At 63.2% G+C, this 114,748-nt stretch carries 105 protein-coding genes, 1 tRNA gene and 1 pseudogene (1 of these 107 cut by a window edge); 53 read left to right on the top strand and 54 right to left on the bottom strand.

Annotated elements, in window-relative coordinates:
- Together KY084_RS10875 and KY084_RS10870 are read left to right on the top strand one after the other, a co-directional pair.
- Positions 1-19: the 3' portion of a TrmH family RNA methyltransferase gene (locus tag KY084_RS10875; protein ID WP_219238484.1), read on the top strand. Its footprint begins 728 nt before the window's first position; only the last 19 of its 747 coding nucleotides appear in the window; its start codon lies beyond the left edge, outside the window; it ends in the stop codon at positions 17-19.
- Positions 20-23: 4 nt separating this feature from the next.
- A complete protein-coding gene (locus KY084_RS10870; RefSeq protein WP_219238482.1) occupies positions 24-650 on the top strand; it encodes a DNA-3-methyladenine glycosylase family protein in 627 nt (208 codons plus the stop codon).
- Positions 651-660: 10 nt separating this feature from the next.
- On the opposite strand, the gene KY084_RS10865 is transcribed toward KY084_RS10870, so the two are convergent.
- The 3 genes and pseudogenes from KY084_RS10865 to KY084_RS16785 form a co-directional block, all read right to left on the bottom strand.
- Positions 661-1,182 (bottom strand): hypothetical protein, encoded by a 522-nt coding sequence (locus tag KY084_RS10865; protein ID WP_219238481.1) that lies wholly within the window; start codon positions 1,180-1,182, stop codon positions 661-663.
- Positions 1,179-2,045: an acyl-CoA dehydrogenase family protein gene (locus KY084_RS16790; protein ID WP_425516732.1), complete on the bottom strand. Its 867-nt coding sequence runs from the start codon at positions 2,043-2,045 to the stop codon at positions 1,179-1,181. Before KY084_RS16790 ends, KY084_RS10865 begins: the two co-directional genes overlap by 4 nt.
- Positions 2,046-2,048: 3 nt before the next feature.
- A pseudogene (locus KY084_RS16785) lies at positions 2,049-2,784 on the bottom strand (acyl-CoA dehydrogenase family protein); the annotation flags it as partial.
- A gap of 96 nt (positions 2,785-2,880) precedes the next feature.
- On the opposite strand from KY084_RS16785, the gene KY084_RS10850 reads away from it, so the two are divergent.
- From KY084_RS10850 to KY084_RS10830, 5 genes are all read left to right on the top strand, one after another.
- Positions 2,881-3,828 (top strand): GAF domain-containing protein, encoded by a 948-nt coding sequence (locus KY084_RS10850; RefSeq protein ID WP_219238478.1) that lies wholly within the window; start codon positions 2,881-2,883, stop codon positions 3,826-3,828.
- Between the two features lie 144 nt (positions 3,829-3,972).
- Positions 3,973-5,493, top strand: coding sequence for an aldehyde dehydrogenase (adh, locus tag KY084_RS10845; RefSeq protein WP_219238477.1), 1,521 nt, complete (start codon positions 3,973-3,975; stop codon positions 5,491-5,493).
- A gap of 79 nt (positions 5,494-5,572) precedes the next feature.
- A complete protein-coding gene (adhP, locus tag KY084_RS10840) occupies positions 5,573-6,607 on the top strand; it encodes an alcohol dehydrogenase AdhP (RefSeq protein WP_219238476.1) in 1,035 nt (344 codons plus the stop codon).
- A 9-nt stretch (positions 6,608-6,616) separates the two neighbouring features.
- On the top strand, positions 6,617-8,866 hold the full coding sequence (acs, locus tag KY084_RS10835; RefSeq protein ID WP_219238475.1) for an acetate--CoA ligase: 2,250 nt from the start codon (positions 6,617-6,619) through the stop codon (positions 8,864-8,866).
- Between the two features lie 240 nt (positions 8,867-9,106).
- Positions 9,107-9,703, top strand: a complete 597-nt coding sequence (locus KY084_RS10830) for a hypothetical protein (protein WP_219238474.1) — start codon at positions 9,107-9,109, stop codon at positions 9,701-9,703.
- 39 nt (positions 9,704-9,742) lie between these two features.
- Here KY084_RS10830 and KY084_RS10825 read toward each other — a convergent pair whose 3' ends face one another.
- Both KY084_RS10825 and KY084_RS10820 read right to left on the bottom strand, forming a co-directional pair.
- Positions 9,743-10,960, bottom strand: a complete 1,218-nt coding sequence (locus KY084_RS10825; RefSeq protein WP_219238473.1) for a sensor histidine kinase — start codon at positions 10,958-10,960, stop codon at positions 9,743-9,745.
- On the bottom strand, positions 10,950-12,191 hold the full coding sequence (locus tag KY084_RS10820) for a sigma-54-dependent transcriptional regulator (RefSeq protein WP_219238472.1): 1,242 nt from the start codon (positions 12,189-12,191) through the stop codon (positions 10,950-10,952). Before KY084_RS10820 ends, KY084_RS10825 begins: the two co-directional genes overlap by 11 nt.
- Positions 12,192-12,366: 175 nt before the next feature.
- On the opposite strand from KY084_RS10820, the gene KY084_RS10815 reads away from it, so the two are divergent.
- The 4 genes from KY084_RS10815 to KY084_RS10800 all read left to right on the top strand — a co-directional run bounded on the left by KY084_RS10815 (position 12,367) and on the right by KY084_RS10800 (position 19,238).
- Positions 12,367-13,617 carry an efflux RND transporter periplasmic adaptor subunit gene (locus tag KY084_RS10815; RefSeq protein ID WP_219238471.1) on the top strand — a complete coding sequence of 417 codons (1,251 nt, stop codon included), beginning with the start codon at positions 12,367-12,369 and terminating at the stop codon, positions 13,615-13,617.
- Between the two features lie 19 nt (positions 13,618-13,636).
- Positions 13,637-14,317, top strand: a complete 681-nt coding sequence (locus tag KY084_RS10810) for an ABC transporter ATP-binding protein (RefSeq protein ID WP_219238470.1) — start codon at positions 13,637-13,639, stop codon at positions 14,315-14,317.
- Between the two features lie 88 nt (positions 14,318-14,405).
- A complete protein-coding gene (locus KY084_RS10805; RefSeq protein ID WP_219238469.1) occupies positions 14,406-16,811 on the top strand; it encodes an ABC transporter permease in 2,406 nt (801 codons plus the stop codon).
- Between the two features lie 12 nt (positions 16,812-16,823).
- Complete coding sequence (locus tag KY084_RS10800) at positions 16,824-19,238, top strand: ABC transporter permease (protein WP_219238468.1); 2,415 nt, start codon at positions 16,824-16,826, stop codon at positions 19,236-19,238.
- Positions 19,239-19,318: 80 nt separating this feature from the next.
- Here KY084_RS10800 and KY084_RS10795 read toward each other — a convergent pair whose 3' ends face one another.
- From KY084_RS10795 to KY084_RS10780, 4 genes are read right to left on the bottom strand one after another with little or no spacing between them, the layout of a single operon-like run.
- A complete protein-coding gene (locus KY084_RS10795; protein WP_219238467.1) occupies positions 19,319-20,206 on the bottom strand; it encodes an amidohydrolase family protein in 888 nt (295 codons plus the stop codon).
- Positions 20,206-21,228, bottom strand: coding sequence for an amidohydrolase family protein (locus KY084_RS10790; RefSeq protein ID WP_219238466.1), 1,023 nt, complete (start codon positions 21,226-21,228; stop codon positions 20,206-20,208). Before KY084_RS10790 ends, KY084_RS10795 begins: the two co-directional genes overlap by 1 nt.
- On the bottom strand, positions 21,225-22,115 hold the full coding sequence (locus KY084_RS10785) for an NAD(P)-dependent oxidoreductase (protein WP_219238465.1): 891 nt from the start codon (positions 22,113-22,115) through the stop codon (positions 21,225-21,227). The genes KY084_RS10790 and KY084_RS10785 overlap by 4 nt, the downstream gene beginning before the upstream one ends.
- Positions 22,116-22,142: 27 nt before the next feature.
- On the bottom strand, positions 22,143-23,393 hold the full coding sequence (locus KY084_RS10780) for a LysR family transcriptional regulator (RefSeq protein WP_219238464.1): 1,251 nt from the start codon (positions 23,391-23,393) through the stop codon (positions 22,143-22,145).
- A gap of 108 nt (positions 23,394-23,501) precedes the next feature.
- Between KY084_RS10780 and KY084_RS10775 the strand changes: the two genes are divergently transcribed.
- The 4 genes from KY084_RS10775 to KY084_RS10760 all read left to right on the top strand — a co-directional run bounded on the left by KY084_RS10775 (position 23,502) and on the right by KY084_RS10760 (position 28,134).
- Complete coding sequence (locus tag KY084_RS10775; RefSeq protein ID WP_343227999.1) at positions 23,502-24,161, top strand: 4-carboxy-4-hydroxy-2-oxoadipate aldolase/oxaloacetate decarboxylase; 660 nt, start codon at positions 23,502-23,504, stop codon at positions 24,159-24,161.
- Positions 24,154-25,209, top strand: a complete 1,056-nt coding sequence (locus KY084_RS10770) for a 4-oxalomesaconate tautomerase (protein ID WP_246587058.1) — start codon at positions 24,154-24,156, stop codon at positions 25,207-25,209. Before KY084_RS10775 ends, KY084_RS10770 begins: the two co-directional genes overlap by 8 nt.
- A 27-nt stretch (positions 25,210-25,236) precedes the next feature.
- Positions 25,237-26,574 (top strand): C4-dicarboxylate transporter DctA, encoded by a 1,338-nt coding sequence (gene dctA / locus KY084_RS10765; RefSeq protein ID WP_219238463.1) that lies wholly within the window; start codon positions 25,237-25,239, stop codon positions 26,572-26,574.
- A 75-nt stretch (positions 26,575-26,649) separates the two neighbouring features.
- The gene (locus tag KY084_RS10760) at positions 26,650-28,134 is read left to right on the top strand and encodes a carbohydrate porin (RefSeq protein WP_219238462.1); all 1,485 of its coding nucleotides are present in this window, start codon (positions 26,650-26,652) and stop codon (positions 28,132-28,134) included.
- Between the two features lie 201 nt (positions 28,135-28,335).
- Here KY084_RS10760 and KY084_RS10755 read toward each other — a convergent pair.
- The 3 genes from KY084_RS10755 to KY084_RS10745 form a co-directional block, all read right to left on the bottom strand.
- Positions 28,336-28,412, bottom strand: a tRNA-Arg gene (locus tag KY084_RS10755).
- A gap of 43 nt (positions 28,413-28,455) precedes the next feature.
- Positions 28,456-28,863: a hypothetical protein gene (locus KY084_RS10750; RefSeq protein ID WP_219238461.1), complete on the bottom strand. Its 408-nt coding sequence runs from the start codon at positions 28,861-28,863 to the stop codon at positions 28,456-28,458.
- Between the two features lie 19 nt (positions 28,864-28,882).
- Positions 28,883-29,116 carry a hypothetical protein gene (locus tag KY084_RS10745; RefSeq protein ID WP_219238460.1) on the bottom strand — a complete coding sequence of 78 codons (234 nt, stop codon included), beginning with the start codon at positions 29,114-29,116 and terminating at the stop codon, positions 28,883-28,885.
- Positions 29,117-29,211: 95 nt separating this feature from the next.
- On the opposite strand from KY084_RS10745, the gene KY084_RS10740 reads away from it, so the two are divergent.
- The gene (locus KY084_RS10740; RefSeq protein ID WP_219238459.1) at positions 29,212-31,026 is read left to right on the top strand and encodes an ABCB family ABC transporter ATP-binding protein/permease; all 1,815 of its coding nucleotides are present in this window, start codon (positions 29,212-29,214) and stop codon (positions 31,024-31,026) included.
- 7 nt (positions 31,027-31,033) lie between these two features.
- Here KY084_RS10740 and KY084_RS10735 read toward each other — a convergent pair whose 3' ends face one another.
- The 3 genes from KY084_RS10735 to KY084_RS10725 are packed head-to-tail and all read right to left on the bottom strand — an operon-like array spanning position 31,034 to position 32,533.
- Complete coding sequence (locus KY084_RS10735; RefSeq protein ID WP_219238458.1) at positions 31,034-31,813, bottom strand: hypothetical protein; 780 nt, start codon at positions 31,811-31,813, stop codon at positions 31,034-31,036.
- On the bottom strand, positions 31,803-32,030 hold the full coding sequence (locus KY084_RS10730; RefSeq protein WP_219238457.1) for a helix-turn-helix domain-containing protein: 228 nt from the start codon (positions 32,028-32,030) through the stop codon (positions 31,803-31,805). Before KY084_RS10730 ends, KY084_RS10735 begins: the two co-directional genes overlap by 11 nt.
- A 2-nt stretch (positions 32,031-32,032) precedes the next feature.
- The gene (locus KY084_RS10725; protein ID WP_219238456.1) at positions 32,033-32,533 is read right to left on the bottom strand and encodes a DUF2975 domain-containing protein; all 501 of its coding nucleotides are present in this window, start codon (positions 32,531-32,533) and stop codon (positions 32,033-32,035) included.
- Positions 32,534-33,030: 497 nt separating this feature from the next.
- On the opposite strand from KY084_RS10725, the gene dcp reads away from it, so the two are divergent.
- On the top strand, positions 33,031-35,250 hold the full coding sequence (gene dcp / locus KY084_RS10720; protein WP_219238455.1) for a peptidyl-dipeptidase Dcp: 2,220 nt from the start codon (positions 33,031-33,033) through the stop codon (positions 35,248-35,250).
- An 80-nt stretch (positions 35,251-35,330) separates the two neighbouring features.
- Here the strand turns inward: dcp and KY084_RS10715 are convergent, their stop codons facing one another.
- Entirely contained in the window at positions 35,331-36,023 is a 693-nt protein-coding gene (locus KY084_RS10715; RefSeq protein ID WP_219238454.1) for a hypothetical protein, read from the bottom strand.
- A gap of 114 nt (positions 36,024-36,137) precedes the next feature.
- On the opposite strand from KY084_RS10715, the gene recQ reads away from it, so the two are divergent.
- The 3 genes from recQ to KY084_RS10700 are packed head-to-tail and all read left to right on the top strand — an operon-like array spanning position 36,138 to position 38,767.
- The gene (recQ, locus tag KY084_RS10710) at positions 36,138-37,901 is read left to right on the top strand and encodes a DNA helicase RecQ (protein ID WP_219238453.1); all 1,764 of its coding nucleotides are present in this window, start codon (positions 36,138-36,140) and stop codon (positions 37,899-37,901) included.
- Positions 37,902-37,943: 42 nt separating this feature from the next.
- The gene (locus KY084_RS10705) at positions 37,944-38,378 is read left to right on the top strand and encodes a protein tyrosine phosphatase family protein (RefSeq protein ID WP_219238452.1); all 435 of its coding nucleotides are present in this window, start codon (positions 37,944-37,946) and stop codon (positions 38,376-38,378) included.
- On the top strand, positions 38,375-38,767 hold the full coding sequence (locus tag KY084_RS10700) for a hypothetical protein (RefSeq protein ID WP_219238451.1): 393 nt from the start codon (positions 38,375-38,377) through the stop codon (positions 38,765-38,767). The genes KY084_RS10705 and KY084_RS10700 overlap by 4 nt, the downstream gene beginning before the upstream one ends.
- Before the next feature lie 191 nt (positions 38,768-38,958).
- Here KY084_RS10700 and KY084_RS10695 read toward each other — a convergent pair whose 3' ends face one another.
- The 5 genes from KY084_RS10695 to KY084_RS10675 all read right to left on the bottom strand — a co-directional run bounded on the left by KY084_RS10695 (position 38,959) and on the right by KY084_RS10675 (position 42,741).
- The gene (locus KY084_RS10695) at positions 38,959-40,302 is read right to left on the bottom strand and encodes an ammonium transporter (protein ID WP_219238526.1); all 1,344 of its coding nucleotides are present in this window, start codon (positions 40,300-40,302) and stop codon (positions 38,959-38,961) included.
- A 14-nt stretch (positions 40,303-40,316) separates the two neighbouring features.
- The gene (locus KY084_RS10690; protein WP_219238450.1) at positions 40,317-40,655 is read right to left on the bottom strand and encodes a P-II family nitrogen regulator; all 339 of its coding nucleotides are present in this window, start codon (positions 40,653-40,655) and stop codon (positions 40,317-40,319) included.
- A gap of 158 nt (positions 40,656-40,813) precedes the next feature.
- Positions 40,814-41,017, bottom strand: coding sequence for a putative signal transducing protein (locus KY084_RS10685; RefSeq protein ID WP_219238449.1), 204 nt, complete (start codon positions 41,015-41,017; stop codon positions 40,814-40,816).
- Positions 41,017-42,444, bottom strand: a complete 1,428-nt coding sequence (gene tldD, locus KY084_RS10680; RefSeq protein ID WP_219238448.1) for a metalloprotease TldD — start codon at positions 42,442-42,444, stop codon at positions 41,017-41,019. The genes KY084_RS10685 and tldD overlap by 1 nt, the downstream gene beginning before the upstream one ends.
- 54 nt (positions 42,445-42,498) lie before the next feature.
- Entirely contained in the window at positions 42,499-42,741 is a 243-nt protein-coding gene (locus KY084_RS10675) for a zinc-finger domain-containing protein (protein ID WP_219238447.1), read from the bottom strand.
- Positions 42,742-42,829: 88 nt separating this feature from the next.
- On the opposite strand from KY084_RS10675, the gene KY084_RS10670 reads away from it, so the two are divergent.
- Entirely contained in the window at positions 42,830-43,759 is a 930-nt protein-coding gene (locus KY084_RS10670) for an ABC transporter ATP-binding protein (RefSeq protein ID WP_219238525.1), read from the top strand.
- A gap of 85 nt (positions 43,760-43,844) precedes the next feature.
- Here KY084_RS10670 and fsa read toward each other — a convergent pair whose 3' ends face one another.
- Positions 43,845-44,498, bottom strand: a complete 654-nt coding sequence (gene fsa, locus KY084_RS10665) for a fructose-6-phosphate aldolase (protein WP_219238446.1) — start codon at positions 44,496-44,498, stop codon at positions 43,845-43,847.
- A gap of 158 nt (positions 44,499-44,656) precedes the next feature.
- Between fsa and KY084_RS10660 the strand changes: the two genes are divergently transcribed.
- Genes KY084_RS10660 through KY084_RS10645 form a run of 4 tightly spaced genes read left to right on the top strand, consistent with a single transcriptional unit; the run spans position 44,657 to position 51,553 of the window.
- Complete coding sequence (locus KY084_RS10660) at positions 44,657-46,141, top strand: sensor domain-containing diguanylate cyclase (protein ID WP_219238445.1); 1,485 nt, start codon at positions 44,657-44,659, stop codon at positions 46,139-46,141.
- 45 nt (positions 46,142-46,186) lie between these two features.
- On the top strand, positions 46,187-48,358 hold the full coding sequence (locus tag KY084_RS10655) for a primosomal protein N' (protein WP_219238444.1): 2,172 nt from the start codon (positions 46,187-46,189) through the stop codon (positions 48,356-48,358).
- 43 nt (positions 48,359-48,401) lie between these two features.
- Positions 48,402-49,937 (top strand): trypsin-like peptidase domain-containing protein, encoded by a 1,536-nt coding sequence (locus KY084_RS10650; RefSeq protein WP_246587057.1) that lies wholly within the window; start codon positions 48,402-48,404, stop codon positions 49,935-49,937.
- 17 nt (positions 49,938-49,954) lie between these two features.
- Positions 49,955-51,553 carry an alpha/beta hydrolase gene (locus KY084_RS10645; RefSeq protein WP_219238443.1) on the top strand — a complete coding sequence of 533 codons (1,599 nt, stop codon included), beginning with the start codon at positions 49,955-49,957 and terminating at the stop codon, positions 51,551-51,553.
- Positions 51,554-51,593: 40 nt separating this feature from the next.
- Here KY084_RS10645 and ada read toward each other — a convergent pair whose 3' ends face one another.
- On the bottom strand, positions 51,594-52,646 hold the full coding sequence (gene ada, locus KY084_RS10640) for a bifunctional DNA-binding transcriptional regulator/O6-methylguanine-DNA methyltransferase Ada (RefSeq protein ID WP_219238442.1): 1,053 nt from the start codon (positions 52,644-52,646) through the stop codon (positions 51,594-51,596).
- Between the two features lie 218 nt (positions 52,647-52,864).
- Here ada and KY084_RS10635 point away from each other — a divergent pair, with 218 nt between their 5' ends.
- The 8 genes from KY084_RS10635 (at position 52,865) to KY084_RS10600 (ending at position 62,520) form a co-directional block, all read left to right on the top strand.
- Complete coding sequence (locus KY084_RS10635; protein WP_219238441.1) at positions 52,865-53,419, top strand: F0F1 ATP synthase subunit delta; 555 nt, start codon at positions 52,865-52,867, stop codon at positions 53,417-53,419.
- A 14-nt stretch (positions 53,420-53,433) separates the two neighbouring features.
- Entirely contained in the window at positions 53,434-54,963 is a 1,530-nt protein-coding gene (atpA, locus tag KY084_RS10630; RefSeq protein WP_219238440.1) for a F0F1 ATP synthase subunit alpha, read from the top strand.
- Positions 54,964-55,073: 110 nt separating this feature from the next.
- Positions 55,074-55,952: a F0F1 ATP synthase subunit gamma gene (locus tag KY084_RS10625; protein WP_219238439.1), complete on the top strand. Its 879-nt coding sequence runs from the start codon at positions 55,074-55,076 to the stop codon at positions 55,950-55,952.
- A 114-nt stretch (positions 55,953-56,066) separates the two neighbouring features.
- Positions 56,067-57,521 carry a F0F1 ATP synthase subunit beta gene (gene atpD / locus KY084_RS10620; protein WP_219238522.1) on the top strand — a complete coding sequence of 485 codons (1,455 nt, stop codon included), beginning with the start codon at positions 56,067-56,069 and terminating at the stop codon, positions 57,519-57,521.
- A gap of 108 nt (positions 57,522-57,629) precedes the next feature.
- On the top strand, positions 57,630-57,884 hold the full coding sequence (locus KY084_RS10615; protein ID WP_219238438.1) for an ATP synthase F1 subunit epsilon: 255 nt from the start codon (positions 57,630-57,632) through the stop codon (positions 57,882-57,884).
- Positions 57,885-57,974: 90 nt separating this feature from the next.
- Entirely contained in the window at positions 57,975-59,483 is a 1,509-nt protein-coding gene (locus tag KY084_RS10610) for a glycosyltransferase family 39 protein (RefSeq protein ID WP_219238437.1), read from the top strand.
- Positions 59,484-59,576: 93 nt separating this feature from the next.
- The gene (locus KY084_RS10605; protein WP_219238436.1) at positions 59,577-61,151 is read left to right on the top strand and encodes a TadA family conjugal transfer-associated ATPase; all 1,575 of its coding nucleotides are present in this window, start codon (positions 59,577-59,579) and stop codon (positions 61,149-61,151) included.
- 190 nt (positions 61,152-61,341) lie between these two features.
- A complete protein-coding gene (locus KY084_RS10600) occupies positions 61,342-62,520 on the top strand; it encodes an aspartyl protease family protein (RefSeq protein WP_246587056.1) in 1,179 nt (392 codons plus the stop codon).
- Between the two features lies 1 nt (position 62,521).
- Here the strand turns inward: KY084_RS10600 and KY084_RS10595 are convergent, their stop codons facing one another.
- Positions 62,522-62,725 carry a hypothetical protein gene (locus tag KY084_RS10595; protein WP_219238435.1) on the bottom strand — a complete coding sequence of 68 codons (204 nt, stop codon included), beginning with the start codon at positions 62,723-62,725 and terminating at the stop codon, positions 62,522-62,524.
- 9 nt (positions 62,726-62,734) lie between these two features.
- Complete coding sequence (phaR, locus tag KY084_RS10590) at positions 62,735-63,316, bottom strand: polyhydroxyalkanoate synthesis repressor PhaR (RefSeq protein WP_219238434.1); 582 nt, start codon at positions 63,314-63,316, stop codon at positions 62,735-62,737.
- A 13-nt stretch (positions 63,317-63,329) separates the two neighbouring features.
- Here phaR and KY084_RS10585 point away from each other — a divergent pair, with 13 nt between their 5' ends.
- Entirely contained in the window at positions 63,330-64,406 is a 1,077-nt protein-coding gene (locus KY084_RS10585; RefSeq protein ID WP_343227998.1) for an alpha/beta hydrolase, read from the top strand.
- Between the two features lie 38 nt (positions 64,407-64,444).
- Positions 64,445-65,617, top strand: coding sequence for an acetyl-CoA C-acetyltransferase (locus KY084_RS10580; RefSeq protein WP_219238433.1), 1,173 nt, complete (start codon positions 64,445-64,447; stop codon positions 65,615-65,617).
- Positions 65,618-65,639: 22 nt separating this feature from the next.
- On the opposite strand, the gene alr is transcribed toward KY084_RS10580, so the two are convergent.
- Complete coding sequence (gene alr, locus KY084_RS10575) at positions 65,640-66,683, bottom strand: alanine racemase (protein WP_219238518.1); 1,044 nt, start codon at positions 66,681-66,683, stop codon at positions 65,640-65,642.
- A gap of 54 nt (positions 66,684-66,737) precedes the next feature.
- Positions 66,738-67,160 (bottom strand): GNAT family acetyltransferase, encoded by a 423-nt coding sequence (locus tag KY084_RS10570; RefSeq protein WP_219238432.1) that lies wholly within the window; start codon positions 67,158-67,160, stop codon positions 66,738-66,740.
- A 228-nt stretch (positions 67,161-67,388) separates the two neighbouring features.
- On the opposite strand from KY084_RS10570, the gene KY084_RS10565 reads away from it, so the two are divergent.
- Positions 67,389-68,510 carry a permease gene (locus tag KY084_RS10565; protein ID WP_219238431.1) on the top strand — a complete coding sequence of 374 codons (1,122 nt, stop codon included), beginning with the start codon at positions 67,389-67,391 and terminating at the stop codon, positions 68,508-68,510.
- Positions 68,511-68,520: 10 nt separating this feature from the next.
- Here the strand turns inward: KY084_RS10565 and metH are convergent, their stop codons facing one another.
- The 4 genes from metH to KY084_RS10545 form a co-directional block, all read right to left on the bottom strand.
- Positions 68,521-71,211, bottom strand: a complete 2,691-nt coding sequence (metH, locus tag KY084_RS10560; protein WP_219238430.1) for a methionine synthase — start codon at positions 71,209-71,211, stop codon at positions 68,521-68,523.
- A 112-nt stretch (positions 71,212-71,323) separates the two neighbouring features.
- Complete coding sequence (locus KY084_RS10555; protein ID WP_219238429.1) at positions 71,324-72,373, bottom strand: homocysteine S-methyltransferase family protein; 1,050 nt, start codon at positions 72,371-72,373, stop codon at positions 71,324-71,326.
- Positions 72,374-72,500: 127 nt separating this feature from the next.
- Positions 72,501-73,442 (bottom strand): methylenetetrahydrofolate reductase, encoded by a 942-nt coding sequence (gene metF / locus KY084_RS10550; protein ID WP_219238428.1) that lies wholly within the window; start codon positions 73,440-73,442, stop codon positions 72,501-72,503.
- Positions 73,439-74,398, bottom strand: coding sequence for an ArsR/SmtB family transcription factor (locus KY084_RS10545; RefSeq protein WP_219238427.1), 960 nt, complete (start codon positions 74,396-74,398; stop codon positions 73,439-73,441). Before KY084_RS10545 ends, metF begins: the two co-directional genes overlap by 4 nt.
- A gap of 142 nt (positions 74,399-74,540) precedes the next feature.
- Between KY084_RS10545 and KY084_RS10540 the strand changes: the two genes are divergently transcribed.
- Genes KY084_RS10540 through KY084_RS10530 form a run of 3 tightly spaced genes read left to right on the top strand, consistent with a single transcriptional unit; the run spans position 74,541 to position 76,013 of the window.
- Complete coding sequence (locus KY084_RS10540; RefSeq protein ID WP_219238426.1) at positions 74,541-74,816, top strand: hypothetical protein; 276 nt, start codon at positions 74,541-74,543, stop codon at positions 74,814-74,816.
- Positions 74,794-75,063, top strand: coding sequence for a hypothetical protein (locus KY084_RS10535; protein ID WP_246587055.1), 270 nt, complete (start codon positions 74,794-74,796; stop codon positions 75,061-75,063). Before KY084_RS10540 ends, KY084_RS10535 begins: the two co-directional genes overlap by 23 nt.
- The gene (locus KY084_RS10530) at positions 75,063-76,013 is read left to right on the top strand and encodes an aldo/keto reductase (RefSeq protein ID WP_219238425.1); all 951 of its coding nucleotides are present in this window, start codon (positions 75,063-75,065) and stop codon (positions 76,011-76,013) included. Before KY084_RS10535 ends, KY084_RS10530 begins: the two co-directional genes overlap by 1 nt.
- 43 nt (positions 76,014-76,056) lie before the next feature.
- Here KY084_RS10530 and KY084_RS10525 read toward each other — a convergent pair whose 3' ends face one another.
- Together KY084_RS10525 and KY084_RS10520 are read right to left on the bottom strand one after the other, a co-directional pair.
- On the bottom strand, positions 76,057-76,284 hold the full coding sequence (locus KY084_RS10525; RefSeq protein WP_219238424.1) for a YrhK family protein: 228 nt from the start codon (positions 76,282-76,284) through the stop codon (positions 76,057-76,059).
- A 56-nt stretch (positions 76,285-76,340) separates the two neighbouring features.
- Positions 76,341-77,726 (bottom strand): helix-turn-helix domain-containing protein, encoded by a 1,386-nt coding sequence (locus KY084_RS10520; RefSeq protein WP_219238423.1) that lies wholly within the window; start codon positions 77,724-77,726, stop codon positions 76,341-76,343.
- Between the two features lie 172 nt (positions 77,727-77,898).
- Between KY084_RS10520 and aceA the strand changes: the two genes are divergently transcribed.
- The 4 genes from aceA to KY084_RS10500 all read left to right on the top strand — a co-directional run bounded on the left by aceA (position 77,899) and on the right by KY084_RS10500 (position 81,644).
- Positions 77,899-79,179, top strand: coding sequence for an isocitrate lyase (gene aceA / locus KY084_RS10515; RefSeq protein ID WP_219238422.1), 1,281 nt, complete (start codon positions 77,899-77,901; stop codon positions 79,177-79,179).
- Between the two features lie 36 nt (positions 79,180-79,215).
- Positions 79,216-79,392, top strand: coding sequence for a hypothetical protein (locus tag KY084_RS10510; RefSeq protein ID WP_219238532.1), 177 nt, complete (start codon positions 79,216-79,218; stop codon positions 79,390-79,392).
- 291 nt (positions 79,393-79,683) lie between these two features.
- Entirely contained in the window at positions 79,684-80,829 is a 1,146-nt protein-coding gene (locus KY084_RS10505) for an acyl-CoA dehydrogenase family protein (RefSeq protein WP_219238421.1), read from the top strand.
- Between the two features lie 20 nt (positions 80,830-80,849).
- Complete coding sequence (locus KY084_RS10500) at positions 80,850-81,644, top strand: SDR family oxidoreductase (protein ID WP_219238516.1); 795 nt, start codon at positions 80,850-80,852, stop codon at positions 81,642-81,644.
- 260 nt (positions 81,645-81,904) lie between these two features.
- On the opposite strand, the gene KY084_RS10495 is transcribed toward KY084_RS10500, so the two are convergent.
- On the bottom strand, positions 81,905-84,163 hold the full coding sequence (locus KY084_RS10495) for an NADP-dependent malic enzyme (RefSeq protein WP_219238420.1): 2,259 nt from the start codon (positions 84,161-84,163) through the stop codon (positions 81,905-81,907).
- Between the two features lie 168 nt (positions 84,164-84,331).
- Between KY084_RS10495 and mutS the strand changes: the two genes are divergently transcribed.
- Positions 84,332-86,911 (top strand): DNA mismatch repair protein MutS, encoded by a 2,580-nt coding sequence (mutS, locus tag KY084_RS10490; protein WP_219238515.1) that lies wholly within the window; start codon positions 84,332-84,334, stop codon positions 86,909-86,911.
- Here the strand turns inward: mutS and KY084_RS10485 are convergent.
- The 4 genes from KY084_RS10485 to KY084_RS10470 form a co-directional block, all read right to left on the bottom strand.
- Positions 86,886-87,647 (bottom strand): nucleotidyltransferase family protein, encoded by a 762-nt coding sequence (locus KY084_RS10485; RefSeq protein ID WP_219238419.1) that lies wholly within the window; start codon positions 87,645-87,647, stop codon positions 86,886-86,888. The genes mutS and KY084_RS10485 overlap by 26 nt on opposite strands.
- Positions 87,644-88,549, bottom strand: coding sequence for a hypothetical protein (locus KY084_RS10480; protein ID WP_219238418.1), 906 nt, complete (start codon positions 88,547-88,549; stop codon positions 87,644-87,646). The genes KY084_RS10485 and KY084_RS10480 overlap by 4 nt, the downstream gene beginning before the upstream one ends.
- On the bottom strand, positions 88,546-89,583 hold the full coding sequence (locus tag KY084_RS10475) for a diacylglycerol/lipid kinase family protein (protein WP_219238417.1): 1,038 nt from the start codon (positions 89,581-89,583) through the stop codon (positions 88,546-88,548). Before KY084_RS10475 ends, KY084_RS10480 begins: the two co-directional genes overlap by 4 nt.
- 177 nt (positions 89,584-89,760) lie before the next feature.
- Positions 89,761-90,231 (bottom strand): DUF2141 domain-containing protein, encoded by a 471-nt coding sequence (locus tag KY084_RS10470; protein ID WP_219238416.1) that lies wholly within the window; start codon positions 90,229-90,231, stop codon positions 89,761-89,763.
- Between the two features lie 180 nt (positions 90,232-90,411).
- Between KY084_RS10470 and KY084_RS10465 the strand changes: the two genes are divergently transcribed.
- Complete coding sequence (locus tag KY084_RS10465; RefSeq protein ID WP_219238415.1) at positions 90,412-91,149, top strand: phosphocholine cytidylyltransferase family protein; 738 nt, start codon at positions 90,412-90,414, stop codon at positions 91,147-91,149.
- 12 nt (positions 91,150-91,161) lie between these two features.
- Here KY084_RS10465 and KY084_RS10460 read toward each other — a convergent pair whose 3' ends face one another.
- The 12 genes from KY084_RS10460 to KY084_RS10405 all read right to left on the bottom strand — a co-directional run bounded on the left by KY084_RS10460 (position 91,162) and on the right by KY084_RS10405 (position 100,703).
- On the bottom strand, positions 91,162-91,587 hold the full coding sequence (locus KY084_RS10460; RefSeq protein ID WP_219238414.1) for an HIT family protein: 426 nt from the start codon (positions 91,585-91,587) through the stop codon (positions 91,162-91,164).
- A 4-nt stretch (positions 91,588-91,591) separates the two neighbouring features.
- Positions 91,592-92,695, bottom strand: coding sequence for a CDP-alcohol phosphatidyltransferase family protein (locus tag KY084_RS10455; protein WP_246587054.1), 1,104 nt, complete (start codon positions 92,693-92,695; stop codon positions 91,592-91,594).
- Between the two features lie 8 nt (positions 92,696-92,703).
- A complete protein-coding gene (locus KY084_RS10450) occupies positions 92,704-94,068 on the bottom strand; it encodes a lipopolysaccharide biosynthesis protein (protein ID WP_219238413.1) in 1,365 nt (454 codons plus the stop codon).
- A gap of 2 nt (positions 94,069-94,070) precedes the next feature.
- Positions 94,071-94,244 (bottom strand): hypothetical protein, encoded by a 174-nt coding sequence (locus KY084_RS10445; protein ID WP_219238412.1) that lies wholly within the window; start codon positions 94,242-94,244, stop codon positions 94,071-94,073.
- Entirely contained in the window at positions 94,241-94,594 is a 354-nt protein-coding gene (locus KY084_RS10440) for a HesB/IscA family protein (RefSeq protein ID WP_219238411.1), read from the bottom strand. The genes KY084_RS10445 and KY084_RS10440 overlap by 4 nt, the downstream gene beginning before the upstream one ends.
- 44 nt (positions 94,595-94,638) lie before the next feature.
- Positions 94,639-95,136 carry an SUF system Fe-S cluster assembly protein gene (locus KY084_RS10435; RefSeq protein WP_219238410.1) on the bottom strand — a complete coding sequence of 166 codons (498 nt, stop codon included), beginning with the start codon at positions 95,134-95,136 and terminating at the stop codon, positions 94,639-94,641.
- Positions 95,133-96,347: a cysteine desulfurase gene (locus KY084_RS10430; RefSeq protein ID WP_219238409.1), complete on the bottom strand. Its 1,215-nt coding sequence runs from the start codon at positions 96,345-96,347 to the stop codon at positions 95,133-95,135. The genes KY084_RS10435 and KY084_RS10430 overlap by 4 nt, the downstream gene beginning before the upstream one ends.
- A gap of 64 nt (positions 96,348-96,411) precedes the next feature.
- Positions 96,412-97,491, bottom strand: coding sequence for a SufB/SufD family protein (locus tag KY084_RS10425; protein ID WP_219238408.1), 1,080 nt, complete (start codon positions 97,489-97,491; stop codon positions 96,412-96,414).
- A gap of 2 nt (positions 97,492-97,493) precedes the next feature.
- Positions 97,494-98,237 (bottom strand): Fe-S cluster assembly ATPase SufC, encoded by a 744-nt coding sequence (sufC, locus tag KY084_RS10420; protein WP_219238513.1) that lies wholly within the window; start codon positions 98,235-98,237, stop codon positions 97,494-97,496.
- Between the two features lie 20 nt (positions 98,238-98,257).
- Positions 98,258-98,731 carry a hypothetical protein gene (locus KY084_RS10415; protein ID WP_219238407.1) on the bottom strand — a complete coding sequence of 158 codons (474 nt, stop codon included), beginning with the start codon at positions 98,729-98,731 and terminating at the stop codon, positions 98,258-98,260.
- Positions 98,728-100,191: a Fe-S cluster assembly protein SufB gene (gene sufB / locus KY084_RS10410; RefSeq protein ID WP_219238406.1), complete on the bottom strand. Its 1,464-nt coding sequence runs from the start codon at positions 100,189-100,191 to the stop codon at positions 98,728-98,730. Before sufB ends, KY084_RS10415 begins: the two co-directional genes overlap by 4 nt.
- A 2-nt stretch (positions 100,192-100,193) precedes the next feature.
- On the bottom strand, positions 100,194-100,703 hold the full coding sequence (locus KY084_RS10405; protein WP_219238405.1) for an SUF system Fe-S cluster assembly regulator: 510 nt from the start codon (positions 100,701-100,703) through the stop codon (positions 100,194-100,196).
- A gap of 138 nt (positions 100,704-100,841) precedes the next feature.
- Between KY084_RS10405 and KY084_RS10400 the strand changes: the two genes are divergently transcribed.
- From KY084_RS10400 to KY084_RS10370, 7 genes are all read left to right on the top strand, one after another.
- Positions 100,842-101,825, top strand: coding sequence for a quinone-dependent dihydroorotate dehydrogenase (locus tag KY084_RS10400; RefSeq protein ID WP_219238404.1), 984 nt, complete (start codon positions 100,842-100,844; stop codon positions 101,823-101,825).
- Between the two features lie 47 nt (positions 101,826-101,872).
- A complete protein-coding gene (gene ggt / locus KY084_RS10395) occupies positions 101,873-103,630 on the top strand; it encodes a gamma-glutamyltransferase (RefSeq protein WP_219238403.1) in 1,758 nt (585 codons plus the stop codon).
- Positions 103,631-103,703: 73 nt separating this feature from the next.
- Positions 103,704-105,494, top strand: a complete 1,791-nt coding sequence (locus KY084_RS10390; RefSeq protein ID WP_219238512.1) for an AMP-dependent synthetase/ligase — start codon at positions 103,704-103,706, stop codon at positions 105,492-105,494.
- 335 nt (positions 105,495-105,829) lie between these two features.
- A complete protein-coding gene (locus KY084_RS10385; RefSeq protein ID WP_219238402.1) occupies positions 105,830-106,636 on the top strand; it encodes an aspartyl/asparaginyl beta-hydroxylase domain-containing protein in 807 nt (268 codons plus the stop codon).
- Between the two features lie 2 nt (positions 106,637-106,638).
- Entirely contained in the window at positions 106,639-107,388 is a 750-nt protein-coding gene (locus tag KY084_RS10380; RefSeq protein WP_219238401.1) for an RNA methyltransferase, read from the top strand.
- Positions 107,389-107,508: 120 nt separating this feature from the next.
- A complete protein-coding gene (locus KY084_RS10375; protein WP_219238400.1) occupies positions 107,509-108,714 on the top strand; it encodes a toxic anion resistance protein in 1,206 nt (401 codons plus the stop codon).
- Positions 108,715-108,723: 9 nt separating this feature from the next.
- On the top strand, positions 108,724-109,434 hold the full coding sequence (locus KY084_RS10370; protein WP_219238399.1) for an HAD family hydrolase: 711 nt from the start codon (positions 108,724-108,726) through the stop codon (positions 109,432-109,434).
- Between the two features lie 78 nt (positions 109,435-109,512).
- Here KY084_RS10370 and KY084_RS10365 read toward each other — a convergent pair whose 3' ends face one another.
- The gene (locus tag KY084_RS10365; protein ID WP_246587053.1) at positions 109,513-110,070 is read right to left on the bottom strand and encodes a superoxide dismutase family protein; all 558 of its coding nucleotides are present in this window, start codon (positions 110,068-110,070) and stop codon (positions 109,513-109,515) included.
- Between the two features lie 157 nt (positions 110,071-110,227).
- On the opposite strand from KY084_RS10365, the gene KY084_RS10360 reads away from it, so the two are divergent.
- Positions 110,228-111,091: an S-methyl-5'-thioadenosine phosphorylase gene (locus KY084_RS10360; protein ID WP_219238398.1), complete on the top strand. Its 864-nt coding sequence runs from the start codon at positions 110,228-110,230 to the stop codon at positions 111,089-111,091.
- Positions 111,092-111,121: 30 nt separating this feature from the next.
- On the opposite strand, the gene KY084_RS10355 is transcribed toward KY084_RS10360, so the two are convergent.
- The 3 genes from KY084_RS10355 to KY084_RS10345 all read right to left on the bottom strand — a co-directional run.
- Positions 111,122-111,538, bottom strand: a complete 417-nt coding sequence (locus tag KY084_RS10355; protein WP_219238397.1) for a DUF2147 domain-containing protein — start codon at positions 111,536-111,538, stop codon at positions 111,122-111,124.
- An 81-nt stretch (positions 111,539-111,619) separates the two neighbouring features.
- Complete coding sequence (gene acnA / locus KY084_RS10350; protein WP_219238396.1) at positions 111,620-114,292, bottom strand: aconitate hydratase AcnA; 2,673 nt, start codon at positions 114,290-114,292, stop codon at positions 111,620-111,622.
- 231 nt (positions 114,293-114,523) lie between these two features.
- The coding region (locus tag KY084_RS10345; protein WP_219238395.1) for a hypothetical protein at positions 114,524-114,748 on the bottom strand (225 nt) is incomplete at its 5' end.

The following is a 114,748-nucleotide window of genomic DNA, read 5'->3' as shown; positions in this document are numbered from 1 at the left end:
GGCGGCGGCGCGAGGCTGACGCGATGGGGCTTTCCGCCGATCAGCTTCGCGCCTCGCTCGACGCGCTGGCTTCGCGCGAACCGGCCTTCGCGGCCGCACTGGCGCGGGTCGGCTATCCCGAACCGCGAATTCGCGAACGCGGGTACGCGACCTTGCTGCGCACCATTGTCGGGCAACAGGTGAGCGTCGCCGCGGCGGCGTCGATCTGGGGCAAGGTGGAGGCGGCGCTTGGCGGTGATGCGGGTGATCCGGCACGGCTGATCGCGGTGGATGACGAAACACTGCGCGGTGCCGGGCTGTCGCGGCAAAAGATCGCCTATGCCCGCAGCCTTGCCGAGGAAGTGACGAGCGGGCGGCTGGACCTGCAGAACCTGCCGGAAGATGACGAGGAAGCGATCAGGCAGCTGGTCGCGGTGAAGGGCATCGGCCGCTGGTCGGCGGAAATCTATCTGCTGTTCGCCGAAGGGCGCACTGATATCTGGCCTGCGGGCGATCTGGCCGTCCAGATAGAGATCGGTCGGATTCTGGGCCATGCCGAACGCCCCGGCGAAAAAGCGGTGCGCGCGGTCGCCGAAAACTGGCGCCCGCATCGCGGCGCGGCCGCGATCTTCGCCTGGCACCATTACAAAAGCGACATGGACGTGATTTGAGCGGGTCCGTCTATTCCCTGCCTTTATCAGACAACCGCCCCCAGACCGCGCTGCGTCGCCAGGTCGAGAGCGATCGCAATCGGCCATTGTCGAACTGGAATTCGACCGGCCAACTGGTCCCTGAAGCCCGATCGAAAAATTCTACGGCGATTTTGACAGCGACGCATCCACTGAACGGACCGTCAAGATAATCCCATCCGAGGTATCGATATTCGGTTGCGGTTATAGAGGCAGCGACGGAGTGCAGCGCGCCCATGCCGGGCGGCAGGGACACGCCCACATCACCGGCGCCAGTGCTCGCCATAACCTGATCAGCTACTAACCGGCCAAGTTCCGGATCGGTCGCATATCCCGGCTGCCGGGCGCGTTCGATAATCGTTATCGCGCGGCGACTGAGCGCCGCCTGCACTTCAGATCGCATATCGCCCGATACCGGTAGGCAATCCGTTGCAGCGTGAGCGTCCTGCGCGACGATGCTCAACAGGGCCAACGCAGGGATCATGCTGATCCCGGGCATTTTCTGTCGCTTCATGCGAACACCTGTCGTTCGAGGATGGGATCGATATCCGCCCCCGCCGGAAGCACGCCGAACATGCGGCCATCGCTTCCGCCCAGCCGCGATTCGCAGAACGTTTCGGCCACCGTTGCTGGGCCGTGGGCGAGGAGCAGCGCCGCTTGCAGCAGCAGCGCCATCCGCCCGACCAGCCCCCTTGCCTGCGCTTCGCCGACAGGACCTTCCATATCGCTGAGCAGCGTATCGAGCGCGGCGTCGAACCGGGCGTGCTTTCCGCGTTGCGCTGCGAGTTCGCCGATATACGCCTCCCGCGAATCGGGCTGCTTCGCCAGCGTGCGCAGCACGTCGAGCGCGATGACATTGCCCGACCCTTCCCAGATCGCATTCAGCGGCGCTTCGCGGTAGAGGCGCGGCATCGGCCCTTCCTCGACATAGCCCGCGCCGCCCAGACACTCCATGCATTCGAACACAAAGGCGGGATTACGCTTGGTCAGCCAGTATTTGGCGAGCGCGACCGACAGGCGGGCAAAGGCGCGTTCCGGCCCGTCGGGCGCGTCGAACGCTTTTGCCACGCGCACCACCAGCGCCACCGCGGCTTCATATTCGAGCGCGAGATCGGCGAGCACGGCGCGCATCGCGGGCTGATCGATCAGGCGTTTCTGAAACGCACTACGCCCCTGCGCATGGTTCACCGCCTGCGCCAGCGCCATGCGCATAATGCCCAGCGTCGCCGATATCGTGCCCAGCCGGGTATGGTGCACCATATCGATGATGGTGGCGACGCCCCTGCCCGCCTCGCCGATCAGCCAGCCGGTCGCGCCATGATATTCGATTTCGGACGAGGCGTTGGATTTGTTGCCCAGCTTGTCCTTCAGACGCATGATGTGGATCGCGTTGCGCGCGCCATCCGGCGTGATGCGCGGCACCAGGAAACAGCTAAGCCCCTTGTCGGTATAGGCAAGGGTAAGAAAGCCATCGCTCATCGGTGCTGAGCAAAACCATTTATGTCCGGTAAGCCGCCACAGCCGCCTTGCGCCATCTACCGGCTCGGCGCGCGTGGTGTTGGCGCGAACATCGCTGCCACCCTGTTTCTCGGTCATCGCCATGCCCAGGGTAATGCCCGCCTTCTCCCCGATCGGGCGGAGCGGCGCGTCATAGCTGCCGCCGATCAGCGTATCGATCCAGTCTTGGGTCACATCCGGCTGATGGCGAAGCGCAGGGATGGCGGCATAGGTCATATTGACCGGGCACATCACCCCCGCTTCGGCCTGCGTGAAGACGCTGAGCAACGCGGCATGGGCAAGGTGGCGGCCCGGACGATCCTCGGCCCAGGTGATAAGCGGGGTGGAAGCGGACTTCATCGAGGCGGCGGCCATAGCGGTCGAAACTCGCGAGTTCGGGCGAATAGCGATTCGCCGCCGCTCCCGCCTCCAGCATCGCCTCGTTTCCCATCAGCGCGCCGAGCGATTCGAGCCGGGTATCGAGCCAGTCGCCCGCTTCGCGCGCCACCGCCTGCGAAAGCGCACGGTCGCAACGATACAGGTTGCGCCCCGAAAATGCGTCCGGCTGGTTGGTTACGTCATGCGTTTCGAGCGCGGTGCGCGGTGCATAGGCAGACATGCCGGCCTCTCCATCTTTTATGGCGACAGAGTGTCCGCTTACCCGGATGAAATGCAAGCGTTCGCCAGAAGCGCAAATATCCGCTACGATCGCCTCATGGACCGTCGCCACCAGCAAAATGTGGAGGAAGTTCTCGGCTCCCCGACCCGTGCGGCGCAGTCGCTCGTCGCGGCGAGCTGGTGCCGGTCGGGCCTGAAGCACGGCCTTAACGCCGACGATAGAAAAGGGCCCGATATCGTTTCGGGAAGCGACCTGACGCTTCGCCGCCAGCGGCACGAACTGATGCTGGACGTCGCTCGCCCGCTGCTCGACCAGTTGTTTCAGACGGTGGCGGCCACCGGATGCGCGATCATGCTGTCCGACAATGAAGGCGTGATCCTGGAAGCGCGAAGCGGTGCTGGCGACCGCGATATGTTCGACCATGTCGGCCTGACGCCGGGTGGGGTGTGGAGCGAAAACAGCGAAGGCACGAACGGAATCGGGACCTGCCTGGTGGAAGGGCGAGCGATCACCATTCATCGTGACGAACATTTCGCCAGCCGCAATATCGGGATCAGTTGCATGGACGCCCCCGTCCATGACCCCACCGGGCGGATCGTCGGGGCGCTGGATATTTCGAACTGCCGCGCCGATCATACCGCGGCGATGGCGTCGCTGGTTCAGAAAATCGTGCAGGACGCTGCGCGCAGGATCGAACGCGGGCTTTTCTGCCGCACGTTCGAAGGGCGCAGGATCATCGATGCCAATGTGCCGGGCGATGCGGCCGCGCTGATCGCGGTCGACAGCGACGACCTGATAATCGGCGCGACTCGCGCGGCACGGCACCGCTTCAGCCTGACCGACGACTGCATGAACGGCCGGCGCAGCGCCGCCGACGTGCTGGGCGGCTCCACCGGCCTATCGCTTCGCGAATCGGAACGCGCGGTACTGCGAAGGGCGCTGGCGCAGGCGGACGGCAATGCGACGAAGGCGGCAAAGGCGCTCGGCATCGGCCGGGCGACGCTTTATCGCCGAATGGAAAAGGCGGGGATTTCACGCGGCTGACCGATAAGCGGCCATATTGTCTCATTGGTGAGACAGTCGCGGACAGGCTTGTGCTCCGCCGCTCTTTCGCCGCCTGTAAAATCGCGAAAGACTGAACCCTACACGACCGGGACGACCCGGCGATGATTTGTAGAGGATTCAGCCATGGAAATGCAAACCAGCCCCGCAGCGTCGATGACCGCCCCCTTTGCCGAGAAATACGACAATTTCATCGGTGGCCGGTGGGTGGCTCCGCAGGACGGGCGCTATTTCGATAATGTCTCCCCCATCACCGGAAAGCCGGTTGGAAAGATCGCGCGCAGTCAGGCCGCCGATGTCGATGCCGCACTGGACGCGGCGCATGCGGCGAAATCGTCCTGGGGCCGCACCAGCGCGACCGAGCGCGCGCTGATCCTCAACCGCATCGCCGACCGGATGGAGGAAAATCTCGAAAAGCTGGCGATCGCCGAAACCTGGGACAACGGCAAGCCGCTGCGCGAGACCATGGCAGCCGATATTCCGCTGGCCATCGATCACTTCCGCTATTTCGCAGGGGTCATCCGCGCGCAGGAAGGCAGCCTTTCCGAAATCGATCACGACACCGTCGCCTATCACTTCCACGAACCGCTGGGCGTCGTCGGCCAGATCATCCCGTGGAATTTCCCGATCCTGATGGCCGCGTGGAAAATGGCTCCGGCGCTGGCAGCGGGTAATTGCATCGTTCTCAAGCCCGCCGAACAGACGCCCGCTTCGATCATGGTGCTGATGGAACTGGTCGGCGACCTGTTGCCCGACGGCGTGTTGAACATCGTCAACGGCTTCGGCGTGGAAGCGGGCAAGCCGCTCGCCAGTTCGAACCGCATCGCAAAGATCGCCTTTACCGGCGAAACGACGACCGGCCGCCTGATCATGCAATATGCCAGCGAGAACCTGATCCCGGTGACGCTGGAACTGGGCGGCAAAAGCCCGAACATCTTTTTCGAAGACGTAACTCGCGAGGATGACGATTTCTTCGACAAAGCGATCGAAGGCTTCGTCATGTTCGCGCTCAATCAGGGCGAGGTCTGCACCTGCCCCAGCCGCGCGCTGATCCACGAAAGCATCTATGACCGTTTCATGGAACGCGCGATCAAGCGGGTCGAGGCGATCAAGGCAGGCAATCCGCTCGACCCAGAAACAATGATCGGCGCGCAGGCCAGTTCGGAACAGCAGCAGAAGATCCTGTCCTATATCGATATCGGCAGGCAGGAAGGCGCGGAAGTGCTGACCGGCGGCGAAGCGGCGACGTTCGACGGCGACCTGGCAGGCGGATATTATGTGAAGCCGACCGTGTTTCGCGGCAACAACCGGATGCGAATCTTTCAGGAAGAGATTTTCGGCCCGGTGGTTTCGGTCACCACGTTCAAGGATGCCGAAGAAGCGCTGACCATCGCCAACGATACGCTGTACGGGCTTGGCGCCGGCGTGTGGAGCCGTGATGCCAATACCTGTTACCGCTTCGGCCGCGCAATTCAGGCGGGCCGGGTATGGACCAACTGCTACCATGCCTATCCCGCGCACGCCGCGTTCGGCGGGTACAAGCAATCGGGCATCGGTCGCGAAAACCATTTGAAGATGCTCGACCATTATCAGCAGACCAAGAACATGCTGGTCAGCTACAGCCCGAAAAAGCTGGGCTTCTTCTGATCCGATTTTCCGGGGGCCGCACCTGCGCGCCGCCGGAGCGATCATAGCCGTTTCAAAAAAGAAAATCCGGAGAGAGATCATGAGCAAGACCATGAAGGCTGCGGTCGTGCGCGAATTCGGCGCACCGCTTACCATCGACGAAGTTCCCGTTCCCGAAGTCGGCCCCGGCATGATTCAGGTCGCCATTCGGGCATCGGGCGTATGCCATACCGATCTGCACGCCGCCGAAGGCGACTGGCCCGTAAAGCCCAAGCCCCCCTTCATTCCCGGCCATGAAGGCGTCGGGTACGTCTCCGCCGTGGGCAAAGGCGTCACCAATGTCAAAGAGGGCGACCGGGTCGGCGTGCCGTGGCTCTATACCGCCTGCGGCCATTGCCGGCACTGTCTGGGCGGCTGGGAAACGCTGTGCGAAAGCCAACTCAACACCGGCTATTCGGTCAATGGCGGGTTCGCCGATTATGTGCTCGCCGACCCGGCCTATGTCGGCCACCTGCCCGACAATATCGGTTTCGCCGAAATCGCGCCGGTGCTGTGCGCGGGGGTTACCGTATACAAGGGACTGAAGATGACCGACACCCGGCCGGGGGATTCGGTGGCGATTTCCGGTATCGGCGGGCTGGGCCATATGGCGGTGCAATATGCCGTTGCGATGGGCCTGAACGTGGTTGCGGTCGATATCGACGATGCGAAGCTGGACCTCGCCCGGCGGCTGGGCGCGAAGGCCACGGTCAACGCGCGCAACGAAAGCGATCCCGCCGCCGCGGTGAAACGCGCGACCGGCGGCGGCGTCAACGGCGTGCTGGTAACGGCGGTAAGCGAAAAGGCGTTCGAACAGGCGGTGGGAATGGTGGCGCGGGGCGGGACGATTGCGCTCAACGGCCTGCCGCCCGGCGATTTCCCGCTCAACATCTTTGGCATGGTGCTGAACGGCATCACGGTACGCGGATCGATCGTCGGCAGCCGCCTCGACCTTCAGGAATCGCTCGATTTCGCGGGCGATGGAAAGGTGAAGGCGACAATTTCTACCGAATCGCTCGACGATATCAACGCGGTGTTCGAACGGATGAAGCAGGGCAAGATCGAGGGCCGCGTGGTGCTCGACATGGCGAGCTGAAGCGCGACCATGATTCCCCCGCCCCGCGTCACCGCCACCGAAGCGGCACGCCGCCTGCTGGACGCCATCACCGCCGAACATGGCGCGGTGCTGATCCATCAGTCGGGCGGGTGCTGCGACGGGTCCAGCCCGATGTGCTATCGCCGGGACGATTTCCGGCTGGGCGGCGGCGACGTGCTGCTCGGCGAAATCGGCGATACCCCGGTCTATATCGGCGGGCAGCAATTCGCCGCGTGGAAACATACCCAGCTTATCCTCGACGCGGTGCCAGGGCGGGGCGGAATGTTCAGTCTGGACAATGGGCGCGAGCAGCGATTTCTGGTTCGCGGCCGCGCCTTTGACATGCAGGAGATCGATATGCTCGATCCGGTCGATCGGGTGCGCGCCATGCGCGCCGCCCTTGCCGATGATCCGCACCGTTTCTGGCTCGATCAGGCAAGGCGGATTAGCTGGTCGCGCTTCCCGACGCGAAGCGACGACAGCAGCTTCGATGCCGGTGATTTTGCGATAAGCTGGTTTTCCGACGGCGAATTGAACCTGTGCGTAAATTGCGTCGACCGGCACCTGGAAACGCACGGGCAAAAGACCGCGATCCTGTTCGAAGGCGACGAACCGGGCGAAGGCCGCCGCCTGACCTATCGCGATCTGCATGAAGAGGTTTGCCGCTTCGCCAATGCGTTGAAGCATCTGGGCGTGGGCAAAGGGGATCGCGTAATCCTCTACATGCCGATGGTGCCCGAAGCGGCGATCGCCATGCTAGCCTGCGCGCGGATCGGTGCGGTGCATTCGGTCGTGTTCGGCGGTTTTTCGCCCGACAGCCTTGCCGACCGGATCAATGATTGCGGCGCGCGAGTGGTCGTCACCGCCGATCAGGGCATGCGCGGCGGCAGGCCCATCGCACTGAAGGCGAATGTCGACGGCGCGCTGGCGCATTGCCCTGCAGTCGACAGCGTCGTCGTCATCCGGCGGACCGGAGCCGATGTGGCGATGATCGAAGCACGCGACCACCGCTGGGAAGAGTTGCGCGAAACCGTCTCCCCCGACTGTCCTGCCGAAGCGATGGCGGCGGAAGATCCGTTGTTCATCCTCTACACTTCGGGCTCCACCGGAAAGCCCAAGGGCGTGCTGCATACCACCGGCGGCTATCTGCTGTGGGCCAACCTCACCTATGACATTCTGTTTGGCGGGCGGCCCGACGACATATTCTGGTGCACAGCGGATGTCGGCTGGATTACCGGACATACCTATGTCCTGTACGGCCCGTTATCGAACGGCGCGACAACGGTGATGTTCGATGGCGTACCCGGCTATCCCGATGCGGGCCGGTTCTGGGAGACCGCGGGGCGGCTGGGGGTCAGCGTTTTCTACACCTCGCCCACCGCGATCCGCGCGCTGATGCGCGATGGCGATGAATGGGTCGAACGCCATGACCGGTCCTCGCTCCGCCTGCTCGGCACGGTGGGCGAGCCGATCAATCCGGAGGCATGGAACTGGTATCACCGCGTGGTGGGCGAAGGGCGGTGCGAAATTATCGACACCTGGTGGCAGACCGAAACCGGCGGCGCGCTGATCGCGCCGGTGCCGGGCGAAACCGCCACCAGGCCGGGCAGCGCGACCAAGCCCCTGCCTGGCGTCCATCCGCAATTGCTCGATGCCGATGGCGCACTTCTCGAAGGTGCGACCGAGGGCAATCTGGTAATCGCGCAAAGCTGGCCGGGGCAAATGCGCACCGTGTATGGCGATCACGAACGCTTCTTTCAGACCTATTTCACCACCTATCCGGGCAAATATTTCACCGGCGACGGCGCGCGCCGCGATGCCGATGGCTATTACTGGATCACCGGCCGGGTCGATGATGTCATCAACGTGTCGGGCCACCGGATGGGCACCGCCGAAGTCGAAAGTGCGCTGGTGGCGCATCCGCGCGTTGCCGAAGCCGCGGTGGTCGGCATGCCGCACGATATCAAGGGGCAGGGCATCTATGCCTATGTCACGCTGAACAAGGGCGAGGAAGCGGACGACGAACTGCGCCGCGAACTACGCCAATGGGTGCGGCAGGAGATCGGGCCGATCGCCACGCCCGACGCCATTCAGTTCGCCCCCGCGCTGCCCAAGACCAGATCGGGAAAGATCATGCGCCGCATCCTGCGCAAAATCGCGAGCGGCGAAGCCGACGGAATCGGCGACACGTCGACTCTCGTCGATCCGGACGTGGTCGACCGTCTGATCAACGGCAGTGAAAGCGCGTTCAATCGGTAGCGGCAGGCACGTCGCCACGTTTTTTGGCGCGTTGAATTTTAAAGCGCGCAAAGGTGGAGGGTCTTTGAGTAGCCGCCCTAGTAGGAGGTGCAAATATGCTATCGCCCGCCCCCCGATCCTCGAAAACTTCAAACCGCGGTGCCATGGCGGTTTGGAAGGGAGCACTCGCACATCGTCGCCTTGCCGGACTTGTGTCAGTATTCTAGGCTCCGGGCGGACCATGACGAGGGGTAATTTTGCATGAAAACGTCTGTCGCTGCGCTCAGGCTCGCATCGCTGTTAGCGCTCGGCGCAATTCCCGCTTTCGCCGCCTCCCCGGCGACCGCACAGTCAGCGAGTATCGTGGCCTCCGCCTCTCCCGATGGTTCGGTTCCCTATCCGCTAGACAAAGTGGCGGTTTCAACCGCTGACCTGGGGCAATTTCCCTATGTCATGCTACCCGATGGATATGAGCCGATGAATCGGCCGCAATTGCAGGGTGTCGGCCACTTCCCCTTCTGGACCGGGACCGGATTTCACTGGGTCGAGGGAAAGGTCTGGTTTACATCGATCGAGCAATTGGAGGGAACCAGCTTTTCCCGCTTCGGCCTTACCCAGCAGATCGAGGCCGAGTTGCAGAAATTCGGGGCGGTGAAAGTTGCCAAGGGCAAAATTCCCTCGGCCCTGGCGCATGCTTTGCCCGACGACATAACCGTCGACATGAATGAAGCGCTCGGCGATATCTATAATAATCCGGTCGAAACCTGGGTAATCCGTCGTAATGATCGCGCCATCTGGATCCATTTCACCGCATCATCGGCCATGGCCACGCTGACAGTGGTGGAAACCGGCGCGTAGAACGAAACCAACCGCGGTCGCAATCGACAGCAAATCTGCTCAATCCGCCGCGGCGAAAGAGAATTGAAACCTGCTGCCCGTTTCGCCGCCGGGCAGCAGCACCACATCGCCAAGATGCGCAAGCGCGATCATCCGCGCCAGCGCCAGTCCAACCCCCGACCCGTCCGGCTTCGTCGTGAAAAACGGCTGAAAAATCCGCTCGCGCACGTCGTCCGCGATGCCGGTCCCATTGTCGCCGACTGTGATTTCGATCGCGCGGTTCGTTCGCAGCATCCTGATCGTCACGCACGGCTGATGCCCATCAAGACACGCCTCGGCGGCATTTTGCAGCAGCGCCCAGAGTGCGGGGTGAAGCTGATCGGAATCGGCATAGGCCTCGCCGTGAATATCCGCCTGATCGATCGCCAGTTCGATGCGCGGCCAGCGATTGCGAAACAATCGCGCGAGATCGTCCAGAATCACGCGAATATCGATCCGTTGCATCACCGGGTCGGGCAAACGGGCCAGCCGGCGATAGGCTTCACCGAACCCGCGCAACCCTTCCGCCCGCCGCGCAACCGTTTGAATCGCGATCCGCGCCTCGGCCCGGTCGCTGTCGGCATCGCTGTCGATCAATTCGGCAGCGGATTGGCTGAGCGATGCGATCGGCGTCAGCCCGTTCATGATCTCGTGGCTCAACACGTTCAGCAGGTTGCGCAGCGCGCGTGCCTCGACGGCACGCAATTCTGCTTCGATCCCGACCAGTGCCGCGATTCGGCTTGCCTCGCCCGCAGCGACGATATCCGCAGTGGCGAGCGCATATCCCTCAGGTCCGGTTCCGAAATCGGCCCTTAGCGATGCCGATGCCCCCGGCGCGGTGTCGGCGATCGCGCGGATCAGCGCGGGATCGGGGTCGGCGACGACATCCTGCGAAGCAAATAAGCGTCGCGCCGCGCGGTTGACCGCGCGCAGCCGATACCCCTCCTCCAGCAGCATCAGCGGAGCCGGCGACAGGTCGAGATAGGCGAGCAGGCGCCGTTGCTGCCGCTCGGCTTCGGCAGCCCGCTGGTCAAGCAGCGGATCGATCGTCACCGGCTCGATTTCCCGGCGCACCGCAACGGCAATCACGGCAACCGCCCATAACGCCATTAACGCCGCCAGCACCGCATTGGCATAGAGCATGCGCTGCCAAGCGAAGAACGCGAGCGCACCGACGACCGGAAGCAGGGCAACCGTCGCGATCCGCCCGACCGGCCAGCCCGGCCGTCTAGAGTCCATGTTTTGCCATCCGGCGATACAGCGCGGCGCGGGTCAGTCCCAGTTCGTCGGCGGCGCGGCTGATATTGAAGCGATGGCGATCAAGCGCGGCTTCGATCAGATGCTTTTCGGCGCGATCCAGATTGAGGTCGGCCGCCGCCGCGCGCGGGCGTCCCTCGCTCTGAATCGCGGCGTCCAGTCCCAGATCGGCGATTTCGATTTCACCTCCCTCGGCCAGCAGGACGGCGCGTTCGATCGCCTGACGCAGGCCGCGTACGTCATCGGGCCAATCATCCGCGACAATGGCGCGCGCCGCCTCGTCGCTCAGTGTGCGGGCGATCAGGCCATGGCGCCTCGCGAAAAGGTCGGCAAAGTGGCGCGCCAGCAACAGCGCATCGCCGACGCGCGTCGACAGGCGCGGCAATTCTATTTCGATCGTATTGAGTTGCATGAGCAGATCGGCGTCGAGCGCGGCGCGAACCGACTGCCTGTCCCCGCGCGCCATTGCGAGTATCCTGCGGCCCGAAAGCCGCGCCGCCAGATGGGGCTGAAGCCGGTGCGGCGTCGTTTCGACATGATCGAGGATCAGCGTACCCCCTTGCGATCCGGCCAGTGCCTCTTCGATTTTCCCCATGTCGATGGCATCGTGCATGCCGATTTCGACGCATGGTTCGCCCGCGCCAGCGCACTGACGTCGCAGCAGGTCGATGACCAGCGATTTTCCCGATCCCGCCGGTCCCAGCGCCAGCACCGGTGCGCTGGTCGCGCCGACGCGCACGATCGTTCTGCGGACGCGTTCGATGGCGGGATCGTCGCCCAGCAGGATCGCCGGTTCGTCGCCCCCCTCGCCCATGGCGGCCCGCCGGGCATGCGCCAGCGCCGCGCCGCGTTTCAGCCGTTCTGCCAGCGCGTCGTTGCTCCATGGTTTGATGACGAAATCGGACGCCCCCATGCGCATTGCCTCTACCGCCACATTGATGCCGCTATGCCCGGTCGCCACGATCACCACTGCCTGCGGATCGTTCGCCATCAGGTCGGCAAGCATGCGAAAGCCTTCTTCACCGCTGGTATGTCCGCGCGCGAAATTCAGGTCGAGCAGGATGACGTCATAGCGCCGCTCGGCAAGCAGGCTCCAGGCCGCCGCCGGATCGGACGCACCGACAAGCTCCATCCCGCTGCGCCGGGCGACCATCCGCGCGGCAGCAACGATATCGCGATCATCGTCGACGAACAGGATTTGCACGGAGGGCATTGACAGATCGGAAACACTGTTCGGAATCGGACACTCCATACATATCGCTTGGCGAATCGTTGAACGTACGATTCAAAAAGACTGTATATCAATACGTTAGACGTTACCCATCGGCACGTCATATCCTGTGCGCATGAACGGCACGACGCAAGCGACATCGATCAGCGGCGCAAATATGGACCGGCGTGTCGTGCGCTCGGACCGCTGGTGGCGCAATCGCCGCGTCCAGCTTGGCGCGCTGGTCGTCGGAATCGTGCTTGCCGCCCTGTTGCTTTACCATGTGCTGCCGTCTCCCAACTCCCTGACGGTCAGCAGCGAGGCGGTGCGCAGCGCAACGGTGGCGCGCGAACCGTTTCGCGACTATGTCCCGCTGCGCGGCGAAGTCGCGGCGCGCGACACCACCTTCGTTTCGGCGATCGTCGGCGGACAGGTCGACCATGTCATCGCAAATGATGGCGCGCTGGTCGCCAGGGGGCAGCCGCTTGCCGCGCTCAGTAACCGCTCGCTCGAACTAGACGTCGCGTCGCGTTCGGCCGACATCGCGGGACAACTGGGCAATATCAGCGCGCAACGTTTGTCGATCCAACGCAACCGCATCGACAGCGAAAGCGAGATCGCTGCGGCAAAAAACGCGCTGCAAAAGGCGCAGAACGATCTGACCAAAAAACGCTTCCTGCTGGAGAAGGGGATCGTCAACAAGGCGGCGGTGCAGCCGCTGGCCGACGACGTTGCGTTTCAGCAGAGCCGGGTCGATGCGCTCACCGCCGCGCGCGCGCAGGAAAGCGGCACGCTGTCCGACCAGAGCAATCAGGTCGGCGCGACCGCACAGCAACTGCGCCGAAGCCTGACGATGGTGCAGGACAGCCTCGACGCGCTCACCCTCCGCGCGCCGATGGCGGGCCGCCTGACGGGGTTTGACCTGCAGCCCGGCCAGACCCTCAATGCCGGGGACCGGATCGCGCAGATCGACGCGCAAGGTTCGTGGAAAATTACCGCCGATGTCGACCAATATTATCTGGGCCGTGTGTCGGCCGGCCAGCACGCAATGGCCGATATCGACGGCCGATCGGCGATGTTGCGCGTCGCCAGGGTGCTGCCGCAGGTGACCGACGGGCGGTTCCGCGTCGAATTGTATTTCGAGGGCGCGGCACCCACCGGCCTCAATCGCGGACAGACACTTGACGTGCGCCTGATCCTGGGCGCGGACCGGCCGGCGGTCGTAGCGCCGACGGGAGCCTGGCTCGACGCGGGCGGCAATATCGCCTTCGTGCTGACGGACGACAACCGCGCCGAACGCCGTTCGGTCGCCACGGGACGGCGCAATCCCGAACAGGTGGAAATCACCAGCGGCCTGCAACCCGGCGACCGCATCGTGACGTCGTCAATCGACAGCTACCAGCCCTATCAACATCTCCTCATCCGCTAATGTCAGGGAAGCCTTGCTCATGATCCAGCTTGACAATATCAGCCGCCGGTTCCGCGCCGACGAGGTGGAAACGACGGCGCTCGCCGATATCGACCTGACCGTGGAGGCAGGTGAGTTCCTGGCGGTGATGGGACCGTCGGGGTGCGGCAAATCGACGCTGCTCAACATCATCGGCACGATCGACCGGCCTACCGGCGGCATCTATCGGTTCGAGGGCAAGGATATCACGAAGGCGCCCGAGCCGCAGCTGGCCCGGCTTCGCCGCGACCGGCTGGGCTTCGTGTTCCAGAGCTTCAACCTGATCGATGAACTGACCATTCGTGAAAATGTCGCATTGGGCCTCGCCTATCGGGCGATGGGCACGAGCGAAAAGCGCGACCGGGTGACGGCGGCGATGGACCGCGTGGGCATCGCGCATCGAAAGAATCATCATCCGCACCAGCTTTCGGGCGGACAGCAGCAGCGCGCAGCGATCGCGCGGGCGATCGTCGGCGATCCGAAACTGATTCTCGCCGACGAACCGACCGGCAATCTCGATACGGAAAACGGGGCGCAGGTGATGAACATCCTCACCGAATTGAATGCCGAGGGCGCGACGATCGTGATGGTGACGCACAGCCCGGCGCATGCCGACATCGCCAAACGCACCGTCCATATGCTCGACGGCCGCATCCTCACTTCCGCCCGGCGCGCGGCATGAAACTGCGCGACCTGCTGGCAAGCGTGGCGCTGCTCCTCGTTATCGCGCTGCTGTGGCGGCGGCTGGGTGAGCGCGCGGAGGACCGGGCATGAACGGCACATCGGCACTGCTCACCCTTTATCGCTCGCTCACCCGACACAGGCTGTTCGCGCTGCTCAACATCGGCGGGCTGGCGCTGGGCATCGCGGTGTTTCTGGTGCTGTTCCTGTTCGTCCAGTTCGAACGGGGGTACGATCGGCAATTGCCGGGATGGGAGAATATCTGGGTGGTAGGCACCACCTACAACCTGCCGGGATTTTCGGACGTAAATCTGTCAAATGATTCTGGCACGCTGCCACTGCTTAAGGCCGATTTCGAGAATATCGACGGCGCGCGCCTGAACGAATTGAAAGATGTTCCCGTGCGCAACGGCAAGTCGATTACGAGCGAGCCGGTATCGATGATCGATCCCGCATGGTTCCGCCTGTTCCCGCTCGCCGCAGACGAAGGCGATCCCATCGCGGCACTTCGACGACCCGATGCTGCGGTAGTGACGATCGCAGCGGCACGACGGTACTTCGGCGAAGGTCCCGCAATCGGCAACACAATAGTCATGGCTATCGACGGGCACGAAAAAACCTACACGATATGGGCGGTGCTGAAAAATCCGCCGAAGAACATGAGCTATGGCAGCGATATATTCGTGGCTGCGCCAAAGTCGCAAGACGCTGGGGGGTCACCCACCTTGTTCCTCCGCTTTCCCAGCATTGCCGCGGCGCAGGCCGTTGCGCGCAATTTGCCGGCCTTTGTCAATCGACACGAGCAATCGAGTCTTGGCCAAAAAGCGTCCGATTTTAAAAAGATGACGCTGATACGCCTCGGCGACGTGCATCTGATCCGACCCGAAGACCGCGAGGTGGTTTTGACGCTAGGCAGCGTCGGGATACTAACCCTGCTGATCGCGATCGTGAACTATGTAAACCTGGCGACCGCCCGCGCCGGGCTGCGCGCGCGCGAGGTGGCACTGCGCAAGATACTCGGTGCCACCCGCAGGGCACTGATCACGCAATTTCTGGGCGAGGCGATCGCGATGACGGCGCTTGCCGCGGTGATCGCACTAGCACTGACTGAACTGGCGCTGCCCTTTGTCAATTCTATCGGCGGTACGTCGCTGACAATCCATTATGGCGGATCGGGCTCGATCATGATTCCGCTGATGCTGCTCGTCATAGGCGTCGGAGCGGTTGCCGGCATCTATCCCGCGTTCGTCCTGTCGCACTTCAGTCCCGCGCGCGTGCTGGCATCGGTCCGCACGCCGGGCGGCGGCAAGGCCGGCGTCCTGCTTCGCAAGGTTTTGGTGCTGGCGCAGTTCGCCATCGCAATCGCTTTTACTATCGGCACCAGCGTTCTTGTCGCGCAGACCAGCCATTTGCGGCATTCGAATCTGGGCTTCGATCGCACCGGCCTGATCATCGTACCAAGTTTCCTCGCTGATTCGCTCGACAATTCGCAACGCGCCGACCTGATGCGAACGTTTCGAAATACGCCTGGGACCGAAGCGGTGGCGATGTCGCGCTTTCTACCCACCGGCGGCAGTTTCAACATCTCGAGATATGTCGACAGCACGAATGGTGCCGACGTCTCTGTCGATGATGTCGATGTAGGACGCAATTTTTTCTCGACCTATCGCGCCGATTTGCTGGCGGGACGTTATTTCGATGATGTCCATGCCGGCGACGATGCGAGTGGAATGGACGACAATGCACTGGAAAAAAGCCCGCGCAATGTCATTCTGAACCGGACCGCGCTGAAACAGTTCCGGATCAAATCTCCCGAAGCCGCGATTGGCATGGTCGCGAAATTCAATCAGCGAAACCAGCCGAGGATCATCGGCGTCGTTGCCGATATGCGCTTTACATCGCCGCGCGATCCGGTCGACGCGGTCGTCTATCACTATGTTCCAAGCGAAACCGAAAGCATGGTGCCGACCCTGCGGGCAAAGCCCGGGGCGACAGCCAGCGTACTGGCCGCGATGGAGCAGGAATGGAAGACAATCGCGCCCGCCGTTCCCTTTCGCGCCAAATCGGTCGACGACGCGCTCTATCAACGCTTCTATCAGGAAGACGCCCAGCGCGGCCGGTTGTTCACAATCGGCGCAGTGCTGGCGGTGGTAATCGGGTGTATCGGGCTGTACGGCCTCGCCGCGTTCGATACCTCGCGCCGCGTGCGTGAAATCGGGATCAGGAAGGCGCTGGGCGCATCCACGCGCGACATATTGCGCCTGCTGATCGGCCAGTTCCTGACACCCGTGTTGATCGCCAATCTGATCGCCTGGCCGATCGCCTATATCGCGATGCGCAGTTGGCTGTCGGGCTTTGACGATCGCGTCGCGCTGTCCCCCGCCTATTTCCTGCTCGCAAGCCTGATCGCCGCGAGCATCGCGGTCGCGACCGTCTTTGCCCAATCATGGCGCGTCGCACGCGCCGAACCCGCCAAAGCGCTGCGCTATGAATAAGGAACACCCCGAATGATCGGCACCTCGCTGCTCACTCTTTATCGCTCGCTCACCCGGCACAGGCTGTTCGCGCTGCTCAACATCGGCGGGCTGGCGCTGGGCATCGCGGTGTTCATCGTGCTGTCGCTCTACGCGCGGTACGAAATGAGGTTCGACCATTTCACTGGCGCCAGCAAGCTGTGGGTCGTCGAGGAAACCTATACGCGACCCGGCGACCCCGTGCAGCCGAACCCCAACACGATGGGCGGGGAACTCGATCAGCTGAAGGGCGATTTTCCTGATCTGGTCGGCACGCGGTACAAGGGGATCGGCGCGATCGTCCGCAAGGATCGCGAGGTGTCGAACGAGGACAGCTACGCCGTCGACCCCAATTTCTTTCAACTCTTCCAATATCCCGTGATCGAGGGCAACCCGACCGCAACGCTCGCCGATCCCGACGGCATCGTCATTTCGCAGAAGATGGCGAGAAAATATTTCGCCGACACCTCGCCGATCGGCAAGACGCTCGACCTCGATATCGGCGGCGCGGTGATCCCCTATCGCGTCGGTGCGGTGATCAAGGATTTGCCCAAGAACGTCACCTACCAAGGCGATCTGTTCGTGCGGTTCTTTCGCGAGCGTTTTTCGGGAAGCTGGTACGATCATTGGGGCAGCACCGAAGTGGCGACGGTTCTGCGCTTTTCCGACGCGACGGCGGCAAACGCATTTGCGGCGCGACTGCCCGATTTTCTTCAGCGCCATGCCGGGCCCGGCCACAACTTCAGCGCGCGCGTCGCCGATATGTATCATCAAAACGTCCGCCCGCTTCAGGACATGCACCTGACCTATGTCGGCGACCGGACGATGGTGACGACGCTGGGGCTCGTCGGGCTGCTGACGCTGCTGATCGCGATCGTCAATTATGTGAACCTCGCGACCGCACGGGCCGGGCTTCGCGCGCGCGAGGTCGCGATCCGCAAGACGCTGGGCGGCACGCGCCGCGCGCTGATCGGTCAGTTCCTGTTCGAAGCGGTGGCGACAGTGGCCATCGCGGCGCTGATCGGGGTCGCACTGGCGGAAATCGCACTGCCTTTCGTCAACGCCGCGGGCGGACTGGACCTTTCGATCGCCTATTGGGGAAAAGGCAGCATTGTGGCGCCGCTTATCCTCGCCGTGCTCGGCGCCGGTGTGCTTGCCGGCATTTATCCCGCCTTCGTGCTGTCGCATTTCCGGCCGGCAAGCGTACTGGCTTCGGCGCGCGCGCCCGGCGGTGGGCGAAGCGGCGCGCGGCTGCGCCAGGGCCTTGTCATCGTTCAGTTCGCAATCGCCATCCTGTTCACCACCGCAACGGCGGTGATGATCGCGCAGGCACGCCACGTCCGCCACGCCGATCTGGGATTCGACCGCAACGGACTGATCGTCGTAACCTCCTTTTCGCACGGCGCGCTCGAAACGGCGCAGCGGCACGCGATCCTCGCCGCCTTCTCTCGCCTGCCGGGGGTCGTATCGGTCGCATCCGGCAACAATGCGCCTGGCAGTCAGGATACGACCAATGCCAATACGATGAACCGTCCCGAAGCATCCGAACGCAAGCCGTCGATCATGTGGGTGGAAGTGGGGCCAGGATATTTCACTACCTATGGCACGCGTCTTCTTGCCGGCCGCCTGTTCGACAAGGGGCATCGCGCGGCAGACGATACCGCCGGGACCGACCGGCATCCGGTCAACTCTGTCTTCAATGCCAGCGCGATCAAGGCGCTCGGCTTCAAAAGCCCGGCTGATGCGATCGGCAAGACGGTTCAGGGCAACGGCCCGCAAACCGTGATCGGCGTCATCGCGGATCAGCGGTTCACCTCGCCGCGCGAACCGGTTCGCCCGACCGTCTATTATCTGAATACGCAAAGGCAGACAGCGCCCTTTGCCTCGGTTCGCTTCACCGGCGATGCCAAGACGATGGAGGATCGGCTGGAGGCAAGCTGGCGGGGAATCGCGCCGAATGTGCCCTTCGCCGCACGCACGGTTAACGCCAATCTGTACGACCAATATTACAAGGCCGATACCCAGCGAAGCCGGCTGTTCACCATCGGCGCCGCGCTGGCCGTGCTGATCGGTTGCATCGGGCTATACGGGCTCGCCGCGTTCGATACGTCCCGCCGGACCAGGGAAATCGGGATCAGAAAGGCGCTGGGCGCATCCACGCGCAACATATTGACGCTGTTGATCGGTCAGTTTCTAAAACCGGTTCTGCTCGCCAACCTTATCGCTTGGCCCCTTGCATGGCTGGCGATGCGGCAATGGCTGATGGATTTCGACGATCGCATCGCGCTGTCGCCCGCTTATTTCGCTGCTGCCAGCCTGCTGGGCCTCGCCATCGCGTGCATCACTATTTTCGGCCAGGCCTTTCGCGTCGCCCGCGCAGAGCCGGCACGTGCCCTGCGCGATGAATGACAACGCCGCCGCCGGCCTCATGCGGACCATCCGCGCCATCGCGCCGGGGCAGTTCCCCGACGCGAAGCGCATATCGCCTTTCAGAAACCGTATAAGCGGGCGGGATTACGCACCAGCAACCGATGTTGCAGATCTGCCGTCGGCGCAATCCGGGGAATAATATCGACCAGTTCCCCGTCATCAGGCATGTGATTCTTCATATTGGGATGCGGCCAGTCGGTGCCCCACAGCACGCGATCCGGAAAATTTTTGACCAGCTTCCGCGCGAACGGGACGACATCGTCATAATTCGGCGGTCCGGATCGGGTAAGGCGTTCGGGACAGCTCACCTTCGTCCAGATATTCTCCTTTTCCTGTAACAGACGCACAAAAAGAGAGAATTGGGGACCGGAAACCGGCTGTGAAACGTCCGGCCGCCCCATGTGATCGACCACCACGATGGTCGGCAGCGAGGTGAAGAAATCCCAACGTTCTTCGAGATCCTGGGCCTCGAAATAAACGACGACATGCCAGCCGAGCGGCGCGATACGATCGATGATCGCGCGGTAATAGGCATCGGGCTTCGGATCGACCAGCCGCCGGACGAAATTGAATCGCACGCCGCGCACGCCCGCAGCATCCAGTTCGGCGAGTTCGTCGTCGGTGACGGTATCGCGCACCACGGCGACGCCCCGAGCGCGCCCGTCGCTCGCTCGCAACGCATCGACCAGCGCGCTATTGTCCGCACCATGGCACGTCGCCTGTACGATGACGTTGCGTTCAAACCCCAGAAAGTCGCGCAACGCGAACAGCTGCGCCTTGCCGGCATCGCACGGCGTGTATTTGCGTTCGGGGGCATAAGGGAACACGTCGCCGGGGCCAAAAACGTGGCAATGCGCATCGACCGCTCCAGGCGGCGGCGTGTAATGCGGCTTGCCGGGGTCCGGGTCCCAGCACAGCCAGTCGGCATCGGGTTCGAAATCCGCCATTACAGTCCCCGCGCGCGCAACTGTGCGTCGAGCCGCGGATAGACGCGACGCGCATTGCCCTCGAACACGCGATGCTTGTCGTCCACCGAAATCGGCAGCGCGTCGACATAGCGTTTGGTGTCGTCGAAATAATGGCCGGTCTCGTCGTCGATGCCGCGCACCGCACCCACCATTTCGGATCCGAACAGAATGTTTTCGATGTCGATCACGTCGAACAACAGATCGATTCCCGCCTGATGATAGACGCAGGTGTCGAAGAACACGTTCTTCATCACATGTTCGGAAAGCGGCGGCCGATTCAGCATGTCGGACAGGCCGCGATAGCGCCCCCAGTGATAGGGCACCGCGCCACCGCCATGCGGGATGATGAAGCGCAGATCGGGGAAATCGGTGAACAGGTCGCCTTCGATAAACTGCATGAATGCGACCGTGTCGGCGGCGAGATAATAGCCGCCCGTCGCATGCATTGCGGGATTGCATGACCCCGAAACGTGGATCATGGCAGGCACGTCGAGTTCGACCATCTTTTCGAAAAACGGATACCAGGCCCGGTCGTAGAGCGGTGGTGCGGAGAAGCTGCCGCCGCTGGGATCGGGGTTCAGGTTACAGCCGACGAAATCCAGTTCGGCGACGCAGCGTTCAAGTTCCTCGATCGATTGCGCGATCGACAGGTCCGGCGTCTGCGGCAACTGGCAAACGCCCACGAACGTATCCGGATACAGATCGACCACGCGCTTGATGAGGTCGTTCGACCGCCGCGCCCAGATGCGCGCGACATCGGCACTGCCGACATGCGGCGCCATGCGTGACGCGCGCGGGCTGAAGATTGTCATGTCCGCGCCGCGTTCGCGCAGCAGTCGCAACTGGTTGGCCTCAATCGTCTCGCGGATTTCGTCGTCGCTGATCTCCGGATAGGCGGGATCGATGTCGCCGCCAGCCTTGAACGCGGCAATCTGCGCGTCGCGCCATTCGTTGTGACGCGGCGGCACCACCGTATAATGGCCGTGGCAATCGATAATCATGAACGTGTCGCTCCTGTCGCGTGAAGAATCGCCGCCGCCTTCGCGTTCAGCCCTTCTGGTGGCGGGGCAAGCGCCAGCGCGCCGAGCCGCCGCTGCCAGTGAACCGCGGCCTCGGCCATCGCGCCCAGCTGTCCAAGTTCGCACGCGGTATCGCGCACCTCCTCCATCTCGGCGGCGCGGCGCTCACCATGGACGAGCATGCGGTCGAGATTGTAATCGCCTCGTTCGCGCCAGTTCCACCCGGGGAATGATCCGTCGAGCGAGGCAAGGACCTCCTCCTCCACTCCCGCGGCAAAGGCGGAAAGCAGGCATTCAGCAGTCAGCGCCTCAAGCCCCTTGATCATGATTGACCGGATCATCTTCACCGCGCTTGCCGCGCCGATCGTGTCACCGACGCCGCGCGCGTCGAAACCAAGCGCGGACAACGCTGCCTCGCCTTCCAGTGCATGCGGCCCCGAAACCAATAATGGAACGCCCAGCAGGGCGGGGCGCACCGGCGCCATCACCGCAACATCAAGGTAGCGCCCGCCCGCCGCCTCAATCACGGCGGCGGCGCGCCGCTTGGTTCCGGGGGAAACGCTGTTCATATCGGCATAGACGGTTCCCGGTGCCAGATATTGCGCGGCGTCCGTCGCGGCGTGAAGCGCCTGATCGGCGGTCACGACGCTAAGCACGATCGCCGCATCCGCGACTGCAGTGGCCATGTCGGCGCACCCGTCGACCAACCGGGCCGCATATTCCGCGCGTTTCGCATCGGCGGTCGCGGGGTCGTCGCTCTTGCGGTCATAAGCGCCTACCCGGACAGGACGGTCATTGCCCCAACCCTCGCAAAAGGCCTGGGCCGCTTCGCCGAATCCGATAAAGGCAAGGTTCTCATACGCCGTCATGCCCTTCACCTAGGCAGCGCCGCGCCATCAGCCATATCGAAACGGCCGGGCTTCCATTGCTTTTTCGGAAGTCCACTCCCCGCACACGGCGCGGAACATCGCCGCGAATGCGGCTTGTGAAGGCGTGGGTCGCCAATCGTCGCGCATCGTCAGTCCAATTTTACGGCGCATGCTGATCCCGGCACCGGGAATTTCGGAAAGAAGCCCCGCGCGTTTTTCGAACAGGAACTGATCGCGCGACATCAGCGTCAGCCAGTCGTCCTCCAGCATCAACCCGCGCATCACCAGCACTGATCCGGACTGGATGCGCAATGGCGGCGGCGTCAATCCGCGTTCGCTGAACATCGCTTCCCAGCGGTGTCGGACGGGCGCTCCGGCCGCGGCGATCACCCAGGGGAATTCCAATAGTTCCGAGAATTCAAAGGAGCCGCGTGCGTGCAGTGGATGGCCGGTCCGCCCGACGATCACCGGATCGTCCACGAACAGCGGGACTTGCGTCACGTCGCCGACCGGCGCCGGTTCACGCATCGCGCCGACCAGCAGGTCGAGCGTTCCTTCGCGCAGCCGCGAAAGCAGTTCGATATACGGCCCCTCAACCACGTCGACCGATGCACGCGGGTCCGCGCGCGCGAAGCGAGCGAGTGCGCGCGGCAGCAGCAGCGAGCGCGCGAGCGGCATCGTGCCGACGCTCACACGCCCGCCGCCCGCGGATATCAGATCGGCGAGTTCATCGATGCCGGCCAGCAGTTCGGCCTGCGCCAGACGGGCGAAACGCAACAACCGCGCCGCAGCGCGCGTAGGCTGCACCGTGCGTCCTTGGCGAACCAGCAGATCGACCTCGAGCAACCGTTCCAGATCGCGTGCCGCGCGGTGCAGCGCAGGCTGCGATATGCCCGTCTGCGTCGCCGCCACGGCAAAACTGCCTGCATCGTCCACCGCGATCAAAGCGCGAAGCTGACCCAGCGTAACGCGCCGCTCGACATGCGGCAGCGGCGGCAGACGCGCACCGTGACGCACGCGCTGGCCGCCCCGCGCGATATATCCCATTGCGCGCTCGATCCGCGCGATCATCCTTCGCCCCGCCTCGGTCGGCTGAACCCCGCTTGGCTGACGATCGAACATCCTGTGCCCCAGCAGCGCTTCGACCTTTGCGACCGCCTGAGTCATTGCGGGTTGCGACAAATGCAGTGCTTCGGATGCCGCACTGATGCTGCCCAGCCGCCCGGCGGCGGCTACCGCTTCAAGATGGCGGAGATTGAAAGCGGGAAGTCCATTCATATCGGACTTCACCTTAGCTTATGGAAGGGATGAATTTCCAACTCTTTGTCGCATGGTGGCGGGTGTAGGGCACGGCAATCGACAAGGAGAGAAACGATTTCGAAGGTTGTGACCAGGTTCGACCGCCCGTCGGCGGACATAGTCGAAGCGCTCGGCGCAGCAGGCGTTGCGACGGTGCACGAAGCGCAGGGCCGTATCGGGCTGCTTGCGAACCGGCTGCGGCCTGTTTATCCCGGCGCTCGAATTGCGGGCTGCGCGGTCACCGTATCGGTGCCGCCCGGCGACAATTGGATGATGCATGTCGCCATCGAACAATTAAAAGAAGGCGATATCCTGGTGGTCGCGCCGACCAGCCGGTGCGAGGACGGCTATTTCGGCGATCTGCTTGCGACCTCAGCGCGTGCACACGGATGCCGCGGACTGGTGATCGATGCGGGCGTGCGCGATGTGCGCGACCTGACCGAAATGGCATTCCCTGTCTGGTCGCGCGCGATCTCGGCGCAGGGGACCGTGAAAGAGACGCCGGGATCGGTCAACGTCCCCCTGGTCTGCGCGGACCAACTGGTGAATCCCGGCGACGTGATCGTCGCGGATGACGACGGCGTGTGCGTCGTGCGCCGCGCCGATGCCGCCGATGTGCTCGATAAGGCGCAGGCGCGCGAGGCGAAAGAGGAGGAGAAGCGCCGACGGCTCGCCGCTGGCGAACTGGGCCTCGACATCTATGCCATGCGCGAGCGGCTGGAAGCGAAGGGCCTGCGCTATGAATAGCGGCGTCCGCGCGATGTGGATGCGCGGCGGCACGTCCAAGGGCGGGTTTTTCCTTGCCGACGACCTGCCCGCCGACGACGCCGCGCGCGACGCGTTTTTGCTGCGTGCATTCGGGTCGCCCGATCCGCGTCAGATCGACGGCATGGGCGGTGCCGATCCGCTGACCAGCAAGGTCGCGATCGTGCGCCGGTCCGAACGGCCAGACGCGGACGTCGAATATCTGTTCCTTCAGGTCTTCGTCGAAGAGGCGATCGTCACTGACAAGCAGAATTGCGGCAACATGCTGGCGGGCATCGGCCCTTTCGCGATCGAGCGCGGGCTGGTGCCGCCCGCGGACGACGAAACGCGGGTCCGGATTTTCATGGTCAATACCGGCAAGATCGCCACCACCACCGTCCGCACGCCGAATGGCCGCGTCACCTATGCCGGGGACGCGCGCATCGACGGCGTACCGGGAACCGCCGCGCCGATTCCGCTCGCCTTTGCTGATATTGCAGGTTCGACCTGCGGCGCGCTGCTTCCGACCGGCAACGCGATGGACATGATCGACGAAATCGAGACGACGCTGATCGACAACGGCATGCCATGCGTCGTGCTGCGCGCCGAAGACATGGGCATCACCGGCTATGAAGATCGCGCGACGCTCGACGCGGACGATGCGCTCAAACAGCGGATCGAGGCGATCCGGTTGCAGGCGGGCCCGATAATGAACCTTGGCGACGTCGCCGAACAATCGGTGCCCAAGATGATGCTGGTCGCCGCCCCGAAGGCCGGCGGCGCGATCAGCGTCCGCTCGTTCATCCCGCATCGTTGCCACGCATCGATCGGCGTGCTCGGCGCGGTCACGGTCGCAACCGCCTGCCTGATCGACGGTTCGCCCGCGCATGCGCTCGCGACGATCCCGCCCGGGCGGTCAAAGCCGCTCGACATCGAACATCCCAGCGGCGCGACGACGAGCATCATCGAAGTCGACGATGCCGGCGCGATCACAGGCGCGGCGATGATGCGCACCGCACGCAAATTATTCGATGGTCTGCTGTTCGGCTGACCGCCCCCCCCTTTCGAAGAGAAAAAAATGACGGATTTGGGAGAGTTGGAAAAACGCAAGAGCCGCTTCGGCGTCTTTGGCGAACTTTGGTTTCAGGTAATCATCGGCACAGTGATAGGCATCGTTCTCGGGCATCTGGCACCGTCGACCGGCGTTGCGATGAAGCCGTTCGGCGATGCCTTCATCAAGCTGATACGCATGATGATCGGCCCGATCATCTTCGTGACGGTCGTACACGGCATCGCCGGCATGAACGACATGCGAAGCGTCGGCCGGGTCGCGCTGAAATCGCTTGTCTATTTCGAATTCATCACGATCCTCGCGCTGATCTTCGGTCTTGTCGCGGTCGATCTGTGGCGACCCGGCGCGGGCATGAACATCGATCCCACGCTGCTCGATACCGCGTCGATCAAAAGCTATGTCGCGACCGCGCATGATCAGTCGGTAAGCGGCTATCTGATGGACATCATTCCCCACACCTTTGTCGGCGCGCTGACCGAAGGACATGTGCTGCAGGTGCTGTTCATTTCCGTATTGTTCGGCATCGCGATCGCATCGATCGGCGAGCGCGCCAAGCCGGTCATCTCGGTCATCGAAAGCGCGTCGCAGGGGCTGTTCCGGATCATCGGCTACATCATGTATTTCGCACCGATCGGCGCGTTCGGCGCGATCGCGTTCACAGTCGGTCAGTTCGGCACCGCATCACTGTTGTCGCTCGGCGAACTCATCATCGAATTCTTCCTCGTCTGCGCGCTCTTCACTCTCGTCGTCTTCGGCACAGTCGCACACTGGTGCGGCGTCAGCCTGTGGCGTCTGCTCACCTATCTGTGGGACGAGATCGTCGTGGTCGCCGCAACCACCTCGACCGAAACCGTGCTGCCGCGCCTCATTCAGAAAATGCGCAAGGCGGGATGCGAGGAAAGCGTCGTCGGCTTCGTCGTGCCCGCAGGCTATTCGTTCAACCTCGACGGCACCTGCCTCTATTTGACGACGGTCGCGGTGTTCCTGGCGCAGGCTACGAACACGCACCTCACCTTCTGGCACGAACTGGGGCTGATCGCGGTGCTGCTGCTGACGTCGAAGGGCGCGGCGGGGATCGCCGGGGCCGCGTTCGTGGTGCTTGCCGCGACGCTAAACACCACCGGCACCATCCCCGTCGCCAGCATCGCGTTGATCCTCGGCATCCATCGCATCCTCGCGGAGGGGCTTACCTTCGTAAACCTGATCGGCAATGCGCTTGCCACCATCGTCATCGCGAAGTGGGAGGACAAGCTCGATCGCAAGACGCTGGCGGCAATGCTCGGCAACCGCCGGCTGCGCCGCGAACATGCGATCGCCGATCCGCAGACAACCATCGCTGCCTGACCAAGCGGCCTTTCGCCGCGACATATGATGACCTGTTAACCGGCCGGACGCGATCCGGCCGGGTGGGAGAGACCAATGTTGAACCTCGCGCTTGCCTCCGCGCTGGCCCTTGCCCCTCAGTCGACTCCGACGGACAAATTGCCCCCCGCCCCGGATCAGTCGACAGCGACGGAGTCGCCGACCACAACCGCCCGCCCGCTTACCGGCAAGGGCGAGGTCGGCAATGGCCAGGATGCAGCCACCGCCTTCCAGCCTGGCCAGACCCAGGCGGCACCCGCGGACCAGAGTATGGTTCCCACCGGCTTCGCACGATTCCAGCAGCAAAACCCCATCGGCAAGACATTACGCAAACTGAAGACGGACGGCATCGCACTGACGCTGGATTTCGTCGACAATCTCGCCGCCAATCCGGTTGGCGGCATCACCCATGGCAGCGCCGAATCGCACTGGGTGATGGGGGCTGCCGATATCGACCTTGGCAAAGTGGTCGGCTTGTCGAACACGCATCTTCATGTGCAGGGCGCATGGTTCACCGGCAACAGCCTGGGCCGCGAATCGATCGGCAACTCAATCAGTTTCCAGCAGACGTGGCGGCCGGTATCCGGACCGCGGCTGACCCAGTTCAATATCGAACATGATTTCGGCCGCTTCAACCTGATGGTCGGGCGCGCCGCGCTCAACAGCTATTTCAACAATTCACCGCTCAACTGCGCCTTTATGAGCAATGTGACGTGCCTCACCACCTATGGCGGCATCGCGGATATCGGCTTGACCGCCTATCCCAATTCGTCATGGGCGGCGAAGGGCCGTTTTGCGCTGACCGACCGCCTGTATGTCCAGACCGGAGTGTTCGATTACAACACCGCGCTCAACGCCGCGGGGAAAAACGGCCTCGATCTTTCGCTGTTCAAGGGAAGCGGCGTGCTGATCCCGGGTGAAATCGGTTATGAAACAAGTTTTGCGCAGGAACGCCTGCCGCGCCGCTACAAGGTCGGATTCTACATCAATACCGATGGCGGTACGAACCCGTATCATGACGTTGATGGCAATTCCGCCGCGCTGACCGGGCTGGCGCACGCGCCGCAACATGGCGCGCGCATCGGCCTTTACGCAATGGCGGATCAGACCGTCTGGCGCGCGCCGGGCAAGAGCAAGCGCAACGTCGCGCTGTTCGGGCGCGTATTCGGCAATGTCGGCAACACGGCGCCGATCGACTGGTTCGCGTCCGCAGGCTTTGTGAACACCGGCACATTCAAAGGACGCGACAACGACACGATCGGCTTCATCGTGTCGGACACGCATTTCGGACGGGACGAGATCGCATTTCTTCGTGACCGGCGCGCCGCCGCAGGCGGAACCGGCGCGCCCAAAGCGGACGAGATCATCGGCGAACTTAATTACGGATTCGCCGCGCTGCCCGGCCTGCGTATCCTGCCCAACCTGCAATATGTCATAAATCCTGATCCAATCTATGCCGTAAATCGCAAGACCGACATTCCGGATGCCATTGTCATAGGTCTGCGGATCGATGCTCATCTGGCACAGCTATTCGGCGGATAAGATCGCGCTTTTCAACTTCCAGATCGCTGGCAGGGGCGCTTCTCAGGCGGCTTTGCTGTTGGTGAGTTTGACACGAGGCATTTCTGGCTGAAATGCTGGGTTTTTGCTGTCATCACGGCCAAATCTGATGCGTTTCGGTTTGGCGGGAGAGCTTGCAAGAGAGGCGCATTTCCTCTCAAAGTGCTGGTTTTTGAAGAATTTTGGCGCACCCAAGAGGATTCGAACCTCTGGCCTCTGCCTTCGGAGGGCAGCGCTCTATCCAGCTGAGCTATGGGTGCGTGGATTGGCGACTAGCATTCGATTTCACGCTGCGCCAGTCTTTTAGCGCTTGTCCAATGTCACTGGTTGAAACTGGCCCAAGCCACAGGTCGCGCCGGGACTTGGCGGGGCAGCGTAGAGCACGGTGATGGTGTCGGTGGAACACAGCTGGCCTACATAGGTCTTGTACGCAAAACGGCGCTCGCTGCCCAACGACCCGCACGATCCGGGCAGGCGGTTGCGATAGATTTTGCCGCCCTTCATTTCAAAATCGATTACGCTGTCGCTGCGCACATGGCTTGCGCGAATCATATTGGTGCGGATGCAATCCACCGCGTCGCCCGCCGGGGTGGCGGGCGGAACGTTAGCCTCTGCACGCTGCTCCGCTTCTGCGCGTTGTTCGGGAGTGGTTGCACAGCCGCCAATGGAAAAAGCGGCGATCAGGGCAAGCGCGGGGTGGCGTAAAGACATGGTTCGAGGCGGCCCGGATTCAGCCGCGCTGCTTGCCGGCGCCATCCTTGTCGGCCCAACGCGGCGTGGTCTGCTGACACGTGGCTTCGACAACCGGATACATGATGTCGGTATTGCGCATGAGTGCAGCAGGAACTGCCGCCTGACACGCGGCGGCGGTGGCGTAATGCTGCGCTTCGACACGTTGTTGCTGACACATCGCACCGGAATCTGCGCAACCCATGATAGCGATGACGAATGTGAGCGGTTCCATTATCTTGCCTCCTGTCAAGCTAAAACCGTGAAGCGCGCGGAAGTTCCGTCGCGCACATTGCGTCGGCTCGTCGCAAAGCCCAGATAAGCGCCGCAATGCCCCCTGACACCAGCAATTCACGCGCCGTCGAACGGCCGCTCCTTCCCACCCTTCGGCGCTTCCTGCCCTATCTCTGGCCGGACGGGTCGCCCGCGCTCAAAATGCGAATCGCAGGTGCGATGCTGTTCGTTTTGGCGTCGAAGCTGGTGCAGGTATATGGCGCGCCTTTCGCGCTTCAGGGGGCTGTCGATCGGATGGCGTCCGGATCGCGCAGCGACGTGACGCTCGTCGTTCTGCTGGTGGTCGGCTATGCCGCCGCACGCTTTGGCACGGTGCTGTTCGACAATCTGCGCAATGTCGTGTTCGAACGCGTGGGTCAGGAAGCGACGCGCGGGCTTGCCGCGAACGTGTTCCGGCATCTCCACCAGCTGTCGCTGCGCTTTCATCTCGAACGCCGCACCGGCGCGGTGACCAAGGTGGTCGAGCGCGGGACCAAGAGCATCGACACGATGCTGTATTTCCTGCTGTTCAATATCGCGCCCACGGTGCTCGAACTCGCGCTGGTGCTGGGCATTTTCTGGACTCGCTTCGGAATGTGGCTGGTGACGGCGACGCTGGTGATGGTGGCGATTTACATCGCCGCGACCCGGCTGATCACCGACTGGCGCACCAGGCTGCGCGAAACGATGAACGAACTGGATACCGGCGCGGTGGCGCATGCGGTGGATTCGCTGTTAAATTTCGAAACAGTCAAATATTTCAATGCCGAGGCGCGGGAGGCTGCGCGATACGACCGGGCGGTGAGCGCCTATGCCGCCGCCGCGGTGAAGAGCGAGAACAGCCTTGCGCTGCTCAACGTCGTGCAATCGCTGATCACCAACGCGATGCTGGGCGGCGGCATGGCGATCGTCGTCTATGGCTGGGCCAGCGGACGTTTCACGCCGGGCGATGTGGTGCTGGTATCGACATTGCTGTCGCAGCTTTTCCGCCCGCTCGACCTGCTAGGCATGGTGTATCGCACGGTTCGCCAGGGCGTGATCGACATGGGCGCGATGTTCGACCTGATCGACACCCCGGCCGAGGTGACGGACGCTCCGGCCGCCGTCCCGCTGAACGTGTCGCGCGGCGCGGTGCGGCTGGAAAATGTCCGCTTCGGCTATGATGAGCGCGAAATCCTGAAAGGAATCGATCTGGACGTCGCACCGGGTTCGACGGTTGCGGTGGTCGGATCATCGGGCGCGGGAAAGTCCACGCTCGCGCGGCTGCTCTTCCGATTCTATGACGTGACCGGGGGGCGGATTACCATCGACGGACAGGACATTGCGCAGGTGACGCAGGCATCGCTGCGCGAGGCGATCGGCATCGTTCCGCAGGACACCGTGCTGTTCAACGACACGATCGGGTACAATATCGCTTATGGTCGCGCGGGCGCCAGCCGCGAAGCCATTCACGCTGCCGCACATGGGGCGGCAATCGCGGGGTTCATCGAAAAACTGCCCGAAGGATATGATACCCGTGTGGGGGAACGCGGCCTGAAGCTGTCGGGCGGTGAAAAACAGCGCGTGGCGATCGCAAGGACGCTGCTGAAGGACCCGCCGATCCTGATCCTTGATGAAGCCACCAGCGCGCTCGACAGCCGGACCGAAGCCGAAATTCAGGCGACGCTGGAGCGGATCGAACGCGGACGCACCACGATCGTGATCGCGCACCGCCTGTCGACCATCGTCCATGCCGATCAGATTATCGTGCTGGATGCCGGCCGCGTGGCGGAACGCGGCACCCATGCCGATTTGCTGCGGCTGCGCGGCCTGTATGCGGAGATGTGGACACGGCAGCAGGCGGAGCGCGACAAGGCCGAGGCCGCCGAATAGCCGCGGGTCAGACAGGCAGAGCGCCATAGCCTGAAACCTGTTCGGGCAGCAGCGGCACATCGCGGCGCAGCGTTACCCGACGCGCGATGATATATTCGGTGGTCACCATGATAACCGCCATAAAGCCGACGAAAAGCGAATCCGCGATCAGCAACAGCCAGGTCGGGATCGGCCCGCGCCCAAGCACGACGAGCGCCACCCCTTCATGCACGGCGATCAGCGGAAGCGTGACGACAAGCGAAAAGCCAAGCGCCCACAAATAGCTGCCGCGAACCAGTCGGATCGAACGGATAAAGCCGATCCGGTCGTTCCCCGTCGCCGCCGCGACCTTCCACGCGCTCAGACAGGGAGAAAAGATCAGTCCCGCAACCATGAACACCAAGAGCAGCATGCTTGCCGCCTCCGCCTCCATCCCAAGCGCCACGGCGATTGCCGGGCCGTCCTGCACGAGCACCAGATTGAGGATGCCCCAGGCGAGCACCGGCACGAACAGCCACGCGGCCTTCGCGTTGATACTGCGCGCCGCCCGCACATCGTCATCGAATGCCAGAAAGCGCGCCACCCAAAATCCCGCGAGCATCAGCATCAGCACCTTCACATGCCCCATGGCCATACGCGCGGGAGCGCCCTGCATCGCCTTCATATCGGCAAGGCTGTCGTAAAAGCCATTATTCACCTCAATGACGTGCTGGATCAGTTCCACCACCACCGGAAGCGCGAACAGCAGCGGGCACCAACGGGCAAATCGCAGCGAACGGGTCGCCGCTTCCTTTATTTCAGCAAGCATCTTCTTCGTCTCCATCGGGAACATGGGCCAGAATGTCCCCCGGTTGGCAGTCGAGCACGCGGCAAATCGCGTCGAGCGTCGAAAAGCGAATTGCCTTGGCCTTGCCCGTTTTGAGGATTGAAAGATTGGCCAGGGTGATGCCGATCGCGTCGGCAAGCTCGGTCAGGCTCATCCGCCTTTCGTGCAGCACATTGTCGAGATGAATGCGGATCGCCATGGTCACACGGTTCCCACCAGATCTTCCTGCATTGCAGCGCCGATCCGGAAGATGCGCGCCAGCACGAACAGCAGCAGCACCGCCAGCCAGCCGGAAAGCCCGAAGCTCCAGCCGAAATATTCGTCGCTTATCTTGCTGAGCGTGATCGCCAGCGCCCCCGCGCACAGGTCGAGAATCTGAATCGCCAGCATCGCCCAGGCAACGGTGCGAAGCCGGTCGGCATTGACCATCGCGAATGGCTCGCCCGCCCTAGCGGCATCCAGAATCGCAATCAGCCGCGTGAAAATCAGATGCGCGGCAAATCCCGCCGGCACGACCAGCCCGGCGATCGCGGCGCATATCACCCGCGCCCGACCCGCTTCGACGCCGAACGCCTGCCGCAGTATTTCCGCAACCTGCGCCGGATTGGCGAGCAGAGCGATCGCGGCAATCGCGAAAAGGACGACAAAGATCCAGTTCGCGTAGTTCAGGCCAGTGAGAATGGTACGAGTGAAGCGAAGCATATACGACTCCATTTATCGAATAACGATATATGGCTTATCGTTAATCGGCAAGCGCCTTTAACGCATTGCGGATGGGTCGCGGTGTAAATGCACTTTTACACCAGCTATCCTGCTTGAAAGCGAAACTTTGTTTTATTTTTCACTCTCTTTCTGCCATGGAATGTCGCGCGGACCCCATCCGCCAATAATCGAGGTCGTCCCCAGGCAGGGACGGTTCCGTACGAGAGGACGAAGCCTGTTTCCCGACCTGCAATCCGGAAGTCCGCCGCGCGGTCACCGGATTGCGGGTGGCTGCGCCCAGACGTCTCGACCCCGGCAGGCCGCCCGCCCCTCGCTGGACCGGCACCGCCGGGAAAAGGCCTTCGCCGTGCTGCGCGGCGGGGGCCTTTAGTCGTGCGCGCGCTCTGCTATGCTATTGGATGAAATCAGCTATAGACTGGAGCAATGTTCTTGCTTCCCTGTGCCCTCTTGCGGGCCGTTCATCCACAGGAGACCAAATGCGCCTCAGCCCCGTTCATGTCGCAACCGCCCTTGCTCTGGCGACCAGCGCGATGACGCCGATAAGCGTCGATGCCGCGCCGGTGCAGGCCCGGCAGGGCCATGCCAATCCGCTGCTGAGCGAAAGCACGCTGCCCTATAACGCGCCGCGTTTCGACCAGATTCAGGACAGCGATTATCTGCCCGCGATCGAACAGGGCATGAAACAGCATATCGCCGAGATCGAGAAGATCGCGAACAATCCGGCCGCTCCGACCTTCGACAACACGCTGGTCGCGATGGAAAAGTCGGGTCGACTGCTCACGCGCGCGACCAATACCTTTTTCAACATCGTGTCGGCGAACACCAATGATACGCTGCAGGAAGTGCAAACCAGGGTCGCCCCCGAACTGACCGCGCATAGCGACGCGATCTACCTGAACGACAAGCTCTTCAATCGGGTCGATGCGCTGTACAAGAAGCGCGACCAGCTGAACCTGACGCCCGAACAGGCGATGTTGCTGCAAGTATATCATGACGATTTCCTGCATGCCGGCGCTCAGCTTTCCGCTGAGGACAAGACCAAATTGAAGGAAATGAACAAGCAGATTTCGACGCTGGAAACGGCGTTTCAACAAAAACTGCTTGCCGCGTCGAAGGATGGCGCGCTGATCGTCGACACCAAGGAAGAGCTCGCCGGCCTGTCCGACGCGCAGATCGCGGCGGCGGCACAGGCGGCAAAGGATCGCGGGCTGGATGGCAAATACGCCCTGACCCTGCAGAACACGACGCAGCAGCCGCTGCTCCAGTCGCTGGAAAATCGCGCGACGCGCAAGGCATTGTTCGAAAACAGCTGGCTGCGCGCCGAACGCGGCGATGCCAACGACACGCGCGAGACGATTTCAAAGCTTGCGCATCTGCGCGCGCAAAAGGCGAAGCTGCTCGGCTTCGACAGCTATTCGGCCTATGTCCTTGCCGATCAGATGGCGAAGACGCCGGCCGCGGTCGATAGCTTCATGGCGAAGCTGGTCCCTGCCACCGCGGCACGCGAAAAAACCGAGGCAGCGGCGATACAGGCGATGATCAAACAGTCCGGCGAGGATTTCGAACTGAAACCCTGGGACTGGAACCTGTACGCCGAAAAAGTGCGCAAGGCGAAATATGACCTCGATGAAGATCAGGTGAAACCGTATTTCGAACTTAACAAGGTTCTGGAAGACGGCGTTTTCTATGCCGCCAATCAGATGTACGGCCTGACGTTCAAGGAACGGAAGGATATCCCGGTCTATCAGCCCGATGTGCGCGTATTCGAAGTGTTCGATTCCGACGGATCACAGCTTGGCCTGATGTATTTCGATTATTTCAAGCGCGATAATAAATCGGGCGGCGCCTGGATGTCGAACTTTGTCGGCCAGTCGAAGCTGCTGGGCACCAAGCCGGTGATCTACAATGTCTGCAACTTCGCCAAGCCGGCGGCGGGCCAGCCCGCGCTGATCAGCTTCGACGATGTGACGACCATGTTCCACGAATTCGGCCATGCGCTGCACGGCCTGTTCGCCGATCAGACCTATCCGACGCTGTCGGGCACCAACGTGGCGCGCGACTTCGTCGAATTCCCGTCGCAGTTCAATGAACACTGGGCGCTGGAACCCGAAGTGCTCAAACATTATGCGGTGAATTACAAAACGGGCGAGCCGATTCCCGACGCGCTGGTCGCCAAGATCAAAAAGGCGGCGACGTTCAACCAGGGCTATTCGCTGGGCGAACTGCTTGCGGCATCCAAGCTCGACCTCGCCTGGCACGCGCTGCCCGCCGATGCGCCCGAACAGAATGTCGACACGTTCGAAGCAAAGACGCTGGCCGATATGGGGCTGGACATCAAGGATGTGCCGCCGCGCTATCGCTCAAGCTATTTCCAGCATATCTGGTCGAACGGCTATGCCAGCGGCTATTACGCTTACCAATGGACCGAGATGCTGGACGACGATGCGTATAGCTGGTTCGAAAAGCATGGCGGCATGACCCGCGAAAACGGCCAGCGGTTCCGCGACCTGATCCTGTCCAAGGGACATACCATGGATTACGGCCCGATGTTCCGCGCCTTTTACGGAAGGGACCCCGAAATCGGGCCGATGCTCGAAGCGCGCGGCCTGACCGCGGCTGGCGACAGCGGTGACACCGCCGCACCGACCGCCGACGGCCCTGCCCAGGCACCGGCGGGCGATACGCCGGTCAAATAACCGCGAGCGGCGGTCCGACGATATCGGATCGCCGCTCGGAACGACGAATATGCGTCAGTTTGAAGGCTGCGGCTGTTGGTTCAGGCGCAGCCTTCGACATATTGGATCGCCGGGCCGCCGGCATGGATGAACTGGACTCGCCCTTCCTCATTGACCTCGAAACGGATGCCGCGCGCCGACGGGTCCTGGACATAGGCCTGTCCGCCCCCGCCGCCGGTCGACCAGACGGTGCGATATTCGGCGGGCGCATCGGCATATTGATGCGGGGACGACTTGGCGCGCGCGCCATAGGCCCGCCCGATCGCCGAAACCGGTGATCCGATACCGATGCCGGTGCTGGTCTTCACATCCGATCCGCGCGCCAGCGTGATCCGGGCAAGCCGCCCGTCGACCAGCATCACCGTCATCCCCTGCGGCGCATCGGCGGGACGATAGATTTCGCAGGAGGCGGGATCGGGACCGTTGACGTCGTCGGGGTTCGAATCGGGGCCAAGCGCCGCGCTGACCGCCGCCTTCGTCATGCCGATGCGCAGCGGCCCCCAGCCGGTGGGGAGCAGGGGACGCGCGCCGCTGCTGTCACTCGCACCCTCCCCGCTATCCGCGATCGAGGTCGGTGTCGCCGACGGCGATGGCGATGGTGATGGCGCGGGCGTTTCGCGCGTCGGAATGTCGATCGCGACGCTGCCGTTGTCGGGCGCTTCATCGGCGTCGCGCCCGCCCGAATTGCAGGCGGCGAGCAACGTCAGACCGGCAAGTACAAGGGTGGTTCGCATATCTGGCTCCCGTCATTCAGGTATTCGCCGAACAGCATAGAAGGTCATTCGGCGCTTGCCGAGGGGCCGCTTCCCCTTGCCCCCGCGCCGCTGCTTCGCGATAGAGCGCCGGACGTGACCGATCCCACCGACCTTCTGCGCAATATCTTCGGCTTTTCCGCGTTTCGCGGGGTGCAGGGCGATGTCGTCGCGCGGGTGATGTCAGGGGCCGACACACTGGCCGTAATGCCGACCGGCGCGGGCAAGTCGCTATGCTATCAACTGCCCTCGGTCGCGCTGGAGGGCACCTGCATCGTCATCTCCCCTCTGATCGCGCTGATGCATGACCAGCTTCGCGCCGCCGAAGCCGTCGGCATCCGTGCCGCCACACTAACTTCCGCCGACGATAATCGCGCGGAAACGATCGCGCGGTTTCGCGGCGGCGAACTCGACCTGCTCTATGTCGCGCCCGAACGCGCTTCGTCGGGGCATTTCCGCGAATTGCTGGAAAGCGCGAAGATTGCGCTGTTCGCGATCGACGAAGCGCATTGCGTGTCTGAATGGGGCCATGACTTTCGCCCCGATTACCGGCTGCTTCGCCCGCTGCTCGACAATTTTCCCGATGTCCCGCGCCTGGCGCTGACGGCGACTGCCGATGCACACACCCGCGCCGACATATTGGAGCAACTTGGTATCGAGCCGGGCGGCCTGATCGTCGCCGGGTTCGATCGGCCGAACATCCGCTATGCGATCAGCCCGCGCACCAACACGACGCAGCAGCTTGCCGATTTCATTATCGACAATCCCGGTCCCGGCATCGTCTATGCCCCCACCCGCGCGCAGACCGAAAGGCTGGCCGAGGCGCTGACGCGAACCGGGCGGCCAACGCGCGCCTATCATGCCGGGCTGGAACCAGCGGTCCGCGCCAGGAACCAGGCCGATTTCGTGGCGAGCGAGGACATGGTGATCTGCGCCACGGTGGCGTTCGGCATGGGAATCGACAAACCCGATGTACGCTTCGTCGCGCATGCCGGCATCCCCAAATCGATCGAAGCCTATTATCAGGAAACCGGCCGGGCGGGGCGCGACGGCGATCCGGCGGTCGCGCACCTGTTCTGGGGAGCAGACGATTTCGCGCGGGCGCGGCAGCGGATCGGCGAGGTCGAGCCGGCGCGCCAGTCGGGCGAACGCGCGCGGCTGACGGCGCTCGGCGCACTGGTCGAAACGGCGGGGTGCCGGCGCGCGATCCTGTTGCGCCATTTCGGGGAGGACCCGCCCGAACGCTGCGGAAATTGCGACAATTGCCTGAACCCGCCCAAGGCGGTCGACGCCAGTGTCGCCGCGCAGAAATTCCTCTCCGCCGTGTTTCGTACCGGGCAGATGTTCGGTGCAGGCTATATCGAGAGCATATTGCTGGGCAAATCGTCCGAACGCAGCATGACGAACGGCCATGAATCGCTGTCGGTATGGGGCATCATCAACGGCGAGGAAGCCGCGCTGATCAAGCCGGTTTCGCGGGCACTGCTGCTGCGCGACGCGTTGCGCACCAATCCGCATGGCGGGCTGGAATTCGGGCCCGCAGCCAAAGCGATATTGAAGGGCGAGGCACGGGTGGAACTGGTTCTGCCGCCCGCGCGCGCAAAACGACGGCGGCGCGGGAGGGTAACGCCCAATCCGGTCGGCGATCCGTTGTTCGAGGCGCTTCGCGACTGCCGCCGCGATCTGGCGAAAGCGCGCGAGGTGCCGCCCTATGTGATTTTCCACGATTCGGTGCTGCGCGAAATGGCGGCGGTACGACCGGCAAGCCTGTCGGCGATGGGCGAAATCACCGGCGTGGGCGCAAAAAAGCTCGACGCATATGGCGACGCATTCCTGTCGGTGATCCGCCGGGCCGGTTGACGGGGCTTGGCTCCGCCCACGCGTGGCGGTAGAGCTTCCTTCATGGCTACCATCCGCCGCATCGACGAGCGCATTTCCGTCGCCCCGCAGATCGACCCCGCCGATATTGGCGAAATCGCACAGGCGGGCTTCACCACGATCATCAACAACCGTCCCGACGAAGAAGAGGCGGGCCAGCCCGAAGGCGATGCGATCCGCGCTGACGCCGAGGCGCTTGGCCTTGGCTACAACGCAATTCCAATCACCCATGCCGGGTTCAGCCATGCGCAGATCGATGCGATGCGCGCGGCGCTGGACGCGGCGACGGGACCGGTGCTCGCCTATTGCCGTTCGGGCACGCGATCGGCCAATCTATGGGCACTCGCCAGCGCAAAAGCGGGCGGCGATCCGGAAACGATCATCGCCCAGGCGGCCGGTGCCGGATATGACCTGTCGGCTATCCGGCCCTTGCTGGATTCGCTTTCCGCCGACGCATGAGGTGGTGGGTCCTGGTCGGATCGTTCACCGCGATCCTGACCCTTGCAGGGTTGATCCGCCTGCTCAAGCTGGGCCATGGCGCGATCGATGACGAGGCGGGGGCCATGCGACTGGCCGAACAGCTGCTGACCGGTTTCAACGCTTCCCACGCGATATGCGACCTTGGCGGCGAAACGGCGGTCGTGTTTGGCGATGACGGCATCGCCTTTGTCCGCCGCCACGGCACCCATTTCGTGGCGCGCCGCCTTGGCAATGATCCACCAGTAACCCGCGATCTGACCATGGTTTCGATCGGGCATGACGAAACCATGTTCGGGCCGTGCGTCCTCCATCTGGCGACTGAATCCGATGCGCGAGCGCTGGTCGCCATGCTGCGCGGGAAGAACTGACCCGGCGCGCCACGGGCCGTCGGGAAGCCACCACACCCGCAATCGGTCGCCCAGATTCGGTGATGGAAGACGCGCCAAAGCGCCACACTCTCCGGACAAAAAAAGGGCCGGCGCGAAGGCCGGCCCAGGGGTCCGCAGGAGGAACTCTTAAAACAAGCCGGGGCGGCAGCGCTGACCGCCGCCCCCCGTGATCAGTTGTAGGCGCGCTCGCCATGTTCGCCGAGGTCGAGCCCTTCCAGCTCCACCTCTTCGCTGACACGCATTCCGGTAAGCGCCTTGGCGATGATCGCCGCGATCGCCGTACCGACAGCTGCCCAGACGATCGCAACCGCGACGGCATAGACCTGGATACCGACCTGCGCGCCCATGCCGACCGACCCGTCGCCCGGTCCGCCGAACACCGGCTGATAGACGATGCCGGTGCCGATCGCGCCGATAATGCCGCCGACGCCATGGATGCCGAACGCGTCGAGCGAATCGTCATAGCCAAGTTTGGGCTTCACCACCGAAACGAAGAAGAAGCACACGATCGACGCGATGGCGCCGAGGATGATCGCGCCGAACGGGCCGGAATTGCCCGCTGCGGGGGTGACCGCCACCAGTCCGGCAATGATCCCCGAGCACCAGCCGAGCGCCGACCCCTTATGGCCCATCACCCGTTCGGTCAGCATCCAGAACAGCCCCGCCGAGGCGGTGGCGACGAAAGTGTTGATCATCGCAAGGCCAGCAGTGCCGTCCGCCTGAAGCTCCGACCCGGCGTTGAAGCCGAACCAGCCGACCCACAACAGGCCGGTGCCGACCATGGTGAGGGTAAGCGAGTGCGGCGGCATCCGATCGGTGGGATAGCCGCGGCGCTTGCCCAGGAAGAAGCTGGCGACCAGCGCGGACACGCCCGCATTGATATGCACCACCGTACCGCCCGCGAAATCGAGCGCGCCCGCATCGAACAGCAGGCCGCCGCTCGCCCACACCATATGCGCGATCGGGAAATAGGTGATGGTCAGCCACACGATCGCGAAGATCATGGTGGCGGAAAATTTCATGCGCTCGACAAGCGCGCCCAGCACCAGCGCAATGGTGATCGCGGCAAAGGTCATCTGAAAGCTGAGGAACACATATTCGGAAATCTTGTCGTCCGAAAACGTATCGGCCAGGCTGTCCGGCGTGACGCCCGACAGAAAGAATTTGCCCCAGCTGATGAACGCGTTGCCCTCCGGCCCGAAGGCGAGGCCGTAGCCGTAGATTACCCAGATCAGCATTGCGAGGCAGGCCACCGCGCCGATCTGGGTCATGGTAGAAAGCATATTCTTCGCGCGCGTCAGCCCGCCATAGAAAAGCGCAAGGCCCGGCAGGATCATCATCAGCACAAGCAGCGTCGCGGTCATCATCCAGGCATTGTCGCCGGGATGAACCACCGGCGCGGCCGCCGTTGGCGGTGATTGCAGCGCGCTGTCCTGCGCCCAGGCGGGCAGCGCCGCGAACATCGTTAGACCGGTGGTGCCAAGGGCGCCGGCAATTTTGGTAACTGGCTTCATCATACCCCCCGTGCTCACAGCGCGCTCTGATCGGTTTCGCCGGTGCGGATGCGTACCGCCTGCCCGACATCCAGAACGAAAATCTTTCCATCGCCGATCGCGCCGGTATTGGCCGACGTCTGAACCGCCTCGACCACCCGGTCCGCAACATCGGCGGCGCACACGACCTCGATCTTTATCTTCGGCACCATGTTGGTGCTGTATTCGGCCCCGCGATAGATTTCGGTCTGGCCCTTTTGCCGACCGAATCCCTTTACCTCGCTGACCGTCATGCCCGTGACCCCGACATCCGTCAGCGCCTCCCGCACGTCATCAAGCTTGAACGGCTTGATGATCGCGATGACCAGTTTCATGTCGCCCCCGTTCCTTCGCCAGAAACAAGTTTCCGCTGACGATGATACCAGCAAGCGACGTGCCAATCGGACGAAGCGCGGATTTCAACCGCTTCGCCGTCTTCGAACCGTTACCGAAATGTAAAAATTTTGTGCAGCCGCGAGATGGTGCTTAAAAATCAGGCAGGATTGGCCATGATTTTTCGCGCCGGGCCGAGGTCGCTTTCGTCCACCATGATCCGCACCGGAATCAGGAACGCACTGCCATCGGCGATACTTGCCTCTGCATCGAAGGCGAAACACGGTATCCCTTCGGATTCGAGCCGACCTTGCAGGATATGGGCTTCGAACCGGTTGAACCGGCCGACCTCCACCAGCGCCATCAGACCGCGGTTCCGCCCACGGTCAGTCCCTCCACCAGCAACGTCGGCTGGCCCACACCGGCGGGGACCGACTGGCCGCCCTTGCCGCACATGCCCACGCCTTCGTCCAGCGCGAAGTCGTTGCCGATACCGGTAATCTGGTTCAGCACCTTCGGCCCGTTGCCGATCAGCGTCGCGCCCTTGATAGGCGCGCCGACGCGGCCATCCTCGATTTTATACGCTTCGGTGCACGAAAACACGAACTTGCCCGACACGATGTCGACCTGTCCGCCGCCGAAGCTCTTGGCGTAAATACCGTTCTTCACCCGGCTCATCAGCTCGGCCGGATCGTCGTTGCCGGCGCGCATGAAGGTATTGGTCATGCGTGGCATCGGCGCGTGCTCGAACCCCTGACGCCGACCGTTGCCGGTCGCTTCGACGCCCATCAGCCGCGCATTCATCCGGTCCTGCATATAGCCTTTCAGCACGCCGTCCTCGATCAGCACATTTTCGCGCGTCGGCGTGCCTTCGTCGTCGATCGACAGCGAGCCGCGCCGGTCTAGGATCGACCCGTCATCAACCACGGTGACGCCCTTCGCCGCAACCTGTTCGCCGATGCGGCCTGAAAAGACGCTGGTGCCCTTACGGTTGAAATCACCTTCCAGCCCATGTCCCACCGCTTCATGGAGCAGCACGCCGCACCAGCCGGGACCGAGCAGCACCGGCATGACACCGGCGGGCGCATCGACCGCTTCAAGATTGGTCAGCGCCTGCGCCAGCGCCATGTCGATCGCGCGGTTCCACGTCTCGGGTTGGAGCAGATTGTCGTACAGCGCCCGGCCGCCCAAACCAAAGCTGCCGCTTTCGCGCCGTCCATTCGATTCGACGACGATGTTGACGTTCAGCCGGGTGAGCGGGCGGATATCGGTGGCAACGAAGCCATCGGGGCGGACGATCTCCACCACCTGCCAGCTTCCGATCAGCCCGACCGACACCTGCGCCACACGCGGATCGCGGGCACGCGCAGCGGCGTCGATCGTCTGGCACAAATTCACTTTGTCGGCGAAGGGGACCAGGTCGATCGGGTCGGCATCGGTATAAAGATGGCGGTTGTTACGGCGCGGCGGCGCTGCCCTGCCCTGTCTGGACGGGTCGATCAGCGCCATTGTCTGTCCTGCGCGGCGAATCGCATCGGCGGACAGTTCGTTGGCATGGGCGAAGGCAGTGGTCTCCCCCGTCACGGCGCGCAGACCGAACCCCGAATCGGTGTTGTACGACGCCTTGTTCAATCGGCCGTCGTCGAAATGGAAACTTTCCGATTTGCGATATTGGAGGAACAGTTCGCCGTCCTCCGCCGTGCCCAGCAGATCGGCGGTGAGCGCCTTCGCAGTGTCGGGGTCAAGCGTGTCTCGGTAGAGAAAGCTTCGCGGATCGGGCGTCGTTGTCATGCCCGCAATATAGGAAGGATGCGGCGCGAATCCACCAAAGGGACCCGATGCCGTTCAGGCGGCTTCGGGCGGCGATCCTGCCGAGATGTCGGGAAGCGCCGCCTGATCCACGCCGTCGGCGGGACCGCCGATCAGAATGAAGCGCCGGTCGCAATAGCCGCAATCGACATAGCCGCGCTCGTCGATTTCCAGCCAGACGCGCGGATGGCCGAGCGCCGCGCCGCCGGGAATGTCCGTGGCGCCGTCGCATGCAACGCGGCGAGTGGTAACCTTGGTCGTTTCGGGCGGCGGAATCATGGCAGGGGTCGATAGCAAGCCTGTCGCTCCACTGCAATCGGCCATGCAAGACTTGCGTGAAGATGCTTTCCGCCGCATCTCAACGCGCATGAATGAAGCGGCGATCGAGATCGACGGCCTGTCGAAGACCTATAAGGGCGGCAAAAAGGCGCTGGACAATGTTACGTTCGACGTGCCGCGCGGGCAGATATTCGGACTGCTCGGCCCCAATGGCGCGGGCAAATCGACGCTGATCAACATTCTCGCCGGGCTGGTGAACAAAAGCGGCGGACGCGCCGCGATCTGGGGATTCGACATCGACGATCATTCGCGCAACGCGCATGGTTCGATCGGCATCGTCAATCAGGAGATTACCTTCGATCCGTTTTTCACACCCTTTGAAACGCTTGAAATCCAGGCCGGGCTGTACGGCGTGCCCAAGGCCAGGCGCGGTTCGATGGAACTGCTTTCGGCGATGGGGCTGGAGGACAAGGCGCGGGCCTATTCACGGACGCTGTCGGGCGGCATGAAGCGCCGGTTGATGGTGGCGAAGGCGATGGTCCATTCGCCGCCCGTACTGGTGCTAGACGAACCGACCGCGGGGGTCGATATCGAACTTCGTCAGCGGCTTTGGGAATATGTGCGCGGCCTGAACGATCGCGGCGTGACAGTCGTTTTGACCACCCATTATCTGGAAGAGGCCGAAGAGCTTTGCGACCGGATCGCGATCATCAATCAGGGGCGGCTGATCGCGAACGAACCCACCCGCGTCCTGATCGCGCGGGCGAAGGAAAAGCTGGTCGAAGTGACGGTGGATCGCGACATCGCCAGCGTGCCCGACAATAGATGTTTTCAGAAAATCGAAACCAGGGACGAGCGCACCCTGTCGATCGCGTTCGACAAAAGCGAGGTGAATGCGGGCGAGGTGCTCGCCGCGATCCAGCGCGACGGATATGGCATCGTCGATGTCGTCACGCGCGAACCCGATCTGGAAGACGTGTTCCTGAACCTCACCCGCGCGGCCAACGAGGCAGCCTGAACTATATGACTGCTCTAGCCTGGACGGATCGATACTGACCCGCATGTCCGGCCCCTCCCCGCCGGGATGGGGCCGGTAAAACCGGTCAGCCGATCGTCTGACCCGTCTTTCCCCAATCGGCGAGAAAGCCCTCAATCCCCTTGTCGGTCAGCGGGTGATTGACGAGCTGGCGGATCACCTTGGGCGGCGCCGTCATTACATCCGCACCCAGCTTCGCCGCTTCCAGGATATGAACCGGGTGACGCACGCTCGCCACCAGGATTTCGGTATCAAACATGTAATTATCGTAGATCAGGCGGATATCTTCGATCAGGCGCATCCCGTCGAACCCGATATCGTCATGCCGGCCGACAAAGGGCGAAATGAAGCTGGCCCCGGCCTTTGCCGCGAGCAGCGCCTGATTGGCAGAAAAGCACAGCGTCACATTGACCATGGTGCCGTCGCCGGTCAGCGCCTTACAGGTTTTCAGCCCTTCGATGGTCAGCGGCACCTTGATCGCGACATTGTCGGCGATCCTGCGAAGCACCTCCGCTTCCTTCATCATCGTTTCATGGTCGAGCGCGACCACTTCGGCAGAAACCGGGCCGGGGGTGATCGAGCAAATCTCCTCGACAACCTCAAGAAACTTGCGGCCCGATTTGTGGATCAGCGACGGATTGGTGGTGACGCCATCGACCAGGCCCGATTCGGCAAGGTCGCGAATCTCCGCGGTGTCGGCGGTATCGACGAAGAATTTCATGGCTCTCTTTCGGTCAGAATGGGCAGGAATTGTCGCGAATGCGATTCGTGGGCGCAGCATATAGCGCGGTCGCCGCGACCGCACAGCCCGCGCTTCATGCTATAATGTAACGGCATGGATGACGCCTTTTTCAGCTCAGTTGCGTTAAACCCTTCATCATGGACCAATCCCCCCCAGACCAGTTCGCCGAAGCGCGCAGGTTGGAAGCGTTGCGCGCGCTGAACCTGCTCGACACCGATCCGGACCAGGAATTCGGCGCGCTGGTGGCGCTCGCGCGGCTCGCGCTGCGCACCCCCATCGTTCTCGTCGCACTGATCGACGAGGAACGGCTGTGGGTGAGCGCCAGCGAAGGCACCGACATAAAGGAAATCCCGCGGGAGGTTTCCTTTTGCAACCATACGATCCGGGGTCGCGGCATATTCGAGGTCACCGACGCGCACAACGACCCGCGCTTCGCCGATAACCCGCTGGTCACCGGCTACCCCGATATCCGTTTCTATGCCGGCATCGCGATACATGCCGCCGATCCAAAATATCCCCGGCGGCGACATGCCATCGGCGCGATTTGCGGCATCGATCACCGCCCGGGAAAGCTGGACGCCGAACAGGAAGGCGCACTACGCAATCTTGGCCGCCTGGCAGAAGGACTGGTCGCGTCGCGTGCGGCGGCAAGCGGGGCGCTGCGCATCGCCGAGACGACCCAGCGCCAGGCGGTCGAACTGAGCCGCCGCGACCGGACGTTCCGCGAAGCCGAGCGCATGGCGCAGATCGGATCGTGGCGTTTCCAGTTCAGCGACCGTTCGCTCACCTGGTCCGAGGGCATTTACCGGCTCCACGATTTGAATGTCAGCGAACCACCAAGCGCCGAACGCGCGCTTGAATTCTATCCCCCGCATGCGCGCGAACGTTTGAGGCAGGCGATGGCCGATACGCGCTCAACCGGCGAACCGTTCGACCTCGAACTCGATTTCATCACCGCAAGCGGCGGTCAGCGCCGGGTACGCACGGTTGGCGGACTGGAACTGGAAGATGGCGAACCGGTTGCGATGACCGGTGTGTTTCAGGATGTTACCGAACGCTATCAGCTGGAACAGAGCCTTCGCCGATCGGCAAGCATCGACGAAGTGGCGGGCATCGCGAACCGCAACGCGTTCAACCGCGAACTGGAAGTCGCGATGGACGAGGCAGAACGTGAAAAGACGCCGCTGGCGCTGGTGCTGGTCGATCTCGACGGGTTCAAGCAGGTCAACGACACCAACGGCCATGTCGCGGGCGACGACGTACTGCGCGCCGTCGGCCAGCGTCTGCACGCACCATGGCTCGCCGAAAGTTTCGCCGCGCGGCTGGGCGGTGACGAATTCGCGCTGATCGTGCGCGATCCCACGCTGTGTGGTGACATCGACACCATGGTCGCCACCCTGGTCGAGAATCTGAAGCGGCCGGTTGAAACCGGGGCCGGACCGCTGCGCATTTCGGGAACGGCGGGATATGCGGCGTTCGGCCCGGCGATCGGCAGCATGCGCGAATTCATCCATCGCGCCGATACCGCGCTGTACGAAGCGAAGCGAACCGAACGCGGCACCGCGCGCCGGTCCTCGGCACTGATGCACCCGCCGCGCGCGATCAGCGCATCGGGAAGCTAGAGGCCGCTTCACGAAAGCATATCCTTGCCGCTATCAGGCGAAGCAATGCCTGGTGAACGCGTCCGCTGCCTTGTCCTCAATTCCGCGCTTGGTCCGCTGGACTATCGCGTACCCGCCGGGATGCGTGTCGAGCCCGGATCGATCGTGGTCGCCCCGCTGGGGCCGCGCCAGTTGCTCGCCGTGGTATGGGAAGCCGACCGGCTCCCCGCCGAAACCGTCGGGGACAATCGGCTGCGCAACCTGATCGGGGTGATGGATGCGCCGCCGATCCCCGCCCCCTTGCGCCGGCTGGTCGAATGGACGGCGGACTATTATCTCGCCGCGCCGGCGGCGGTGCTTCGCATGGCGCTTGCTTCCACTTCCGCGCTGGACGGCGCGAAAACGACGCTGGAATATCGCGCGAGCGGACAGATGCCCGAACGCATGACGCCGCAGCGCGAACAGGCGCTGGCGCGGATCGGCGATCGGCAGGGAAGCGTGCGCGAACTAGCCGCGATGGGCGAGGTGTCCGATGGCGTAATTCGCGGGCTGGTGAAGACCGGCGCAATCGAAGCGGTGGAGGTCGATCTCGATGCCCCCTTCTCCGCACCGCACGCCGATTTCGCCCCGCCAGCACTGGCCGCCGAACAGACACGCGCCGCCGAAGCCCTGCGCGAAGCGGTGGCGGCGCGGCGGTTTCAGCCCTTCCTGCTCGACGGGGTGACCGGATCGGGCAAGACCGAGGTATATTTCGAAGCGGTGGCGCAGGCGATCCGATCGGGCAGACAGACGCTGGTGCTGCTTCCCGAAATCGCGTTGACCGAACCGTTCCTCACCCGCTTCGCCACACGCTTCGGATGCCGTCCGGTGGCGTGGCATTCCGACCTTCGTCAGTCGCAGCGGCGCCGGGCGTGGCGCGCGATTGCGGGCGGCGAGGCGCTGGTGACCGTCGGCGCACGGTCGGCGCTGTTCCTGCCCTATCGCGATCTTGGCTGCATTATTGTTGATGAAGCACACGAAACCAGCTTCAAACAGGAAGACGGCGTGCACTATCACGCGCGCGACGTCGCGGTAATGCGCGGGCTTTTCGAACAATGCCCGGTAGTGCTCGCTTCCGCCACGCCCGCAATCGAAACGCGCCACCAGGTCGATCTGGGTCGCTATGCCGAGCTGAAACTTCCCGGCCGCTACGGCAAGGCGGAACTGCCGCATCTTGAGGCGATCGACATGATCGCCGAGCCGCCCGAACGCGGCCGCTGGATCGCGCCAAAGCTGGTCAAGGCGATCGACGAAACGCTGGGACGTGGCGAACAGGTGCTGCTGTTCCTCAACCGGCGCGGCTATGCCCCGCTCACCCTGTGCCGCAATTGCGGCCATCGCTTCCAATGCCCCAACTGCACCGCCTGGATGGTCGAGCATCGGCTGGTCAACCGGCTCGCATGCCACCATTGCGGCCATGCAATGCCGACGCCGCGCGCCTGCCCCGAATGTCATGAGGAGGATACGCTGGTCGCGTGCGGCCCCGGTGTCGAGCGCATCGCCGACGAGGCGGCGGCGCTATGGCCCGATGCGCGATCGGCAATCGTTACGTCGGACACGCTGTGGTCCCCCGCGCGTGCCGCCGAATTCGTCCGCGCGATGGAGGGGGGCGAGATCGATATCGTGATCGGAACGCAACTCGTCACCAAGGGCTATCATTTCCCCAACCTGACGCTGGTCGGGGTGATCGATGCCGATCTTGGGCTGGAAGGCGGTGACCTTCGCGCCGCCGAAAAGACGTTTCAGCAGATCATGCAGGTGTCGGGCCGCGCGGGCCGGGGGGAAAAGCCGGGCACCGTGTATATCCAGACGCATTCGAAGGAGGCGCCCGTCATGCAGGCGCTGGTGACCGGCGATGCGGAAAGTTTCTATGCCGCCGAAACCGAACAGCGGCGCGACGCCGACGCCCCACCCTTTGGCCGCTATGCCGCGATCATCGTGTCGAGCGAGGACAAGGACGCGGCCCATGCCGCAGCCGCCAAAATTGCGCGCGCGGCGCCCGACATCACCGACATGATGGTGTTCGGCCCCGCCCCCGCGCCGCTTGCCATGCTGCGCGGACGCCATCGCTATCGCCTGCTCGTCCATGCGCGCCGCGCGCTGGCCGTACAGGACGTGATCCGCGACTGGCTCGGCGCGCTCGACTGGCCCTCCAAAGTGCGGGTGGCGGTCGATGTCGACCCGTACAGTTTTCTGTGACGCTCTTGCGAAAGGCCGGGCAATGCCGGACAAGGCGCACCCGATGACGGGCAAGAGGAAAACCCTGCGGTTCGTGCGCTGGCTGATGCCGCTGATCGCTGCGCTGGCGGCTGTTTCGACGCCGGCCCGCGCGGACGATATTTCGGCAGCCGCGCGCGGTGTTGTGCGCGTCGTCATCATTGCCGAGGCCGATGGCGAGGAGATCGGGCGCGGGCATGGCAGCGGCTTTGCGATCGCGCCCAACCGGATCGTCACCAATGCGCATGTGGTGGAGCTGGCGCGCAAATTCCCCTCGCTGGTGACGATCGACGTGGTGCCCGAAAGCGGCAGCGATCATTATCAGGGCGAACTGGTGGCGTTCGATCCCGATGCCGATCTGGCCATCATTCAGTTTGACGGGGCTTCGCTGCCGCCGCTGACGCTGTATTCGCCGCCGCTGCCCGACGGGGCGGATCTGGTTTCGCTCGGCTATCCCGGTAATGTCGACAAGGCGACCTATGACACGCTGGGCCAGATGCTGAACCCGACCGCGCCGGTGCGCTCGACGGGTATCCTGTCCGCGCATCGCGCGCTGCGCGGGGTCGGCACGATCGAACATACCGCACAGATCGCGCGGGGCAATTCGGGCGGCCCCCTGCTCGACACCTGCGGGCGGGTGGTAGGGGTGAACCGGGCGATCACCACCGCCGAAGACGGCGATGCGAGCTTCGTCATGTCGCTGGACGAGGATGCACTGGTCGCGTTCCTGAAAGCGCAGAAACAGGCTTTCCGATCGGTCGACTGGCCATGCACCAGCATGAACGCGGCGATGGCGCGCGAAAACGAACGCGCCTCGCAACAGGCCGAGGCGCAGGAAGCCGATGCGCGAGACCGCCAGTATCAGGCGATCCGCGCGCGCGACGAAGCCATCGACCGCGCTCGCCAGGACAATCAGGATGTGCGCGACAATATGATGGGCGGCGCGGCGCTGATGCTGGTGCTGGGCGCGCTGATCGTCGGTGCGAGCGGCATGATGCTGACGCGCGGAAACCGGCGGGCCGCAATCTGGACGGCGAGCGGCGGCGGCGTGCTGATGGTCGGTGCGGCCATCTTGTTCGTGCTGCGCCCCGGCTTCGACCCCGCAAGCGTCGAACAACCCGAAGCGAATGCGCAGCAGGACAAGGCACCTGGTATTCTTGCCGGCAAGCTGCTCTGCCGCCTCGACCCGGATCGCAGCCGGATCACCGTGTCGCAGGGGGCCGACCGGACGCTGGACTGGGACAAGGATGGCTGCCTTGCCAAAAATACCCAATATGTCGAAACCGCGAACGGTTGGCGCAGCATTCGGGTGGCGGACGATGATCAGACGGTCAGCATCGAAACCTATGATCCGCTGGCGCGCACCCTTGTCGTCGACCGCTATTTCCCGGGACGCGATTCGATGGCTCGGCTGCGCGACCTGCGTCCCGATGAAAAGCTGAAAGCTTGTACGAACAAAACCGCGCAGCTTGCCGAACTTGCCTCGCGCCAGTCGGCGATGCGCGCCGCGTTGCCGGCGCAACCCGACGAACATCTGGTATATGGCTGTTCGCCGCAATGATCCGACAGGGGGACTATATGCGAACCATATCGCTTGCAGCCGCTGCGCTGCTGACCATCGCCGCGGCGCCGCCACAGGCCGCGCCGCGCGCCGTCGGAATACCGGTTGATGTGGCGGTGCGCGTCGCGCCCGATCTGGGCAAGACGCATTCGGGACGCCTGCTGCTGTTCGCGCAGAAAGTGACGCCCGGCGCAGAAACGCAGGATACGGTTGACACGTCCGCATTCCGTCCGACCGATACGGCGGTGGCGGGGCGTGAGGTGACCGATTTCCGTCCCGGCCATCCGGCGGTGATGGGCACCGACACCGACGCCTTTCCGCAACCCTTTTCGACGCTTGCGCCGGGCACCTATCGCTTTCAGGCGGTGCTCGACCCCGATCACAGCTATACCTATTCGGGGCGCGACGGCGGCGATCTGGTATCGAAGGTGGTCGAGGCGACGCTGCCCGGCCCGGTGCCCGCGCTGATGCTGGACCATGCGCTTCCCGAAACGGGATTCGACGAGACGCTCACGCGCTACCCGGAAGATCGCCGCGCAGTGATTCGCGCCGGGCTGAAGTCGGTCAGGCCGATCGATTTCCAGAGCACGGTGATGACCGATTTCCGGGGCACCCCGACCGCGATTCGCGGCTGGGTGGCGCTGCCGCCAGGATATGGCCCGCAAGGCGACGCTACCTATCCCACCGTCTATTCGGACGGCGGGTTCGGCAGCACGCTGGAGTCGGCGAAGTTGAGCGCCGCAATGATGGCGAACCAGATGGCGAAGGGCGAAATGCCGCCGATGATCTGGGTCTATCTCGATCATCATATCGCCACCGGCACGCATGAATTCGCCGATTCGAAGAATAATGGGCCATGGGGCACCGCGCTCGTCACCGAACTGATCCCGGCGCTCGAACGGCAATATCGCATGGATGCGAAATCGACGGGACGGTTCCTGACCGGGCATAGTTCGGGCGGCTGGTCGACGCTGTGGCTGCAGGTCAAATGGCCGAAGATTTTCGGCGGCAACTGGCCCACATCCCCCGATCCGAGCGACTTTCACGATTTCACCAATGTGAATCTGTATGCCGACAACGCCAATTTCTATCATGGCCCCGACGGCAAGCCGCTGCCGCTGATCCGCGATAAGGGAAAGGTGATCGCGACGACGCGGGAATTCGCCACGCTGGAACAGGCGCTGGGCGGCTATGGCGGGCAGTTCGCCAGCTTCGAATGGGTGTTCTCGCCGCGATGCCCCGATGGACGGCCCTGCCCCGTTTTCGACCGCGCGACCGGCGATGTCGATCCCAGGATCGCGCAATATTGGATCGATAATTACGACGTCGCGCATATCGTGAAGCGCGACTGGAACACGCTTCGCCCCGACCTGAAAGGCAAGCTGCACCTGATCGTCGGCACGGCGGACACCTTCTATCTCGACGGCCCGGCGCACCGACTGCAAAAGGTGCTGACCGACCTCGGCGATACCTCGCAATTCCGCTTCATTCCGGGGCGCACCCATTTCGACCTGTTTCAGGTAGGGGACGACCGCTACGGCCTGATGAAGGTGATCGGCAAGGAAATGTACGACGTCGCGCGGCCAGGAAATCACTGGCAGTCCGGGGCGCAATAAGGGAAAAGGACGGCCCTTCTTCCCCCCGCTCTGCCGGGGGCTACTCCTCCACGCCTTCGCGCTTGCGCAGCGCGCGCTTGCGCGTCACGCCATAGGCATAGCCGCCCATGCTCCCGTCGCCGCGCTGGACGCGGTGACAGGGGATGAGGACCGCGACATGGTTTGCGCCGCAGGCACTCCCCGCCGCGCGCACCGCGCCGGGTTTGCCGATCGCGGCGGCGAGTTGCGCATAACTTCGCGTCTCCCCCGCCGGAATGCGGCGAAGCGCCTGCCACACCGCTTCCTGAAATGCCGTGCCCTGCACGTCGAGCGGCAGATCGGTATGGCGGCCGGGTGTTTCCACCTCCGCCACGACCTTTGCGGCGAGATCGGCGAGCGCACTGCCGCCGGGGACAATTTCGGCATTGGGGAAGCGGCGGGCGAGCGCAATCGAATCCTCGTCGAACGACACGCGGCACAACCCCTTGTCGGTCGCCGCGACCAACAGCTTGCCCAGACTGGTGTCGGCGACGACCCAGCGGATCGTCACCCCCTCCCCGCCGCGCTTCCATGCGCCGGGCGTCATGCCGAGCCGGTCCTTGTTGTTTTCATAGAAACGGCCGGGACCGGAATAGCCGGCTTCGTAAATCGCATCGGTCACGCTACTCTCCTTCGTCAGCGCATCGGCAGCGCAGGTTGCCTGCAATGCGCGGGCATAGGCGGCGGGGGACACGCCGGTCGCCGCCTTGAACAGCCGCTGGAAATGGTGTGGTGCATAGCCGACGGCACGCGCCAGCGCGTCGAGCGGCATCCGCTCGGCCTGCTCTTGTATCAGCATAATCGCGCGGGCCACGGCGATGCGATCGCGCGCCACCTTATCCGGATGACAGCGCAGGCAGGCGCGATATCCCGCATCACGCGCCGCCGGGCAATCCGCGAAAAATTCGACATTCTCCCGCCTCGGCCGCCGCGCCGGGCAGCTTGGCTTGCAATATACACCGGTAGTCGCGACCGCGATGACAACATGGCCGTCGGCGCTTCGATCGCGCATCGCGAACGCCGTCCATGCGGCGTCGCGTCCATGCGGGTCGTCTAGGGCGAAAGGCGGTTCCATCGCCGTTGCGTATACGCGCGATCGCCGTCGCCCGCATCCCGGCTATTGCGTTCAAACTGTACGTCGGCGCGAAGTCATCGCCGATGCGCCTCTACCTAATTCGCGTGGCTTGCACTGTCGCGCGGCCGATGCTAGCAGCCGGTTACCCATGGGAGGGCGTGCTTTGCCGCCCTTTTTTCGTATGGGAACCAAGTTTTTCCAAAGAGGAACCTCGACGCGTGGAGAATTCCGCCGGTATTCAGGCAAGCCTTAGCGGACGCTACGCCACCGCCCTGTTCGAACTCGCCCGCGAATCGCAGCGAATCGAAACGGTGGAGGCGAGCCTTGCCAAGGTACGCGCCGCGCTCAGCGAATCGGACGAATTCGCGCGGCTGGTCGCCAGTCCGCTCGTTTCGCGCGCGCAGGCCGCGAAAGCGGTGACCGCCGCTGCCGAAGCGATGCAGATCGATCCGCTGACGGCCAAGTTTCTGGGAACGGTCGCGGAAAATCGCCGGCTGTCCCAACTGCCCGCGATCATGCGCGATTTTCGTAAGCTGGCCGCCGCGCATCGCGGCGAAACGACGGCCGAAGTCACCTCCGCGCATCCGCTGACCGACGATCAGGTCGAAGCGCTCAAGACGCAACTTCGCACCCGTGTCGGGCGTGACGTCAATGTCGACCTTTCGGTCGATCCCGAACTGCTGGGCGGCATGATCGTGCGCATCGGCAGCCAGATGATCGACAGTTCCATCAAGACCCGTCTCAATTCCCTCGCGCACGCGATGAAAGGCTAAAAAGGCTAGAATCCATGGATATCCGCGCCGCTGAAATCTCCAAGGTCATCAAGGACCAGATCGCCAGCTTCGGCACCGAAGCGCAGGTCTCCGAAACCGGCACCGTATTGTCGGTCGGCGACGGCATTGCGCGCATTCACGGCCTCGACAACGTCCAGGCGGGCGAAATGGTCGAGTTCGATGGCGGCGTTCAGGGCATGGCGCTGAACCTGGAAGCCGACAATGTCGGCGTCGTGATCTTCGGTTCCGACGCGGGCATTCGCGAAGGCGACACCGTGAAGCGCACCGGCGACATCGTCGACGTGCCGGTGGGCAAGGGCCTGCTAGGGCGCGTGGTCGATGGGCTCGGCAATCCGATCGATGGCAAGGGACCGATCCAGAGCGATCAGCGCAGCCGCGTCGAACAGAAGGCACCGGGCATCATCCCGCGCAAATCGGTTCACGAACCGGTGCAGACCGGCCTGAAAGCCATCGACGCGCTTGTCCCGATCGGCCGTGGCCAGCGTGAGCTGATCATCGGCGACCGCCAGACCGGCAAGACCGCCGTCGCCATCGACACCTTCATCAACCAGAAGGAAGTCAATCAGGGCGACGATGAATCGAAGAAGCTGTACTGCATCTACGTCGCGGTGGGGCAGAAGCGTTCGACGGTGGCGCAGATCGTCCGCCAACTCGAAGAAAATGGCGCGATGGAATATTCGATCGTGGTCGCCGCGACCGCGTCCGAACCCGCGCCGCTTCAGTTCCTCGCCCCCTATACCGCTTGTGCGATGGGCGAATATTTCCGCGACAACGGCATGCACGCCGTTATCGTGTATGACGACCTTTCGAAACAGGCCGTCGCCTATCGTCAAATGTCGCTGCTGCTTCGCCGGCCGCCGGGCCGTGAAGCCTATCCGGGCGACGTCTTCTACCTGCACAGCCGCCTGCTGGAGCGCGCGGCAAAGCTGAACGACGCCAACGGATCGGGATCGCTGACCGCGCTGCCGATCATCGAAACGCAGGCGGGCGACGTTTCGGCCTATATCCCGACCAACGTGATTTCGATCACCGACGGCCAGATCTTCCTTGAAACCGACCTGTTCTTCGCCGGTATCCGCCCGGCGATCAATGTCGGCCTGTCGGTCAGCCGCGTAGGTTCGTCGGCGCAGACCAAGGCGATGAAGAAGGTATCGGGATCGATCAAACTGGAACTGGCGCAGTATCGCGAAATGGCCGCGTTCGCGCAGTTCGGTTCGGACCTCGACGCATCGACGCAAAAGCTGCTCAACCGCGGTGCGCGGCTGACCGAGCTTTTGAAGCAGCCACAGTTCAGCCCGCTTCCCTTTGAGGAGCAGACGGTTTCGATCTATGCCGGCACCAACGGCTATCTCGACAGCATCCCGACCGAGCAGGTCACCCGGTACGAAACGGCGATGCTGGCCGATATGCGGTCGAACCATGCCGAGATTCTGAACGATATCCGCAGCACCAAGGCGCTTGGCGATGATACCGTGAAGAAGCTCAAGGACGCGCTCGACGCATTCGCGAAGACGTTTGCGTAACGACTGGTGAAACCGTTGGCCCTGAGTTTGTCGAGGGTTGGTCTTTTTCCCCGGAGGAAAGAGGAACAGGGCTTCGACAGGCTCAGCCCAAACGGAGGTGATAGGTAGGAATGGCCTCTTTAAAGGCTCTTAAAGGTCGCATCGACTCGGTGAAGTCGACGCAGAAGATCACCAAGGCGATGCAGATGGTCGCCGCGGCAAAGCTGAAGCGCGCGCAGAACGCCGCCGAGGCTGGCCGCCCCTATGCCGAACGGCTGGAAAAAGTGGTCGCGTCGCTCGCATCGAAGGTAACGATCAGCTCGACCACGCCCAAGCTGCTAACCGGTACGGGCGAGGACAAGGTGCACCTGTTCGTCGTCGCGACCAGCGACAAGGGACTGGCGGGCGCATTCAACGCGAACATCGCGCGGCTTGCGCGGCGTCAGGCGGATTCGCTGATCAAACAGGGCAAGACGGTCAAATTCTATACCATCGGCAAGAAGGGCCGCGCGGTGCTGAACCGGCTGTATCGCGGCCAGGTGGTCGAATCGATCGAGCCGGGCGATCTTGGCAAGCTGAGCTTCGCCGACGCGCATGCTTGGGCCGAGGACCTGATCGCGCGCTATGAAGCGGGCGAATTCGACGTCGCGCATCTGTTCTATTCGCACTTCAAATCGGTGCTGGCACAGGACCCTACGCAGCAGCAGATCATCCCGGTGAAGGTGCCCGACGACGCGCCGCGCCAGGAAGGCGCCGCCGCGATCGAATATGAGCCGGATGAAGAGGCGATCCTCGCCGACCTGCTTCCGCGCAATGTCGCGGTTCAGCTGTTCCGCGCGATGCGCGAAAACGCCGCGTCCGAACAGGGTTCGAAGATGACCGCGATGGACAATGCAACGCGCAATGCGGGCGACCTGATCAAGCGGCTCAACATCGAATATAACCGCAAGCGCCAGGCAGCGATCACCACCGAGTTGGTGGAAATTATTTCGGGCGCCGAGGCGCTGTAAACCCCGTGCTTTTCCCGGAATAACCGGGAAAACACAAATAGAAGCGGCCCCGGTATTCGCCGGGGCGACGAATAAGGCAAGGCAAGGAAGCACCCAATGGCAACCGCCGCTGAAATGACCCCGCCCGCAACGGGCACCAACAATGTCGGCCGCATCAGCCAGGTGATCGGCGCGGTCGTCGATGTCAGCTTCGATGACAATCTGCCCGCGATCCTGTCGGCGCTGGAAACCGACAATAACGGCCAGCGGCTGGTGCTCGAAGTGGCGCAGCATCTGGGTGAGAGCAGCGTTCGCTGCATCGCGATGGACGGCACCGACGGTCTGACCCGCGGGCAGGAAGTAACCGATACCGGTCGCCAGATTTCGGTGCCCGTCGGTCCCAAGACGCTTGGCCGCATCATGAACGTGGTCGGTGAACCGATCGACGAGCGCGGCCCGATCGGCGCTGAACTTTCCGCCCCGATCCACGCCAAGGCGCCGGAATTCATGGACCAGTCGACCGAAAGCGCGATCCTGGTCACCGGCATCAAGGTCATCGACCTGCTCGCGCCCTATGCGAAGGGCGGCAAGATCGGCCTGTTCGGCGGTGCGGGCGTCGGCAAGACGGTGCTGATTCAGGAACTGATCAACAATATCGCGAAGGGGCATGGCGGCACGTCGGTGTTCGCGGGCGTGGGCGAACGCACCCGCGAAGGCAACGATTTGTACCACGAATTTCTCGACGCCGGCGTCATTGCCAAGGATGACGAGGGCAATGCGATTTCCGAAGGGTCGAAGGTCGCGCTGGTCTATGGCCAGATGAACGAGCCTCCGGGTGCGCGCGCCCGCGTCGCGCTGTCGGGCCTGACCATCGCCGAATATTTCCGTGATCAGGAAGGGCAGGACGTGCTGTTCTTCGTCGACAATATCTTCCGCTTCACCCAGGCGGGCGCGGAAGTTTCGGCGCTGCTCGGCCGTATTCCTTCGGCCGTGGGCTATCAGCCGACGCTGTCGACCGATATGGGCGCGCTGCAGGAGCGGATCACCTCGACCAACAAGGGGTCGATCACCTCGGTTCAGGCGATCTATGTTCCCGCCGACGACCTTACCGACCCCGCGCCGGCAACGTCGTTCGCGCATCTTGACGCTACCACGGTTCTCAACCGGGCGATTTCGGAACTCGGCATCTATCCGGCAGTCGATCCGCTCGATTCGACCAGCCGCGTCCTCGAACCGCGCGTCGTGGGTCAGGATCATTACGAAACCGCCCGCGCGGTCCAGTCGATCCTGCAAAAATACAAGAGCCTTCAGGACATTATCGCCATTCTGGGCATGGACGAACTGTCGGAAGAGGACAAACTGACCGTGACCCGGGCGCGCAAGATCCAGCGCTTCCTTTCGCAGCCGTTCCACGTCGCCGAAGTGTTCACGGGCATTCCCGGCAAGTTCGTCGCGATCGAAGACACGATCGCTTCGTTCAAGGCGGTGGTGAACGGCGAATATGACCACCTTCCCGAAGCGGCCTTTTATATGGTCGGCGGCATCGACGAAGCCGTCGCCAAGGCCGAAAAAATGGCTAACGAAGCGTAATCCGGTTCCCCTCCCGCCCGCGGGAGGGGTTAGCGGAGGGAATGCCGCTGGCTCCCCTCCTGACAGGCCCCACCCCTCCCGCAAGCGGGAGGGGAGTGAGAAAGCAAAATGGCACTGCATTTCGAACTCGTAACCCCCGAAAAGCTCGTCCGTTCGAGCGAGGTCTATCAGGTCGTCGTTCCCGGCGCGGAGGGCGATTTCGGCGTGCTGGCGGGCCATGCGCCGTTCATGGCGACGGTGCGCGACGGCAATCTGGCGATCTATGCCGAAGAACGCGGCCAGCCCGAACTCATCCGGATCGAAGGCGGCTTCGCCGAGGTGAACGAGAAGGGCCTGACGGTCCTTGCCGAAAAGGCGGAGTAACACGCTGCCAACAGGCGGCTGCGCCGGGTCTGTTTCATAGCTGTTAACCAAAGCGCACTAGCCTTCGCTCCGATCATGGGGGAAGGAACGATGGACAGGGCGTTGTCGCGCTACCCGGTATCGCGGGCAAGCCACCGACTGACGATCAACCCGGCCACAAGCGCTTTCGCGACGCTTGGCATCGCGACGCTGCTCCTGCGTTTCGCCCAGTTGCAGAACCCGATCGCTGGACTTGATGAGCAATTCTACCTGCTGGTGGGCGAGCGCATGTGGCACGGCGCGCTTCCCTATCTCGACCTTTGGGATCGCAAGCCGGTCGGGCTATTCATTCTATTCGCTGGAATTGCCGCCTTGCCGGGAAACGGGGTCCTCGCCGCGAACCTGATGGCGGCGATCGCCGCGCTCGCGACTGCATGGATCATCGCATTGATCGCCCGCCGCAATGTAGGCTGGGTGCCTGCGACTATGGCAGGAATATTCTATCTCGCCGGACTGAACGAATTATGGGGCGATACGGCACAGTCGCCTTTATTCTATAACCTTCTCATCGCAATTGCTGCGCTGTGTACGCTGCGCGCAACGGTCGAACGGGATGCGCCGCCCAACCTTCTTCTCTCGCTTACAGCGATGCTGCTGGCCGGCGTGGCTATCCAGATTAAGACGAGCGCTGTATTTCAGGGGGTGGCGTTCGGCTTGTGGCTGCTATGGCGGACGTGGCGAAGCTGTGGCCCCGGCAACGCGGCGCGTATCGCTCTGCCCCTGATGCTGACCGGCGCCACACCCAGCCTTGCGGCGATGGCGGGCTATGCGGTGATGGGCCATTTCGACGCCTGGTGGCAGGCCAATATCCTCTCGGTACTCGCCAAGGGCGCGCCGCGGGATGCCGCAGCAATGGAAATGCTGAAAAGCACGATTGTGCTGACCGCACCTGTGGGATTGCTCTCGCTGCTGGGACTATGGGCCGCTACCACGCGCTTTTCACGGTGGCCGCAGGACCTCGGCTTCGTGCTGCTCTGGGCTATGCTCGCAGTGGCGGATTTCTTCGCGATCGGCGGCTATTTCCCGCACTACGCCCTGCCCTTGCTGCTCGCCTGCACGCCTTTGGTTGCGCGCGCCTTCGCGCTACGGCAGTTCGGCCCACTGGTTTTCGCACTCGCCATGCTCTGGCCGGCAGCGCATGCGCTTGTTTTCATGCCGCGCACCGCCGCAGCCGACCGGGCCGCTGCGCACGCGGTAATGACGGCGCTTCCCGCCGATACGCCAAGCGAATGCATGTTCATCTATGAAGGTCCGGTGGCCTATTACCATCTCAGCCATGCCTGCTTGGTGTCTCGCTTCGCGTTCACCGCGCATATCAGTTCGAAGCGGGAAGCCCATGCGCTGGGCATCGATCCCGGCGTGGCGCTGCGCCATGCGATGGCGCGGCGGCCGGGCACCGTACTGACCATGGAAAATTCGACGTGGATCGATCGCAATCCGGCGATGGAGCGCGAGATGGCGGCGCTGCTGAAGGGGCGATACCACCTCGCCGCACGATTGCCGCATCGCTATTATTCCAGAGACGAACACCTGCTGATGTGGCGACGCAACGATCTTTGAAAGAAGTGCTGCCCCCATGGTTAGGCAATTATAAAGCCTTCGCGCCTATCTCGATTTCAATCAGGTTCAACCGATTTCCGGCACAGGGTAGCAATGAGCGCATTCGGGCGACGCAACGGACCAGGCAGTATGGGCAATCGGCCGGCCTTTGGCGTCGCGAAACCGATGCAGGGCGGTTCGCCGGCACGGCGCGAAGATCGCGACGAACCAGAGGGCGGATCGCAGTTTCCCCCGATCCCCGACTCGCTGAAACCGTCGTCCGAAGCCTCGCAAACGCACGAGGGCCCCAGTCCCGACGCGCCCCCGCCCGAGCCGGCGATACAGGGACTGGGTCAGGACGCGCTCGCCCGCCTTGCCGAGCGGCAGGCAGCGACGGGGGAGGCTGGAAACAGCCGGGTGGAGGGGTTTGAAAGCTCTATCCACCGGATCAAGGAACAGGTGCTGCCGCGCCTGCTTGAACGCGTCGACCCGGAAGCGGCGGCGACCCTGTCAAAGGACGAGCTGGCCGAGGAATTCCGCCCGATCATCCACGAAGTTCTGGCCGAACTGAAACTGACGCTCAACCGGCGGGAACAGTTCGCGCTGGAAAAGGTGCTGGTCGACGAACTGCTCGGACTGGGGCCGCTTGAGGAATTGCTTGCCGACACCGCGATCAGCGACATCATGGTCAACGGGCCGGACCAGACCTATGTCGAGCGCAAGGGAAAGCTGGAACTCGCCAATATCCAGTTCCGCGATGAAGAGCATCTGTTCCAGATCGCGCAGCGAATCTGCAACTCGGTCGGCCGCCGGGTCGATCAGACCACCCCGCTTGCCGACGCCCGGTTGAAGGACGGCAGCCGCGTTAACGTCATCGTGCCACCGCTCTCGCTGCGCGGCACCGCAATTTCGATCCGTAAATTTTCGGCCAAACCGATCACGCTGGACATGATGGCGAATGGCGGGTCGATGAACCAGAAAATGGCGACCGCGCTGAAAATCGCAGGAGCCAGCCGGTTCAACATCGTCATTTCGGGCGGCACCGGTTCGGGCAAGACGACGATGTTGAACGCGCTGTCGAAAATGATCGATCCGGGCGAACGCGTGCTGACCATCGAGGACGCGGCCGAACTTCGTTTGCAACAGCCGCACTGGCTTCCGCTGGAAACGCGGCCGCCCAACCTGGAAGGGCAGGGCGAGATTACGATCCGCGATCTGGTGAAGAACGCGCTTCGTATGCGCCCGGATCGCATTATCCTGGGCGAAATCCGCGGCTCGGAATGTTTCGACCTGCTGTCGGCGATGAATACCGGCCATGACGGATCGATGGCGACGCTCCACTCCAACTCTCCGCGCGAATGCCTGGCGCGAATGGAGAATATGGTGATGATGAGCGACATCAAGGTGCCGAAGGAAGCGATCAGCCGTCAGATCGCCGACTCGGTCGACCTGATCATTCAGGTGAAGCGCCTTCGCGACGGATCGCGCCGCGTCACCAACGTGACAGAGGTCATCGGGATGGAAGGCCCGGTGATCGTGACGCAGGAACTGTTCAAATTCGAATATATGGACGAAAGCGCGGACGGTAAGATTATCGGCGAATATCGTTCGATGGGCCTTCGCCCCTATACGCTGGACAAAGCAAAGCAGTACGGGTTCGACCATGCGCTGTTGGAGGCATGTCTGTAAAATCAGGTCCAGATGCGCGCATTATGCCGATGACTGCTGGATCGCCGCGTCGCTACGCTCCTCGCGATGACGCCGTAGTTGGTAACTCGCGGTTGCCACACCGTCACGTCAGGCTACTCGTCCGCCCCTCGACAAAGTCCGCAGCGTTGAAGCATGGCAATCGCGCGACGCACCGCATAGGCTGCATGCCATGTTGCGGATGATTCTGGGCATCGCTCTGGCGATCATGGCGGCCATGCCCGCCGCCGCGACCGATTCGCCGCGCGTGCACCTGACCGACGATACCGATGCGCGCTGGGTCGATTTTACCCTGACGCCGGGCAACCAGATCCGCATCGCGATGCGGATCAACGGCCAGAGCGCTTATGCCGTCATCGATACCGGGGTCAGCGTATCGGTGGTATCGACCGGCTTTGCCCATAGAGCCGGATTGAAGATCGCCGCGACATCGAACGCGGATGCGATCGGCGGTGCGATCACTATCGGCTGGGCAGCGACCAGAGATATTTCGCTGGGCGGGTTGAACCGCCGGGGCGGGCGAATCGCGGTTGCCGCACTGTCGCAATCGGCGACCGGTGGCGATGTTCCGATCGACGCACTGATCGGGGCCGATATGCTTTCCTGCTGCGCGCTCGACATTGATTACGATGCGCGGCGACTTCGCCTCTTGCCGAGCGGACGGCTGCCGTTTCGCGGCGACAGCGCACCGCTTGCGCTATCGCAGGAGAGCGGCGTCTATCTGAGCGAACTTACGCTGGGCGGCCGCCGCGTGCGGCCCGTGATGATCGACACCGGCGACGGCGCGGCGGTAACCGTGACGCGCGCGGCATGGGATGCGGGCGCGCTTGCCGGGCGCCCCCTCACCTCTGCGGTGGCGTTCGGGCTGGGCGGTACGATCGAAATGAAACTGGCCATCGTGCCGCAATTGCGCATCGCGTCACTGAACGCGCGCAATGTCGAAGTGCGGATCGAGGAGCATAGCGGCTTTTCCGCGCAGACCGGCGTCGCCGGGCGGATCGGTTCGGGATTGTTGCAGCGCTATCGCGTACTGCTCGACCCCCGAGCGGGACATATCGTTTTTCGCGCCGGCGCCCATGTCGATGAAGCGCCGGTCCGATCGACCAGCGGCCTGCTGGTCGGGCTTGACCGCGACAGGTTGCGCGTCCTGCACGTCATGGCAAACAGCCCCGCCGCCAAGGCCGGATGGCGCGACGGCGACACGATCTGCCGCGTCGACGGCATGCCTGTCGCTGCGGGTGCAAGTGGCAATGTGGACACCAACTGGGCGGCTGGCCCGCCCGGCGAGGTGGTAAAGCTGGGCATGTGCGATGGCAGTCGCCGTTTGCTCACCCTCGCCCGGTTTTACTGACCTATGCTGCGCCGCCGTCGCTGAGCCAGGTGAAGGCAGCGATCAGCAGCGCAGCCATGATCGCGAGTAACTGCACCGACATCCAGTTGACGATGCCGATCCGGTCGAGGTCACGCCGCCGGCGACGCGCGCGTTCGGCGAGCGCGCATGCCAACGCGACGACCAGCAGGACCGCGACCGCGATCCAGCCCGGTTCGAGTGCCATGCCCGCCCCTTATTTGCCGAGCTTTTCGACCTTGTCCTGCAATCGGGTAAGCTCGGCACGCAGCGCGGCGATTTCTTCATCCTTCGCCGCGGCGGGCGCGGACGCAGGCGCAGCGCCACCGGCGGACGGAGCGCCCGGCATGTCGCCGCCCTTGTTGAATGCCGATGCCGCCGCTTCGAACATCGCCATGTTGCGCTTGGTGATTTCGGCGAAGGGGGTGTTGGCGAAGGCGCCTTCCACCGCACTTTTGAACTCTTCCTGATTACGCCGGAAACTGTCCATCGACGCTTCCAGATAGCCGGGAACCATAGCCTGCATCGAATCGCCGTACAGCGCGATCAGCTGGCGAAGGAAACTGACGGGCAGCATCGTCTGACCGCGCTGTTCCTCTTCCATGATGATCTGGGTGAGGACATTATGGGTGATGTCGTCTTCGCTCTTCGCGTCGATAACCTTGAAATCGCGCCCCTCTCGGGTCATCGCGGCAAGATGCTCAAGCGTGATGTAGGAAGAAGTTTCGGTGTTATAGAGGCGGCGGTTCGCATATTTCTTGATTATGACCGGGCCGTCCTTGGTCGAACCTTTTTTCATGGCGTCCTCAATAGTGTCTGAAACGCATGTAACACCGAATAATGACGCGCCGCAACACGCGCCGCGTCCGCTTCCGCTGTTCCTGAACATGTTGCGCGAAGAAACCGCAGCATCGCCCGAACGGCGGGCAGCGGCGCTGAAGGGACTTTCCGCCTATCAGAATGCCCGGCGGGGAAGGAAACGCGCGTCCAAACCGGTCTCAGCGCGGGCCGGCCGCGCGCGCCTGCGCGATTATGGGCGCGATCCCGCCGGCGTGCCGGTGGTCGTGGTGCCTTCGCTCATCAATCCCCCGCAAGTGCTCGATCTGCGCAATGCCTCGCTGATGCGCTGGCTGGCGCGGCATAAGGGACTACGCCCGATGCTGGTCGATTGGGGAACGCCGGTTGCGCGAATCGATACCCAGGATGTGGCGGGGCATGTCGAAGCGCTGCTGGTGCCGCTGCTCGCCGCGCTGGATCAGCCGCCAATCCTTGTCGGCTATTGTCTGGGGGGCACGATGGCGGCGGCCGCGGCGGCGCTGCACCCGGTACGCGCGCTTGCCATGATCGCCGCGCCGTGGCGCTTTTCGGGGTTCAGTGCGCAGGCGCTGCAAGAGATCGATTCGCTGTGGCATGCGGCCGAACCGATGTGCCGCTCGCTGGGACTGGTTCCGATGGAGGTGCTGCAATCGGGGTTCTGGCGACTCGATCCGGCGCGCACTGTGCGCAAATTCGAACGCTTCGCTGCGCTGGAACCGGGATCACCCACGGCGCGCAGCTTCGTCGTGCTGGAGGACTGGGCCAATGGCGGCGCGCCGCTGACCTATGCCGCCGGGCGACAGATGTTCGACGATTTCTTCGCCGCCGACCTTCCCGGCATGGGGCGCTGGCACGTTGGCGGCAAACCGGTCGATCCGCTGTCGCTTGGCGTGCCGGTGGTCGAATTCGTGTCGACGACAGACCGTATCGTCCCCTTTGCCAGCGCAGCAGGGTTCGCCGATCAGCGGATCACGAGCGCGGGCCATGTCGGCATGGTAGTGGGAAGCAAAAGGCGCGACGTGCTGTGGAAGCCGCTGCGCGACTGGATACGCGGGCAGGTTCTCCCTAAATAGCCTGCCAAGCGAGAACCACATCGTCTGGAGAAGCATCTATGCCCGATATCGTCATCACCGCCGCCAAGCGCACGCCCGTGGGAAGTTTTCTGGGCGCCTTCGCCGGCGTGCCCGCGCACGAACTTGGCCGCACCGCGATCGAGGCCGCTCTGGTCCAGGCCGGGATTTCGGGCGAGGATGTGAATGAGGTGATCCTGGGCCAGGTGCTCACCGCGGCGCAGGGGCAGAACCCCGCGCGCCAGGCATCGATGGCGGCGGGCGTGCCGAAGGAAATTCCGGCATGGGGCGTCAATCAGGTATGCGGATCGGGTCTGCGCACGGTCGCGCTCGCCTATCAGGCAATCGCCGCCGGGGACGCCTCGATCATCGTCGCCGGCGGGCAGGAATCGATGTCGATGTCGGCACATGCGCAAAATCTGCGCAAGGGCGCGAAGATGGGTGATGTCAGCCTGATCGATACGATGATCAAGGACGGGCTGACCGATGTGTTCAACGGCTATCACATGGGCATCACGGCCGAGAATCTGGCCGAGCAGTACGATCTGACCCGCGAGGCGCAGGACGAATTCGCCGTCCGGTCGCAGAACCTTGCAGAAAAGGCGCGCGGCGAAGGCCGGTTCAAGGACGAGATCGCGCCCGTGACGATCAAGGGCCGCAAGGGCGACACGGTGGTCGAGGACGACGAATATATCCGCGCCGGTGCAACAGTCGAAGGCGTTGCGGGCCTGCGCCCCGCCTTCAAGAAGGACGGCACCGTCACCGCGGGCAATGCCAGCGGCATCAACGACGGCGCGGCGGCGCTGGTGGTGATGAGCGCCGATGAGGCGAAGAAACGCGGCGCGCCGGTTCTCGCCCGTATCGCAAGCTGGGCATCGTGCGGCGTCGATCCGTCGATCATGGGCATTGGCCCGGTTCCGGCGAGCCGCCGCGCGCTGGAAAAAGCGGGCTGGAAGATCGAAGACCTGGACCTGATCGAAGCGAACGAAGCCTTTGCGGCGCAGGCGCTTGCGGTCGGCAAGGACATGGGCTGGGACGCTGACCGGGTGAATGTGAACGGCGGTGCGATCGCGATCGGTCACCCGATCGGCGCATCGGGCGCGCGTGTGCTCACCACGCTGCTATATGAAATGCAAAAGCGCGATTCGAAAAAAGGCCTCGCCACGCTGTGCATCGGCGGCGGCATGGGCATCGCCATGTGCGTCGAGCGGTAAAAGGGGCCATTCGCCCCTTCCCTTACGCGTGCTGATCGTTCCAAATCCGCGCGTAGCGGCTGCCCATCCCGGTCAGCAATTCATATTGCGACATGCCAGCAATCGCCGCCGCATGGGGAAGCGCGAATTCGATATCGACCTGATCGCCCTCGGCAAGTTCGGGGGCGGCGTCGACCTGAACTGCGGTCAGGTCCATCGAAACGCGGCCGAGCACCGGCAGGCGCTTGCCATCCGTCAGCGCAGCCCCTTTGCCGGAAAAGCCGCGAAAATAGCCATCGGCATAGCCTAGGTTGAGGATTGCGACTTCGGTGTCGCGCGGCGCGGTCCAGGTGGCGTTATATCCAACGGTTTCGCCGGCCTTGACGCATCGGCGCTGAAGAATTTCGGCGCGCGGGGTCACCACCTGAACGATCCTGCCGTCGAACGCGGGCACCTGAACCCCGCCGTACAGCGCGATGCCCGGCCGGGTGAGGTCGAAATGATATCCCTTTCCCAGCGCGATGCCGCAGCTATTGGCGAGGCTGAGCCGTCTGGCAGCGGTTCGTCCCGCCAGTCCCGCAAACCGCGCGCGCTGGCGTTCGTTGAGCGGCACCGCTTCATCGGCGCAGGCGAGATGGCTCATCAGCGTATCGATGTTCAGCCCATCGAGCAGCCCCGATGTCGCTTCGGCGATTGACAGCCCCAGCCGGTTCATGCCGGTATCGACCATCACGTCGCAAACGCCCCCACCCGCTTCCTTCCACCGGGCAACCTGATGCGCGGTGTTGAGAACGGGGCGCGCCGGGCTTTCCAGCGCTTCGGCCATGTCGGCTTCGCGCACACCATGCAGCACCGACAGCGCCGGAACGTGAGCAGCCAGTTCGCGCGCCTCGGCCCAGGTGGCGACGAAGAAATCGCGGCACCCGGCATCGACAAGCCGGCGCGCCGCCTCGATCGCGCCAAGCCCGTACGCGTCCGCCTTTACCGCCGCACCGCACGCCGCACGGCCGCTCATCGCGGCCAGGCTTCGCCAGTTGGCGGCAAGTGCCGCGCCGTCGAGATGCAGGGACAAGGGAGGAACAGACATCATGCGCGCGAGCGTTAGCGGCAAGTGTCCGCCTTCGCCAGCACAACCAGCCGCTCAGGCGCGAAGCAGCCGCCCCATGCTGATGCGTTCCTCGATCTCATATCCCAACTGGTGATAAAAGCGGGCGACCGGCGCGTTTTCGCCCAGAATCTGGAGGTTGACCTTGGCGCAACCCAGTTCGAGCAAGCGTGCTTCCGCCGCCCGGACCAGCGCCGCGCCGATTCCGCGCATCCGGTAATCGGGATCGACCGCGACGGCGTACAGCCAGCCGCGATGCCCGTCATATCCCGCCATCACGCTGCCCGCCACCGCGCCCGCCGCATCGGCGACGAGCAACAGACCGTCGTCGACTGCAAGCTTTGCCGGAATCGAATATTCCGCACGGTTGCGCTCCGGCGCGTCGGGAAAACAACGCCGCCACAGCGAATCGACATCGTCGAAATCGCTGTCGCGATAGGTACGAATGATCGCGGTCATTGAAAAAGAGGAACCTTATCGCGCCGGTGACGCGCAACGAATGATCTGCACAGCGGGCCGAACGCCATGACCAACTCCCCCATACTGTCGGCCGCCGATTGGCCGGGCATACGATTCTATATCACGCCATGACCGGGCGGAAGCCGGAAACGCCCCGATTTCGAAGCGACTCGGCGCAATTTCGCGTACCGGTTGCATCATCCACGACAAGCGCGCATCTGATCGGCCATGGACGTTATCGACAAGCTGGGTACGGCGCTGCTGATGGCGCTCGGCATGTTCTGGAAGACGGGCTGGACGCTGGTTCTGGGGTTCGGCATTTCAGCGGTGTTGCAGACGCTGGTTCCGGCCGAGGCGATGCGCGAACGAATGGGACGCGGTGGGACGAAGCAGATAGCCCTGGCGGCAGTTCTGGGCGCTGCGAGTTCGTCCTGCTCCTTCGCTGCGGCGTCGATCATGCGTACCTTGTTCAAAAAAGGTGCGTCGCTGGTCACCAGCCTCGCCTTCCTGTTCGCGGCTACCAATCTGGTGATCGAACTCGGCGTCATCCTCTACTTGTTGATGGGATGGGAGTTCATGGTGGCCGAATGGCTGGGCGGCATTGCGCTGATCGCGGCGATGAGCCTGATCGTCACGCTGACTTATCCGACAAAACTGGCGGAAGCAGCGCGCGAGCACCCGGAAGCGGACGGCGGCGGCCATAATCACGGATCAGCGCATGACAGCGATGACAGCTGGACCGAACGCCTGAAGCGCCCCGAAACCCGCGGAAAGATCGCGCAGGCCTTCACCATGGAATGGGGTATGTTGTGGAAGGACCTTGCCATCGGATTCCTGATCGGTGGTTTCGTATCGGTCTTCGTCCCCACCGAATTCTGGCAGCACTTGTTTCTGGTCGATGCACCCGCATGGCTGCGCGTGCCGTTCAATGCCGCGATCGGGCCGATAATCGCGATGCTGACCTTTGTCTGTTCGATCGGTAATGTTCCGCTCGCTGCGGTGCTGTGGGGCGGCGGCGCGACATTCGGCGGCGTCATCGCTTTTCTGTACGGCGACCTGATCGTGCTGCCGCTGATCGACGTCTATCGCCGCTATTTCGGATGGAAGATGGCGCTGTACATCGCGCTTGTGCTGTTCGCCTCGATGGTGATCGCTGCGATCGGCGTGGACCTGATCTTTTCCTGGGCCGGGCTGGTGCCCAAAGCGGGCACCGATATTCGCCGCGACCTCACCACGTTTTCGGTCGATTACACCTTCTGGCTCAATCTGGCGTTCGGCGCGATCGGCCTGTGGCTGTGGCGGACGAGCCGCAAACAGCCCGTACAGGCCAAATCGCACTGCTGCCACTGACCGGCGCGGATCAATCCAGATTGGGGCGCAGCCAGCGCTTCGCCAGATCGAGATCGACGTCGCGGCGTTTCGCATAGTCCTCGACCTGATCCTCACCGATCCGCGCCACGCCGAAATAGCTCGCTTGCGGATGTCCGAAGTAAAAGCCCGACACCGCGGCGGTGGGCAGCATCGCGAAACTTTCGGTTAGCGTGATGCCGGTATGTTCGGTGGCGTCCAGCATCTCGAACAGGATTGGCTTTTCGCTGTGATCGGGACAGGCGGGATAGCCCGGCGCAGGGCGAATGCCGCGATATTCCTCCTTGATCAGCGCTTCGTTGGTAAGTTGCTCGCCCTTGGCATAGCCCCACAGATCCTGTCGGACATGGAGGTGCATCCGCTCGGCGAACGCTTCGGCCAATCGGTCGGCAAGCGCTTTCAGAAGGATGTCGGAATAATCGTCATGCGTTTCCTTGAACCGCTTCGAATGTTCGTCGATTCCATGGCCCGCGGTTACCGCGAAACCGCCGATCCAGTCACTGTCCTCGGCAATGAAGTCGGCAAGGCACATATTGTGCCGGCCTTCGCGCTTGTTGATCTGCTGACGCAGGAACGGCATCCGGATGCTCGCTTCGTTGGTGCGGTCGAGATCTGGAATGTCCGCCGAATGGTCGCCGAAGGTCGCGCCGTCCTTACTCACGCGATCCTGCACATGATAATGATGGATCACCACATCGTCGCCATCGCGATGGCACGGCCATAACGCTGCAACGCCCTTCGCGGTCAGCCATTTTTCCTCGATGATCCTGTCGAGCATCTTCTGCGCGTCGTTGAACAGGCTGGTCGCGCTTTCGCCCACCACCTCGTCGTCAAGGATCGCCGGATAGGTGCCCGCAAGTTCCCACGAGCGGAAGAACGGCGTCCAGTCGATATAGTCGCGCAGGTCGGCAAGGTCCCAGTCGCTATAGACGTGAAGCCCCGGCTTTTGCGGCGCAGGCGCCTTGAGGTCGGGATCGATACGGAAACCGTTTTCACGCGCCTTCTCGATCGAGATCAGCTTCGATTGCCCCTTGTTCGCGCGCGCCTCGCGAACCGCCTGATATTCGTCGGCGATTTTCAGAACATACGGGTCGCGCTGGCTGTCGCTGACCAGATTGGTAGCCACACCGACTGCTCGGCTGGCGTCGAGGACATGGATGGTTGGCCCCGTATAGGCGGGCGCGATTTTCAGCGCGGTATGCACTTTCGACGTCGTAGCGCCGCCGATCAGCAGCGGCATCGTCATTTCTGCCACCTGCATTTCCTCCGCCACCGTCACCATTTCGTCGAGCGAGGGGGTGATGAGGCCGGACAGGCCGATCATGTCGGCGTCTTCTTCACGAGCGGTTTCAAGGATTTTCGACCATGGCACCATCACGCCCAGGTCGACCACGTCGAACCCGTTGCATTGCAAGACGACGCCGACGATGTTTTTGCCGATATCGTGGACGTCGCCCTTCACCGTGGCGATTACGATCTTGCCCTTGCCGCGCGAATTTTCGTCCTTTTCCGCCTCGATATAGGGGAAGAGGTGCGCGACCGCCTTTTTCATCACGCGGGCGGATTTCACCACCTGCGGCAGGAACATCTTGCCCGATCCGAACAGGTCGCCGACGACGTTCATGCCGTCCATCAGCGGCCCTTCGATCACTTCGATCGGGCGGTCGCCGCGATCCGCGACCTTTTGGCGAAGTTCCTCGGTATCGTCGATGACGTGCGCGTCGATCCCCTTGACCAGCGCATGTTCGAGCCGTTTCTCGACTTCCCAGCCGCGCCATTCGGCGGCCTTCTTTTCGGCGACGGGATCGCTGTCGCGGAAGCTCTCGGCGAGTTCGACCAGCCGCTCGCCCGCTTCCGGGTCGCGGTTGAGGATGACATCCTCCACCGCATCGCGCAGCTTGGCATCGATATCGTCATAGATGTCGAGCTGCCCGGCATTGACGATCGCCATATCGAGCCCGGCCGGAATCGCATGATAGAGAAACACCGAATGCATCGCGCGGCGCACGGGTTCATTGCCGCGGAAACTGAACGACAGGTTGGAAAGCCCGCCAGAAAAATGGACGTGCGGGCAGCTTTTCCGGATGCGCTTCACCGCTTCGATGAAATCGACCGCGTAATTGTTGTGCTCTTCGATCCCGGTCGCGACGGCGAAGATATTGGCATCGAAAATAATATCTTCGGGCGGGAAGCCGATGCCGGTCAGCACCGAATAGGCGCGTTCGCATATCTCCACCTTGCGATCTTCGGTATCGGCCTGTCCCGCTTCGTCGAACGCCATAACGACGACGGCCGCGCCATAGGCCATGCATTTGCGCGCCTCGGCGATGAACTTCTCCTCGCCCTCCTTCATGCTGATCGAATTGACGATCGGCTTGCCTGACACGCATTTCAGCCCGGCCTCTATCACCTCCCATTTGGACGAATCGACCATGATCGGGACGCGTGCGATGTCGGGTTCGGCGGCGATCAGCTTAAGAAACGTCTCCATCGCCGCCTTCGAATCGAGCAGCCCTTCGTCCATGTTGACGTCGATCACCTGAGCGCCGTTTTCGACCTGACTGCGCGCGACCTCGATCGCGGCGGTGTAGTCGCCGTTCATGATGAGCTTCTTGAAACGTGCCGAACCGGTGACGTTGGTCCGTTCGCCGATATTCACGAAGTTCGAAGAGGATTGGGTCATTTTGCTCCTTCTCCCCTCCCGATTGCGGGAGGGGGCGGGCGAGGGAAGAAAAACGCTTACGGTCGGCGTTCGGAAGGGACATGCCCTCCCCTAACCCCTCCCGCGAGCGGGACTAGGCCGCCATGGTCATCGGTTCGAGGCCCGCCAGACGCGTCACGCGCGGCGGAACCGGAATGGCGCGCGGGGGAAGGCCCTGCACCGCCTGAGCCATCGCCCTGATATGCGCAGGCGTAGAACCGCAGCAGCCGCCAAGCACGTTGACCTGCCCGTTCTTCGCCCATTCGGTGACTAGTTTCGCGGTCGTTTCGGGCGCTTCGTCATATTCGCCAAGTTCGTTGGGCAGGCCGGCATTGGGATAGACCATGATCAACGTGTCGGCGATCGCGCTCAGCGATTTGACATGCGGCTTTAGCTGTTCGGCCCCGAACGAGCAGTTCAGACCGATGGTAAGCGGCTTTGCGTGCCGCACCGCGTGCCAAAATGCCTCGACCGTATGGCCCGACAGGTTGCGGCCCGAAAGGTCGGTCAGCGTCATCGAAAGCTGGATCGGCAAATCGCGCCCCAGCGCCTCGCCCGCCTCAAGCGCGGCCATGACGCCCGCCTTGGCGTTGAGCGTATCGAACACCGTTTCGATCAGGATGAAATCGGCGCCACCTTCGACCAGCGCGTCGACCTGTTCGCGATAAACATCCTTCAGATAGTCGAAATCGATTTCGCGAAAGCCGGGATCGTTGACGTCGGGGCTGAGCGACAGCGTCTTGTTGGTCGGCCCGATCGCGCCCGCGACGAAGCGGGGGCGGCCGTCCTTTTCTTCAAATTCGTCGCACGCCTTTCGCGCAAGCTGCGCCGAGGCGATGTTGAGTTCTTTCACGCGATCTTCGGCGCCGTAATCGGCCTGGCTGATCCGGTTGGCCGAAAAGGTGTTGGTTTCGACAATGTCGGACCCCGCCTCCAGATAGGCGCGCGTGATGGCTTCCGGAACCTCCGGCTTCGACAACGCAAGGATGTCGTTATTGCCCTTTTGTTCGTGGCTGAGGCCGAGGTCGCCTGCGTAATCGCCCTCGGACAGTTTCCAGTTCTGGATTTCGGTGCCGAAAGCGCCATCCGAAATCAGGATGCGTTTTTCGGCCTCGGCCATCAGTCGTTCGCGTGGGGTTGTCATCTTTTTCTCCTCCCCTCCCGCTTGCGGGAGGGGCCGGGGGTGGGCGCCCGGTTGCCATGAGAACATCGGTTGCGGAGAGCGGGTGCCCCCCAACCCCCTCCCGCAAGCAGGAGGGGAAGCTAAAAGGTTACGCCGCCTTTTCAGCCACGCTCTCCTTTGCGCGCATGCCGAGCAGGTGGCAGATCGCGAAGGACAGTTCGGCGCGGTTGAGCGTGTAGAAGTGCAGGTTGCGCACCCCGCCGGCATAGAGTTTGCGGCACATTTCCGCAGCGATGGTCGCAGCGACGAGCTGACGCGCGCCGGGATGGTCGTCCAGCCCTTCGAACAGCCGGTCCATCCAGCTGGGAATGTCCGCGCCGCAGATACCGGCGAATTTGCGCGTCTGCGCCACATTCGAAATCGGCAGTATGCCCGGCACGATCTCCGCATCTATTCCGGCATCGGCAGCGGCGTCGCGGAATTTGAAGAACGCTTCCGGGGAAAAGAAGAACTGTGTGATCGCGCGGCTCGCGCCCGCGTCCAGCTTGCGCTTCAGATTGTCGAGATCGGCTTTCACATTTTCCGAATCGGGGTGACATTCGGGATAAGCGGCGACCGAGATTTCGAACGGGTGAAGTTTCTTCAGTCCCGCCACCAGTTCGGCAGCATTGGCATAGCCTTGCGGATGCGCCTCGAACTTCGCCCCCGCTTCGGGCATGTCGCCACGCAGTGCGACGATATGCCGCACGCCCGACGCCCAATATGCCTCCGCCACCTGATCGATTTCGTCTTTCGATGCCTCGACGCAGGTCAGGTGCGCGGCGGCGTTCAGCGACGTTTCGCGCTGGATGCGCTCGACCGTCTGATGGGTGCGCTCGCGCGTCGAACCGCCCGCGCCGTAGGTGACGGAAACGAAGCGCGGCCCCAGCGGCTCAAGCGCCTTGACCGAATTCCACAGCGTTTCTTCCATCTTTTCCGTTTTGGGCGGAAAGAATTCGAAGCTCACCTTCAGGTCGCCGTCAATATCGGCGAAGAGCGGCTGGCCCAGCGCGAACCGGGCTTCCTCTAGCTGGTCGACCGAAATCGTCATGCTGCCTTCCTTTTGATTTCAGGCTCGCCCGCCTTGCGCGCGAGCCAGATTTTCACGGTAAGTTCGCCGCCTTCCAGCGTGTCGGTGCGAACCGGATCCAGCCCGGCCGCCGCGAACCATCCAAGTATCTGCTTGTCCGAAAAGCCCAGCCGCGCATGTTCAGCGCGTGTGCGAAGCTCTTCACGATTATGGGGCGCGAAATCCGCGATCAGCAGGCGGCCACCGGGCGCAAGCACACGCGCAGCTTCTTCGATCGCGGTTTCGGGTTCGTGCGCGAAATGCAGCACATGGTGCAATATCGCGACATCCGCGCCGCCGGGGTCGATCGGCAAGGCGTAGAAATCGGCCTGCCGCAATTCGGCATGGGTCAATCCGCGCTGCGACAATTTGGCGCGGGCGAGGCGCAGCATCTCCGAACTGCGATCAATGCCCATCGCGCTTTTCGCATTCGGCGCAAAGAGTTCAAGCATCCGCCCGGTGCCGGTGCCGATATCGAGCAGCCGTTCGATACCCGTATCGCCCAGCGCGGTGCGCATCGCTGCTTCCACCTCGCTTTCGGCGACATACAGGGACCGTATGGCGTCCCATTCGCCGGCATGTTCTTCAAACCAGCGGGTTGCCACCGCCGCACGACCCGCGCGCACCTCGGCCAGTTTGGCAGCGTCGCTGGCGATCGACTGATCGCTTTCGTCGTCATGCCACAAATCAAGGGCGTCGAGCACCGGTTCCACCCGTTCGGGCTGCCCCAGCCGGACAAAGACCCAGCTTCCTTCCTTTCGCCGCTCGGCAAGGCCGGCGTCGCACAATATCTTCACATGGCGCGATACACGCGGCTGGCTTTGTTCTAGCACCTGCGCCAGCTCGCCCACCGACAGCTCCATGGAGCGCAGCAGGCTGAGCGTTCTTAGCCGCGTGGCGTCGGCAAGCGCGCGGAATATTTCCAGTGCATCGGACATTGCGGTGCAGATATAAAGTTTTCTTTATATGTGGTCAACGCGGGAACGCACCGCTTTGGCTGTGGGTTGCGTGACAGGAATTGGATATAGGCCTTTATCCGGCGGGCAAAGGTTCGGCCCGCGCCACATGAAAGGGGAGACTATGATCCGTAAAATCGTGCTGCCGTTCGCAGTTGTCGCCGCGCTGGGTGTCGCTGGCTGTTCGGAAAAAGCGCAGGATGAAAGCGCCGAAGCCGGTAATGCGATCGCCGCCGATGTCGACGCGACGACCAGCGAAGCGGTGAACGATATCGACGCCGCCAGCGATCAGGCGTTCGGCAAGGCCGAAAACGCGATGGACGATGCCGGCAACTCGCTCGACAATGCGGGCGACGATATCGACGCGGCGGCCGAGGATGTCGACGGCGACGGCCAGTGACCGGACCGGCAAACGCTTCCCGGACCGCACGGCGCATGCATTTGCCACACGTGTGGCGATGAAGCGGGCCGCAATCCTGATGCTCCTGCTCGCGCCGCCGCTCGCCGGTTGCGGCGGCGGACAGGATAATGCCCCCGGCGGCGTATCGGGCGATGAGGCGGCCGCGCTGAACGACGCGGCGGCGATGCTCGATGCGAATGCCGTCAGCCCGCAGGCAGCGGGCCTTGATAACGGAGAAACACAGTAATGACCGCGATGCGGACGCTTGGCGCAACCGACCTGAAAACGCCCCCGATGATATTGGGGGGCAATGTCTTCGGCTGGACAGCGGATCGGGAAACCAGCTTCCGCATTCTCGACCGCTGGGTCGAAGCGGGCGGAACGATGATCGATACCGCCGATGTGTATTCGGCCTGGGTTGACGGGCATTCGGGCGGCGAATCCGAAAGCGTGATCGGTGAATGGCTGAAGCGATCGGGCAAGCGGGACAAGGTGCTGATCGCGACCAAGGTGGGCATGCTGCCGGGCGATGGTGGCGAAGGGCTGGCGCCCGACCGGATCGCGGCGGCGTGCGAAGCATCGCTCAAGCGCCTCGGCACTGACCGGATTGACCTGTATTACGCGCACAAGGATGACGAAAGTCAGGACATGGCCGATGTGCTCGGCGCGTTTTCGAAACTGATCGACGCCGGCAAGGTCCGCGTGCTGGGCGCGTCGAACTTTCACGCGCTTCGGCTGAAACAGGCGATCGACCTCGCCACGCAGCAGGACCTGCCGCATTATCATGTGCTGCAGCCCGAATATAACCTGCTCAGCCGCGACGGGTATGAAGGCGAGCTTCAGGATTTGTGCGTCACCCACAATATCGGCGTCGCGCCCTATTACGGCCTCGCCTCCGGCTTTCTGACCGGCAAGTATCGCGACAAGAGCGATCTTTCCAAAAGCGCGCGCGGCAGCCGGGTCGAAGGCTTTCTCGACGGACGTGGCCCCGAAATGCTCACCGCGATGGATCAGGTGGCCGACGAAACGGGGGCGAGCCTGGCACAGATCGCGCTCGCATGGCTCGCCGCGCAGGAAGGCGTAACCGCGCCGATCGCAAGCGCAACCAGCGTCGAACAACTGGATGAACTGATCGGCAGTTGGGACGTCAAGCTGAGCGAGGACCAGCTTCGCCGGCTTACCCGCGCGGGCGACTGAACGCGCCCGCACTTCTGCTACAGACAGCGGCGGGGCGCTGCCATCATTCCCCGCCGGTACGCTTTTCGCGGGCATTGACGATGTCGGTCACCGCCTTGCCGATAGCGCCGATCAGCATGCCCGCCGATCCGAGTACGAACAGCCATACGGCAATATGATACCAGGCGTCGAACCGCTTGAAGAACAGCACGGATCCGATCAGGAACAGCGTGTTTCCGATAAGGCCGAGCGCGAGATGGATATGGGGATAGTCGCGGATCAGCGTGTTCACGGACGGGTCCTTTCAAATGATGGTCGCCGCGCGCTACCAGCCGGGCCGCGTCGCGCTCAATCCCCGACGAAGGAAAAGGGCGATACGCCGCGTTCGCGTTCGTTGATGGTCAGCGCGCGACTGAGTGGCGGCGCGCTTCGCTGCGGGCAGTCGGGGCGCACACAGGCGGCGCAACCAAGCCCGATCGGCATCGCCCCGCTTTCCAGGTCGATTCCGCGCGCGGCGGCAAGCGATGCGGCAAGTCCCGCTTCGACCCCCAGTCCGACCGCGAATTCGGCACCGACGCCGCCATAGCGCTGCCCCTGCGGCGCGACGGTACGCGACAGGGTGAGCCAGCGGCTTTCATCCTCAAGCGCAACGAGTTGCACCATCAGCTTGCCCGGCCGGTCGAACGCGTGGTGCAGCCGCCATAACGGGCAGCGGCCCCGCGCCTCCACCAGCGGCGCGTTGCTGGCACCGGAATAGCGTTTGGAAAGCTGCCCCGCCCGATCGATGCGGATCATGAAGAAGGGAAGCCCGCGCGCGCCCACCCGGCTGAGCGTGGTAAGCCGGTGGGCAACCTGTTCGAAGCCCGCCCCGAACCGGCGCTGCAGCAATTCGATGTCATAGCCCGTCGTTTCGCACGCGCGCAGGAACCGGCCATAGGGCATCATCAATGCTGCGGCGAAATAGCTGGCGAGGTGGCGGCGATACATGCGTTCCGACGCCCGGTCGCGAAATTCCGCCGCGCGGGCGAGTGCGTCGATCTCCGCCCGCGCTTCGTTCTGGGCAAGCTGATAGGCGGCGGAAAAAGTGCGCGATGCCGGATCGAGCAGTTCGGACATCTGCAACTGGCGGGCATGCAGATCCAGCCTGCGCAGCGTGCCGGGAATGACATCAGCGGGCAGGATGCGGATCGCGATCGAATGTCGCACGCGCAGCCGCTCCGAAATCGCGCCGTACAGATCGCCCGCCGCCAGCCGCAATTCATCCGCAACGGCTTCGGCCGCGGCATCGAGATCGGCAAAATGGTTGCGCCAGCGTTCGATTTCGCGGCGCACGGGGAGTACCGCATCCTCCGCCTCCGGCGCGTCGGACGCCCCCTGCCCCATCCGATCATAGGCGCGCGCAAAGGCTTCCGCGCCCCCCGGCGCGGCGGCAAGCCACTCGGCGAGTTCGTCGCGATCGATTTCCAGATCGCCGAACATCGGATCGGCCAGCCGCTTGCGCAGCGCATCCGCGCCGCCACCCGGCTCCTCCGCAGCGAAGCGGCGCGGATCGAAATCGAACCGTTCGGCAAGCGCCAGCAACAGCGTGGCGGACAAGGGACGCTGGTTGCGTTCGATCAGGTTCAGATAGCTGGCTGATATGCCCAACAGCTCAGCCATCGCGGCCTGGGTAAGGCCGTGTCCGCGCCGCAAGCGGCGAATGGCGTGCCCGGCATAAAGCTTTCTATCGGTCATATATGCACCTGTAAATTATTTACAGTATGACTGATTTTATCGCCTGTTTCGCCACATCTCCACTCAAAACTTTGTAAATTATCATCGAATTGTGCGCCTGCTTTACGGTATCGGCTTGGGCGTCACCCCGGCTCACCGGGCTAACACTCAACGGGTATGCAAAGGACCTGACATGACCATGTTCGCCGACCTCGTCCCCGCCCCCGAAGGCCGTTTCGACGGCATCACGCGCCCGTATTCGCCGCAGGATGTGATGAAGCTGCGCGGATCGGTCGCGGTCGAGCACACGCTGGCGCGCAAGGGTGCGAACCGGCTGTGGGAATTGCTGAAGTCCGAGGACTATATCAATGCACTCGGCGCGCTGAGCGGCAATCAGGCGATGCAGATGGTCCGCGCCGGATTGAAGGCGATCTATCTGTCGGGATGGCAGGTCGCGGCCGATGCCAACACCGCGGGCGCGATGTATCCCGACCAGTCGCTCTATCCCGCCAATGCCGGGCCGGAACTGGCGCGCAAGATCAACAATGCGCTGCAGCGCGCCGATCAGATCGAACATAGCGAAGGCGGTGCGCAGCGCGACTGGTTCGCGCCGATCGTTGCCGATGCCGAAGCCGGGTTTGGCGGTCCGCTCAACTGTTTCGAGATCATGAAGGCCTATATCGCCGCTGGCGCCGCGGGCGTGCATTATGAGGATCAGCTGGCCGCGGAAAAAAAATGCGGCCATCTGGGCGGCAAGGTGCTGATCCCCACCCAGGCGCATGTCCGCAATCTCGACAGCGCACGGCTCGCCGCCGACGTGTCGGGCGTGCCGACGATCATCTGCGCGCGCACCGATGCCGAAAGCGCGAAGCTGATCACGTCCAACATTGACGAACGCGACCATGCATTCCTGACCGGCGAACGCACGGCAGAGGGCTTTTACCGGCTGAAACCAGGCACCGGCGTCGATCATTGCATCAAGCGCGGGCTGGCGTTCGCCGAACATGCCGACCTGTTGTGGTGGGAAACGTCGAAGCCGAACATGGACGATGCGCGCCGCTTCGCCGAGGCGATCAAGAAACAGTATCCGGACAAGATGCTGGCGTATAACTGCTCGCCCAGCTTCAACTGGGAAGCCAATCTGGACAAGGACGACATCGCCAAGTTCCAGCGCGAGATCGGGGCGATGGGATACAAGTTCCAATTCGTCACGCTGGCCGGCTTTCACCAGCTCAATTACGGCATGTTCGAACTGGCGCGCGGGTACAGGGACCGGGGCATGGCGGCCTATTCCGAACTGCAACAGGCCGAATTCGCGGCAGAGGCCAATGGCTATACCGCGACCCGGCACCAGCGCGAAGTGGGCACCGGCTATTTCGACGCGGTGGCGCAGGCCGTCGCGGGCGGCGCAAGCTCCACCACCGCGCTCGCCGAAAGCACCGAAGCGGCGCAGTTCAAGAAAGAAGCTGCCTGAATTTTACTGCACAAGCGTAGATACAGGAGACGCATCATGGCGATGACCGACACCATCACCCCTCGCGAACCCGCCCGCGCCCGGGCGGTATTTTCCACCGATGATTTCCGCCTGCTGCGCGCGGCGCTCGCCGATTACGCGCAAAAGGTAGCCGACAGCCCCGAATCGATGCGAGTCGCGGCGCTGTATCACCGGCTGGGCAATTACAGCTGATACGTACCACTTTCCTGGGGAGGAAAGGTGCCCGCCGGAGATAATCCGGCGGGCATTTCCGTTTTCAGGGACGACGACCATGGCGCTTGCCGACCGGTCGAACATGGCCGGATGAAGTCCGCGCGACCCCCAGCCGGCTGCCGCGCCACGTCAGCGCTGACACGGTCCACACATCAGGTCGTTCGTCAGCCAAATCAACGGTACAGCCCTGTTTGGAAGATTCGGTATGGACCGCTTGCCGCACAGTCCGGCATCGGTGTAGCTACATATCGCTTTCCAACAGGAGTTTTTATGGCGCTTGATGCCGAAACCTTTGACGCGCTGATCGACACGGTACGCCGTTTCGTTGCCGAGCGCCTGCGCCCGCTTGAGGCGAAGGTAGAGGCTGACGATGCGATCCCGCAGGATATCGTCGGGGAAATGAAGCAGCTCGGCCTGTTCGGCCTGTCGATCGGGGAGGACTATGGCGGCCTTGGCCTCACCATGGGCGAAGAGGCGCGCGTGGCAATCGAACTGGGCCGGACCACCCCCGCTTTCCGCTCCGCCTTCGGCACCAATGTCGGTATCGGCAGCCAGGGGCTGGTGATTGCTGGCAGGGAGGAGCAGAAGCGCGAATGGCTGCCCCGAATCGCAAGCGGAGAGATCATCACCAGCTTCGCGCTGACCGAACCCGATGTCGGATCGGACAGCGGCAGCGTAAAGACGCGCGCGATACGCGATGGCGATAGCTATAAGCTGTCTGGAACGAAGCGCTACATTACCAACGCCGATCGCGCCGACCTTTTCACCGTGATGGCGCGCACCGGCGACGAACCGGGTGGGCGTGGCGTCTCCGCCTTTCTGGTGCCGCGCGGACTTCCCGGCGTCAGCATCGGCGAACCCGAAAAGAAGATGGGGCAAAAAGGCGCGAAGGTCGCCGACCTCAATCTGGACGACGTTCCCGTCCCCGCCGGCAACCGGCTGGGCGACGAAGGCGACGGGTTCAAAATCGCGATGCAGGTGCTCGATCGCGGGCGGCTGCATATCGCGGCGGTATGCGTCGGCGTGGCCGAACGGCTGATCGCCGATTGCGTCGCCTATGCGAGCGAGCGCAAGCAGTTCGGAAAGCCCATCGCCGAGCATCAGCTGATCCAGGCGATGATTGCCGATTCAAAGACCGAGGCGCTGGCTGCGCGCGCGCTGGTCCTCGAAACAGCTACACGCAAAGATGCGGGAGACAATGTCGTGATGGAAAGCGCAGCGGCCAAATATTATGCCAGCGAAATGGTCGGCCGCGTCGCCGACCGCGCGGTGCAGATTTATGGCGGAGCGGGCTATATCGCCGATTACGGCATCGAGCGGCTGTACCGCGATGTCCGGCTGTTCCGTATCTACGAAGGCACCAGCCAGATTCAGCAGATCATCATCGCGCGCGAAACCATGAAGCGCGGCGGGTAATCAAGATTACGGAGAGAATGATGGATACGACCAGCCTGTTCAGTCTGGAAGGGCGCGTTGCGCTGATCACCGGCGGATCGCGCGGAATTGGCCGGATGATCGCAGAAGGCTTTATCGGCCAAGGCGCCAAAGTGTATATCGTGTCGCGCAAGGCCGGGGATTGCGAAGCGACCGCGCGCGAGCTTGGCGAAAAGTGCATCGCGCTGCAGCACGATATCGCGACCGTCGAAGGATGCCGGTCGCTGGCGTCCGAACTGGCCACCCATGAGGACCGGCTCGACATCCTCGTCAACAATGCGGGTACCGCCTGGGGCGTACCGTTCGAGGAGTTCGACGAACATGGTTGGGACAAGGTTGTCGACCTCAACCTGAAATCGCCCTTCTTCCTTACCCAGGCAATGCATGGCTTGCTGAAACGCGCCGGAAGCAAGGATCAGCCCGCCAAGGTAATCAACATCACCTCGATCGACGGGCAGCGGCTGAACCCGTGGGACACGTATAGCTATCACGCGTCCAAGGCGGGGCTGATCTACCTTACCAAGCGGATGGCGGCGCGCCTCATTCGCGATTCCATCAATGTCACCTCGATCGCGCCGGGCGCGTTTGCGAGCAAGATGAACAAGGCGGCGCGTGATCATGGTGATCAGGTCGCGAAGGCGATCCCCGCCGGCCGGATCGGCACGGATGAGGACATGGCAGCCGCCGCAATCTACCTCGCGGCCCGCGCGGGCGATTATGTGGTGGGCGAAACGATCACCATCGACGGCGGCCTCGTCAACGCAGCGCTGGGCAGCAGCATCGATCCGGATCTGTAATCGCACTCCCCTCGTCATCGCGAAGAGCGACGCGACGCGGCGATCCGGCAACCATCACTTCATTGTTGCGGGGAATCAAGGCCAGGGCGGTGGGGCGAGCGAACCCCATTCGCGCTGAGCCTGTCGAAGCGCCGTCCTTCCTCCACTCTGCGCGAGGAGAAGCACGGTCCTTCGACTGGCTGCCTGCGGCAGCCGCTCAGGACGAACGGGCGAGACAAGGGTCTTGTGCCGGGAAAGGCGGGGTCGCCCCCACCCGTGCCTCACTCCACCATGCCGCCAGCGGCGAGCACCGCCAGCGTTACAAGTTCGTTCGCGCTCGACGTCATCGGCGCGATCTGGACCGGCTTTTCGATGCCGATCAGCATCGGGCCAATCATCGAATCGCCACCCAGTTCGCGCAGCAGCTTTGCCGAGATGTTCGCCGACTGGAGTCCCGGCATGATCAAAACGTTCGCCGGGCCGGATAAGCGGGCAAAGGGATAATTCGCCTGTTGCTGCGGATTGAGTGCGACATCGGGCGCCATTTCGCCTTCGAATTCGAACCCGACCTGCCGTTCCTCCAGAACCTTCACCGCGGCGCGCAGATTGTCGAGCCATTGTCCCGGCGGGTTGCCGAAATTGGAATAGCTGAGGAACGCGACGCGCGGTTCGTGGCCCATACGCCGCGCGACATGCGCGGTCTGTTCGGCGATTTCCGCCAGTTCCTCGGCAGTCGGACGTTCGTTCACCGTCGTGTCGGCGATGAACACCGTATGGCTTTGCCCGACCAGGATATGGATGCCGAAGGGCGTGCGGCCGGGCAACGGATCGATGACGCGGCGAACCTCGCGGATCGTCTGTGCATAGGTGCGCGTGATGCCGGTGATCATCGCATCGCCCTGCCCCAGTTGCAGCAGCAGCGCGCCGAAGATGTTGCGATCCTGATTGACCATACGCTCGCAATCGCGGCGCAGATAGCCGCGCCGCTGTAGCCGCCCGTACAGAAAATCGACCATCTGCGGGACCAGTGGCGAATGGCGGCTGTTGTGCAGTTCGAAACTGTCGGGATTATCGACCCCGATGTCGAGCAACCGCTGGCGCACATCGTCGCGGCCGACCAGCACCGGCGTGCCGTACCCGCCATCGCGGAACGCAATTGCCGCGCGCAGCACGACTTCTTCCTCGGCTTCCGCGAAAATGACTCGCTTTGGCCGCGCCCGCGCGCCTTCATAGGCAAGGCTGAGGACCTGCGTCGTCGGGTTGAGCCTGCCTTTCAGCGTCTGCGCATAAGCGTCGAGATCGAGGATCGGTTTGGTAGCGACGCCCGAATCCATCGCCGCTTTCGCCACGGCAGGGGGCACGATTTCCATCAACCGCGGATCGAACGGCGCAGGGATGATATAGTCGCGCCCGAAGCTGTGCTGCACGCCATAGGCTGTCGCGACCTCTTCGGGCACCTGCTGGCGCGCGAGCGCGGCAAGCGCTTCGGCCGCAGCAATCTTCATCGCATCGTTGATCGTCGTCGCACGCACGTCGAGCGCGCCGCGAAAGATGAAGGGAAAGCCAAGCACGTTGTTGACCTGATTCGGATAATCCGACCGGCCGGTGGCGATGATGACGTCGGGACGTGCCTTCTTCGCCTCGGGCGGCGAGATTTCGGGATCGGGATTGGCCATCGCGAACACGATCGGCTGATCCGCCATTTTTTTCAGATATTCGGCCGGAAGCGCACCCGCCGCCGACAGACCCAGAAACACGTCCGCGCCATCCAGCGCCTCTTCCAGCGTGCGCAGATCGGTATCGATCGCATGGGTCGATTGCCACTGGTTGATGTCGCCGCGCCCTTCATACAATATGCCCGTGCGATCGAGCATCAGCATGTTCTGCTGCGGCAGGCCCATCGCCTTGATGAGGTCCGCGCAAGCGATCGCGGCGGCGCCCGCGCCGTTTACCACGACCTTCGTATCCTTGATGTCGCGCCCGGTCAGGTGAAGCGCGTTGATCAACCCCGCCGCGGCGATGATCGCGGTGCCGTGCTGATCGTCATGGAACACGGGGATGTTCATCCGTTCGCGCAGCGTCTGTTCGATGACGAAACAGGCCGGCGAGGCGATATCTTCCAGGTTGATCCCGCCAAAGCTGGGTTCGAGCAGTTCGACCGCGTCGATGAACCGGTCGACATCCTCGGTCTTCAGTTCAAGGTCGATCGAATCGACATCGGCAAAGCGTTTGAAGAGCACCGCCTTGCCCTCCATCACCGGTTTCGACGCCAGCGCGCCGAGATTGCCGAGGCCGAGGATCGCGGTGCCGTTGGAAATCACCGCGACCAGATTGCCCTTAGACGTATAATCATAGGCGGCCTGCGGATCTTCGGCGATGGCGCGCACGGGCACCGCGACACCCGGCGAATAGGCAAGCGCCAGATCGCGCTGCGACGCCATCGGCTTGGTCGCGACGATCTCCAGCTTGCCCGGACGCCCCTCCGAATGGAACAGAAGCGCCTCGCGCTCGGAAAACTGGACGTTCGATTCGTCGGCCATCGCAATCCTCTGGAATTTTGGTTCGCCCTGCCCTTAGCCCGATCGGACCGCGCTTGTCGAAGGGCCAGAGAGTTTTTTGTGCACCTCTCGCCCGGCGAAAGCATCGAAGGCGGTTTATGCGCGCGCACCGCTGCGCTACCGCTGGCGGCGATGTCCGCACCAACCCCCATGATGGCCCAGTATCTGCGACTGAAGGAAGAGGCGGGCGACTGCCTGCTCTTCTATCGCATGGGCGATTTTTTCGAACTGTTCTTCGACGATGCGAAGGTCGCCGCCGCCTGTCTCGACATCGCGCTGACCGCGCGCGGCGAACATGACGGGGAGAAGGTCGCGATGTGCGGCGTGCCCGCGCATTCGGCCGAAAGCTATCTTGCCCGGCTGATCAAGGGCGGCCACCGCGTAGCCATCGCCGATCAGGTCGAAACGCCCGAGCAAGCGAAAAAGCGTGGCGGTTCGAAAGCGCTGGTCGAACGCGCGATCGTGCGCGTCGTGACAGCGGGCACGCTGACCGAAGAAGCGCTGCTGGACAGCCGATCGGCCAACTGGTGCGCCGCGATCGGCGAAGCGGGCGGCGCGGTTGCCATCGCCGCAGCCGATATCTCAACGGGACGGTTCGCCGTGATCGAAACCGGCGGAGAAACCGTGGCGGCGCAGATCGCGCGGCTGAACCCGGCAGAGGTCATCGCATGCGAAGCAAGCGCGTTCGATGGTCTTGCCACGACGCTTCGCCCGCGCGGCGATTTCGACAGCGCGAAGGGCGAGGAGCGACTGAAACAGCTTCACGGCGTCGCGACGCTGGACGGCTTCGGGCAGTTTTCGCGCGCGGGACTTGCCGCGGCGGGCGGACTGATCGCGTATCTCAATCATACGGCGAAAGGAACGCTGCCCTTTCTTCGCCCGCCCGAATGCAGCCGATCCGAAAGCTGCATGGCAATCGACGCCGCGACTCGCGAAAGCCTCGAACTGACGCTTAGCGCCGCCGGAACGCGCAAGGGCAGCCTGCTCGACGCCGCCGACCGCACGGTGACGGGCGCGGGCGCGCGTCTGCTCGCCAGCGACATTGCGGCACCGCTGATGGATCGTGCCGCAATTGAAGCGCGGCTGGCGCTGGTGCGGCGGTTTCATGACGATCCCGGACTGCGCGACAGGGTGCGCGCCGCGCTGCGCGCGCTGCCCGATATCGGCCGGGCTTTGGGACGGCTTGCCGCCGGGCGCGGAGGCCCGCGCGATCTGGGCCAGCTTCGCGACGGACTGAACGGCGCGTGGCAGATGGGTGAGATGCTGGCGGGCATCGACGATGTGCCGCCGTTGCTTGCCGGAATCGCGCCACGGCTGCGCGGTCATGGCGCGCTGATCGACCTGCTGCGCCGTGCGCTCGTCCCCGATCCGCCGGTCGATGCCGACAAGGGCGGATTCATCGCCGAAGGCTATGACGCAGCGCTTGACGATCTGCGCGCCACGGGTGCGGGCGGCCGCCGTTCGCTCGCCGCGCTTGAGGCGCGCTATCGCGAAGAGACCGGCATCGCCAACCTGAAGATCAAGCATAACGGCGTGCTCGGCTATCATATTGAAGTGCCGTCCAAATCCGCCGACAGGCTGATGACGCCCGACAGCGGCTTCACCCATCGCCAGACGCTTGCGGGGGTGGTGCGCTTCAACGCGCCCGAACTGCACGATCTTGCGCTGAAAGTGACTCAGGCGGGCGCGCATTCGCTGGCGGCCGAGGCGGCGCATCTTGAAGACCTGACCCAGACCGCCCTCGAAACGCGCGAGGCAATCGCCGACACTGCCGATGCGTTGGCGCGGATCGACGTTTCCACCGGCCTTGCCGAACGTGCGGCCGAAGGGGGGTGGGCGCGGCCCGCGCTGGTCGATCACGCCTGTTTCGATGTGAGCGGCGGACGCCATCCGGTGGTGGAGGCTGCGCTGGCGCGTTCGGGCGACCGGTTCGTCGCCAATGACTGCGTCCTGTCGGAAGATTCGCGCCTTTGGCTGGTGACGGGTCCGAATATGGGAGGCAAATCGACCTTTCTGCGCCAGAACGCACTGATCGCGGTTCTGGCGCAGGCGGGAAGCTATGTGCCAGCAGCGAGTGCCACGCTGGGGCTGGTCGACCGATTGTTCAGCAGGGTGGGCGCATCCGACAATCTGGCGCGCGGCCGCTCCACCTTCATGGTCGAAATGGTCGAAACCGCGGCGATTCTGGCGCAGGCCACGCCGCGCAGCTTCGTCATCCTCGACGAGGTCGGGCGCGGCACCAGCACCTATGACGGGCTCGCCATCGCCTGGGCGGTGGTCGAGGCGATACACGAGGACAATCGCTGCCGCTGTCTGTTTGCGACGCATTATCACGAACTGACCCGGCTTGCCGAACGGTGCGAGGCGCTGACCCTACACCATGTCCGCGCGCGCGAATGGAAGGGAGACCTCGTCCTGCTGCACGAGGTCTCGGAAGGCCCCGCCGATCGCAGCTATGGCCTGGCCGTGGCGCGGCTTGCCGGGATGCCGCCCGCCACCGTCAAGCGCGCACAGGCGGTTCTGGCCAAGCTGGAGGCGGGACGCGAAAAGACCGGCGGGCTGGCGGCGGGGCTTGACGATCTGCCGCTGTTCGCCGCGGCGGCCGAGCAGGAAGAAGCAGCGGTGGACATGCTGCGCGCGGAACTAGACGCGCTCGATATCGATTCGCTCAGTCCGCGCGACGCGCTCGACATGCTGTACCGGCTCAAATCGCTGGCGGGCGATTCCTGATAAGCTCGCGGACGAGCGCGATATCGGCAGGCTTGTCGACATCGACCGCGGCAAGGCCATAGGGCGACGCCACCGCCGCCGCGCGCACCGATGCGCTGCGCCCCAGCGCGGCAAGCGCATCGGCAAGCGTCAGACGCCCCAAAAGGTAACGCATCAGCAACCCCGCCCCCAGCCGCCGCACGATCCGCCAGGGACGCTTGCGATCTGCCTCGACCCCGCGCCACAACGCGATCGCGTTCGCCGCGCGTTCGTTGGCGAGGTAGAACAGGTTGCACCCCGACCACTGGCCATCGGCAAAGCGCAGATAGGTCCGCTTCGTTTCCGGCACCTCCGCCTCTATCGTCGCGCGTTCGGCAAGCAGCGCGGCGACATCGGCATCAGCGGGCACGTCGGAAAGGAAGCGCGAAACCCATTCGGGGCGAAGCAGCGCATGGTCGGCGGTGGTGACGAGCAGCGGCGCGCCCAGTTCGGCAAAGGCACGGCCGACGCTCTCGCTCGGCCCCGGCGCGGCGCTGAGCACCTCAACTCCGAGCGCGCTGGCGTGATCGGCTACCGCGTCGCTGGAGACCGAAACGGCGATGCGCCCTGCCCCCGCCTCGCGCAACGCGGCGACCACGCGGGCGAGCATGGTCGCGCCATCAAATTCGATCAGCGCCTTGTCGGAAACTCCGGCATGGCGCGCTAGCGGGTCTTCGCCGCCGCGCGATCCCGCAAGCACCAGCGCGGTGAAGCTCATTTGACGGCGGTTTGCTGACGCCAGAGCTGAAGCAGGACGCCCGGCGCGGCAAGCACCGGATGGCGTTCGCGCCACGGGGTGAGCCGAACCCGGATGCCGGTATGCCGCTCAATCTTCCACAACGCGTATCGGGTCGCGCCTTCAAAGGTGAAGCCCGCCTTTACCAGCCGCGCCGCGTTGAGCCATTTGCCCGTCTTCTGCCGCACCACCCAGCGTTCGTACAGCTTGCTGCAACGGTCCGGATCGAGCCGGGGAATAAGCGAGTCGCCGTGCCGGTCATACGCGATGCCGGCAGCGTCCCAGGCGAGCGGCAGCAGGTCGTCGAACCAGCCGGGATTATTGTCGAGGATCTGCCGCTCGCGCCCCGGTTTTTCGACGCGAAGCTCCAGCGTGTAGGTCTGGCGGAACAGCGCGGCCCAGTAATCGCGTGCGCTGCCCTGCTCCTCACCCAGCATCGCGGCGAATGACGCGGCGGTGGTCGCGGCGGCGCAAATGCTGTTTTCCACCGAACGGCGCGTCGCCCATTCATCGACCCAGGCAAGCGCGCTTGGCTGAACGAAGCGGGTCCAGATAGTGGTGTCGATCAGATCGCCCGCCGCAGCTTCGGCAAACACATCCAGCGGCATGGTCGCGACCTTCGCGCGGATTGTCCGGTCGCCGCCCACCGGCAGTTCGGCGAAACTGACATGCGGCCACAGCATCCGGTCGACGCTATCGGATTCACCAGGCGTCAGGACATAGAAATCAAGCACGCCGTCCATATCGCCGGTCCGTAGCACCGATCCATAGAACAGTACCGCGCTGCCCCCGTGCCGGTCGGCGAGCAGCGCCGCCGCCGCACGCACGTCGCGCGAAAGCGGCATGTCCAGCGATTCGAGGATGCGGGCGCGAAGGCCGTTCATCCGGTCACCACGAAACGCAGTGGTGCGCCCCGGCGAAGCGTCAAATCGCCACCCGGATAGGTTTCGCCGTCGAGAATAAAATCGCCATCGAGTCGGATATTGAGCTGCCCGGCGGCGCGATGGCGATACCCGGCGCGCTCCATAGCGGCGTTGCGCACCCCGGCTAGCAACATCGGCACCCGGCGAATCATCTGGCGCGGCGGCGCATCGATGGCGAGCAGCTTCATCCCATCGCCCAGTCCGCCGAACGGTTTCAGGCGAAGCGGCAACCGGTCGAGCGTCGAACAGAGCAACAGATAGAAGCTGCCATGCATGTCGGCATCGCCGGCGATGGTCATTTCATCGCCCGCGCGCCAGCCGCGCTGCTTCGATCCGAACATCGTCTGGCCGATGCTCGCGAAAAGCGACAGGGCCACGGCCAGCCCGTCGAACGCCCCGAAACGATGCGTGTGCTGCGCCAGGGCGGTCGCTTTCACAAAGGCGCCAGCGCCGAACAGGAAGCCCGACAGTTCGGGCATGTCCGAACCATCGCGGGAGATTTCCAGCGGCGCGCGCTCGCGCACCTTGCCGGCGCGGATCACCTCGACAAGTGCCGGCAGGGTAATATCCGAAGACACCCCCAGATCGATTGCAATCGCGTTGGTCTTTCCCGACGGCAGGATGGCGAATTTGGGTAGCGGTCCGGCATATACCCGCCGCGCGGCGGTAATCACGTCGCGAACCGTGCCGTCGCCGCCATTGATGATGATCACATCGACCCGGCGCGCCGCGAAATCGCCGAGCGCCAGTTCGAGCGCCACCCTGGTATCGGGAGCGGCCGTCATGATTTCGTGATCCGCGATTTCGTCGGGACGGCAATCCTTGCCGTTGCGATGACTGCGCGGATTGCTGATCATCGCGATACGCAGCGGGCGCTCCATTGGCCGGGAAACGTCGCGCAACCGTGGCAGGCGGGCAAGCGCAGCCGAATCGCCACGGCGCGAAACGGGTTCGCGCCGCATGATGTCGGCCCGGCCGGTCAGGCCGGCACGCATGGATGGCGCTTCGTTCAAAATACCCGCCACTGTCAGACAAACGTAAAGAGATGTAGATACGCGCTAATCCGCGCGATTCTACCCCCCGTTCGTCGTTTTTTCACCTTATCCCCGCAAATCGCGAGTGCATTTGCAGCCGACGTTACGAAATTGCAACATCACTGCCACACTCCCCGGTCAGCGCGAATAGCGTATTTTTACCCGGATCGTCCCGCCTGCCGCCGGCAGTGCGAAACGCACCTTGTCGAACGAAGGCAGGCCGAGCGTCGTCGGCGCATCGTTGGAAAAGCCGAAACCTTCCTTGATCGAAAACAGCGTGCGGTTGAAATCATGATCGGCGTTCTCATCATGGTACAGCGCTGCGGCATAATGCCCCGCAGGCAGCCAGAAACACGCCGTAGTCGCCGGCGATTTCGTCGGTATGCGCGCCCGCGCGATATAGGCGTGCGATGCAAGGAACTTGCTGCGGCTGTCTGGATAGATGCTGAAGGCGACTTCGCCCTTGCTGTTTTTCAGGTCGGTCGCGACCACCGTCAGCTTTACCGCGCCGTTACTCGAAGTCCCGGTGCAGCCCTGATCAGCAAGCGCGGGTGAAGCCCCGGCCATGGCAGCGAACAGCGCGGCCGAAGCGATCAGTTTCTTGGTCAAGTCTTTGCTCCTGTTGCCCTGAAAGGCATTTCGCTATAGCCGGATCACCCTTTCGCAATACTGAACGATTACGTTCCGTAATTGGGACCGGCATCCCTTTGCCAGACATGACATCGCACAGTATCAGGCCATGGTTCCGACGTGCAGCGTCGTCATTTCAGCAGGATTTCACAAAGCATCATGATCGAAAAGGCAATCATCCTGAGTGCAGGCCAGGGATCGCGCCTGCTTCCGCTGACCGCCGACCGGCCGAAATGCCTGATCGACTTTTCGGGAAAAACGCTGATTGCCTGGCAGGTGGAAATGCTCTCGCGCGCCGGGGTCACCGATTTCCACGTCGTCACCGGCTTCATGACCGACATGGTGGAGGCGGAACTCGACACGCTGCGTTGTAACGGCCGGTCGATCACCGTCCATTTCAATCCCTTTTACAAGGTGGCGGACAATCTGGGCAGTTGCTGGATCGCGCGCGATGCGATGGAGGGCGATTTCGTCATCCTGAACGGCGATACGCTGGTTTCCGAAGAGATTGTGCGCACGGTGATCGGTAACGAAACCGACTGGCCGATCGCGGTGACCGTCGATGTGAAGCCTGCTTATGACAGCGACGACATGAAGGTTTCACGTCTGGGCGAAAAGCTGCTCGCCATCGGCAAGACGCTGAGCGCCGAACAGAGTAACGCCGAATCGATCGGTTTCCTTGCCTTTCGCGGCGAAGGGCCCGCGCTGTTCCGCGAAACGGTGCGCGCGGTGATGCGCACCCCCGCGGGGGTGGCGAACTGGTATCTGAAAATCATCGACATGATCGCCCCGGACGGGAAGGTCGGCACCTGTTCGATCGAGGGAATGGACTGGGCCGAGGTCGATTTCCTTAACGATATCGAAATCGCGACCCGGTTGACCGATCGCTGGGCTTGAGGCGCGAACGCGTCAGAAACAGCTTTTGAGCCAGGCGATCAGCTGGTCGCGCGCTTCGGGCGCCGGCGTCACCGCCGCGCCCAGATCGGGCATTTTCGGCCAGCCGGCGTCGACATAATCCACCCCGTCGCGGCTGCGCGTTTCGCCATAGCGCGGGATGACGTGGAAATGGACGTGAGGATCGACCATCATCAGCATCAGATAGTTGAGCTTTTCATAGCCGATCGCTTTGGTCAGCATCGCTTCGGTTTCGCCCGTGGCGCTCTTCAACTCGGCATGCGCCTCTGCCGACAGGTCGCCGAAGCGGATCGCGTCGGACTTCGCGGCGAGGACGCAGCTTCCCAGCGTCGGCTGGGCTGGCCTCAGCAGCAGCACCCAATGCTCCCACTGGCGCAGCAGCGTTGCGGGATAGCCGAATTTTTCGATCGTCGCGTTCATCGCATCAATTCTCCAGCCAGGAGGTGACGGGCCGCCCGCGCGCTGCCTGCGCCTCAGCGGCGAAAGCCTGCCAGAAATGGACGAGCAGCGACAGTGCGGTCCAGCAGGCGACCAGTATCAATCCGATATCGGGCCGGCCGAAGAGCAGGCTGCCGACGAGCAGGATCATGTTCGGGTTGCGCCGCGCGGTGATGAGGCGGAAATCGCTGTCGAATTTGCGCCAGACATGGATGTGAAAGCCGAATCGGCGCATGAACCAGCCTTCGATCAGCCGTTGCACGACATAGCCGATCAGGATCGTTCCGATGACCCAGGCATAGGTCGTCCCGCCATAGCCCAGCCCCCAAGCCGAGAGTCCCGACGCCCATGCGAGCCACCAGAAGGGCGGGTGAACAAGGTCTATGCCGTGATCGAATATATTCCCCCACCAGCTCGACGTGATCGTACAGCGCGCAAGCTTTCCATCGACGGTGTCGAGCACCATGAAGACAAAGCCCACCGCGACCCCCGCCCAGTAATTGCCGTGCAGGAAAAACAGCGTGGCGAGGACGCAGCCGACCGCGCCGATCACCGTCACCATGTTCGGCGTCATGCGCAGCGCGGCGGCCAGCCGGGTAAGGTGAAACGCGATTTCGGGCCACAGATATTTGGTCAGGATGTCGGTGACGCCCTTATAGGCGCCGTAATAGCTTTCGCGTTCCAGCCGGCGGACATTGCCGGAGGTCAGCGGTTCGAAAAACGGCCGCTGCTGCTTGCGAAGCGAGCGGTTGTAGAGCACCGGCCGGTCGCCGATGCGATAGATGGTCGCGCCTTCAGGCGGCGTCATCGCCGCGCCCGCGGCCGTAGGCAGCGCGGCTTCGGCATCGCGCACCAGCGCCGGGCGGTCGCCGTCCATCACCCATAGCCGCGGCGTCGCCATCGCATGCGCCATCCATAGCGGGTCGAAAGCATATGCCTGATTTACCCACAATGCAGTCGCGTCGGCGGTCTTGATCCCCACTCCCGCTTTGGAAGCGAGCCGTTCGATACGTTCGCGATTGGCAAGGCCCCAGATTCGGGTGGTGTTTTCGCCCGCCACGATCAGGCGGGATGGCACGGTTGCGGACATGCGCGCTCCTATGAAGGCCCTTGGCCAGATTGCAAGCCGCGCGATGCCATTGCGCCCGACCGGCCGAAATGGACCGTTGCCAGGCCGAGCAGCAGCACGCTGGTCACCGATCCGATGAACACGCCGGTCGCGGCACCGGAGCCGCCATGCGCCGGCATCAGCGCAACCATCGCACCGATCAGCACCACCGCGCCGATACATCGCGCGGCAAGCGCGGTCGTCGCGCGGTGCCCGGCCATCAGCAGCGGTTCGAAACTGACGGCGGCCAGTTCGATGCATCCGGCGGCGGTCAGCCACAGCAACATGGGATAGGCGGCAAGGTAATCGCGCCCGCCAACCAGCATAAGCACCGGCCGGCCGATCACCACGGTCAACGCCATGATGATCCCGGCGGCCAGCGTCGACCCGGCGAACAATCGCCAGATGGTGCGGGCGAGCTTGCCACTGCCCTTGCGCACCGCGCGGACGATTTCGGGAAAGCCTGCGCGAACCAGAAGCTGCGACAATTTGGTCAGCGCATTCGCGATCTGAAACGCCAGGCGAAAAATACCCGCAGCGGCGGGACCGATGAACCCGCCGACCAGCAGCAAGGGCAGCTGTTTGGTGGCAAGGCCCAAAGTCGAACTGCCGCTGGTCGAAAGCGAAAAGCGGACGATGCCCGGATTTTCTGCAATGACGTCGCCGGGCCGCGCGCGCGCATTCCACATCAGCGACCAGTTGCCGCCGCGCGCGAACATCCACCAGAACGCCCCCGCCGTCGCAGCCTCCGCCGCCGCCCAGGCGTACAGAAAATGCTCTACGTTCGCCCCTGCCAGCAGCACCAGCGCCGCGCCTGCCAGCCGGACCACGCCGGTCATGCTGTCGGCGATGGCAGCTTCGGCGAAACGATCCTGCAGGCGAAGCGCGCCCAGCGGCATCGAACGAATGGTGATAAGCTGAACCACCAGGAATAGCAGCGTTTCATTCATCAGCGAAGCAGTTATGCCGAAATCATTGCCCCAGAGGAACAGGACCGCGATACCGATGACGATTCCGACCAGCGCGCTGCCTAGGTCGAGCAGTCCGCACGCGCGGAACAACCGCCCCAGCCGGGCATCGTCGCGCGCCTGAAGCGGGGTGACGCCATATTGCACCACGATCTGCCATGTCTGGAACCCGACCATGGTGGCAAGCGCCTTTGACGCGCCCGTAATCAATGCGAACCGGCCAAAATCGGCAACGCCCAGCGACCGGGCGACGATAGCGAGGTACACCAGCGACAGCAGGCCCACCAGTCCGCGATTGGCAATCAGCCAGCCCAGATTATGGAGAACCGCGCGAAGCCCGGTTCTCCTTCGCGCGTCCTTGTCGTCGTTCGTTTCGCCTTGCGGCATGATCAGACTGGTCCGTCCCGCTCACCTGCGCCCGATTGCGCCCGGCGGGCGCGGTAATAGCGCCACGCAAGCGCGCTGCCGAGCAGGAAACCACCGGGAGCAAGCAATATCGTCGCGGCCAGCCCGGCGTGCTTCAGATACCGATTGCGGCGCGCGGCGCGGCCCGTGTCGGTCAAACGGTAAAGCTCTCGCCACACCCGCACATGCCGGTGGCGTTCGGATTGCTGAACACGAAACCGGCGGTGAAATCATCCTCCTGCCAGTCCATCGTCGAACCGATCAGATACAACACCGAAGCGGCGTCAACGAAAAAGATCCCGCCGGGCGTTTCGATCCGTTCGTCCATCGGGTTCGCTTCGGTCACATAGTCGACCGAATAGGCAAGGCCCGAACAACCACGACGCGGTGTGGAGAGCTTAACGCCCACCGCACCGTCGGGCGCGCGCGACATCAGGTCGGCGATTCTCGCCTCGGCGCCCGGTGTCAGCTTCACCGCCGCGGGGCGTTCACGGGTTTTGGTCGCCATAATCTCTTCCTTCCTCGGCCGGCATACGGCTCGGCCGAACCTTCCTAAAGCATACCCAGTTCCAGCTTGGCGTCGTCGCTCATCTTGGCAGGATCCCAGGGCGGGTCCCAAACAAGGTTGACCTCCGCCTGGCCGACGCCGGGAACCGAACCGACCCGAAGCTCCACCTCCGCCGGCATCGATTCGGCGACCGGGCAATGCGGCGTGGTCAGCGTCATGGTGACCGCGACATGCCCGCCATCGGCGACATCCACGCCGTAGATGAGGCCAAGGTCATAGATATTCACCGGGATTTCCGGATCATAAATATCCTTCAGCGCATCGACGACCGCATCATACACCTCACCGCCCGGTTCGCCCGCGGGAGCGGCTTCGGGCTTTTGCGACAGAAAGCCCTCAAGATAATCGCGCTTGCGTTCATAGGTTTCGCGCGCCGATGCTTCGGCAGCGGCGGCATCCTCCACGCGGGCGCGCGGCGAAGGATCGACCGCCTCGACCTCTTCAACCATGATCCTGCCGTCGTTCGCCTGTTCCTCGTTCATCCGAAAATCCTCGTGACCCGTTCGATGCCTGCGACGAGCGCATCGACATCGGCTGCACTATTGTAGACGCCGAAACTGGCGCGCGCCGTGGCGGCAACGCCCAGCGCGTCCATCAGCGGCTGCGCGCAGTGATGGCCTGCGCGGATAGCCACCCGGCTTTCGTCCAATATGGTGCCCGCATCGTGCGGATGCACCCTCTTGATATTGAAGCTGACGATACCGGCCGAATCCTCCGGCCCGTACACGCGCACCGAATTGATCTGCGACAGCGCCTCGCGCGCCTTCGCCACCAGCGCCGCTTCATGCGCATGGATACGATCAAGGCCGATCCCGCTGACATAATCGATCGCGGCGTGCAGTCCCAGCGCGCCCACGATATGCGGCGTGCCCGCTTCGAACCGCCCCGGCGGCGGCGCATAGGTGGTGCGTTCGAACGACACCTTGTCGATCATCGACCCCCCGCCCTGATAGGGCGGCATCGCGTCGAGCAGTTCAGCGCGCGCCCATAGCGCGCCGATCCCGGTCGGGCCGTACAGCTTGTGCCCGCTGAACGCGTAGAAATCGCAATCGAGCGCCTGCACATCGACACCCAGCCGGGGCACCGCCTGACAGCCGTCGAGCAGCAGCTTCGCACCTACGCCATGCACGATATCGGCGGCGCGGCGCGCATCGAGCACCGAACCGAGCACGTTAGAAATATGCGCGAGCGCGACCAGCCTGTGCCGCTCGGTAATCATCGCCGCCATCGCGTCGAGATCGATGCGGTGATCGTCGGTCAACGGCAGGACATCGATCTCAGCCCCGACCTTGTCGGCGATCATCTGCCACGGCACGATATTCGAATGATGCTCAAGCTGCGACAGCAATATGCGGTCGCCCGCCTGCAACTGACTTCCGGCCCAGCAGGTCGCGACAAGATTGATCGCCTCGGTCGCGCCGCGGGTGAAGACGATCTCTTCCGCAGCGCGCGCGTTGAGGAAATCGGCAATCCGCCGCCGCGCGGCTTCATAGGCGAGCGTCATGTCCGCCGAGCGCTGATACACGCCGCGATGCACGGTGGCATAGGTTTCGCCATAGCCGCGCGCGATCGCATCGATCACCGGCTGCGGCTTCTGCGCCGTGGCTGCGGTGTCGAGATAGGCCCAGTCTTCGGGGATCGCCGGAAAGTCGGCGAGCACGTCGAGCGGGCGGGTGTCGGCTGTAACGGTCATGCGCGCCTCTCGATCAACAAGTCCCGTTTGTGTCGAGCAGCGATCGGATTGCTTGGAACGTTAGTCACAGCGCCACCTCCAGCCAGCGGCTTGCGTCCGCGGCAAAGGCTTCGCGCACCGCCTCCTCGCCGATCCGGTCGAGCGCGTCGGCAACGAACGCGCGTGTCATCAGCGCACGGGCGCGCGCAGGCGTCAGCCCCCGGCTTTCGAGATAGAACAGCGCGCGCTGGTCGAGTTCGCCCACCGTCGCGCCATGCGCGCACTTCACGTCGTCGGCGAAGATTTCGAGTTCGGGCTTCAAATTCACCTGCGCCGTCCGGTCGAGCAGCAACCCGCGAAGCGATTGTTCGCCATCGGTCTGCTGCGCGTGGCGTTTCACTTCCACCCGCGCGGCAAGGCTGGCGGTCGAGGTGTCGGCGGCGACCGCGCGCCATATCTGGCGGCTCGATCCTTCGGGCATGGCGTGATCGACGACGACCGCCGCTTCCTGCCGCTGGTCCCCTTCGGTCAGCAGCGCGCCGCCCATTTCAGCATAAGCGCCGATCCCGCTGGTGCGGATTTCGCCATCGATCCGGCTGCCCATGCCGCCCGCGCCGAGGAAGACCGAAACCAGACTTGCGGCCTCCCCCACATCCGCCTCGTCGCGGATCGACACGAAGCCGCTTTTTTGCAGCAGCCGCACCGAGCGCATCAGCCGCGCGCCCCGTGCGAGCGAAATCTGCGTCAGCCGGTTGGCCCAGCCGGTCCCGGCATAGGTTTCGACCAGCGATGCGGTCGCATCTTCTGCCAGTTCGATCCGGGCGGGGACATGATTGTCCGCGCCGGTGCCGATATGGACGATCTGGATACTGGTGACCGCCGCGCCCTTTTCCAGACGAACCAGCCAGCCCTCGCCCGCCGCCAACTTGCCCAGCGGATGCCCGCTCGATTCACCGATCGCGGTAACGTTGACCGGGCCGGGACGGCTATGCGTCGGATCGAACACACCATCGACAAAAGCGAGGCGCGGCCCATCAATATCGAGAAACAGGTCGGCGGGCGCGACATCGGGCGCAGCGCGTTCGGACTGCGCCGCAGCTTCCAGCGCCGCCATGTCCGACCATTTCCACGCCTCCTGACGCTTTGTGGGAAGATCAAGCGTCATGGTCACGCCGCCACCGTCCCATAGCCTTCGCGTTCCAGTTCGACCGCCAGTTCGGGACCACCCGATTTCACGATCCGGCCATCGGCAAGGACATGAACGACGTCCGGCTCCACATAGTCGAGCAGCCGCTGATAATGGGTGATGAGCAGCACGCCCTTGTCGGGTTTGCGCATGATCCGGTTGATCCCCTCGCCCACGGCCTTCAGCGCGTCGATGTCCAGCCCTGAATCGGTTTCGTCGAGGATCGCGAATTTGGGGTCGAGTATGCCCATCTGGACCATTTCGTTGCGCTTCTTCTCACCGCCCGAAAAGCCGACATTGACGGGACGTTTGAGCATTTCCTGATCCATGCCCAGCGCATCGGCCTGCGCGCGCGCCAGTTTCAGGAACTCTGCGCCCGACAGCGGCGCTTCGCCCCGCGCCTTGCGCTGCGAATTCAATGCTTCGCGCAGGAACTGAACGTTCGAGATACCGGGAATCTCGACCGGGTACTGAAAGCCGAGGAACAGCCCGGCGGCGGCACGTTCATGCGCCTCCATGTCGAGCAGGTCTTCGCCGCGGAACGTCGCCGACCCGCCGGTGACTTCATATTCGGGACGGCCGCCGAGCACATAGCCAAGCGTCGATTTGCCCGCGCCGTTCGGCCCCATGATCGCGTGTACCTCACCCGCCTTCACTTCAAGGTCGAGCCCTTTGAGGATTTCCTTACCGTCGATCGCGGCGTGCAGTTTTTCGATTTTCAGCATCATATTTCCTGACTTCGCCATCACTGCGCAGATCCGCTGAAAGTGATGGCGGGTTTGAATGTCTTGTCTTCGGGCTTGGGCGGCAGCTTCACGATCTGATCGCTGTCATCCTTGCTCGTATCGCCCACCGGGCCGGTAGCCGGTATCTTGGGCGGGGCTTCGGGTTCGACCAGCTTGGGCAGCGTCAGGCGCGGTTGCGCCTCGCCGCTTTCGGGCATGGTCCGCCGGATCGCGGCAAGTTCGGTCGGCTTCGCATCGCCGCATTTTCGCGCGTCGTCGGATACGCAATCAAGGAAGTCGGCACAGGCGGTCGAATCGATCCGGTTCACCCCGCTGCCCTTCAACACGCGGCAATTGGCAAGGCCGCCACCAGCGACCCGGTCGAACACCAGCGTCACCAGCCCGGCCTTTGCCTGCACCACGATCTCTTCGCCCATTTCCTCGGGCACGACCGCCTGCACAGCCAGCAAAAGAGGCAGCGCCGCGAGGATCACCCCACGCTCCCCTCCAGGCTGATGCCGAGCAGTTTCTGCGCCTCAACCGCGAATTCCATCGGAAGCTGTTGCAGCACCTCCTTGGCGAACCCGTTGACGATCAGCGCGACCGCAGCTTCCTCATCCAGCCCGCGCTGCATCGCGTAGAAAAGCTGATCGTCCGAAATCTTCGATGTCGTCGCCTCATGCTCGATCTGCGCGCTGGGATTCCTCACCTCGATATAGGGGACGGTATGCGCACCGCACTGATCGCCCAGAAGCAGGCTGTCGCACTGGGTGAAGTTGCGGACATTTTCCGCCGAGGGGCCGACGCGCACCAGCCCGCGATAGGTATTGTCGCTGCGGCCCGCACTGATCCCCTTAGAAATGATCGTCGACCGGCTGTTCTTGCCGTTATGGATCATCTTGGTGCCGGTATCGGCCTGTTGCCGCCCGTTCGTCACCGCCACCGAATAGAATTCGCCAACGCTGTTTTCGCCGTTCAGCACGCAGGACGGATATTTCCATGTGATCGCGCTGCCGGTTTCGACCTGGGTCCAGCTTACCTTGCTGTTCCTGCCTTGGCACAGCGCGCGTTTGGTGACGAAATTATAAATGCCGCCCTTGCCGTTCTCATCGCCGGGATACCAGTTCTGGACGGTCGAATATTTGATCTCGGCATCATCCAGTGCGATCAGTTCGACCACTGCGGCATGAAGCTGGTTTTCATCGCGCATCGGCGCGGTGCAGCCTTCGAGATAGCTGACATAGGCACCCTTGTCCGCGACGATCAGCGTGCGCTCGAACTGACCGGTATTTTCGGCGTTGATCCGGAAATAGGTCGACAATTCCATCGGGCAGCGAACGCCCTCAGGCACATAGACGAAGGTGCCGTCGGAAAAGACGGCGGCGTTCAGGCAGGCGAAGAAATTGTCGCGCGTGGGCACGACCTTGCCCAGCCACTTCTTCACCAGATCGGGATGCTGCTTGATCGCTTCCGAAATCGACAGGAAGATGACACCCGCCTCCTCCAGTTCCTTGCGGAAGGTGGTGGCGACGCTGACCGAATCGAACACCGCATCGACCGCGACCTTGCGCGCGCCCTCCACCCCGGCGAGCACCTTCTGCTCCTCGATCGGGATGCCGAGTTTCTCATAGGTCCGCTTGATCTCCGGATCGAGTTCGTCAAGGCTTTTGAGCGACGGCTTCTTCTTCGGCTCGGCGTAATAATAGGCGTTCTGGTAATCGACCATCGGGATGTCGAGCTTCGCCCAGTCGGGCTCTACCATCTCCTGCCACAGCGCGAACGCCTTCAGCCGATAGTCGAGCATCCACTCCGGCTCGTCCTTCTTGGCCGAAATGTAGCGAACAGTATCCTCGCTCAACCCCTTGGGCGCGAGTTCCTGTTCGACGTCGGAGGAAAACCCCCATTCATATTTCTTGTTCGCGGCGGCGAGCGCCTCTGCGTTCTTGGTGGCCATATCTAAATTACTCCCGCTGCCGTTCGGACCGAGCTTGTCGAAGCCCCATCCTGTTCGGCGGCAGATGAAGAAAAGGACCGCCCTTCGACAGGCTCAGGGCGAACGGTGTGATGGGTAAGCGAAGCAAGCGAGATGTCGGCAAGCGCGCCGCGCACCGCGCCGTTGACGATGCTCCAGTGCGGGCGGACCGAGCAATTCGCCTCCACCGCGCACTCGGCGCGCGCATCGTCGACACATGCGGTCAGCGCGATCGGTCCCTCGATCGCCTCGACAATGTCGGCGACGCTGATCGCAGCCGGAGGGCGCGTCAGGCGAAAGCCACCCCCGGTGCCGCGCGTCGATTCAATCAGCCCGGCCGACGACAGCTTGCTCACCAGCTTTTGCACCGTGGGCAGCGGCAGCGCGGTTTCCTCCGCGATCAGCGTCGCGTTCAGCCGACCGGTCGCGCCGCAATGGCGCGCCGCGGCAGTCATCATCACGACCGCATAATCTGCCAGGCTGGAAAGTCTCATTCGCTCCACATCGTCCGCGCCAGTTGCGAACCGTTATCAAATCGGATCAATTCGTTCCGATTGGCATGTGGCGATGCAGCGCGCCTGCGTCAACCACCGCTTTGACGAAGCGGGCGGGGGGTGCGAAAGGCGTCAGCCATGGCCTATCCCCTTCGCCCCCTCCTCTTCGCGCTTGATGCCGAGCGCGCGCACCGCCTGACCATCGGCGCGATGAAGGCCTATGGCGCAAGCGGCCTTGCGTCCGGTCCGGAAAGGCGCGGCCCCGTCACCATCGCGGGTCTTGCCTTTCCCAACCCGATCGGCCTCGCCGCCGGGCTGGACAAGGATGCGCAGGCGATCGACGGTTTCACCGCGCTCGGCTTTGGCCATGTCGAGGTCGGCACGCTGACCCCGCTGCCCCAGCCGGGCAACCCGACGCCGCGCCTTTTCCGGTTGAAGGAAGATCGCGGCGTCATCAACCGCATGGGCTTCAACAATGGCGGAATCGACGCTGCGCTGCCGCGCATCCGTGCCGCAAAACGCAAGGGCGTGCTTGGCGTTAATGTCGGCGCGAACAAGGACTCCGCCGACCGGATCGCCGATTATGCCATCGGCGTGGGCAAGGTCGCGCGTGACGCCGATTATGTCACGATCAATATCAGTTCGCCCAACACGCCGGGACTGCGCGATCTTCAGGATCCGGCGATGCTTGCCGATCTGCTTGGGCGATGCGATGCGGCGCGAATCGGCGAATGGGGTCACCGCCCGCTGTTCCTGAAAGTCGCGCCCGATCTGGATCGCGAACAGCTTGCCGCGATCATCGCGACCGCGATTCCCGGAAAGGTCGATGCGCTGATCATCGGCAACACCACCATTTCGCGCCCCGCCGGGCTGCGCTCGGCCAATCGGCGCGAGACCGGCGGGCTGTCGGGCGAGCCGCTGAAACAGCTTGCGCGGACGAAATTGCGCGAAGCTGCTGAAATTGCTGCCGGCGCGCTTCCGCTGATCGCGGCGGGCGGCATCGATTCGGCGCGCGAGGCGCAGCTTCGGCTCGATGCGGGGGCAAACCTGGTCCAGCTTTATTCAGCGCTTGTATATCATGGCCCAGGCCTTCCGCGACGAATCCTGCGCTCCTTGCGCTGATACCCATGCTCTTGCCACCCGCCGCCAGTGCGTTACGCATGGCGGCCATGAAACGCGCCATTCTACTGCTTGCCACGCTGCTAGCGCCGCTTCCCGTCACCGCACAGACCCCGGCGCAAGCCCCGCCAAAGACAGACCCTGCGCAGGGTATTGTCAGCGCGGCCGATCCGCGCGCCGTCGCCGCGGGCGTGGAGATATTGCGCGAGGGCGGAAGTTCGATCGACGCCGCGATCGCCACCATGCTCGCGCTGAACGTGGTGGAGCCGTATAATTCGGGGATCGGCGGCGGCAGCTTCCTGCTTCATTCGAACGGAACGCCCGACAGCACAACCAGCTTTGACGGACGCGAAACCGCGCCGGACGCTGCGACCGGCAAATGGTTCTATGCCGATGACGGCACCCCGATGAGCCACGCCGAAGCGGTGCCCGGCGGTCGCAGCGTCGGCGTGCCTGGCGACCTTCGCATGTGGGCAAAGGCGCACGAGGCCTATGGCAAGCTGCCTTGGGCCAAATTGTTCGAACCCGCGATCCGGCTGGCACGCGGCGGATTCGTCGTCACGCCGCGCCTGTATCGCGCATTCCAGATTGGCGGCGACCATATCGAGCCGGAAGCGAAGAAAATCTTCACCGATGCGAACGGCGACTGGCTGCCGGTCGGGACGTGGCTGCAAAACCCCGCCCAGGCGGACCTTCTGCAAAAAATCGCAGAGCACGGCGCCGATTATTTCTATGTCGGGCCGGTCGCGCAAAGGATCGTCGCCAAGGTCGACAATGCGGCGCGCAACCCGTCGAAGATGACGACGGGCGACCTCGCCAGCTATCAGGCGAAGCAGCGCGACACGGTGTGCGAGGGCTATCGCGGATACACGCTGTGCAGCATGGGGCCGCCGTCATCGGGCGGCATCACCGTTCTGATGATCCTGAAACAGCTCGAACGCTTCGACCTTTCCGCGATGGGCGCGGACAGTGCGACCGCGTGGCACCTGTTCGCCGAATCGCAACGGCTCGCCTTTGCCGATCGCAACCGCTATATTGCCGACAGCGACTATGTGCATGTCCCGATCAAGGGGATGCTCGATCCGCACTATCTGGCCAAACGATCGAAACTGATCTCTCCCGATTCGACGCTTGGCAGCTATGAACCGGGCAAACCGGCGGGCGCGCCGAAGCGGATCACCGCCCCGCAAAGCGAAGTGCCGGGCACCAGCCATATCGCCACCGCCGACAAATGGGGCGATGTCACATCGGTCACCAGCACGATCGAGGGCTATTGGGGCTCCGGCCTCGCCATCGACGGGACGTTCCTGAACAACGAACTGACCGACTTCGACATTGTGCCCGAAAAGGACGGCTATCTGGTCGCCAATCGGGTGGAGGGCGGCAAGCGGCCGCGCAGTTCGATGTCGCCGACGATCGTCTATGGTCCCGACGGCAAGGTCCGCATGGTTGTCGGCGCCGCTGGCGGCCCGACGATCATCGGGCAGGTGGCGAAGGCGATCATGGGCGTGATCGATTTCCACATGTCGGCGCAACAGGCGATCGCCACCGGCCTGATCTACGCCCCCGCCGCTGGCGGCGTAGCCGAATCGGGCACGCAGTTCGAAGCGATGATGCCCGCGCTGCAAAAACTGGGCGAACAGTTGAAGCTTGCGCCGCTGGGGGTAAAGGCGAATGCGATCGAGAGGGTCGACGGCCATTGGGTCGGTGCCGCCGATCCGCGCAGCGAGGGCGTGGCGATGACCGAGGACGGGGTGGCAACGCGAATCGTTCGCGCTGATACGCCAACCAACCGTCCGGCCGAATAAAGGCGGTTTTCAAACGCGGCGCCCGGCCACGATCCGGCCGGGGCAGAACAAATTACGCCGCAATGGAGAGATGATGCGTCAGCTAGAGCAGTTTCCGAACCTGGTCGCCATGTTCTTCACGCGTGCGCGCGAAATGGGCGACGCGCCGTTCCTGTGGCATAAGGAGGGCAAGGCGTGGCAATCGATCAGCTGGGCAGAAGCAGCGCGTCAGGTCGCTTCGCTTGCCGAAGGATTGCGCGCGGCGGGACTGGTTCCCGGCGACCGGGTAATGCTGGTGAGCGAGAACCGGCCCGAATGGTGCATCTCCGACCTGGCGATCATGGCGGCGGGCTGCGTTACGGTGCCTACCTACACCACCAATACCGAACGCGATCACCTGCACATCATCGACAATTCGGAAAGCCGCGCGGTCATCGTGTCGAACGCGAAGCTTGCCAAGACTCTGATGCCCGCTGTCCTGCATTCGGGCGTGCCGGAGGTTGTGATCGGCATCGAACCGATGCGGATGGGGCAGCCGGGTCGGCTTGCCTTTTACGACTGGAACATGCTGATCGCCGATAATCCGGGCGATCCGGCAACGGCGGAAAGCCAGGCAAGGTTCGGCCGCGAAGATCTTGCCTGCATCATCTATACCAGCGGCACCGGCGGCAGCCCGCGCGGCGTCATGCAGCATCACGGCGCGATCCTGCACAATGTCGCCGGCGCGACCGCGATCATCGCAGAGGATTTCGGCTGGGACGATGAAGTATTTCTGTCCTTCCTCCCGCTCAGCCATGCCTATGAACATACCGGCGGGCAGTTTTTGCCCATCGGGTTGGGCGCGCAAATCTATTATGCTGAGGGGCTCGACAAGCTCGCTTCGAATATCGAGGAGACGAAGCCCACGATCATGGTCGTCGTGCCGCGCCTGTTCGAAGTGCTGCGCACGCGCATTACCAAGGCAGTGGAGAAACAGGGCCGGTTGCAGAAATTTCTGCTCGATCGCGCGGTGGCGCTCGGTTTGAAATCGGTCGATGGCGGCGTTGCGGTGTGGAACCAGCCGATGAACCTGCTGCTCAAAGCAACCCTGATCCCCAAGGTTCAGGCAAAATTCGGCGGGCGGTTGAAGGCGATGGTTTCGGGCGGTGCACCGCTGAACCCAGAAGTCGGCGCCTTTTTCCAAGCGCTTGGCCTCACCTTCCTTCAGGGATATGGCCAGACCGAGGCCGCGCCGGTAATCGCATGCAACCGCCCTGCCGCCGGAATCCGCATGGATTCGGTGGGGCCGCCGCTCAACGATACCGAAGTGCGCATCGCGCAGGACGGCGAAATCCTGGTGCGCGGCGAACTGGTCATGCATGGCTATTGGCGCAACGACGCTGAAACGCGCCGCGTGCTGAGGGACGGATGGCTGCACACCGGCGATATCGGGGTCATCGACGCCAAGGGCAGGATAAAGATCACCGATCGCAAGAAAGACATCATCGTCAATGACAAGGGCGAAAATATCGCCCCGCAAAAGGTCGAAGGGATGCTGACGCTTCAGCCCGAAATCGGGCAGGCGATGATCGCGGGCGACCGGCGGCCCTATATGGTCGCGGTGCTGGTTCCCGATCCGGAATGGACCGCCGAATGGTGCGAGGGCCAGGGCAGCAAGTGCGATCCCGCCACGATCGGCGATAATCCCGCCTATCGCGCCGCGCTGGGCCAGGCCGTCGACCGGGTGAACCGGCATTTGACCGTGACCGAACGGGTGCGTCGTTTCATTCTGGCCGACGAAGCGTTCACGATCGAGAACAAGCAGCTTACCCCTTCGTTGAAAATCCGCCGCCACATTCTGAACGAAGCTTATGGCGAGCGGCTGAACGCATTGTATCGCGCCTGATACCGGGCTGCATTGCCCTGAACCGCACGGCAATTTCGGCATTGCGAGCAGCGCAGCGATGACGTTGTAGTCAGAGGGACACCCTTGCTGCACGTTGGTATGGGGCGGCGCTACTGCACCCTCACCCTATTCGGGCGGGCGGCCATCGCGCGCCTTACCACCGACACATCCGTTCATCGTACCGCCATGTTTTGGACCAAAGTCCCGCGTAGCCAGACAAGGTCGGGATGCCGCCCCGGCGCCGAATCGCCGGCGCTGTTCGTGCGTCGCTTTCCCGACGGGCGCAAGGGGACGGGGCGGGAACGAAGCAGGTGCATAGCGAAAAAATCAGGACGATGCCGGCCCGGCCCGCGCCCGCGCTCGAACCGATGCTGGCGGCCGCCGTGGAACGGGCTGTGCCCGCGCTGCGCCCCGAAAAGGGCCGTCCGCTCATTATCCGCGCGGGCAAACATCTTCGCGGTGTTTTCGACCGGCTGATCGCCGCCTCCTCACTGGTGTCCAACAAGCCCGTGCTCGACGTGCGCGATTTCGCATGGAGCGAGGCGCTGCGCGCAAACTGGCGCACGATTCGCGAGGAAGCCGAACAGGTCGCGCTGGCGGGCCAGGCATCGCCCTCGCTCGCCACCATTTCGCCCGATCATCGCGCCATTGCCGCTGTCGACATGTGGCGTTCCTTCTTCCTGTGGGGCTATGGCTTTCGTATCGAGGACAATATCGACAGGTGTCCCGAAACGGCGAAGCTGGTCGCGCGCATACCAAAGCTGAACAGCGCGTTCTTTTCCATCCTCGCGCCCGGCACGCATATTCCCGCCCATCGCGGGGTGACCAAGGGGCTGATCACCTGCCATCTGGGACTGATCGTGCCGCGCGACGGCGATGTGCGTATGCGAATCGGCGACCGGGTACTGCGCTGGGCCGAGGGCGAAACGCTGATTTTCGACGACACCTATGACCATGAAGTCTGGAACGACACCAGCGGAACGCGGGTCGTGCTGCTGATCCAGTTCGAACGCCCGCTGCGCCAGCCGGGACGATGGATTGCCGACACGTTCCTGAAGATCGTTCGCAGCTCCGCCTTTGTTCAGGAGGCGCGCGCGAACATCCGTGACTGGAATGCCGCGCTGAAACAGCTAGACGTCTGACCATGGCAGACCGTTCGGGCAGCAGCCCCAATCCAGCGCCGAAACCGGCAATCGTCCTTGTACGCCCCCAGCTTGGCGAAAATATCGGCAAGGCGGCGCGCGCCATGCTGAATTTCGGGCTGACCGAAATGCGGCTTGTCGCTCCGCGCGACGGATGGCCGAACCCCAATGCGGGACCAGCGGCGAGCGGCGCCGATCAGGTACTGGAAGGCGCGCGGCTTTTCGACAGCGTGGCGGACGCGACGGCCGATTGCGCGCATGTCTTCGCCACCACCGTGCGCAAGCGCGGCGTGACGAAGCCGGTGCTCGCCCCCGACGCGGCGGCGGAGGCGATCCACGCCGAACCGGGCAAGAGCGCGATCCTGTTCGGCCCCGAACGGTCGGGGCTGGAAACCGACGACGTCGCGCTTGCCCGCACGATCGTCACCGTGCCGATCAATCCCGAATTCGGGTCGCTGAACCTTGCCCAGGCGGTGATCCTCCTCGCCTATGAATGGTCAAAGGCCGAAAGCCTCGCCTCGCCGCCCGCGACCGATATCGATCCCCCCGCCGCGCAGGCTGAACTGGAGGGAATGATCGGTCAGCTCGACACGATGCTCGACGCGGCGGGATATTTCTTCCCGCCCGACCGGACCCCGGCGACCAAGCGCACCTTGCGCACCGTGCTGACCAAACCGGGCTGGTCGGCACAGGAAGTCCGCACGCTTCGCGGCGTACTGTCCGCACTCGGCGGAAAGAAGCCGCGCGCCTGATGCCCGGCGACGGGCCGATATTGCATTCGTGCCGATGTGTATTATGTAATTGACACACTTGCACCGCCCGGATTTCGCGCGCACTCTTTCGCCGATCGATTTTCGCGCACAGGGATGAAAATGGCTGGTCCGAACGAAACGAAAAGCGCCGAACAGGAACTGACGCTGGAAGCGCCCGACCCGGTTCCGGCGGTAACGCCAGAAAAGGCGGCCGGGCTGGTCCCCGTCGATTCCGAAACCAGATCGAAGCTGGACGATCGCGTCGATTCGTTCATCGACGACCTGCTGGCGCAGGACGTGAACTCGCCCGAATTCGGCAAGCGCGTGGATCAGATCACCGCAATGGGCCAGAAGGAAATTCGCGAGGCCGCCGGTCAGTCGAACCGCTTCCTCGACCGGCCGGTAAACGCGATGGATCAGGAAAGCGGCGTCGGCTCCGATCTGGCGGAGCTTCGCCGCACGATCGAGGACCTTGATCCGGGCAAGCAGGGCGACCTGCTGAGCCGCAAAAAACTGTTCGGCATCATTCCCTTCGGCAACAAGCTGCGCAACTATTTCGATCGCTACACCTCCGCGCAAAGCCATATCGCCGCAATCCTGAAGGCACTTGCCAGCGGCAAGGACGAGCTTTTGATGGACAATGCCGCGATCGACGTTGAGCGGCAGAATCTGTGGGCGGCGATGGGCCGACTGGAACAGATGATCCATATCTCGAAAGAGATGGACCGAAAGCTGGAGGCGAAGGCCGAGCAACTCAACCACAGCGATCCGGCAAAGGCGAAGGCGGTGCGCGAAACCGCGCTTTTCTATGTCCGTCAGCGCAGCCAGGATCTGCTGACCCAGATGGCGGTGACGGTGCAGGGCTATCTGGCGCTCGATCTGGTCAAGAAGAACAATGTCGAACTGGTGAAGGGCGTCGATCGCGCCTCCACCACCACGGTGGCGGCGTTGCGCACCGCGGTAACGGTGGCACAGGCGATGACCAACCAGCGGCTGGTGCTCGAACAGATCAGCCAGCTCAACACCACCACCGCGAACATCATCGATTCGACCGGCAAGCTGTTGAAGGAAAACACCGCGCGCATTCACGAACAGGCGGCGGGATCAACCATCCCGGTGGAAACGCTCCAGCGCGCGTTCCAGAACATCTACGACACGATGGACGCTATCGACACGTTCAAGCTGAAGGCGCTTGATTCGATGAAATCGACGGTCAACGTGCTCTCGGACGAGGTTGAGAAGTCGAAAGGCTATATCGCCCGGGCGGAAGGCGCGGCGCAGAATGGCGGCGAGAGCGCCGAGCCATTTCGGCTGGAATCGGTATAGGCACTGCATATGCCCAGCGATGTGGACCGCCAGATATCCCGGTCGAGCGAATATCTCGAACGCACGCGCGAGCGGTACGCATCGGTGCGCGGCCGGGCGCGGCAGCGGCGTCAGGCGGAGATATTGCGCCGGATCGGAAGGATCGCCGCCGCCGACATCGCTATTCTGGTCGCCGCGCTGCTGATCGGATGGTTCGCACCGATCGGCATGGGCGGTGCGATGATAGTGATGGCGCTGCTGGTTGCTGCCACGCTGCTCCTCGCCATATTTCCCCGCGCGCCGGAATTGTCGATCGAAACGCTGCATCAGGTGTCGTTGCGCGCATTGCCGTTGCAGACCGAACAATGGCTGGAGGAACAGCGGCTCGCCCTCCCCGCCCCGGCAAGGACGCTGGCAGATTCTATCGGGCTGAAGCTGGAAACACTTGCGCCGCAGGTCGCCGCGCTGGATGAGCGCGAACCGGCGGCGGCCGAAATACGCAAGCTGGTGGCCGAACAACTCCCCGAACTGGTGCGCGGATACAAGCGTGTCCCCGAACCGCTGCGTCGCGAAGAACGCAACGGCCGGACGCCCGATGAGCAGCTTGTCGATGGGCTGAAAGTAATCGACGCGGAGATCGCGCAAATGTCGTCGCAGCTTGCCCAGGGCGACCTAGACCTGCTCGCGACACGCGGACGCTATCTGCAAATCCGCTATCGCGACGACGAATTCGCCGAATAGCGCAGCGGGAGCGTCAAGTAGCGTTTACCGAGGCCATATTTTCGGACAATCGCAAACACACCGCCCGCCAGATAGCGATCAGCTTTGCTGGAACACGCCGCAGGCAATCCGGCTGCCGCTGTTACCCGATGGATCGGTGCGCAAGTCATCCGGCCCCGAATGGATGACGATCGCGGCGCCGTCCGCATCCATCATCCCGGCATAGGTGCCGGCCGGAAGCGTTATCGCCATCGATGCCTGCCCGTTCGTTCCGACCAGCAGGTTCGGCATATCGCCGGCATGCGGTCCTTTCGGGTCCTGAACCCCGTGATGCGATCCGGTCGGGTTCCAGTGCCCGCCAGCGGACGTGAAGTCGGGCGGGGTGCACTGACCGACCGTGTGAATATGCGCGCCATGCGGACCGGGGGGCAGATTGATAGCGTCGATGGAAATGCGCACGCGCCCGTCCGCAAGCGCCGTGGCGGTTGCCGAGCCCATATTGCCGCCGTCTGGTCCGCGCAGGTCGGCCACCGCCTGCTGCCCGGCCATCTGCGACGCGGATGAAGTGGCCAACATCGTGGAGCTGCATCCCGCAGCGGTCATTGCCAGAAATGCACCGGCCATCAGACCGCGTCCTGCCGTCGCCAGATCTACCATGGCTTTATCCTCCTGTTACCAAAGGAATGAACGACAGGCCGAGCGGTTCCCGCGTCGAAGCGACTTGATTTTATTCCCAGGCTACGAACGCCGCCATTTCCGCTTTCGGGACAAGGCTCCGACTGGCATGGCTGCTGCGCGAATTAGGGGACATGCGATGAATGGCTGGACGATCGGGATCATCGGCGGGTCGGGGCTATACGACGTTGCCGGGATACAGGATGGCCGATGGGTCACGGTGGACAGTCCCTGGGGCGCGCCGTCCGATGCCTGTTACATCGGACGCGTCGGCCATGCCCGGGTGGTGTTCCTGCCGCGCCACGGCCGGGGCCACCGCATTTCGCCTTCCCAGATCAACGCGCGCGCGAATATCGATTGCCTGAAGCGGCTGGGTGTTACCGATATCCTCGCGCTGTCCTCGGTCGGCGGCCTGGTCGAGGAGCGGGCGCCAGGCAGCTTCACGATCGTCGACCAGTTCATCGATCGCACCCGCGATCGCGCTTCCAGCTTTTTCGGCAGCGGAATGGTGGCGCATGTATCGATGGCCGATCCGGTTTGCGAGCGGCTTTCGCGCTACGCATCGGCGGCGGCCCGCAGTGCGGGCGCAACCGTACACAGCGGCGGCACCTATCTCGCGATGGAGGGACCGCAATTCTCCTCGCGCGCCGAAAGCCAACTCTATCGGCAATGGGGATGCCATGTAATCGGGATGACCGCGATGCCGGAGGCGAAGCTCGCGCGCGAAGCCGAACTGCCCTATGCGCTGGTCGGCATGGTCACCGATTATGACTGCTGGCGCGCGGAAGAAGCGGCGGTCGATGTCGCACAGGTCATCGCCCAGCTATCGGCCAATGCAGACAAGGCGCGAACGCTGGTGATCGAATTGCTCCGCTCGCTGCCGGAAAAGCGCACTGCATCGCCGATCGACACATGCCTCGACACAGCGCTGATCACCGCGCCGCACGCGCGCGATCCCGACGTGCTGGCAAAGCTGGATGCAGTGGCGGGGCGGCTGCTTTAACACGCGCTCGCCCCGCCAGTTGCAATCAGATCAGGATGCCGGCTTCCAATGCTGCGTCTTGCAGAAGATCGCGACGCAGCCCTTTACGGTCAGCTGCCCGTTTTCACCCTGCAACACCGAACGATAGGTCTTGCCGCTTTCCGGATCATAGATTTCACCACGCCAGACATTTCCGTCGGGCGTGAAACCGGTGAGAATCATCAATCCTTCGATCGGGCGATCGCGCAGCTTGGGATCGGGGTTTTTGGCGTCGGTTCGCGGACGGCTCGGATCGTGTTTTAATACTTTCACGATCTTGCCGCAAACCGAATTGCCGCACTGGCCGATCTGGACCAGCGCCTTGCCGCCTTCGGTGATCCATTTGCCGGTAACCGCCTGGGGGGCGGCCATGGCGGGAGCCGAAACAGCCAGCGCTGCGCCGGCGATAAGAAAACTGGGTATGCGCATCAGACAATTCTCCTGAAATTAGCCCGGACGGCGGGCCGGCGCCGGATTTTCCCGTGTCGCCGACCCGTCGTTCACCATGCCTTATGCGGCAAGTTTCCTGAGCACATACTGAAGGATACCGCCATTGAAATAATAATCGAGTTCGTTGGCGGTATCGATCCGGCACTTGGTTTTGAACGTTTCGTTCGAACCATCGGTACGGGTAAGCGTGACCTCTACCTCCTGACGGGGGCGCAGATCGGAAACGCCGCGGATCGTGAAGCTTTCCGAACCGTCAAGCTTCAGCGACTTGCGCGTAACGCCCTCGGCGAACTGCAGCGGCAGGACACCCATGCCGACAAGATTCGAACGGTGAATACGTTCGAAACTTTCCGCTATGACCGCACGCACGCCAAGAAGAATAGTGCCCTTCGCCGCCCAGTCGCGTGACGATCCTGTGCCGTATTCCTTGCCCGCCACTACGACCAGCGGGGTTCCGTCGGCCTTGTGCTTCATGGCGGCGTCATAGATGGGCATGACCTCGCCATCATATTTGGTCATGCCGCCTTCGACGCCGGGGACCATTTCGTTGCGGATGCGGATATTGGCAAAGGTGCCGCGCATCATCACTTCATGGTTGCCACGGCGCGAGCCGTAGGAATTGAAGTCCGCTTTGCTGACCTGATGATCTTTCAGATATTTTCCGGCCGGGCTGTCTTCCTTGATCGCGCCAGCCGGGGAGATGTGATCGGTGGTGACCGAATCGCCGAGCAGTGCGAGCGGCTTCGCCTCGATGATGTCGCCGACCGGGGCCGGTTCCATCTTCATCCCTTCGAAATAGGGCGGATTTTGCACATAGGTTGACGTGGGGTTCCAGCGATAGGTGTCCGACCCCTCGACATTGATGCCGCGCCAATGTTCGTCGCCCTTGTACACATCGCCATAGCGTTCGCGGAACATCGCATCGTTGACGTTCGCGGTCACCATTTCGGCGACTTCGTGGTTCGACGGCCAGATATCTTTCAGGAAGACGTCGTTACCGTCCTTGTCCTGCCCAACCGGGGTCGCCTCCATATCCTCGATCACCGTGCCTTTGAGCGCATAGGCGACGACGAGCGGCGGCGAGGCCAGGAAGTTTGCGCGAACGTCGGGCGATACGCGACCTTCGAAGTTGCGATTGCCCGACAGGACCGACGCGGCAACGATGTCGTTGCCGTTGATCGCCTTTGAAATCGGTTCGGCGAGCGGACCCGAATTACCGATACAGGTGGTGCAGCCATAGCCGACAAGGTTGAAGCCAAGCGCATCGAGATCGTCCTGAAGTCCCGACTTTTCGAGATAGTCGGTCACGACCTGCGATCCGGGTGCGAGCGAGGTCTTTACCCAGGGTTTCGGCTTCATGCCAAGTTCGTGCGCCTTGCGCGCGACAAGCCCGGCGGCGACCAGCACCGAGGGGTTGGAGGTGTTGGTGCATGAAGTGATCGCGGCGATGACGACGTCGCCGTCGCCGATATCGTGATCGCGCCCGTCGACACCGACCCGCTGATGGCTGTCTTTCTTGTACACCTTTTCAAGGTCGGTGTTGAAAAGATCGTCGACATCATTGAGCGATACCCGATCCTGCGGACGCTTCGGCCCGGCAAGCGAGGCATGGACGGTTGCCATGTCGAGTTCGAGATGGTCGGTGAACACCGGATCGGGGCGATCGGCGACGTGCCACATGCCCTGCGCCTGGCAATAGGCCTTTACCAGATCGACCGTCTCTTCATCACGGCCGGTCAGCCGCATGTAATCGAGCGTCTTTTCATCGATCGGGAAGAAGCCGCAGGTGGCACCATATTCCGGCGCCATGTTCGCGATGGTCGCACGGTCGGCAAGGCTGAGCGCTTCAAGGCCGGGGCCGTAAAATTCGACGAAGCGGCCGACCACGCCCTTGGCGCGCAGCATCTGAGTCACCGTCAGCACCAAGTCGGTGGCGGTGATGCCTTCGTTCAGCGCGCCGGTCAGCTTGAACCCGACGACTTCGGGAATGAGCATCGATACCGGCTGGCCCAGCACGCCGGCCTCCGCCTCGATCCCGCCGACGCCCCAGCCGAGTACGCCAAGGCCGTTGATCATCGTGGTGTGGCTGTCGGTGCCGACCAGCGTGTCGGGATAGGCCATCATCGTGCCATCGGGGCTTTCCGACGACCATACGCCGCGGCCGATATATTCGAGGTTCACCTGATGACAGATACCGGTGCCGGGGGGAACGACGCTGAAATTGTCGAGCGCCTTCGACCCCCATTTGAGGAATTCATAGCGTTCGGCGTTGCGGCGATATTCCAGATCGACATTGGCTTCGAACGCCTTTGGCGTACCGAATTCATCGACCATAACCGAATGGTCAATGACAAGGTGGCAGGGCACCTGAGGATTGATCTTCTGCGCATCGCCGCCCAGCGTTTCGATAGCGTCGCGCATCGCGGCAAGGTCGACGACGCAGGGGACGCCGGTGAAATCCTGCATCAGCACGCGCGCAGGGCGATACTGGATTTCGCGGTCCGACCGGGCATCCTTCTGCCAGTCGACGATTGCCTGCGCATCGTCCGGGGTGACGGTAGAGCCGTCTTCGAAGCGCAGCATGTTTTCAAGCAGCACCTTCATCGAAAATGGCAGGCGCGAAACGTCACCCAGCTTCTCCGCCGCCTTGGCGAGCGAATAATAGCCATATTTCTTTCCGTTCACGTCAAGCGTATCACGGACGCCGAGCGTATCCTGGCCGATTGCGGTCATATGTCGTGTCTTCCCTTCCTCAATCTTTGCCGGGCCAACGCGGCGGGGAGGCGGAAGGGTCCGCACGAGCGCGTCGGCAGGTCAAGCGAATGCGAGATTCGAAAGGCGCATTAGCAAGGGGGCCGGGTTTGGGGAAGGGGATGGGCGGTTAAGGAAAGGCCGCGCGTCCATGGCAGGTCCGCGGCGAAGATCGAACAGCGCGCTTCCGCAAAAGCGCCCGCCAGCCTAGCATTACAGTTGCAATTTGGTTTTGAGGTGAGCCCGTTTTGCTGCGGCTTGATGAACTCGCCTCCAGCATGACCAGGCGATGTTGCAGGCAGGCTCGATCCGGCGTTGAGCGAGTTTGACGGCGATGCGCCGGACCTCCTGAACGGACCAGCGGATCAACTCCTGATGGCGGGCATCTTCGGTCTTTTTGGGGGCGTGGTGTTGTTGGCGCGGTATCGGACTACAGCC

Source organism: Stakelama flava, assembly GCF_019351405.1.
GTDB classification, from domain to species: domain Bacteria; phylum Pseudomonadota; class Alphaproteobacteria; order Sphingomonadales; family Sphingomonadaceae; genus Sphingomonas; species Sphingomonas flava_A.
The sequence above is the reverse complement of the archived record's forward strand: the minus strand, read 5'-3'. Positions and strand labels throughout refer to the sequence as shown.

Excerpts from the sequence above, each read along its gene's own strand:
- KY084_RS10435 (WP_219238410.1), bottom strand. The coding sequence starts at position 95,136 with ATGAACGAGGAACAGGCGAACGACGGCAGGATCATGGTTGAAGAGGTC.
- alr (WP_219238518.1), bottom strand. The coding sequence starts at position 66,683 with ATGTCTGTTCCTCCCTTGTCCCTGCATCTCGACGGCGCGGCACTTGCC.
- KY084_RS10570 (WP_219238432.1), bottom strand. The coding sequence starts at position 67,160 with ATGACCGCGATCATTCGTACCTATCGCGACAGCGATTTCGACGATGTC.
- adhP (WP_219238476.1), top strand. The coding sequence starts at position 5,573 with ATGAGCAAGACCATGAAGGCTGCGGTCGTGCGCGAATTCGGCGCACCG.
- KY084_RS10535 (WP_246587055.1), top strand. The coding sequence starts at position 74,794 with ATGTCGACGGCGACGGCCAGTGACCGGACCGGCAAACGCTTCCCGGAC.
- KY084_RS10580 (WP_219238433.1), top strand. The coding sequence starts at position 64,445 with ATGCCCGATATCGTCATCACCGCCGCCAAGCGCACGCCCGTGGGAAGT.
- KY084_RS10505 (WP_219238421.1), top strand. The coding sequence starts at position 79,684 with ATGGCGCTTGATGCCGAAACCTTTGACGCGCTGATCGACACGGTACGC.
- KY084_RS10735 (WP_219238458.1), bottom strand. The coding sequence starts at position 31,813 with ATGCTTGCTGAAATAAAGGAAGCGGCGACCCGTTCGCTGCGATTTGCC.
- aceA (WP_219238422.1), top strand. The coding sequence starts at position 77,899 with ATGACCATGTTCGCCGACCTCGTCCCCGCCCCCGAAGGCCGTTTCGAC.
- KY084_RS10375 (WP_219238400.1), top strand. The coding sequence starts at position 107,509 with ATGGCTGGTCCGAACGAAACGAAAAGCGCCGAACAGGAACTGACGCTG.
- KY084_RS10790 (WP_219238466.1), bottom strand. The coding sequence starts at position 21,228 with ATGATTATCGATTGCCACGGCCATTATACGGTGGTGCCGCCGCGTCAC.
- KY084_RS10510 (WP_219238532.1), top strand. The coding sequence starts at position 79,216 with ATGGCGATGACCGACACCATCACCCCTCGCGAACCCGCCCGCGCCCGG.
- metH (WP_219238430.1), bottom strand. The coding sequence starts at position 71,211 with ATGACCCAATCCTCTTCGAACTTCGTGAATATCGGCGAACGGACCAAC.
- KY084_RS10355 (WP_219238397.1), bottom strand. The coding sequence starts at position 111,538 with ATGCGCATACCCAGTTTTCTTATCGCCGGCGCAGCGCTGGCTGTTTCG.
- fsa (WP_219238446.1), bottom strand. The coding sequence starts at position 44,498 with ATGAAATTCTTCGTCGATACCGCCGACACCGCGGAGATTCGCGACCTT.
- KY084_RS16790 (WP_425516732.1), bottom strand. The coding sequence starts at position 2,045 with ATGCGTCTGAAGGACAAGCTGGGCAACAAATCCAACGCCTCGTCCGAA.
- KY084_RS10475 (WP_219238417.1), bottom strand. The coding sequence starts at position 89,583 with ATGCGTGCCGGCCTGACCGGCCGGGCCGACATCATGCGGCGCGAACCC.
- ggt (WP_219238403.1), top strand. The coding sequence starts at position 101,873 with ATGAAACGCGCCATTCTACTGCTTGCCACGCTGCTAGCGCCGCTTCCC.
- KY084_RS10455 (WP_246587054.1), bottom strand. The coding sequence starts at position 92,695 with ATGTCCGCAACCGTGCCATCCCGCCTGATCGTGGCGGGCGAAAACACC.
- mutS (WP_219238515.1), top strand. The coding sequence starts at position 84,332 with ATGATGGCCCAGTATCTGCGACTGAAGGAAGAGGCGGGCGACTGCCTG.
- KY084_RS10460 (WP_219238414.1), bottom strand. The coding sequence starts at position 91,587 with ATGAACGCGACGATCGAAAAATTCGGCTATCCCGCAACGCTGCTGCGC.
- KY084_RS10695 (WP_219238526.1), bottom strand. The coding sequence starts at position 40,302 with ATGAAGCCAGTTACCAAAATTGCCGGCGCCCTTGGCACCACCGGTCTA.
- KY084_RS10565 (WP_219238431.1), top strand. The coding sequence starts at position 67,389 with ATGGACGTTATCGACAAGCTGGGTACGGCGCTGCTGATGGCGCTCGGC.
- phaR (WP_219238434.1), bottom strand. The coding sequence starts at position 63,316 with ATGAAAAAAGGTTCGACCAAGGACGGCCCGGTCATAATCAAGAAATAT.
- dcp (WP_219238455.1), top strand. The coding sequence starts at position 33,031 with ATGCGCCTCAGCCCCGTTCATGTCGCAACCGCCCTTGCTCTGGCGACC.
- KY084_RS10555 (WP_219238429.1), bottom strand. The coding sequence starts at position 72,373 with ATGACAACCCCACGCGAACGACTGATGGCCGAGGCCGAAAAACGCATC.
- KY084_RS10805 (WP_219238469.1), top strand. The coding sequence starts at position 14,406 with ATGAACGGCACATCGGCACTGCTCACCCTTTATCGCTCGCTCACCCGA.
- sufC (WP_219238513.1), bottom strand. The coding sequence starts at position 98,237 with ATGCTGAAAATCGAAAAACTGCACGCCGCGATCGACGGTAAGGAAATC.
- tldD (WP_219238448.1), bottom strand. The coding sequence starts at position 42,444 with ATGACAACGACGCCCGATCCGCGAAGCTTTCTCTACCGAGACACGCTT.
- KY084_RS10370 (WP_219238399.1), top strand. The coding sequence starts at position 108,724 with ATGCCCAGCGATGTGGACCGCCAGATATCCCGGTCGAGCGAATATCTC.
- KY084_RS10600 (WP_246587056.1), top strand. The coding sequence starts at position 61,342 with ATGTTGCGGATGATTCTGGGCATCGCTCTGGCGATCATGGCGGCCATG.
- sufB (WP_219238406.1), bottom strand. The coding sequence starts at position 100,191 with ATGGCCACCAAGAACGCAGAGGCGCTCGCCGCCGCGAACAAGAAATAT.
- KY084_RS10495 (WP_219238420.1), bottom strand. The coding sequence starts at position 84,163 with ATGGCCGACGAATCGAACGTCCAGTTTTCCGAGCGCGAGGCGCTTCTG.
- KY084_RS10595 (WP_219238435.1), bottom strand. The coding sequence starts at position 62,725 with ATGGCACTCGAACCGGGCTGGATCGCGGTCGCGGTCCTGCTGGTCGTC.
- KY084_RS10830 (WP_219238474.1), top strand. The coding sequence starts at position 9,107 with ATGAAAACGTCTGTCGCTGCGCTCAGGCTCGCATCGCTGTTAGCGCTC.
- KY084_RS10365 (WP_246587053.1), bottom strand. The coding sequence starts at position 110,070 with ATGGTAGATCTGGCGACGGCAGGACGCGGTCTGATGGCCGGTGCATTT.
- KY084_RS10870 (WP_219238482.1), top strand. The coding sequence starts at position 24 with ATGGGGCTTTCCGCCGATCAGCTTCGCGCCTCGCTCGACGCGCTGGCT.
- KY084_RS10645 (WP_219238443.1), top strand. The coding sequence starts at position 49,955 with ATGCGAACCATATCGCTTGCAGCCGCTGCGCTGCTGACCATCGCCGCG.
- KY084_RS10740 (WP_219238459.1), top strand. The coding sequence starts at position 29,212 with ATGCCCCCTGACACCAGCAATTCACGCGCCGTCGAACGGCCGCTCCTT.
- KY084_RS10520 (WP_219238423.1), bottom strand. The coding sequence starts at position 77,726 with ATGACCGATAGAAAGCTTTATGCCGGGCACGCCATTCGCCGCTTGCGG.
- acs (WP_219238475.1), top strand. The coding sequence starts at position 6,617 with ATGATTCCCCCGCCCCGCGTCACCGCCACCGAAGCGGCACGCCGCCTG.
- KY084_RS10785 (WP_219238465.1), bottom strand. The coding sequence starts at position 22,115 with ATGACGGCGTATGAGAACCTTGCCTTTATCGGATTCGGCGAAGCGGCC.
- KY084_RS10360 (WP_219238398.1), top strand. The coding sequence starts at position 110,228 with ATGAATGGCTGGACGATCGGGATCATCGGCGGGTCGGGGCTATACGAC.
- KY084_RS10530 (WP_219238425.1), top strand. The coding sequence starts at position 75,063 with ATGACCGCGATGCGGACGCTTGGCGCAACCGACCTGAAAACGCCCCCG.
- KY084_RS10500 (WP_219238516.1), top strand. The coding sequence starts at position 80,850 with ATGGATACGACCAGCCTGTTCAGTCTGGAAGGGCGCGTTGCGCTGATC.
- KY084_RS10795 (WP_219238467.1), bottom strand. The coding sequence starts at position 20,206 with ATGGCGGATTTCGAACCCGATGCCGACTGGCTGTGCTGGGACCCGGAC.
- KY084_RS10685 (WP_219238449.1), bottom strand. The coding sequence starts at position 41,017 with ATGGCGCTGGTGGAGGTCGGCCGGTTCAACCGGTTCGAAGCCCATATC.
- KY084_RS10770 (WP_246587058.1), top strand. The coding sequence starts at position 24,154 with ATGAATAGCGGCGTCCGCGCGATGTGGATGCGCGGCGGCACGTCCAAG.
- KY084_RS10820 (WP_219238472.1), bottom strand. The coding sequence starts at position 12,191 with ATGCCCTCCGTGCAAATCCTGTTCGTCGACGATGATCGCGATATCGTT.
- KY084_RS10450 (WP_219238413.1), bottom strand. The coding sequence starts at position 94,068 with ATGCCGCAAGGCGAAACGAACGACGACAAGGACGCGCGAAGGAGAACC.
- KY084_RS10850 (WP_219238478.1), top strand. The coding sequence starts at position 2,881 with ATGGACCGTCGCCACCAGCAAAATGTGGAGGAAGTTCTCGGCTCCCCG.
- KY084_RS10380 (WP_219238401.1), top strand. The coding sequence starts at position 106,639 with ATGGCAGACCGTTCGGGCAGCAGCCCCAATCCAGCGCCGAAACCGGCA.
- KY084_RS10610 (WP_219238437.1), top strand. The coding sequence starts at position 57,975 with ATGGACAGGGCGTTGTCGCGCTACCCGGTATCGCGGGCAAGCCACCGA.
- KY084_RS10655 (WP_219238444.1), top strand. The coding sequence starts at position 46,187 with ATGCCTGGTGAACGCGTCCGCTGCCTTGTCCTCAATTCCGCGCTTGGT.
- KY084_RS10815 (WP_219238471.1), top strand. The coding sequence starts at position 12,367 with ATGGACCGGCGTGTCGTGCGCTCGGACCGCTGGTGGCGCAATCGCCGC.
- KY084_RS10480 (WP_219238418.1), bottom strand. The coding sequence starts at position 88,549 with ATGAACGGCCTTCGCGCCCGCATCCTCGAATCGCTGGACATGCCGCTT.
- KY084_RS10625 (WP_219238439.1), top strand. The coding sequence starts at position 55,074 with ATGGCCTCTTTAAAGGCTCTTAAAGGTCGCATCGACTCGGTGAAGTCG.
- KY084_RS10430 (WP_219238409.1), bottom strand. The coding sequence starts at position 96,347 with ATGACCGTTACAGCCGACACCCGCCCGCTCGACGTGCTCGCCGACTTT.
- dctA (WP_219238463.1), top strand. The coding sequence starts at position 25,237 with ATGACGGATTTGGGAGAGTTGGAAAAACGCAAGAGCCGCTTCGGCGTC.
- KY084_RS10670 (WP_219238525.1), top strand. The coding sequence starts at position 42,830 with ATGAATGAAGCGGCGATCGAGATCGACGGCCTGTCGAAGACCTATAAG.
- KY084_RS10745 (WP_219238460.1), bottom strand. The coding sequence starts at position 29,116 with ATGGAACCGCTCACATTCGTCATCGCTATCATGGGTTGCGCAGATTCC.
- KY084_RS10650 (WP_246587057.1), top strand. The coding sequence starts at position 48,402 with ATGACGGGCAAGAGGAAAACCCTGCGGTTCGTGCGCTGGCTGATGCCG.
- KY084_RS10825 (WP_219238473.1), bottom strand. The coding sequence starts at position 10,960 with ATGGACTCTAGACGGCCGGGCTGGCCGGTCGGGCGGATCGCGACGGTT.
- KY084_RS10725 (WP_219238456.1), bottom strand. The coding sequence starts at position 32,533 with ATGCTTCGCTTCACTCGTACCATTCTCACTGGCCTGAACTACGCGAAC.
- KY084_RS10440 (WP_219238411.1), bottom strand. The coding sequence starts at position 94,594 with ATGGCGACCAAAACCCGTGAACGCCCCGCGGCGGTGAAGCTGACACCG.
- KY084_RS10800 (WP_219238468.1), top strand. The coding sequence starts at position 16,824 with ATGATCGGCACCTCGCTGCTCACTCTTTATCGCTCGCTCACCCGGCAC.
- KY084_RS10705 (WP_219238452.1), top strand. The coding sequence starts at position 37,944 with ATGGCTACCATCCGCCGCATCGACGAGCGCATTTCCGTCGCCCCGCAG.
- KY084_RS10485 (WP_219238419.1), bottom strand. The coding sequence starts at position 87,647 with ATGAGCTTCACCGCGCTGGTGCTTGCGGGATCGCGCGGCGGCGAAGAC.
- KY084_RS10615 (WP_219238438.1), top strand. The coding sequence starts at position 57,630 with ATGGCACTGCATTTCGAACTCGTAACCCCCGAAAAGCTCGTCCGTTCG.
- KY084_RS10660 (WP_219238445.1), top strand. The coding sequence starts at position 44,657 with ATGGACCAATCCCCCCCAGACCAGTTCGCCGAAGCGCGCAGGTTGGAA.
- KY084_RS10605 (WP_219238436.1), top strand. The coding sequence starts at position 59,577 with ATGAGCGCATTCGGGCGACGCAACGGACCAGGCAGTATGGGCAATCGG.
- adh (WP_219238477.1), top strand. The coding sequence starts at position 3,973 with ATGGAAATGCAAACCAGCCCCGCAGCGTCGATGACCGCCCCCTTTGCC.
- KY084_RS10760 (WP_219238462.1), top strand. The coding sequence starts at position 26,650 with ATGTTGAACCTCGCGCTTGCCTCCGCGCTGGCCCTTGCCCCTCAGTCG.
- KY084_RS10715 (WP_219238454.1), bottom strand. The coding sequence starts at position 36,023 with ATGCGAACCACCCTTGTACTTGCCGGTCTGACGTTGCTCGCCGCCTGC.
- KY084_RS10865 (WP_219238481.1), bottom strand. The coding sequence starts at position 1,182 with ATGAAGCGACAGAAAATGCCCGGGATCAGCATGATCCCTGCGTTGGCC.
- KY084_RS10390 (WP_219238512.1), top strand. The coding sequence starts at position 103,704 with ATGCGTCAGCTAGAGCAGTTTCCGAACCTGGTCGCCATGTTCTTCACG.
- KY084_RS10405 (WP_219238405.1), bottom strand. The coding sequence starts at position 100,703 with ATGAGACTTTCCAGCCTGGCAGATTATGCGGTCGTGATGATGACTGCC.
- KY084_RS10730 (WP_219238457.1), bottom strand. The coding sequence starts at position 32,030 with ATGGCGATCCGCATTCATCTCGACAATGTGCTGCACGAAAGGCGGATG.
- atpA (WP_219238440.1), top strand. The coding sequence starts at position 53,434 with ATGGATATCCGCGCCGCTGAAATCTCCAAGGTCATCAAGGACCAGATC.
- KY084_RS10780 (WP_219238464.1), bottom strand. The coding sequence starts at position 23,393 with ATGAATGGACTTCCCGCTTTCAATCTCCGCCATCTTGAAGCGGTAGCC.
- KY084_RS10675 (WP_219238447.1), bottom strand. The coding sequence starts at position 42,741 with ATGATTCCGCCGCCCGAAACGACCAAGGTTACCACTCGCCGCGTTGCA.
- KY084_RS10690 (WP_219238450.1), bottom strand. The coding sequence starts at position 40,655 with ATGAAACTGGTCATCGCGATCATCAAGCCGTTCAAGCTTGATGACGTG.
- metF (WP_219238428.1), bottom strand. The coding sequence starts at position 73,442 with ATGACGATTTCGGTCGACCAGCTAGAGGAAGCCCGGTTCGCGCTGGGC.
- ada (WP_219238442.1), bottom strand. The coding sequence starts at position 52,646 with ATGGAACCGCCTTTCGCCCTAGACGACCCGCATGGACGCGACGCCGCA.
- KY084_RS10545 (WP_219238427.1), bottom strand. The coding sequence starts at position 74,398 with ATGTCCGATGCACTGGAAATATTCCGCGCGCTTGCCGACGCCACGCGG.
- atpD (WP_219238522.1), top strand. The coding sequence starts at position 56,067 with ATGACCCCGCCCGCAACGGGCACCAACAATGTCGGCCGCATCAGCCAG.
- KY084_RS10465 (WP_219238415.1), top strand. The coding sequence starts at position 90,412 with ATGATCGAAAAGGCAATCATCCTGAGTGCAGGCCAGGGATCGCGCCTG.
- KY084_RS10810 (WP_219238470.1), top strand. The coding sequence starts at position 13,637 with ATGATCCAGCTTGACAATATCAGCCGCCGGTTCCGCGCCGACGAGGTG.
- acnA (WP_219238396.1), bottom strand. The coding sequence starts at position 114,292 with ATGACCGCAATCGGCCAGGATACGCTCGGCGTCCGTGATACGCTTGAC.
- KY084_RS10540 (WP_219238426.1), top strand. The coding sequence starts at position 74,541 with ATGATCCGTAAAATCGTGCTGCCGTTCGCAGTTGTCGCCGCGCTGGGT.
- KY084_RS10700 (WP_219238451.1), top strand. The coding sequence starts at position 38,375 with ATGAGGTGGTGGGTCCTGGTCGGATCGTTCACCGCGATCCTGACCCTT.
- KY084_RS10750 (WP_219238461.1), bottom strand. The coding sequence starts at position 28,863 with ATGTCTTTACGCCACCCCGCGCTTGCCCTGATCGCCGCTTTTTCCATT.
- KY084_RS10400 (WP_219238404.1), top strand. The coding sequence starts at position 100,842 with ATGGCCTATCCCCTTCGCCCCCTCCTCTTCGCGCTTGATGCCGAGCGC.
- KY084_RS10385 (WP_219238402.1), top strand. The coding sequence starts at position 105,830 with ATGCCGGCCCGGCCCGCGCCCGCGCTCGAACCGATGCTGGCGGCCGCC.
- KY084_RS10425 (WP_219238408.1), bottom strand. The coding sequence starts at position 97,491 with ATGACGCTTGATCTTCCCACAAAGCGTCAGGAGGCGTGGAAATGGTCG.